The following is a 111,176-nucleotide window of genomic DNA, read 5'->3' as shown; positions in this document are numbered from 1 at the left end:
GGTGGCGATACCGGCATGGTCAGAGCCCGCCTGCCAGAGGGTATTTTTCCCCTGCATGCGCTGGTAGCGGATCATGGTATCCATGATGGTCTGCTGGAAGGCGTGACCCATATGCAAACTGCCGGTGACGTTCGGCGGCGGGATCATGATGCAGAAGCTTTCCTGGCTCTTATCGCCGTTTGGCTTAAAGTAGCCCTGCTGTTCCCAGTGCTCGTAGAGCGGCTGTTCGATATCTTGCGGGTTATATGTCTTTTCCATTTCTGCTATGTCGTTCCGGGCGCCGTATAGGTGGCCGTGGTCAGGTGAAAACCGGCCACGCGATAGGCTTTGTAGCGTTCGCGCGCCAGCTGTTTCAGGGATTCGTCGTAGGGTACGAAGTCTATCACTTCATGGAAAGCGGTGGCAAAATCTGCAAAGTGCGGCAGCAGGCTGATGAGCAGATCCCGCGAGTGGCTGCCGCGTCGCGCCGGCCAGGCCAGCTCCACCGGCGCGCCGGCCCGGGGGCCTTCGCCCGCCAGGTTATGGGGCACAAAGCTGTGGGGATCGCGCTGCCACAGCGCTTCATCCAGCCGGATCGCCTGCTGTTCATCTTCGCAGGCGATAAGAATGCGTTTGCCCGCCCGCCAACGAACCGCCGCCAGTTCGCATACCAGCAGCTCCTGGGCGCTCAGGCCGTCCGCTGCGGCGTCGTTATCCATAAGGTAGAACGTTGCGTTTTTCATGGCGTTTGGTTCTTTGACAGCGTCGGGAGACGGGAAAGGGCGATACTTTATCACAGACTGGCGGCGCTGTGAGCGCCGCCAGTGACCTAATGGTTACTCATCGCCGTTCAGGCCCGCGCGGTTCAGCAGGAACTGAGAGAGCATGGCCACCGGACGGCCAGTGGCGCCTTTGGCTTTACCGGAACGCCAGGCGGTACCGGCGATATCCAGGTGCGCCCAGTTATACTTGCGGGTAAAGCGCGCCAGGAAGCAGCCTGCGGTAATGGCGCCGCCTGGGCGACCGCCGATGTTGGCCATATCGGCAAAATTGGACTCCAGCTGTTCCTGGAATTCATCACCCAGCGGCAGGCGCCAGGCGCGATCGCCAGCCTGCTCGGAAGCGCCGATCAGTTCGTGCGCCAGCGGATTATGGTTCGCCATCAGACCGGTCAAATGATGACCCAGCGCAATCACGCAGGCGCCGGTCAGCGTTGCGACATCTATCACCACTTCCGGCTCGAAGCGTTCCACGTAGGTCAGCACGTCGCACAGCACCAGTCGCCCTTCGGCATCGGTGTTCAGCACCTCTACGGTCTGGCCTGACATGGTGGTCAGCACATCGCCGGGGCGATAGGCGCGGCCACCAGGCATATTTTCACAGCCCGCCAGCACGCCGGTGACATTGATTGGCAACTGAAGCTCCGCCACCATCCGCATCACGCCGTAGACAGCCGCCGCGCCGCACATGTCATATTTCATTTCGTCCATATCGGCGGAAGGCTTAATGGAGATACCGCCGGAATCGAAGGTCAGTCCTTTACCTACCAGTACGATGGGATGCGCTTCGGGATCGGTGCTGCCGCGGTACTCGATGACCGACATCAGCGATTCGTTCTGTGAGCCGTTGCCCACCGCCAGGTAGGCATTCATACCCAGCTCTTTCATCTGCTGTTCGCCAATTACCCGGGTATTCACGCTGCTGGCGAAGGCGTCCGCCAGCTGACGCGCCTGGGAAGCCAGATAGGCGGCGTTACAGATATTCGGCGGCATATTGCCGAGATCCTTGGCGGCGCGGATACCTGCCGAAATTGCCAGACCGTGCTGGATAGCGCGCTCGCCGCTGGTTAGCTCGCGGCGGGTCGGCACGTTAAACACCATTTTACGCAGCGGGCGGCGCGGCTCGCTTTTGGTGGTTTTTAGCTGGTCGAAGCTGTAAAGCGTCTCTTTTGCGGTTTCCACCGCCTGGCGGACTTTCCAGTAGGTATTGCGCCCTTTCACGTGCAGTTCGGTCAGGAAGCAGACCGCTTCCATCGAACCGGTATCGTTAAGGGTATTAATGGTTTTCTGTATCACCTGCTTGTACTGGCGCTCGTCGAGCTCACGCTCTTTACCGCAACCAATCAGCAGAATACGCTCCGACAAAACGTTGGGAACGTGATGCAGCAGCAAGGTTTGCCCCGCTTTCCCTTCCAGCTCGCCGCGGCGCAGCAAAGCGCTGATGTAGCCGTCGCTGATTTTATCGAGTTGTTCGGCAATCGGGGACAGGCGGCGCGGTTCGAATACGCCCACAACGATGCAGGCGCTCCGCTGTTTTTCTGGACTACCGCTCTTTACACTGAACTCCATGCACTACGCTCCTGAATCTTAAAGACAACAGCGGGTTATGCGGTATAAAATCACGCCGTTTATATAACTCATTCCGCTGTTGTGGTGACTTCGTGTTAATCTTAACGAATGCGATATGCGGTTTCGGCACGACAGCACATTTTTTGCCCGCGTGCGAAAACGCTAAGTATAGTAATCTTAGCGACGTTTTCGCTGTTCCGGGAGAATAAATGACGTTTAAGCGTTGAAACAAGCGATTTTCCTGCAAAAAGACTCGTTTTCACAGGCGTATTTAATGTGATAATCATAAGATATCTTGTCCGGGAGACGCTCAAAAGCCAACTGGCGATTCTGTTCATCCTGTTACTGATCTTCTTCTGCCAGAAGCTCGTCAGGATTTTGGGAGCCGCGGTTGACGGAGAGATCCCGACCAATCTTGTCCTTTCGTTACTCGGCCTCGGCGTGCCTGAAATGGCGCAGCTGATTCTGCCGCTTAGTCTTTTCCTTGGCCTGTTGATGACCTTCGGTAAGCTGTACACCGAGAGCGAAATTACCGTGATGCACGCCTGTGGCCTGAGTCGGATGGTGCTGATCAAAGCGGCGATGTTGCTGGCACTGTTTACCGGTATCCTGGCGGCCGTCAATGTGATGTGGGCCAGCCCGTGGTCAGCGCGTTATCAGGATGAAGTGCTGGGGGAAGTCAAATCCAACCCCGGTCTGGCCTCGCTGGCCCAGGGGCAGTTCCGTTCGTCGTCTGACGGTAACGCGGTGTTGTTTATCGAAAGCGTGGATGGCAGCAACTTTAACGACGTTTTCCTGGCCCAGCTGCGGCCGAAAGGGAACGCGCGTCCTTCCGTGGTGGTGGCGGATTCCGGCCATCTCGTCCTGCGTAAGGATGGCTCTCAGGTGGTGACTCTGAACAAAGGCACTCGCTTTGAGGGAACCGCTATGTTGCGCGATTTCCGAATCACCGAATTCCAGGATTACCAGGCCATTATCGGTCACCAGACCGTCACCCTGGATCCGGATGATACCGAGCAGATGGATATGCGCACGCTGTGGAATACCCACACAGACAAGGCGCGTGCCGAACTGCACTGGCGTATCACGCTGATCTTCGCAGTGGTGGTAATGGCGTTGATGGTGGTGCCGCTCAGCGTGGTGAACCCGCGTCAGGGCCGGGTACTGTCGATGTTGCCGGCGATGCTGCTGTATCTGATCTTTTTCCTGTTGCAGACCTCGCTGAAATCCAACGGTGGCAAGGGTAAGCTGGATCCGGTGGTCTGGATGTGGGTAGTCAACCTGCTCTACCTGGGTATGGCGCTGGTTCTGAACATGTGGGATACGGTGGCGATGCGTAAGTTCCGTGCCCGATTTGCCACAAAAGGAGCCGTATGATGCTCGGATTCGGCGTACTCGACCGTTATATCGGTAAAACCATCTTTAACACCATCATGATGACGCTGTTTATGCTGGTGTCGCTCTCGGGCATTATTAAGTTCGTCGATGAACTTAAACGTGCCGGTAAAGGGGCCTATACCGCCTCGGGGGCCGGGATGTATACCCTGCTCAGCGTGCCTAAGGATATTCAGATCTTCTTCCCGATGGCGGCACTGCTTGGCGCGCTGCTGGGGCTGGGGATGCTGGCTCAGCGCAGCGAACTGGTGGTGATGCAGGCCTCGGGTTTTACCCGTATGCAGGTGGCTGCTTCGGTAATGAAAACTGCGATTCCTCTGGTGTTGCTGACCATGGCCATTGGCGAATGGGTGGCGCCTCAGGGCGAGCAGATGGCGCGTAACTACCGGGCCCAGATGGTATATGGCGGTTCGCTGCTCTCCACCAAGGATGAGGGCATGTGGGCCAAAGATGGCGATAACTTCGTCTATATCCAGCGGGTGCGCGGCAATAACGAGCTGACCGGCATCAGCATTTACAGCTTTAACAAGCAGCGCCGCCTGCAGTCGGTGCGCCACGCGGCCTCGGCCACCTTCGATCCACAACAGAAGGTGTGGAAGCTGTCCCAGGTGGATGAATCAATTCTGAGTAATCCAAAACAGATTACCGGAACCCAGACCGTAAGCGGTACCTGGAAAACTAACCTGACGCCGGACAAACTGGGCGTTGTGGCGCTGGATCCCGATGCGCTTTCCATTAGCGGTCTGCATAACTACGTGAAATACCTGAAATCGAGCGGTCAGGATGCCGGGCGCTATCAGCTCAATATGTGGAGTAAGATATTCCAGCCCGTTTCAGTGGCGGTCATGATGCTGATGGCGCTCTCCTTCATCTTTGGGCCGCTGCGTAGCGTGCCGATGGGGGTTCGCGTGGTCACCGGTATCAGCTTCGGCTTCCTGTTCTACGTGCTGGATAAGATCTTCGGTCCGCTGAGTCTGGTCTACCATATTCCGCCGTTACTTGGGGCGTTGATCCCCAGCGGAACCTTCCTGCTTATTAGCCTCTGGATGCTAATGAAACGCAGTTAAAATACGAGCTCCGTCTGCAAAGGCGGAGCACGTTTCTCTTTTGGCTTTGGACGCGGTTGTGAATTAGCGCTGCACGCGCTTCAGGGTGTTGCGAATTAATCGCCAGGAACTCCACAGCCCCAGCCCACGCCTGCCCCAGCGCATCAACATACGGGGACGGCGTAGCCCCCAGATAGCCATCAGGCCGCCGCCGGCCACGGCCCAGGTACGCAGGTTGAGCAGTGTAAGCCAGCCGCGATCGAATGATTCAGTCGCCTGCAGCCAGTTGCGCTGACAGGCGCTCAAATCCAGACGCTGTTGCTGAATCTGACTAAGCAACAGCGCCTTACGCTGTTCGCGCTCGCGACTCATTCTTTCTCCTCCAGTAATTCTCTGTCGGTTTTGAGTTCGCGGCGGGTGTAGCGCAGCAGCGAGGTTGAGCGTGCCTTACGCAGAGTCCAAATAGCGCCAATCAGAGCCAGAAGCAGTAGCGTGGCGGTGGTGGCGATCATCACGGCCAGCCGGTATTGCGGATCTACGGCCCAGATAATGAGTACCAGCAGACTCATCAGGCCGAAGGCGGCGAACAGCATCGTCAGGCCCAGCAGCAGTAAAAGCTGGAACAGGCGGGACTTCTCCTCTTCCAGTTCAACGACTGCCAGGCGCAGACGCGTCTCCACCATCTGGATCAACAGGGTCAGAACCCGCTGTCCGATCCCGACCAGGCTACTCCCTGGTCCCTGATGTTGACGGTTATCGGCCATAATCAGCGGCGGGACAGCAGAACGCCCAACACGACGCCCACGGCGGCGCCAATACCGATGCCGGTCCAGGGGTTATCGTGCACGTAGTTATCGGCGCGGGAGGCCGCTTCGCGGGTTTGACGGGCGATGGCATCGCCCGTATCATGCAGGCGGCTGCGGCTGTCCTGCAGCGCACGGCGCGCTTTTTCGCGCAGGGTTTCCAGCTCGGCCTTACTTTTCTCGCCTGAGGCGTTCAGCACCTCTTCCAGAGTATCGGCCAGTGACTGCAGTTCAACGCGCAAGTTTTCAGTATCTTTTGACATTACTACTCTCTCCTGATTGTTGAGTTCAGCTCCCGAAAATTAATATTCCCGGGCTTCTAACGCCTTCAGTTCTGATTCCTCTTCAGCGAGTTTACGCTCGCGTTTGGCAATTTTTTCCGGATCGCCTTTGCGTTTAGCTTCATCCAGCTCGGCCCGTCGTTCGGCGACGTCATCACGCTTCTCTGCAATATCTTTACGGTGATCGGCGCGAACCTGGTCATCGTTACAGTGAGCACGAACTTCGCTTAACGCTTTTTTCAGTCCGGAAAGACGATATTCGTTACCGTGCTGCTCGGCGTAGCTGATTTCCTTAAGAATGCTCTGCTCTTTTTCACTACATGGGGAGGAGGAGGCCTGCGCCACGGCGGTGAGGGATAAGAGCGCAACTGCCAGCATAATACGGCTTTTCATCAAGAAACCTTCCATTGTGTTACGGCGCGCAAAAGCGCCGAAAATTCCAGTCGATCGTGTAAATGCGGTGTAACCGCAACGAGATAAGCATAGACGATTCGCAACAAAACCCAAAGGCAATGCGTGGGTATTAACTACAGATTTTGCTTAAATGATTAGCCCAGGCGGTGGCGATCTGAGCGTAAGTGGGACAGCAATGACAGGGAACTGTCCCGATCTTCCTGCTGTGCGATGATGTAGTCGTGAGTCAGAGTACGGTTAAGGACTTCCCGTGCGGCGTTGCTCTCGGCGCTGGAGTCGAACTTAATCACCAGCGTATTACCGACTGGCGTAATGCTTTTGAAAGGAATGCCGTTAGCATCCAGATGGTGCCAGACAAAGAAGCCATCGGGTGAGCTCACGCCTGCGCGTACGGCACGGATCTCCAAAGACGCTTCCGGTTGTCGCAGCGTCAGCCAGACTGTCGTCGCGGTAAGCGCCAGCAGAGCGATAAGTATCAGCCGGCGCAGGCCCAGGTTCAGACGCATATTCACTTATCCCCGATTGGCATGTTTCTTCTTCCACAGTACCACCAGGGAGCCAATAAGCCCAAAAACCAGCAAGACGACGGGCAGTAGCATCAGGCCGGACATCAGCTTGTCTTCGTACTTCAGGAAGACCGGCGTTTTGCCAAGCAGAAACCCCAGGGTGGTCAGAATCAGAATCCACAGCAGACCACTCATCCAGTTAAAGAACTGAAAGCGTGCGCTGCTCAGTCCTGATATTCCGGCGATGGTAGGCAGCAGCGTGCGGACAAAGGCGATAAAGCGCGCAATCAGCAGAGCGGAAAGACCGTGCTTATGGAACAGATGATGGGCGCGCTGATGGTAGTGAGCAGGCAAATGCGACAGCCAGTTTTGCACCGTTCGGGTATTGCCCAGCCAGCGTCCTTGTATATAGCTCAGCCAGCAGCCGAGGCTTGCGGCCACCGTCAGCAAAATAACCGTTTGCGGGAAGCCCAGTGCCCCTTTGGCAATGAGTACTCCCACCAGGACCAGCAGGCTATCCCCAGGCAAAAACGCAGCAGGCAGCAGTCCGTTTTCCAGAAACAGGATCATAAACAAGACAAAATAGAGCATCCAGACCATGGATGGATTCGCCAGTGTTTCAAAATCCTGACTCCAGAGAGCGTTCAGCAGTTGCGTTATAAGTTCCATTCAGTTTTCCTGGTACACATCTGAAAACAAGCTACCCGCGGGCGCGGTGACTGTATGACACGATCGGCACAATCGCGCTGCCCGAATGGGCGTGCGACGGCTGGAGACGGTCGGGTGTCTGCATGCGCCAGATAGTTGTAGGGGACGATGCAATCATTTATTCCCGTCATACTTCAGAGCGTTAGTACGAGAGCGCCAGCCTGAATTATTTAGGGTATACGTCTAATTGTAACAAAGCCCTTCGGGCAACGTCATAATATTTATGTTTTGTTGAGTCTTGATTTTGCTTGTCGCGAAGAGGCGTGGCGAGGGTATTTACACAGGCTGACACTATACATTGTTTGCTTACCCTCGCCGGAGAAGGCTATTTTTGCGGGGTGGCGGGCAGATTGAGATGAATCACCGGATTTTCAGTAAACAGGAAACGGTCGGCGTTAAATTCAAAGTCGTCGCTGGTTTCGTTAAACAGCATCTGTTTGGTGTTTTCCAGGTGTTGCCACATCGCCAGTTTGGCTGCCGCCGGATCTTTGCGAATCAGGGCTTTCAGAATGGCATCGTGATCTTCGCACCAGTGATCGGCGGTACTGAGATCGATATGCTCGTGCAGCTTTTTCCAGTAGGGGTTATGTACCCGCTGAGTCCACATCTTTTCGACGATGGCCGCCAGGGCGCTGTTCTGGGTGGCCAGCGCTACCTGGACGTGGAACTGGAGATCCCACGGCGAGTCGCGATAGTCCTGCTCAGAGCGGGATTTTTCCTGAATTTCCATCAGCTTCACAATATCCTGCTTGGTCACCTGGGTGGCGGCGAACTCGGCGATATTGCTTTCGATAAGCTGGCGAGCCTGCAGGAGTTCGAAGGGGCCAAAACTGGCGAATTCCAAGCGCTCATCGGGCACCTGACCGTGTTTGGCCTGGCTGGAGATTACGTGAATGCCGGAACCTTTACGAACCTCAACGTACCCCTCAACCTCCAGCATAATGATCGCCTCGCGCACTACGGTGCGGCTGACGTTTTTATCTTCGGCGATAAAACGCTCTGCGGGGAGTTTTTCTCCCACAGTATAGGTACCACCTTCAATAGACTGCTTAAGGTCGGCAGCAAGCTGCTGATAAAGTCGTCGGGATTCTGTTAACTCCATGGGCGGCTCCGGACTGATTTGCAAACGATTTGTTATACCACTTTTCCCGAAGGTACACTACCGGGAGAGTGAAAAAGCCGCGCTGAGGCGGCTTTTTCACGGTTCGTTTCAGTGTTGTTGTGCGGGGTTCAGGGAGCCGGGACCGCCGTCGTTAAGCTCATCGGCCGGTTTGTTTTTCAGGACCGTCCAGATAACCACGGCACCCAGCAGATCGAACACCGCCAGCGCCGCAAACAGCGGGCTGAAGCCCAGTGTATCGGCCAGGGCGCCGACCACCAGTGCGAACAGGGTACTGGCGGTCCAGGCCGCCATTCCGGTCAGACCGTTAGCGGTGGCGACCTCGTTACGACCGAAGACATCGGAAGAGAGGGTGATCAGCGCGCCAGACAGCGCCTGGTGAGCGAAACCGCCGATGCACAGCAGGGCAATAGCGACATAAGGGCTGCTGAACAGGCCGATGGTGCCCGGGCCAATCATTAGCACGGCGCCAAGGGTGACCACCAGTTTACGCGAGACAATCAGGTTAACCCCGAACAGACGCTGGAACAGCGGCGGCAAGTAACCCCCGACGATGCAGCCGAGATCGGCGAACAGCATCGGCATCCAGGCGAACATGGCGATCTCTTTCAGGTTAAAGCCGTAGGCTTTAAACATAAACAGTGGGATCCAGGCGTTAAAGGTGCCCCAGGCCGGTTCCGCCAGGAAGCGCGGCAGCGCGATGCCCCAGAACTGGCGGTTACGCAGAATCTGCCAGGCGGACATCTTCTTACCGTTGTTGGTCTGATGCTGCGCTTCCTGACCGCCGATAATATAGTCGCGCTCTTCGTCACTCAGGTGCTTCTGATGTTTCGGATGCTTATACAGCACCAGCCACAGCATGGACCAGATAAAACTCAGCACACCGGTAATAATGAAAGCCATTTCCCAGCTGTGCCAGACGATAGCCCAGACCACCAGCGGTGGAGCCAGCATGGCGCCGATAGAGGAGCCGACGTTAAAGTAGCCAACGGCAATGGAGCGCTCTTTCGCCGGGAACCATTCAGAGCTGGCTTTCAGGCCGGCGGGAATCATCGCCGCTTCGGCAGCGCCCACGGCGCCGCGGGCTATGGCCAGACCGCCCCAACTGCCCGCCAGCGCGGTGGTTCCGCAGAACACCGCCCATAGTACGGCGAACATCGCATAACCGAGCTTGGTACCCAGTACGTCAAGAATATAGCCAGCAACCGGCTGCATGATGGTGTAGCACGCCGAATAGGCGGCGATAATGTAGGAGTACTGCTGCGTGGTGATATGCAGCTGCTCCTGAAGGGTCGGCGCGGCGACCGCAATCGTGTTACGCGTCAGGTAGCCCAACACGGTGCCCAGCGTCACCAGTGCGATCATATACCAGCGTAATCCTTTTATTTTTCTCATTTCTGACCTCTGTCTTGTGAGGTATCCATACCGTGCAATAAGCGACATATCGCCGCGTCAATCAGTCCATTTGGCAGATAGATGACAACGGGGCCAACGATAACTTGTCATACATCTTTAAAAGTTGAGTGACATCACAAAAGCACTTTTCGCTGTAAGGGTATCCTAAAGGGGTAGGAAGGCCAGTTCTGGCAAGGGTTTAGCAGGTAAATTGTGGTCTTTTTGCGTAAAGATTTGTCTTGATATTGTGAGTTAGTACACAAATTTACCATTGGCGAGAGAAATTGGTGTGATAACTTTGACATTATAGTTGCAGACCACAGAATCCATTCGCCAGAGGAAAAAACAATGAACCGGTTTATGACTGAAGATTTTCTGCTGGATACCGAGTTTGCCCGTCGTCTCTATCACGACCATGCTAAAGATCAGCCCATCTTTGATTACCACTGCCATCTGCCGCCGCAGCAGGTCGCGGATGACTATCGCTTCAACAACCTGTATGACATCTGGTTGAAAGGCGATCACTACAAGTGGCGCGCCATGCGCTCTAACGGCGTTGCCGAGCGTCTGTGTACCGGCGATGCCTCCGATCGCGAGAAGTTCGATGCCTGGGCCGCTACCGTGCCGCACACCATCGGCAACCCGCTGTATCACTGGACTCATCTGGAGCTGCGCCGCCCGTTCGGTATCACTGGCAAGCTGCTGTCGCCGGAAACGGCGGATGAGATCTGGAACCAGTGCAACGATCTGCTGGCTCAGGAGGCGTTTTCCGCCCGCGGCATCATGAAGCAGATGAACGTGAAGATGGTGGGCACTACCGACGATCCTATCGACTCCCTTAGCGACCATGCCCGCATTGCCGCCGATGGCAGCTTTGATGTCAAAGTGCTGCCGAGCTGGCGTCCGGACAAAGCCTTCAATATTGAGCAGGACACCTTTGTCGATTACATCGCTAAGCTGGCGGAAGTCGCCGATACCGATATCCGCCGCTTCAGCGATCTGCAGAGTGCCCTCTGCAAGCGTCTGGACCACTTTGCCGCTCACGGCTGTAAAGTGTCCGACCACGCTCTGGATGTGGTCCTTTACGCCGATGCCGACGAAGCTACGCTGGACGCCATTCTGGCTCGCCGCCTGTCTGGCTCTGCGGTAAGCGAACTGGAAACCGCGCAGTTTAAAACGGCGGTACTGGTCTGGCTGGGGGCCGAATACGCGCGCCGCGGTTGGGTGCAGCAGTACCACATCGGCGCGCTGCGTAATAACAACCTGCGTCAGTTCAAGCTGCTGGGGCCGGACGTGGGCTTCGACTCCATCAATGACCGCCCGCTGGCCCAGGAGCTCTCGCGCCTGCTGAGCAAGCAGAATGAAGAAAATCTACTGCCGAAGACCATTCTGTACTGCCTGAACCCGCGCGATAACGAAGTGCTGGGCACCATGATCGGCAACTTCCAGGGGGAAGGCGTCGCGGGCAAGATGCAGTTCGGTTCTGGCTGGTGGTTTAACGATCAGAAAGACGGCATGCAGCGGCAGATGACACAACTGGCGCAGTTGGGCCTGCTGAGCCGTTTTGTTGGGATGCTGACCGACAGCCGCAGCTTCCTGTCCTACACCCGTCACGAATATTTCCGTCGTCTGCTGTGCCAGATGATCGGCCACTGGGTGGAAGCGGGCGAAGCACCGGCGGATATCAAACTGCTGGGCACCATGGTGGAAAACATCTGCTTCAACAATGCCCGTGACTACTTCGGCATTGAACTGAACTAACCGGCTATTTCGAGGTTGATATGCAATACATAAAGATCCACGCGCAGGACAATGTCGCGGTCGCACTGGAGGATCTGCAGGAAGGGACGGTTATCGAACTGGACGGCGTTCAGGTTCAGCTCCGCCAGGCGCTGTCGCGCGGTCATAAGTTTGCGCTATGCCCGATCGCTCAGGGCGAGAACATTGTTAAGTATGGCCTGCCCATCGGCCATGCCCTGAGCGATATCCAGCCCGGAGAACATGTCCATTCCCAGAATGCCCGTACCAATCTGAGCGATTTGGATGAGTACAGCTATCAGCCTGAAATCACCGCCACCGGCGAACAGCCGGCGGATCGCGAAGTGCAGATCTATCGTCGCGCCAGCGGCGAGGTTGGGGTGCGTAACGAGCTGTGGATCCTGCCCACCGTTGGCTGCGTGAACGGCATTGCGCGTCAGATACAGCAGCGCTTTCTGAAGCAGAATGACGATGCGCCGGATATCGACGGCGTGCATCTGTTCAGCCACCCGTTTGGCTGCTCTCAGCTGGGCGAAGACCATATCAACACCCGCACCATGTTGCAGAACATGGTGCGTCACCCCAACGCGGGGGCGGTGCTGGTCATTGGTCTGGGCTGCGAAAATAACCAGATCGATGCCTTCCGGGAAACCCTGGGCGACTACGACGCGCAACGCGTTCACTTTATGGTCTGTCAGCAGCAGGATGATGAAGTCGAGGCGGGGCTGGAACATCTGGGGCAGCTCTATGAGGCGATGCGTCACGACCAGCGCGTGCCGGGGCGCCTGAGCGAGCTGAAATTTGGTCTGGAGTGCGGCGGGTCCGATGGCCTGTCCGGCATTACCGCGAACCCGATGCTGGGGCGTTTCTCTGACTATCTGATTGCTCATGGCGGTACGACCGTACTGACCGAAGTGCCGGAAATGTTCGGCGCAGAGCGGATCCTGATGAGTCACTGCCGCGACGAAGCGACCTTCGAGAAAACGGTGGCGATGGTCAATGACTTTAAGCAGTACTTCATTGCCCACAACCAGCCGATTTACGAAAACCCGTCGCCGGGGAACAAGGCGGGCGGCATTACCACCCTGGAAGAGAAGTCTCTGGGCTGCACTCAGAAAGCGGGCCAGAGCCAGGTAGTGGACGTTCTGCGCTACGGCGAACGTCTGAGCACGCCAGGCCTTAACCTGCTGAGCGCGCCGGGTAACGATGCGGTCGCCACCAGCGCCCTGGCCGGTGCCGGATGCCATATGGTGCTGTTCAGCACCGGGCGCGGCACCCCCTACGGTGGTTTTGTGCCGACGGTGAAGATAGCCACCAACAGCGAACTGGCGGCGAAGAAACCGCACTGGATCGACTTCGATGCCGGACAGCTTCTGCATGGTGTGACGATGTCCGATCTGCTGGACCGCTTTATCGACGTCATTGCTGATATGGCAAGCGGCAAGCTGGCCTGCAACGAGCGTAACGATTTCCGCGAGCTGGCGATATTTAAGAGCGGTGTCACGCTGTAAGGCAGAAATTGTAGTATGGTATAAAACGGCGTTTCACTTTGTGAGGCGCCGTTTTTGCGTTAGCGCGGATTAAAGGAGTATCCATGAACCTGGAATGGCTGGCCCAGGGGGTCGGCATCATCGCCTTTATTATCGGTATCACCACCTTTATCAATCGTGATGAGCGACGTTTTAAGAAGCAGCTTTCCTGTTACAGCGCGGTGATCGCCTGCCATTTTGTGCTGATGGGCGCCTGGCCTGCCGGTATGAGCGCCGGGCTGAATGCGCTACGCACCCTGATTACCCTGCGTACCCGCAGCCTGTGGGTGATGGCCGCTTTTATTGCCCTGACCCTGACGCTGGGTCTGGCGAAATTGCAACATCCCATGGAGTTACTACCCATTGTGGGGACCACCGTCAGCACCTGGGCGCTGTTTCGCTGGCACGGTCTGGGGATGCGCTGCATTATCTGGTGTTCCACCGTCTGCTGGGTTGTCCATAACTTCTGGCTGGGCTCCATTGGCGGAACGCTGATAGAAGCGAGTTTTCTGGTGATGAACGGCCTGAATATTATTCGTTTTCGGCGTATGCAACGCCGGGGTATCGATCCCTTTCGGGTGGAGCGGGCGGTAATAGAACAGGCCTCCGCCAGGGCGGACGGAGGCCGTGCGGGTTAACCCTGCTGTGCGCTGTTCGCCAGTGCGCGCTCTTCCGCCTGACAGGCGGCGGCGGTAAACAGCACGTCGGTGGAAGAATTCAGTGCGGTTTCGCAGGAGTCCTGAAGTACGCCGATAATAAAGCCGACTGCTACCACCTGCATGGCGATATCGTTGGGAATACCAAACATATTACAGGCCAGCGGAATAAGCAGCAGCGAGCCGCCCGCCACCCCTGAAGCGCCGCAGGCGCCCATCGCGGCCACCACGCTCAGCAGCAGGGCGGTAAACAGATCCACTTCAATGCCCAGAGTATGGACCGCCGCCAGGGTCAGCACCGTGATGGTAATCGCCGCACCCGCCATATTAATGGTGGCGCCCAGCGGAATAGAGACCGAATAGGTATCCCTGTCCAGCTTCAGCTTTTCACACATCGACATATTTACCGGAATATTGGCGGCGGAGCTGCGGGTAAAGAAGGCGGTGACGCCGCTTTCGCGCAGGCAGGCGAATACCAGCGGATAAGGATTACGGCGAATTTTGTACCACACCATCAGCGGGTTGATAACCAGCGCCACAAAGAACATGCAGCCAATCAGCACCACCAGCAGTTGGGCATAGCCCCAGAGTGCGTCAAAACCGGTGCTGGCGATAGTCGAGGCGATAAGACCAAAGATACCGATGGGGGCGAAACGGATTACCGCTCTGACGATACGGGTTATCGCTTCGGCAAAGTCGTTAATCAGGTTTTTGGTGGTGTCACCGGCATGGCGCAGCATAAAGCCTAATGCCACGGCCCAGACCAGAATCCCGATGTAATTGGCGTTAAGCAGGGCGTCGATGGGGTTGGAAACCATGCTCATCAGCAGTCCCTTCAGAACCTCCACAATACCGGAAGGCGGTGTGATATCGGTATTGCCAGTCACCAGATGCAGCGAAGAAGGGAACAGGAAGCTCACTACCACCGCCGTTAGCGCCGCGGCAAAGGTGCCCACCAGATAGAGGATCAGAATCGGGCGGATACTGGTCTTCTGCCCCTGCTTGTGGTTGGCGATAGAGGCCATCACCAGTACCAGCACCAGAACCGGCGCCACGGCCTTCAGGGCGCCGACGAACAGAGTACCGAGTAACCCGGTGGCAAGGGCTGCGGGTTTAGAGATCCAGGCCAGCAGTATACCCAGTACCAGACCGACCAGAATTTGTTTTACCAGACTGCCCTGCGTCAGTCGCCGGAACAGCCTTCCGGATGCATTTTGTGTAGCCATTATAAACCGTCCTGTGATGTTGAAACGTTACTGCCTTTCCGCGCGTACTTTCCGTACTCTTTGTAATTGTGAAAGGATGTAAAAATGCGTGTTTGCCAGTTCGAGTATAAGGAAATGCGGCAATCCGGAAAGAGGGGAGTGCTAATATTTGTGCGGAATGGCAGATTTTATAACGTCAAACTCACAGCTTATTAATATTTGCTTATTTAATAACCTGGTATGGCAGTGAAAAACGGGGCGCAGGCGCCCCGATTCGATTACTGAAGCTGTTTTTTAGCGTCATTACGCTTGTTCACCCAGGCGTTAATCAGCAGCGTGAGCGCCAGGATACCGCCCACCACGCCCAGTGAGATGGCAATGGGGATGTGATAGAAGTCGACAATCAGCATCTTAATACCGATAAACACCAGAATCACCGCCAGCCCGTACTTGAGCATCGAGAAGCGCTCGGCAACCCCCGCCAGCAGGAAGTACATGGCACGCAGACCCAGAATCGCGAACAGGTTCGAGGTCAGAACGATAAAGGGATCGGTAGTGACGGCGAAGATGGCCGGGATGCTGTCCACCGCGAAGATAACGTCGCTCAGCTCCACCATAATCAGCACCAGCAGCAGCGGCGTGGCAAACAGCACGCCCTTCTTACGCACGAAGAAGTGCTCGTTTTCGATGGTGTCCGTCATACGCAAATGGCTACGCAGCCAGCGCACCAGCGGCTTATCGCCAATGCCGCCTTCGTCGTCCTCTTTGACGATAGCCATCTTAATACCGGTAAACAGCAGGAAGGCGCCGAACAGATAGAGGATCCAGTCGAAGCGAGCGATAAGCCAGCTACCGGTAAAGATCATGATGGTACGCAGCACGATGGCGCCCAGTACACCGTAGATCAATACCCGGCGTTGTAGCGCGGCGGGAACCGAGAAGTAGCTAAACAGCATCAGCCAGACGAAGACATTGTCCACCGCCAGGGCCTTTTCAATCAGATAGCCGGTCAGGAAGGCCAGCGCCTGGGTATCCGCCACTGCGCGTCCTTCGGTGCCAGCCAGATACCACCAGAAGGCGGCGTTAAACAGTAAAGAGAGGGACACCCAGACGACAGACCAGGCGGCCGCCTGCTTCATCGACATCGCGTGCGCGCCGCGCTTGCCCTGAAGCAGAAGGTCGATAGCCAGCATGATAGTGACCACGATAGCGAATCCGCCCCATAACAGGGGGGTGCCGACAGTATTCATAGAGAGTTCCTTCAAAAACAAAAACGGCCAACGTCGGAAGACGTTAGCCGCAATTGCTGCGTTGCAGTTACACCTCGCCTTCCGGCAAGGTCTCACTTACAACGCGGACTACACTCTTCATACCTGAGTATAGAAAATTGTCCACATTGCCCGGCGACCGGAAACAAAATGTTTCGTAATGACGATCCACCGGCAATGAAGTTACTCCCCTTTGCGTCGACTACCATAGGCGAGGCTGCAAGCCGGGTCAATATTCTGTTACCGCTTATTTACCCAGCTTTACGTTGAGTGTTGGATATCCACCCCGTCCGCCGGGAACACCACGCCGGTCTGAGCGCGGATTCGGGTCAACTGGCGCGCGGTACTGCGGCTGAGTTGCAGGCCCGGGTGGTTCACTTCGCGTTCTTCCACCAGTCGGGCGAAGACCTCTGCTTCATACAACATGGTGTTGATATGCTGGGGCTCTGTCAGATCCTGGGGCGTTCCTCCGCGAGGAATAAAGGTGATGCGCTGTAGTTCTGAAATGCGCTCAATCACCAGCGAGCCCTTTTCCCCCTGAATCTCGCTCGGCAGCGTGGAGTCGCTCACCTTGGAGTGCAGCAGCGTCAGACTGAATTCGCCATAGTCCATCAGCACGCTACCGTGGCCGTCTACGCCGCTTTCCAGCAGCGTGGCATGCGCCTGTAGCGAATGCGGCTCGCCCCACAACGCCAGCGCGGTGGCCAGGCAGTAGTAGCCGATATCCATAATCGAACCATTGGAAAACGCCGGATTAAAGGTATTGGGGTTTTCGCCCGCCAGGTAGCGCGGATAGCGCGAAGAGTACTGACAGTAGTTAAACAGCACCTTCCGCAGCTTACCGACCCGCGGCAGCGCCTGGCGCAGCGCCACAAAATTGGGCAGATACGCGGTCTTGAACGCTTCGAACAGCACGACCTGGTTGTCGCGCGCCAGCTGGATAGCGGCTTTTACTTCCTGGAGGTTCGAAGCCAGCGGCTTTTCGCAAATCACATGCTTACCGTGGCTGAGCATTAACTGGATCTGCGAAAAATGCAGGGAATTGGGACTGGCGATATAGACGGCATCGACGGCGTCGCTACGCGCCAGGGTTTCCAGAGAGGTGAACAGCCTGTCGACCGGATAATCCCGGGCGAAGTCGTGGGCGTTCTCCAGGGTTCGTGAATAGACAGCAGTCAGGGTATACAGGCCGCTTTCATGGGCGGCATCGACAAACTGGCGGGTGATCCAGTTAGTCCCTATCACGGCAAGGCGTATCATTTTTGTGGATGTTCTCCGAAGCCTGAATCACGGATAGCGTAGCAGGTTGTTCAGTGAAAACCTGTGCGCTATACCGCTTCCCCATCACATGGTGGGAAAGCGGTATCCGTATCAGGTGCGATTGACCTGGTTTTTAAGGGAGCCAGCCTGCCATCCGGCCAGATTATCATTGAGGCCCTGAATCAGGTTTTCCACGCTGGCTTCGCTGGCCCAGGCAACGTGGGGAGTGATAATCAGGTTATCCAGATGGGTTTCCAGCAGCGGGCTGCCGCTGCGCGGCGGCTCTTCCGACAGAACATCCAGCGCCGCGCCACCCAGGGTGCCGTCGCGTAGCGCCTGAGCCAGCGCCGCTTCGTCAATCAGCGGACCGCGGGCGCTGTTGATCAGCAGCGCGCCGGGCTTCATGGCGCTAAGGGTGGCGGCATCGAACAGGTGACGGGTCTGGGGCGTTAACGGACAGTGCAGGCTGATGACGTCGCTTTGGGCCAGCACCTGGTCAAAGGCGGTGTAACCGTCGCGTACCTGAGACGCCTGTTTATGCTCGGCGAACAGTACCTTCATGCCCAGCGCTTCGGCCTTTTGCGCCACGGCACGGCCGGTAGCACCCCGGCCAAAGACGCCTAAGGTAGCGCCCTGCAAATCGCGAATCAGCGGTCCCTGAATACAGAAGTGGGGGGCGCTCTGCCATTCGGCAAAGGAACGGCGGCGGTATTCGATCAGATGACGACGCAGGGCGAAAATGTTGCCGATCACGGTTTCGGCCACGCTGTTGGTGGAATACCCCGGTACGTTACTGACCGCGATGCCTTGCTGGCTACAGGCTTCGATATCCACACAGTCATAACCGGTGGCCGCGACGCAGATATAGCGTAGATCCGGTAGATCTTTCAGCACATCCGCCCGTAGCTGCACCTTATTGGTGATAGCTACGGTTGCGCCGCGCAGCGCATCCGTCAGTTCATCGGGCCCGGTGCTGCCGCGATAAACCCACTCGTCGCACCAGTCGGGTTGAGGGATCGGTAAGGGAAGGGTATCGCCGTCGAGCGTCACGATCTTCATGCTGTCTCCTGGTTTATTGTGTTTGATCTACCCTGAAATCAGGGAACGGGACGATCTCAGCATATAGATCCAGGCTGAGCGGGTAAAAACCAAATTTTGAAGGGGTATTATCCCGCCGCCTGCAGGTCGCGCCAGGTTAGCCACAGACGGGTATCAAACTCCAGTTGATGGTACTGGGGTTCCATATGGCAGCACAGTTGATAGAAGGCCTTGTTGTGCTCTTTTTCTCTCAGGTGGGCCAGTTCATGAACCACAATCATCCGCAGGAAAGGCTCCGGCGCGTTGCGAAACAGGGTGGCGACGCGAATTTCCGCTTTGGCTTTCAGCTTTCCGCCCTGAACCCGGGAAATGGCGCTATGTAGCCCCAGCGCATGTTTCATGACGTGGATTTTATTGTCATACATCACCCGGCTGATGGGCGGCGCGCTGCGCAGGTAGCGGTTCTTGATCTGCTGGACGTAGTCCCAAAGCGCTTTATCGCTGGCGACATCATGATGTTGCGGATAGCGCGCTTGCAGCATGGCGCCCAGTTTGCCCCGATCGAGCAGGGTACTCACCTGCGCCAGTAGCGACTCAGGGTAGCCCTGTAGGTAAGTGAGCTTCGTCATGCTGTCTCCGCTATCGTTATGTGCCGCGTTTCCCGCAAGCGCCGGGTTTTCAGATATACTCTGGCGTTTTGTTTAGGGTGTGGATTTTATCATCCGGAGGGGTCGATGAGCCAGGTGGAACTGGGGGGACAGCAACTGACGTTGCAGCGTCTTCCCGCAACTGATGATGCTTCGCCGCTACAGGCGTGGGAAGCGGCGGATGAATATCTGCTACAGCAGGCAGGGGAGCCGGGCACAGGCCCGCTGTTAATTTTTAATGATGCCTTCGGTGCGCTGGCCTGTGCGCTGGCACAGCACCATCCCGTCTGCGTCAGCGACTCCTTTATTACTCAACAGGCAACGCGCCAGAACTTGCGGCTGAACGGCCTGGATGAATCGACGGTGACGCTGCAGGATAGCCTGGCGCCGCTGCCCCAGGCGCCGTCGCTGGTGGTTATCAAGGTGCCCAAACAACTGGCGCTGCTGGAACATCAGCTACGTGCCCTGCGGGCTGTGGTGACGCCGGAAACCCGGATCATTGCCGCCGCTAAAACGCGCGATATCCATAATTCCACCCTGGCACTGTTTGAGCGCATCCTGGGGCCGACCAGCACTTCGCTTGCATGGAAAAAGGCGCGCCTGATTCACTGCACCTGGAGCGCGCCAGCGCTTGATGAAGCGGCGCTGACCCACACCTGGGCGCTGGATGGCACGCCCTGGCAGATTCACAACCACGCCAACGTTTTTGCCCGTTCCGGGCTGGATGTCGGCGCCCGTTTCTTTTTGCAGCATCTGCCAGAAAATCAGGAAGGGGAGATGGTGGATCTGGGCTGCGGCAATGGGGTTATCGGTATGCAGCTACTGGCGCAGAACCCCAATGCGACGGTCACGTTTGTGGATGAGTCTTATATGGCCGTGGCTTCCGCCGAACTTAACGTTCAGCACAACCTGCCAGAGGCGCGGACCCGCAGCCGCTTTGTGGTCAATAACGCGCTGGCGGGCGGTGAGCCGGAAAGCCTGGACGCGGTGATTTGCAACCCGCCGTTTCATCAGCAGCACGCCATTACTGACTATATCGCCTGGCAGATGTTTCAGGATGCCAGGCGCTGCCTGAAATTCGGCGGCGAGCTGCGCATTGTCGGCAACCGTCACCTTGACTATCACCGCAAGCTGAAAAAGCTGTTTGGCAACTGCGCCGTCGTTGCCAGCAACAAAAAATTTGTGATTCTGCGCGCCGTGAAGCAGCGTAAAAGCAAGGCGCGTTAAATCGTCATCCCCAGTCGGGTGCCCTGTTCGATGGCCCGACGCGCGTCCAGCTCGCGGGCCTCATCACAACCGCCAATCAGATGCATCGGTCGGGGATCCCCGGCCAGTGCCTGCGCCAGGCTACGTTCCGGCTCCTGACCGGCGCAGACAACCACATTATCCACCGCCAGCGTGCGCAGGCCCTGCGGGGTATCAATGTGCAGCCCCGCGTCATCAATTCCCAGATAGGCCACGCCGGACAGCATCTCCACGCCGCAGGTTTTCAGCGTCAGTCGGTGGATCCAGCCGGTGGTTTTACCAAGTTTTGCGCCCGGCTGACCGGGGGAGCGCTGGAGCATCACAATCTGGCGCGGGCTGGGGTGTGGCCGGGCGCCTGCCGGCAGCAGGCCGCCAGGATGATGGAGATCGGTGTCGATCCCCCATTCGCTGCAAAAGGCGGGAATGCTTTGCGGAGTCGCACTCTGACTGAGCCAGAGCGCGGTATCCACGCCAATACCGCCGCAGCCGATAATCGCCACCCGCTTGCCTACCGGTTTTTTATCGCGCAGCACCTCCAGATAGCTGAGCACCTTCTGGTGCCCGATGCCGGGAATATCGGGCGTTCTGGGGCGGATGCCGCAGGCCAGTACGATCTCATCGAAGCCCTTAAGATCTTCAGGATCTGCGCGCTGGCCCAGACACAGCCGAATATCCAGATGATGGAGGCGGTTGTGGAAATAGCGCAGCGTTTCGTTGAATTCCGACTTACCCGGAATCTGGCGGGCGAGAGTAAATTGACCGCCGGGCTCCATCGCTGCGTCGAACAGCGTCACCCGATGGCCGCGCTGAGCGGCATTGATAGCAAAAGCCAGCCCGGCCGGACCTGCGCCCACCACGGCCAGATTTTTGATGGTAGCCAGCGGCGCGGGTGTCAGCAGAGTTTCGTGGCAGGCGACCGGGTTGACCAGGCAGGAGCTCACCTGACCTGCGAACACCTGATCCAGGCAGGCCTGATTACAGCCGATACAGGTGTTAATATCCGCCTCCTGCCCGGCCTGTGCCTTGCTGATCAGAGCCGGATCCGCCAGGAAGGGACGCGCCATGGAGATCATATCGGCGTCACCGGCGGCAAGGATCGCCTCGGCCACGCCGGGATCGTTAATGCGGTTGGTGGCGATGGTGGGCAGGTTCACCTGTTCTTTCAGGCGACGGGTCGCCCAGGCAAAGGCACCGCGCGGCACCGAGGCGGCAATGGTGGGGATACGTGCTTCATGCCAGCCGATGCCGCTGTTAATGAGCGTGATACCTGCGGCTTCCAGGCGGCGGGCCAGCGTCAGGGACTCTTCAAAGGTACTGCCGCCTTCCACCAGATCCAGCAGCGACAGGCGCCAGATAATAATAAAATCATCCCCTACGCTGGCGCGTACCGCACGCACCACTTCCGTGGCGAAGCGCATCCGACGCTCGGCGTCACCGCCCCACTCATCGCTACGCTGATTGGTACGGGCTGCCAGGAACTGATTAATCAGATAGCCCTCTGAGCCCATAATTTCCACGCCGTCGTAGCCCGCTTCCCTGGCTAGCATGGCGCAGCGGGCGAAGTCGTCAATAAGCTGGCGGATTTCCCGGGGCGTCAGGGCGTGGGGGGTAAAGCGGTTGATGGGGGCGCGCAGGGCAGAAGGCGCCACCGGATGAGGCTGATAGCTGTAGCGCCCGGTATGCAGAATCTGCAACGCGATGCGCCCATCGTGCTGGTGAACGGCCCGGGTGATGGTCCTGTGGGGGGGCAGTTGGCTACTGGCGTTGAGCAGCGCGCCGCCTGGCATTGTGACGCCGCTGGGGTCGGGGGCGATACCGCCGGTTACAATCAGCCCCACGCCGTGGCGCGCCCGTTCGGCATAGAAAGCGGCAAGGCGTTCGGCGCCGTCCGGGCGCTCTTCCAGCCCGGTGTGCATTGAACCCATCAAAACCCGGTTCTTTAATGTGATAAAGCCCAAATCCAGCGGCGTGAACAGTGTGGGATAGCGCATAATTGATTCCGGTGCGAACAATTTATGTGGTCGGATGAGTTAAGGATAATCCTCCGTTGGCGATCGAGCCTGTTGGTGATGAAGGATTGTGACGGAATTCACGCAGGGCGCATGCTGTAAGGGGTGAACACCATATCGACGCTTAAAATACGCGAATATTTCATTCTTTGTCCGAGAAAACAAATGTAATTATTTGTCTGTAAGTAATCTTATTTGGTAAGTCTTATCTTATTACGGGATCATTGGGTGCTTTCCTGTGTTTGTTATTTCATGAGTTTATTCCTATATTCATTTTCGCCGACAGGCGTTGTCCTGGTGTAAATAGATATGATGGATGTGACCCATGGTAAATGGATGTAAGACCAATACGAATATCAATGAAATCGATCGGGCTCTGGGCGAGTTGAATCTGGCGATTAAAAATCACTATGAGTGGGCCGGAAAGCTGCTGCGCCTGGAGCTGCTGGGCGGTGAACCTGATGACGATCTGATCCATATTGAGTCCCACAAGCGCTGCCATTTTAGTTACTGGCTGGCTGCGCAGGCGGAAATGGACGATTTACAGGTTGAACTTATTAGTGAAATTAATCGATGGCACGAGATTGTCCATCACCAGGCGCGCTTGTTAATTAATGTGATTATTGCTTCGACGGTGACGAGTGAACTGCTGGATGATTATTTAAAGGCTCAGCAGGAATTTATTCAGGCGATCGATAGCTATAAGGTCTATTTATTTTCATTAAGAAATTTGCACGACACCCTAACGGGATTACCGCTGCGTCAGATGTTATACAGCGACTTCGCCCTACGTCGCCAGCGCTGTCGGCGTGAGGATAAACAGCTGTGGCTGCTGATGATGGATATCGACCGTTTTAAGCGCATTAATGATACCTGGGGCCATAATGCCGGTGATGAGGTGCTGCGCAGCGTGGCGCTGACTCTGAAGGCGGGAACCCGCTGCAAAGAGGGCATTTATCGCTTTGGCGGTGAGGAGTTTGTGATGCTGCTGGAAGCCGATAACGAGCGGGAAGCGGCCCGGGCCGGTGCCCGTATCTGTCGCTATCTGGAGCAGCGCCCCATTAAGCGCGATGGCGAAGAAATTCAGGTGACGGTCACCGGCGGCCTGACGCCGATTCTGGAAGATGAAAGCCTGCACGAAGCCATTGGCCGCGCCGATAAGGCGATGTATTTCGGCAAAACCACCGGCCGCAATCGCTGTATTGTGACCGGCCCGAAAGGCGAGTTCATCAATGTGAGCTAGCCGGGGTTACTCAAGCTGGGCTATCTCCTGCGCCGCCCGGTCAATCACAGCGATGATGCGCTTTAGTCGCGCTTCGTCGCACTCACCCTGATTGACCTGCAGATCGAGCACCGCCTTAAAATTTTCCAGCGCCCGCTTCATCTGCGGGTTTTTGCGCAACTGATGGCCCACGGCCCGCGCTTTCAGACGCTGGTGGATATGGGTCAGATGTTCCCGATTCTCTGCAAGCCAGGTTTCTCCCTCAGGGGTAATGGCAATTCGCTTACGGCCGCCTTCCTCTTCGCTGATGCTGATGAACTGCTGCTGGGCCAGCAGATCGAGAGTGGGATAAATAACCCCCGGGCTTGGCGCGTAGTGGCCGCCGGTCAGCCCTTCAATGGCTTTAATTAGCTCGTAACCATGGCTGGCGCCGTGGGTCAGGATGTCGAGGATGACCAGGCGCAGTTCGCCGTGGCCGAAGAAGCGCGGGCGCTTGCCGTGTCGGCCTCCGCGCCCGTGACGGGAGGCTTCATGGCTCAGTTCACTGGCAACGGAGCCCCAGGGATTATCGCTGTCTCGCATGATGTGATGTCCTGTTTTATAGATATATCTATTTATATCTAAATATAATCCATATGCAATGAAGTATGCGGGATTTTATGTTAATCACTTGATAATAAAGAGATTAAATGTACTTCTCAACGAGAGTTCTGCCGTCTGAATGGCTATATCAAAAAAAGGTTGCATTTAACGCAATCAGGAATCATTATCACTTACACTGAAGTTTAGATATATCTAATGGATGCGGGCGCCAGTGAGCATGCCTGCACAAGAGTCCTTTTACGGTTGAAGAGAGAAACGATGGCTGAACAGAAAAACGAGAATCTTCCGCGTCGGGTACGTAACGAACTACGGTTCCGCGCCCTGACGGTACTGCGTAGTGAAACCATCGCCCCGGGTTTCCGGCGCGTGGTGGTGGGTGGCCCGGAGCTGGAAGGCTTTGTCTCACAAGGGTTTGATGATCATATCAAACTCTTTTTCCCCACCGATCCCGCCACCTTTACCGCTCCCCAGGCCACGGATGAAGGGATTATCTGGAGCAGCGATGAACGCCCGCCGTCGCGCGACTACACCCCGCTGTATGACGCGCAGCGCCACGAACTGGCGCTCGATTTCTTTATTCACGACGGCGGCGTCGCCAGCGACTGGGCGCAACGAGTGCAACCGGGCGATACGCTGTTCGCCGGCGGCCCGCGCGGTTCGCTGATTGTTCCCGAAAACTACGGCTGGCAGCTTTATGTCTGCGATGAAACCGGAATGCCGGCGCTGCGCCGCCGTCTGGAAGCGCTAAGCCGTCTGGCCAGCGGGGTAAAGGTGACGGCCATCGTTGCTATTCACGATCCGGCCAGCAAAGCCTATCTGGCGCATCTGTCCGACTTTGATATTGAATGGGTCGCGGCCGACGATGAGCAGGCCATTGTTCGTCGCCTGGAAACCCTGGAGATACCTGCGGATGACTACTTCCTGTGGGTAACCGGGGAAGGCAAGGTCGTAAAGCGCCTGAGCAGCCGCTTCGAAACGCCGGAAGTTGACGCCCGGCGCCTGCGCGCCGTGGCGTACTGGCACGAGAAAGAGACCTGATACTCAGCAGCACCGTCTGCGGGCGGCGCTGCTGGCAGTATTTTTTGCTATTCAGTATCGACTTTAAATCGGCAAACGGATTATAGGTTGCGGCGCCGACATCCTGCTGCGTATCTTCCCCCGCCACCACGCTGGTACCGTACTGGTCCGCTTCGGTGTACTTCGAATGTTCATGGTCATGGCAGTACAGATACAATCATTCCCAGTTGCTGACATCTTCCGGGTTGTTGGTATGATCGTGATCGATATGGTGAACCGTGAGTTCGCGCAGGTTGGAATAGACAAACTCCCGCGCGCAGCGTCCGCATACTCACGGATAGATTTTTAGTGCTTTCTCGCGATAGCCGCTTTCCAGCCGCGCGTAGTTTTTGGGGATCAGTGCCATTTGTCGGGGTTATCCGTTATCTGCAGATAATTTTACGATAGTGCCTCTAATCTATCGTTAATGGAACAGAAAGAGAACGGGGATAAGCTCAGCGTACTGATTTTAGCCGTCATTATCAGCGTCAGGCAGGCATGACTCATTACCAGGGGAAAGTTGCGCTGATGATCATTAGGGGCGGAACCGTAGAAATTTCCGTAGCCCGTATCAGGCAAAACCAAGAGTGTGCCGGAAGCCACCAGGCATTGCTGCTAAGCTGATCTGAGGATAAACAAAACTATACTATATTTAAGCTTTAAACCTGTCCAGTATGAGCGTATTGTGGTGCTATATCCATTTAAATTGTGTGTGTTTGATGTTTAAATTCAACGATCAGAGGAACTAGTTATGGATATTAGCAAGCTGCTTCTGGATTTTAGAATAACATCACATTGCAATCTCGGATGTGATCTGTGTTTTCGTAACCCTGGTATCAAAGATTCTTCTCTCTCCAGTGCCCTTAATGTTATTAACCGTATGTATAGAATGGGTTTCCGCCGTATAGGTTTTACTGGTGGTGAACCGACATCCAGAGCAGATTATATTAATCTGATTGAATATGCGAAACAGATGGGGTTTATGACCTATCTCTCCACAGTTGGACACCGCTTCATAATGGATCACGAGAGGTTAAATCAGGTTCTGGATTGGGTAGGAATGCCAATTGATGGTATTGACAGGCATGTAAACACAGATATTCGTAGTGATAAAATGAGTAACCGGCACAGAGTTATCGAAAATATACTAACATGGCTTCCGGATAATAATAACCGTATTAATATAAAACTCACTACAGTGGTTTCTCAATCAAATGCTAATCTGCTGAGCGATATTGTTAGTTGGGTTGAAAATATTCCCTATAAGATCCAGGCGTGGCGGTTTTATCAATTCTGCCCACTAGGGTTGGGAAAGAAAAAAGAGATAAATTAGAAATTAATACAGATGTGTCTATATCTAAAATGGATATGCTGAAAAAACAACATCCCGGCATGCCCATCAGCTGGGCAACCTTCGAAGAAAGGGACAAAGCCAATGTTGTTATGGAGCCAAATTGTGACATCATTATTCCTGATGGTGAAAACTATACTCTGTTGGGTAATATGTTAACAGACGCACCTGACAAAATTGTAAAAGCAATTTTTGGAAATAATGAAATCATGAGAAAATGTGAAAACAATAGGTTCTGGCTGGAGGAACGGGAGTTCATCTCATGAGATATAACTATCTTTATATGGATCCATGGTCGGCAGATAAAAAAGAGTGTTATGAGGTACGACCTCCTCTTTATATATGCCTTTCCGGAAACTCAGGGGTAGGTAAAAGTACCCTCCTAAAACGATTGTCTTCACGTTTGTTTAAGGAAGATTCGTATACTGTCGCTATAGATGAAAAAAGTGTTCATCATTCTCTTTTGCCTTATTTATTCGATGACACAAGCAATTATGGTTATCTTATTCAGCTCAACTTTATGATACAGCGTGCACTTATTATTAAATCCTGGCTGGATAAAGGGTTTAATCTGATAATGGAACGTTCTCATCTTGAAGATTATATTTTTATAAACTTCATGTTCAAAGCTGAATATATTAGCAAAATGCAGTATGATACTTACACTAACCTTTGGAAAAGAATCAACGAATTGCTAACCGAACCTGATGTTATAGTTTTTATAGATTACCCTGTAGATCATTCACTCGCCCATCTCCATGATGACGAAATGCATGGTATCCGACCTCAGGAATTTCCTGATGAGGATATGAAACTTAAATGGATAAAAGGTTGGTATTCGGAATACCGGCATTTTGTTGATAACCTTCCGGAACATCTTCGTCAACGGGTGATGATTTGCCATCATCCTGATGAGATTGATACCTTTTCTGATCTGATATTTCAGAAAGCAATGTTATTAAGGAGATAAAATGCGCCAGAGAATGATCGTGTGCCCTGTTATACAAAATGACGGTGAGTTTCTGCTCTGTAAAATGGCTTCTGATCGTGGCGTTTTCCCTGGACAGTGGGCTCTACCTGGTGGAGGAATGGAACCCGGGGAGACGATGGAAACATCCCTCAGACGCGAAATTATGGAAGAGTTAGGTGATAAACTGCTTATCACCGATATTAAGCCGTGGGCTTTTCGTGACGACATCCGTACTAAAACGTATCCAGATGGTACAACCGAAGATATTTATATGATTTATCTTATTTTCGATTGTGTTAGTGCTAATCGAGATATTACATTTAACGAAGAATTTCAGGAGATTATATGGGTGTCTCCTGAAACTATAAAAAGCATGGATTTAAATGAAGCAATCAGGGTCACTTTTACCCAAAAAGGGATCATTTAATTTAATGGGTTATCCCCGGTTTTAAGGCCGGGGATAATATTTGTTTGATAATGATGCATCATCTTGATACGGGAAAGTGTCTGGTAAACACTCGACCGTGCGACTGAAAATAACTCAGCGAGATCGCTGATTGAGTACCACCCGGCTTGATGTATCCGGCACAGCTCTTTCTGTTATTTATCAGACAGTTTTGGTTATTTACCCAACGTTTCCCCTTTGCATGCGAAATTGCCATACCCTCCCGGGTACGAAGGCGTATCAGATAGCCCTTGAATTCAGCAAAGGTCGTAGCTTCTATCCCGACGGATGACTACTTCCTGTGGGTAACCGGGGAAGGTAAAGCCGTGAAGCGCCTGAGCAGCCGCTTCGAGACGCCGGAGTTTGACGCCCGGCGCCTGCGCGCCGTGGCGTACTGGCACGAGAAAGAAGTCTGATAACAAACCGCGCTGCTGGTCGTCGGCGCGGTTCAGGTTTCCAGGCTGTCCGCCAGGCGCTGCCAGCAGAACGGCTCCAGTGATGCATAGTCCAGTTGAGCATGGGCCATCGCCTCCACCAGCGCTAACTGTATGGCGGCGCTGGCCATGCTCATCTCGCCGGTCATACCGCCATCCTGCAGCATTTTCACCACTTCCTGCATTTCTGCGGCCCGGCGACGGCCGTGTTCGGCAACCCGGCTAATCAGATAATCCGGCAGGGTATCGTTCCAGCCCAGCGATGGAAAACTGGCATGTAGCGAGGCTAACACCTCTTGTTCCACGCCATATTTTCGTGCCCCGCGCAGGCATTCGGTGGTCAGCGCTTCCAGCCCTTTGATCATGACGCTGCGGCACATTTTAATGGCAGAAACCTTACCCACCGCTTCACCACCGTAGCGGATATTCAGCCCCATACCCTTTAGCCGCTCGCACAGTGCATCCGCGCCCTGGCCCCCCGCCAGCATGGGGGTAGCCAGCCGCGACGGCGGTACCGGTGCCATTACGGCGACATCGATATAGGTGGCGTGCTGAACAGCCAGAGCGGCGCAGCGTTTGGTGTTGGGGGCGACGGAGTTAAGATCGAGAAAACATTGACCGTGGCTCAGCAGCGACGCAGCTTCCTGTGCGACCTCCAGTGCCGCATCGGCGGTAACGGTTGAGAAGATAAGTTCTGCATCTGATAGCGCTTGCGCCAAAGAATCCGCAGCCTGAACGCCGGCCCGCCGGGCTCTGGCCTGCATGACCGTACGCTGTTCGCCTGTCAGTTTGCAGTCCCAGATGCTGATGCGATGCCGGGCAGCCAGCTCTTCAGCCAGAACCCCGCCCGCTTCGCCGAAACCAATAAAGGCTATCCGTGTCATAAAACCTCCTTCACGGGCCAGAGCGCGCCCGGAATGGCGACATAACCGGCAAACAGCAGCCGGGCGCTGCGCGGCAGGGCGCAGCCTGCCAGTTCGCCCTGTTGGTTGCGGCGTATCACTACGCTGAACTCTCCGCTGGGGTGCTCTACGCTGATGTGCTGGTCGCCTTCGGTTGGGATATCCCCCCGATATAACCCCTGGGCTACGGAGCCAGGCACCAGGCAGGCGCTGGCAATACTTACGGCGCCAAAAACGCCTACGGAAGCATGGCAACGATGGGGGATAAAGGTACGGCTACAGATTGTGCCGCCGTGGGTCGGCTCAGCCAGTAGCGTCATTTTTGGCACGCTGCGTTCAGCGACGTCACCAAGCCCCATGCGTGGCCCCGCCTGCAAACGAATGGATTCCAGCCGTTGCTTTAGCTCTTCATCGGCGTCCAGTTCGCTGCGGCTTTCATAGCCGGTACGTCCGAGATCCGCCGCTCGTACCAGAACCACCGGCATTCCGTTATCAATACAGGTTACCGCCACGTCATCGAAGCGATCGCTGGCATTGCCGGTGGGCAGCAGGGCACCGCAGCTTGAACCGGCGACGTCCGGAAAGTCGAGCAGGATCTCGCTGGCGCCGCCGGGAACGCCGTCGATGTGGAGACTGCCTGCGTACTCGACCTCATCACCGCGACAGGGCACGCTGGCAACGGCGGTCTGACCGGTATTTTCCATATAGATGCGCACCCGGGTTAAGGGGGGCGTTGTTGGCAGCAGGCCACACTCAATGGCGAAAGGGGCGACGGCGGCCAGAATATTGCCGCAGTTCTGACCGTAGTCGACGACAGCCCGATCGACGCTCACCTGCGCAAACAGATAGTCGACATCGGCATCCGCTCTGGCGGAGCGGCGAATAATGGCAACCTTGCTGGTCAGCGGATCGGCGCCGCCGATGCCGTCTATCTGGCGAGGATCCGGTGAACCCATAGCCGCCAGCAGTACCCGATCGCGCAGCGTTGGATCATCCGGGAGATCGTCTGCCAGAAAGCAGGCGGCCTTCGAGGTGCCGCCCCGCATCAGCAGACAAGGAATTTTACGCTGCGCCATCGTCATCCTCCGCCTGCTGCGGCGTGTCGTAATAACTCAGCCCCTTTTCCGCCAGCCGGGGGCGCATATTGTAAATATCCAGCCCCAGTTCACCGTTGCGCATCCGTTCGCGCTTCATGGTTTCGTTCTCTTCCCGTGCCAGTGCCCGGCGAAGTACCTCTGCCTGTTCGGCGTGAGGGACCACGGCCACGCCATCGTCGTCGGCAACAATGATATCCCCGGGGGTGACCAACTGACCGCCGCAGACGATGGGGACGTTAACCGAACCCAGGGTTTCTTTTACGGTCCCCTGGGCAAAGACGGTACGCGACCAGACGGCAAAGCCCATTTCACGCAGGGTCTGAGAGTCGCGAATGCCAATGTCGCCCACCAGGCCAATAACGCCGCGAGCCTGAAGTGAGGTGGCGAGCAGGTCGCCGAAGAAGCCATCGCCGCAGGGTGAAGTCGGGGAGACCACCAGAATATCGCCGGGGCGGCACTGTTCCACCGCCACGTGGAACATCCAGTTGTCTCCGGGGGCGACCAGTACGGTCACCGCGTTACCGGCCACGGCCTTTCCCTGTTGAACAGGGCGAATGGCATGGTGCATCAGCCCCTGGCGCTGCCAGGCTTCGTGAACCGTGGCGACCCCCAGTCCGGCAAACTGCTTTAGAGTGGCGGGTTCACTGCGCGGAAGGGTACGGATCACCACCCCTTTTTTGTTAATCAGGCTCATGACAGATTCTCCGTGACGCGTGGAAAGATGCTCTGGAGCCCCTCGGCATGGGTAATGTTGCGGGCTTCGGTAATACCGATATTGCGTTTGGCCTGTACGCCACGCTGCAGCGCCACCCGGGTGTAATACTCCCAGAGGTGCTCCTGGCCCTGCATACACTGGATCGCCTGATATTTTTTATCCCAGACGCTGGTGATATCCAGCAGTACGTCCGGTTTCCAGTTGCACTGTTCAGGCTGATGAGGTTCGAAGCAGTAGACAGGCGGCGCTGCCACCACTTTTTCGCCGGGCCGATAGCCTTCGGCCTGAGCGATGATGCGTGCCTCCTGGGCGAGATTAGATGCCAGGGGATGATCGTAGTTGTAGGGATCCTGCATTGAATGGGTCAGAACAAAATGGGGCTGGATACGGCGATAGACATCCGCCAGCCGGAACAGGCTCTCTTTATCGGCCCGCAGCGGATAGTCTCCCATATCGAAAAACTCAATGTCGGCGCCGAGGATTTCAGCGGCGGCCTGGGCTTCTTCCCGGCGTTTCGCTTTCACTTTCTCTTCGGTCATCTCCCCCAGTCGCCACAACTTTGCCGACTCGCCGCGTTCGCCAAATGACAGACAGACGATATGTACCTGGTAACCCTGGCTGGCATGTAGCGCAATAGCGCCGCCGGCACGCCAGACAAAGTCCGCTGAATGGGCGCTGACCACCAGCGCGCTTTTTTGAGTAATCGAATGGCTCATGGCTGAAACTCCCTCTGTGATTTGATGAAAAGCTTGTCATTGGGAGCTGGGGCGTGGGTAATCATTTTATTTGCGCCGGTTATGATTTTTATTTATGTTCGTGAAAAATGCACGCCGGGTTCTGGAGAGCAGTGTGGAATCGTTTCTTGATTTTAATAGCATAAATATCATGCAGATACGTGCATTTTGCCAGGTGGTGAAATGGGGTTCTGTCTCTCGGGCAGCTAATGATTTATTTCGTACCCAGTCGGCAGTGACCCGTGCCATTCGCGATCTGGAGCAGAGCATGGAAGTGACGCTGTTCGAACGTCATTTCAGCGGTATGATCCTGACCGATTATGGTCGGGCTATTCTGCCCCGCGCCCGGCGTGCTATTGAAGAGTTACAGGCCATTCCGGCCATACTGGAACGGCTGAAGCCCGCGGCAGGCCCGGGGCGGGAATATGTGGAGCCGGTATGGTTGTTTAACGCCCGGCGTCTGCAAATTTTCCTGATGCTGTGGAGCGTAAATCATACCCAGAGCGTGGCCAGGCTACTGAACATTACCCAACCCGCGGTCAGCGCTGCGCTGAAGATGCTGGAAAAAGGCAGCGGCTTTACGCTATTTCGCCGCACCCCGGAAGGGGTGATGCCCACGCCAGCCGCGCAGGCTATCTATCCGGGCATTAGCCGGGCCCTGAATGAACTGCGGCTTATCGCGGCCGATATCTCGGCCCGACGCGGTATTCTGGAAGGCGAGGTAAGAATCGGCGCGTTACCCCTGAGCCGCACCCGCCTGTTGCCCGGCGCCGTCAGTCAGTTTTTGCGTGACTATCCGACCATTCGGGTGATGACCAATGAGAGCCCCTTCGATGCGCTGGTATCGGAGATGCGTGCCGGGAATATCGATTTTATTATCGGCGCTCTGCGCGACTGTGAAGGAACCGATCTTAGCGTTGAACCGCTGTTTGAAGAGGAGATGCTGGTCCTGGCACGTGTCGGTCACCCTTTGCAGCACCAGCCTGTTACTCCTGAAGCTCTGACCCGGGCCCGGTGGGTGTTGCCAAGGGCGATGACGCCAGCTCGCCAATTACTGGAAGCGGCTTTCCGGGAGATGGGATTACCAGCGCCGCAGCCCAGAGTGGAGACTGGCGATTTGGCCATGGTACGCGGTCTGCTGCTGGATTCCGATATGCTGGCGGCGGTGTCAGCCAGTCAGCTGGCCGTAGAGATTGAAAGCGGCGTACTGGCGCCGCTACCGCTGACGCTTTCCGGTACTCGTCGCGCGATTGGTCTGACATTCCGGATCGGAGCATTGCCATCCCCTGCTGCGGCAGCGCTGCTGGAAGCTATTCGTCAGGTGGCCCATTCACAGTGAAAATAAATCATTAATAAATTTTCTGGATATTCCCGAATCTTACCAGGTGTATTTTGGGGAAATTCTCATAAATGAATTAAATAATCACGTAATTTCAGTGCGTTGTGTTTGTTTTGTTATTTTTATGTTTTTTCTGGTTTGCCGGTTAACTCATTATTTTCTAAAGTTTTGTTTATATTTCTACTGTCTGAATAGTTATTTTTATGGATTGGTTTCTTATTATTTGTGCAGCAGAAATAGTCGTCTGGTTGTTTATTTTTAATAGCCGCTGAATCAGTGTGGGATATTTCATGTGGATGTGCTGAAGGAATCCGCGCTGGTTATTGTTGGCCTTTTTATTAATTATCTCAAAGAGAGACATATTATGACTGATAACGTGCTGTGGTCTGGAAAAGTGGATGCTAAGGCAGAGCAGGGCGTCAATACCGGTAAGACGCTGAAGGCGGGCGATATTATCACCATTACTGCCAGTGGTTGGATCAAGCTTGGTAAGGAAGACTATACCCTGGCGGCGCCTCAGGGCGCGATTCCCCGCGATGGTAGCCTGACCGCGTCTAAACATGTGGTACTGAAGGCGAAAATTGGTTCAACCGAACAGCCGGTTGGCAATAGCCTGTATCGCTGGACCGTGCCGACGGATGGCGAGCTGGTGCTGGTCGTGGTTGACGGCGCAGGGAAATATACCGATAACAGCGGCAGCTTCGATGCAGTGGTTTATCAGGAAGTCAGTAATGCTAAAAAAGGGGGGTGGAAAGGCCGGGTTGATGCGACCAACAGCAACTGGACCAAAACCGGTGTGACCGTAAATAAAGGCGATAAAATTTCGGTTGCCGCGTCGGGTATTGCGCAATATGACCGCAATGGACGCAGCTTTGGCCCTGATGGCGACAGCCAGCATCCCTCCGCGCAGCAGCGGGATCCCAACTTCGTCTGCCCGGATGCTATCGCGGGAACGTTGATTATTCAGGTTGGCAGCCAGAGTTACGGCATCGGTAGCGGTGAGTTCGACTGGCCGGCGCCTGAAAGCGGTGAAATTGCCTTTATCTTTAACGATATTAATCCGGCCACCGAATATCAGAACAACACTGGCGGCTATGACGTTAAATTAATTGTGAAAGGCTAATTTTCCGCTGTGGTATGCGGATCATCGCGATCCGCATACCTTCTTCTGTTACTTATCCCCGGCTACGGAATAGAGTACCTGCTGGTTGCGGGTCTTCTGAAATTCTTCCAGCGACTGCCCACGCATGGCGGCGTAGATGTGCAGATTCGAAACGCCAACCACCGCCCCCAGTTTCTCCAGCAGGAAAAAACTGGCACCGTAGTGAATCAGCCCGCGCCAGTCGAGGCGATTCAGAAGCTCCTGCTCCTGCGGCGATAGCTGTGCTTCATGATACAGAGCATGAGGCTCTTTCTGAAAGCGCTCGCGCCATGCCGGATCGGTAAGCTGGTGCAGGAAGCTATTCAGGCGAATGGCATTGAGACTGCGCTGTTGAGTAAAGGGCATGGTGCCTTCCAGCTTCTCCACCCCGGCCAACTGGCGGGCCATCTGTTCGCGATGGCGGCTTAGCGTATCTACTGGCGGCGTGCGGGCCTGGTTTTCCAGAATCAGGGTGGCGATACCGGTCATGGAAGGCAGATAGTAGTCACGCCATTTTTCGCTAACGTTGGCGGAAAGCGCACCGCGCATAATCAGCCACATGATCACCTCAGATCCTTCCATTCCGCCCAGTTCGGCATATTCCGCGATAGTCATTTCAGCCAGTTTTTCGGGATCGTTGACCAGCAGATCCATAAACTGCGCGTCCCATTCGGGATTGTTAAAGCCGCAGCGTTCGCCGTGTACCTGATGCGACAGTCCACCGGTGGCGACGACGGCCACACTGATATCTTCGGGATAACTTTCAATGGCCCGGCGCAGCGCCTGGCCCAGCTTATAGCAGCGACGGGCGCTGGGAATGGGAAACTGCAGTACGCCTACCTGGAGCGGAATCACCTTTGTCGGCCAGCCCTGTTCCCAGGGCATCAGGGCCGACAATGGCGAAAACAGGCCGTGGTCGAGCTTCTTATTCATAAAAAAGGACATATCAAATTCGTCGCTCATCAGGCTGGTGCCGATATGTCTTGAGAGTGCCGGATCGCCCTGTACGGGCGGTAGATGACGCGGCCCGCCGCCTTCATCCGCCACGCCATATTCGCTGTCGATACCCAGCGAAAAGGCGGAGTAGTGATCGAAGAAGAACGAAGTGACATGGTCGTTAAAGATGTAGACCAGCGCGTCTGGTTTTTTCTCGTCAAGCCAGCGCTGCATGGGCTCGAAGCTTTTAAAAATCGGAGCCCAGGCCGCCTCTTCCTGCTTGTTGTGATCGACAGCGAAGCCGATCGTCGGCGTGTGGGATACGGCGATTCCGCCAATGATTCGGGCCATAGTCTTACTCCAGTTATCGGTGATTAATGTGTTGCGAAAGGGCGCAAGCGCCTGTCATAGCGGCGGGGCTGGCATTACCGGAGGAGGGGCGCATACGGTGCAGTAAAATAGCGAGTGCCGCCAGCAGCGCCGGAATCGCCAGTACGCTAAAGATGGCGCCCTGACCCGGTGCCAGCGCCAGAATGACGCCTCCCAGCGATGAACTGAGAATGGCGCCGCTGCGGCCAATGCCATGTATCCAGCTAACTCCGGTGGCGCGTATTTCCGTCTGATAAAAAGCCGGTGAATAGGCTTGCAGACCGTTCTGGGCGCCGTTAATACACATGCCGCTTATAAAAATCAGCACTGACAGCATCACGGCGCCGAAACCCATCAATCCCTGAGTGAACAGGCACAGGCAGCCCAGCAGGTAAGTGGCCGCAATCACTGAGCGGGCCTGCATTTTATCCATCAACAGGCCGACGATGATTCCACCCAGCGGGCCACCGAGCTGGAACAGTCCGGTAATCATGGCTGCCTGCTGAAGCGAAAGTCCGCCAGAGCGCAGAATTGTGGGCAGCCAGCCGTTGAGCAGGTAAATAACGAACAGCCCCATAAAGTAGGTCAGCCATAGGGCCAGGGTGCCACGGGCGTAGCCATCCCGGAACAGCCCGGAAACTTTACTGCCGCTCTTCAGAAGAGGGGCCTCCAGCCGGAAGCGGGTCTGCGGCGTAAAAGCGCCGCCCATACGATTCAGGGTTGCGGCAATTCGCGCCCCGGAAATGTTGCGCGCCACCATGCTCATGGCGGATTCCGGAAGGCGCCACAACAGAATGGGTAGCAGCACCAGCGGCACTGCGCCGCCGAAAATCAGCGCCGAATGCCAGCTATAGTGGGAAAGGAGCCAGGCGGCAATAAAGCCACCCAGCCCGGAACCCACGTTAAAGCCGCTGTACATCAGGGTAATCATCAGCCCGCGGCGGCGGGCGGGCATATATTCGGCTACCAGAGTGACGCAGTTGGGCATGACTGCCCCAAGCCCCAGTCCGGTCAGAAAACGTAGCAGCGCCAGTTGGGTCGGGTTTTGGGCTGCGGCACAGGCCAGGCTGAAGAGGGCGAACAGCAGCACACAGCCCAGCAGTACTCGCTTACGGCCAAAACGATCGGAAAGTGGGCCAGCGACCAGAGCGCCGATAGCCACGCCGAACATGGCGGCGCCGAGAATGGGGCCCAGGGCAGCACGCGACAGGCCCCAGTCCTCAATCAGGGCCGGAGCGACAAAGCCCATCACCGCGGCGTCGTAGCCATCCAGGGTAATAATCAGAAAACAGAGCGCCACGACGCCCCACTGAAAGGGAGCGATAGGGCGACTGTCTATCCAGGCCTTCACATCGACAGGAATGTTATGACTCATAGGGTATGCATCCTTAAGCGGAAGTCTGATGTTGTGCTGGTTCCAACTTAAGGCAGCCGGAGGCGCGGTGTCCGGCAAAAAACATTTTTACCCCTATGAGTTATTTTTAATCTGTGAAGCAAATAACAAAGCGTTGTGGAAATATTTAGGCTCTAAGGGCGGGTAAGTAAGGAGATGTTATGCATTCAGGATGGTGGGGGTATGCATCTTGTTTATGGCAGGTGAAGCCTGCCATAAACACGCGGTTAACTGACAACCAGGACGTACCAAAGCCAGGAAAAAGGCATTACCAGGAACAGTCCGGGCAGCATATTGGCGACCGGGAACAGCTTGATATTACAAATACGCAGGCCGGTAGCGACCATGATCAATCCCCCGGCACAGGAGAAGTCTGCCATCATATCCGGCGTGGTCATGGGCATAATATAGTTAGCCAACATCGCTAACGCGACCTGAATGACAACCAGCGGAATACCGACGGTCGCGACTGAATAGCCGAGCATGGTGGCGAAGATCGCGGCGGTAAACAGGTCCAGTACGGTTTTGATATACAGGATAGATGGATCGCCGGTCATACCTTCATGCATCGCACCGAAGATGCCGGTACCGCTGGCGCAGAACAAGACCAGAATCGCGACAAATTTCTCGGTGAACTCTTCATGACTGAGGCCCTGAACGGGGGGCAGGAATTTATTGACCAGGCCGCGGGTCATCCCGGCTGCCTTACCAATACCTTTTTCGACATAAAATAGCTCGCCGATCACGGCACCAATGACCATGGCCAGCACCACTGCTGGCATAAATTTTACCTTGATGACCAGATTGATCCCAAGACCAACTGAGCAAAGCCCAAAGGTCATCGGCAGCGCGGCTTTTACGCGATCCGGCAGCTTATTGCCTGCCATAGCGCCGATCAAACCGCCGATAATGACCGCGGCACCGTTAACATAAGGTCCGATTAACATTGTTGATTACCTGTTATCGGGTGCCTTCGGCACCCTTGTTATGTTTAGTGGTGGAGGGCGCCTTCGCCCCAGCGGGGAATGTCGTTTTCAAGCCCGAACAGATCGAGGGCGCGAGCGACGCTGTGAGTGACAATCTCATCCGCGCTTTGCGGACGTTGGTAAAGCGCTGGAACCGGTGGGAAGACGATGCCACCCATTTCGGTGACCTGCTGCATATTGCGCAGATGCCCCAGGTTAAGCGGCGTCTCACGAGCCAGAAGTACAAGACGACGCCGCTCTTTGAGCACAACGTCCGCCGCACGGGTCAGCAGGTTATCGGTCAGACAGTGAGCGACGGCGCCCAGCGTGCGCATGGAACAGGGCGCTATCAGCATCCCCAGGGTTTTAAAGGAACCGCTGGAGATAGCAGCTCCCAGATTTCCGATGGCGTGAACGACATCAGCCATCTCCATGATCTGTTTCAGGTTGTAGTCCGTCTCTAACTGGCAGGTGCGCTCTGCCCCTTTAGAGATCACCAGATGTACTTCCAGCTCCCGATTGCCCAGCAGTTCAAGCGCTTTAACGCCGTACTGAAAGCCTGACGCGCCGCTGATACCGACGATGATACGTTGCTTGCTCATGATTCCTCCCGTTATTCGAAGTCAGGCAGGAAGCGTTTCACATCCACCTCTTTGAATTTTGAACGCTCGAAGTGCTCTTTTAGATGGAAAGGTACGGTGCAGTCGAAGATGGTCTTACAGGACATCCCCTGTTGCAGAATGCTCGGGCTGTATTTCGGGTCCTGAGAAGGGTCCAGCGGATGGCAGCGTACACCGGGAATGAAAACGGTATCGACGTCGCCCTGGTAGCGGGTTTGCATCGCCCACATAACGTCGTCACTGTCGAAGATGTCCACATCTTCATCTACCAGAATGACGTGTTTGAGTTCCGGGAACGCCGAGAAGGCGAGCAATGCAGCCTGACGCTGCCGTCCTTCATCCACTGGCGCTGATTTTTTGAACTGCATAACGGCCAGAAGCTTGCCGCCGCCCGCAGTATGGGCAAAGACATTTAGCAGTTTGCCTGGCATGGCACGTTCTACCATATCCAGAATACTCGCCTCAGTGGGAATTCCGGCCATGTTCACGTGTTCTTCGCCCGGTCCTACCGTGGTACGCCAGATAGGATTACGGCGGGTGGTGACCGCTTTAACTTTAATGACCGGAATCGCAGCTTTTGCTTCGCCGGTATAACCCGGGAATTCCGGCATGGCACGCCCGGTATCGGTATTCTGGTCCTCACGAACCCTTACGTCCGGCAGTAGTTCACCTTCGATCACGATTTCTGCGTGGGCAATGGCTTTTTCATTAATGGTTTTGCACTGCACCATCTCTACCGGATGTCCACGTAGGGCACCGGCGATGCTCAGCTCGTTAAAGCCCAGCGGTGTGGTCGGCGGCTCAAAACATGCGGCGACTTCAATGGCGGGATCCACACCAATACTGATGGAGATAGGCAGTGGTTTACCGGCGGCTTCGGCTTTCATACGGAAAGCATCGATATGGCGGCCAGGGGTCAGCCACATGGAAAGCTCGTCGCGGCTCTGTACGCACAGGCGGTGAATCGTAACGTCGGATTCGTGGGTATCAGGATCGGAGGCGTAACACAGACCCATGGTGATGTAAGGGCCTGCATCCTCTTCGGTATTGGTCGGCGCTGGCAGCAGTTTGCGCAAATCGAAGTCGTCGTCGCTCGCCAGGTGAACGACTTCCTGACATACCGCTTTATCGGCGCTTACCTCGATGGGGGCAATGGCGTGCTCCACAGAGTCTTTAAGCAGAAAGCCCAGTTTTTCCGGTTCGCAGTTCAGGAACTGGCCCACGCGCTTACGGGAACCATTAAGGCCGATAGCGACACTGATATCCTTAAAGCCTTTAATTTTATTAAAGACCATCACCGGACCATTTTTGCGGGTTGGACGCTGGCAGGTACCGCCTGCGCCAACGTAACGATAAACGCCGGACAGTTCCGCATGGGGATCCACTTCTACATGAGTTTCAACATATTCGCCGGGCGTTCTTTTTAATAATTCTAACGCCGAACGTAAATCATGTACCCCACTGGGGTTTTTATTTTTAGAATCTTTCATTCTTTTTCTCCACTATATCGGGTCGCCCCGTCGGTGATTGAAAATATATTCCTGGGGCATCATTTGAACAAATACCATTTAGGTTATAGCGATCAGATCAAAATGGTGTGAGTAAAGAACGGTGAATTTATGGCGATAAATTGTCAGAAATCGGTGTTTTTGCCATGTAAATTAACAGTAATGGCATTTTTATTCTTTTTACTTTTCATTATTGACGCAATTCATTAACAACTATTCGCACTTATTGTTTATATGCAGGAATCTTCTCCGATGTGAGATAATGCTAAAGGGCAAAAGGCGTTTGGGCCGGGGTGACGGACTTCAGGAGGAATTGTGGATCTGAAAAGGCTAAGGTATTTCTGTAAGGTGGTGGAACAGGGCTCTATCAGTCAGGCCGCTCGCATGCTCAATATGGCGCAACCGCCGCTGAGTAAACGAATCCATGAACTTGAAGAAGAGCTCAATGTTCCTCTGTTTGTGCGTAATGGTAAACGCATCGAGCCGACCGATGCCGGATATTATTTATACCGTAAAGCCTGTGAGATATTACGTGAAGTCGAAGATACCACGCGTGAAACATTAAAAATTGCCCATCGTGAAAGTCGGTTATTAAGGATTGGCCTGACGCATCTTTTTCAGTCTTATTTCAGGCCGTTGCTCCTGGAATTACACCGCCTTCATCCGGATGCCGAATTAAGTATTTCTGTTTCCGATTCCAGTAACCTGGAGTCTTATCTGAATGATGGCCTGATCGATATCGCTCTCATCCAGAAACCTTATAACAGTGACGGCTTCGATTACGTGGCTTTTGAGCCGGTACGACTGGTTGCGGTGGTCAGTAAGAAGCTCCTGTCAGAGCCGCCGGTACAGCCTTTCCCCTATCTGAAACTGGGAAAATTTCCCCTGATGCTGTTGCACCGCGCCCGGGATTCCGGCACCTATGAAACCCTGCTCGATCTGTTTCGCAAGGGGGGCGTCGATCCCCATGTGATTATGCATATCACACAACCCGGAGTGATTCTGGAATGGCTGGAAGATGGGCTGGCAGCCGCCACGCTGTTGCCCGTTTCTGAAGTGACTGACCGCCAGCTGAAGAACTGCCACGTGCTGGATATTTTCCCCTCTCCTCAGATCTTCTTTCCGGCGCTGGTTAAAACTACTGCTACGCCGTATATGAAAGAGCTGATGGAGATTATCGAAGCCGGTTATCCCTTTCCTGTCGCAAAGTAGCGTCGCCGACTATACTCATACCTTTCAGACATCGAAAAAATGCCTTATAGGTGTTTGTTTTAAAACAAAACGGGTTTTCCATATTGATGCGCTGTGCTACCAGCGGATGGTACTGTGGCAGGGCGATAAAAGTGTTGGCGGGATCGCGAAGCGGGATGAAAAAGTGCCGGACGGCTCATGGCCGCCCGGCGGCGGGGCAGGATTACAGACGGGCCTTAATGGTGTTGACCATAGCGCTGGTCGAAATGCCGTAGCGGTCGTGCAGGGTAGGCAGGGCCCCGGCCAGCAGGAACTCGTCCGGCAGGCCGACGGTCGCCATCTGGGCGCGCACGCCGCGGCGCATTAACAGCGCGGCTACCGCTTCGCCAAGACCGCCAACCGCACTGTGGTTTTCCGCCGTGACCACCAGCCGCCCCGGTTTCGAGGCCTGGGCGATAATGGTTTCCTCGTCCAGCGGTTTGATGGTCGGCACGTGCAATACCGCAGCGCCGATATTGTCCCTGCGCAGACGTTCGGCCGTCTCCAGCGCCCGCATGGTCATCAGGCCGGAAGAGATAATCAGCACCTCGCGGCCATCTTCCAGCAGTTGCGCCTTGCCAGGAACAAACTGGTAGTCGTATTTATCCAGCACCAGAGGAACTTTACCGCGCAGCAGGCGCATATAGACCGGTCCGGGTAGATCGGCAACGGCGGGCACCATCTGTTCGATCTCCAGCGCGTCGCAGGGATCGATCACGGTCATCCCCGGGATCGCCCGCATCATTGCCAGATCTTCCGCTGCCTGATGGCTGGGTCCGTAGCCGGTGGTCAGCCCCGGCAGCGCGGCGGCGATCTTCACATTCAGCGACTCTTCGGCAATGACCTGGTGAATAAAGTCATAAGCCCGGCGGGTGGCGAACACGGCGTAGGTGGTGACAAAGGGGGTAAAACCCTCTTTAGCCATGCCGCCTGCGGCGCCCATCAGTAGCTGTTCGGCCATGCCCATCTGGAAGAAACGTTCCGGGCAGGCCTGAGCAAAGATGTGCAGATCGGTGTATTTCGCCAGATCGGCAGTCATTCCGACGATATCCGGGCGCCGGGCCGCCAGCTCTACCAGCGCGTGACCAAAGGGAGCGGCGCGGGTGGGCTGACCCTCTTCGGCAATAGAGGCAATCATGGCAGAGGTGGTTAAACGGGGTTTGGCTGCGTTGCTCATTGGGCGCCTCCTGTCGGCTGCTGCGCGTCTAATACGGCGAGCGCTTTCTGCCACTCGTCTGCCTCCACGCGAATAAAGTGGTTCTTGTCCCGCTCTTCCAGGAAGGGGACGCCTTTGCCCATCAGGGTGTCGCACAGAATCACCCGTGGCTGCTTGCCTACATGGTTTTTCGCTTTATCGAAGGCGTCGATAACTGCGGCGGTATCGTTGCCGTCCACCCGCTGAACATACCAGCCGAACGATGCCCACTTATCCTGGAGCGGCTCGTAGCCCAGGATCTGCTGGGAATTACCGTCGGCCTGTTGGCGGTTGATATCGACGATGTTAATCAGGTTGCCCAGCTCGTGGTGGGCTGCCGACATGGCGGCTTCCCAGGTGGAGCCTTCGTCCAGTTCGCCGTCGGACATCGAGTTGATCACCAGCGCCGGGTTATTCTTGTGGCGCAGCCCCAGCGCCATACCAACGGCGATGCTTAAACCCTGGCCCAGCGAACCGCCGGAGATCTCCATGCCTGGCGTATAAGTCGCCATACCGGACATTGGCAGGCGGCTGCCGTCGGCGCCGTAGCTTTCCAGTTCTTCCTCCGGAATGACGCCTGCCTCAAGCAGTGCGGCATACAGGGCGATGGCGTAGTGGCCGTGAGAAAGCAGAAAGCGATCGCGCCCTTCCCATTCCGGCTCCAACGGGCGCAGTTGCATGGTGTGACAGAAGGCGGTCGCCAGCACGTCGGCATAACCCAGCGCCTGGCCGATATAGCCCTGGCCCTGTACTTCGCCCATACGCAGGGCGTAGCGCCGGATGCGCCAGGCCGCAGCGGCGACCTTTTCGATTTCAGCAGGTGATGGCATAGCTGGCTCCTTAGTGAATTAACATGCCGCCGTTGACATCAAGGGTGATGCCGGTGGAATAAGAGGAGAGGTCGCTGCCCAGGAACAGGGCGGCGCGGGCCACATCCAGCGCGTCGCCCAGTCGGTTCAGCGGAATACCGGCCAGAATGTTGCGGCGCATTTCGTCGGTCAGCTTACCGGCGGTGATGTCGGTCTGAATCAGCCCCGGCGTGATGGCGTTGACCCGAATATTATCCGGCCCCAGTTCCCGGGCCATCGCTTTCGCCAGTCCCAGTACTCCAGCCTTGGCCGCGCTGTAGTGCGGGCCGCCGAAGATACCGCCGCCACGCTGGGCGGAAACCGAAGAGATGCAGACAATACAGCCGCTGCCCTGGGCGCGCATGGTGGGAATCACCGCCTGTGAGGCCAGCAGGGTGCCGCGCAGGCTGACGTCCAGCACGGCATCGTAGTTGTTCTGTGCGATCTCCATCAGCTTCAGGGGTTGAGTGATACCGGCGTTATTGACCAGCACGTCGATACGTCCATAGCGGTTAATCACTTCGGCAATGGCTTGCTGCACCTGATGTTCATTGGTGACATCAGCCGCCAGCCCCAGGTGCTGGTCACCCAGTTGCGCAGCGGCGGCCGCGGCGGCATCGGCGTCCAGATCGAGAATGGCGACTCTGGCCCCCTGTTCGGCGAACAGACGGGCGGTGGCGAAACCCAGGCCACGAGCCGAGGCTGCGCCGGTGATAACGGCGACTTTATCGTTAAGCAACATAGTTTGACTCCGGTAGAGATAATACTCAGTGAAAGATATAAGCGGGCCGCTACTGCGGCTCGTCGAGAAACAGAATCACCACCAGGCCCAGCGCGGCGCAGATGCCAAACCAGGTAAACACCGCGTTGAAGCTGCCGGTGCTGTCCAGCAGGAATCCCGCCACCATGGGCGAAACAAAGCCGCCCAGATTGCCGCCGCTGTTAATGATGGCGGCGGCGATGGGATAGGTTTTGGGAGCCGCCGCAGCCATGCCGTAGGCGGTGAAGGCGGGCCAGCCGATATTGAGGCACAGGCCGACCATGAACAGACCGATACAGACCGCCAGGGTATTACCGGGAATGTTGAGCATAATCAGCATCATGATGACGGTAGTGATGGCGGTGAACAGCATGGTGGGCTTGCGGCGGCGGCCAAGCAGACGGTCGGAGATCCAGCCGCCGGCAATGGCGCCGATAAAGCCGCCGATGCAGGGCATGCTGGCCACCAGCCCCATGCTCATAAAGTTGAATCCCTTCTCTTTCACCAGATAGAGCGGAATCCAGGTCAGCAGCCCGTAGAGCACGCTGACCATCATGAAATAGGCCACGCAGTCCCCCAGAATGTTTTTGGAGGTGAACAGCGCCTTTGTGTTGTCCAGCGGCGCCAGCTTGCGTACCCGAATCAGCTTGTCGAGCAGCGCGAAGCGGGGGGACAGAACGATGTTGCCCTCCTGCAGCGCCGGATCGCTGTTTGCCTGACGGTCATTGGTAATTAACGCCAGTTCGCTCTCTGAGACAAAACGGCTTTCGCCCGGGCGGGATTTCACCAGCAGATACCAGGCCAGCGCGACGACGATGCCGGGAATGGCGAAGGAATAGAACACCCAGCGCCAGCCCCAGGTCACTGAAATCCAGACCGCCAGCGGCGGCACAATAATTGGCGCGAACATAGTAGCGGCAATAAACACGCCGGTGGCGGTGGCCTTTTCCCGGGCCGGAAACCAGTTGTTAATGGTGGCCGTGAGCCCCACCGGGCAGGGGCCTTCGCTCAACCCCAGACCAAGGCGGATCAGCTTGAGGCTAAAGACCGAGCTGGCGGTGCCCATCAGCCAGGTAAAGGCGGAAAAGCCGAAGATGGAAAGAGAAACCAGCCCACGGGTGCCTTTACGGGCAATAAAGAAGCCCGCCGGGATCTGACTGATGGCGTAGCCCAGAAAGAACATACTGGCGATGGCCCCGGCTTCGAAGTTATTAATATGAAATTCGTCGATAATAAATGGCAGTACCGCGCCAATATTGGTTCGGTCAGCGTAATTAATCGCATAGACAATAAATATCAGACTTAATACTACAAAGCGATAATTCGTCCTGGCGATTCCTGGGTACAGGGTGCTCTCAATTCTGGACATGTTTTCTCCTCATTATAGAGAAACGGCATGTGCTTTCTCTTTTATTTTCTTTTGTTGATTACGGCATGTTTCCGGTGAATATATCGACTCAGCACTCAGACACCAGACAAGAAAACTCAATTGATACTGAGAAAAATTTGTTATGTGACTGGATTCAAATGCCGAAACGGATGTAGCAGGGGAAAATCCTGACGGCTGATGTTCTGTTGCAGAATAATGATAAGTCCATCACAAAAATAGCCTGAAGGCGCAATGAGATACTGGCAATCGTCCTCATTACCGCCCTGGAAGTGGATGTTGGCAGGGCTTCGTGTAGTATCGGCGGCTAACCTGTAGCTACATTCTTTCCGGGAGGAGCCATGACCCGACGCGATAATAACAATAATTTACCGCTTCCCTCGCTGCGTAATATTCAGGCGTTTATTGAAGTGGCCAATGCCGGGAGTATTAACCTTGCCGCTGAAATATTAAATATAACCGCTTCGGCGGTCAGCCATCAGATTGCTGCACTGGAAAGCTTTATTGGTAAAAAACTTTTTGTTCGTAGCGGTAAGGGTGTCATATTAACCAGTATCGGTCAGCAATATTTAAAAGACGTTTCCGGGGCTTTAAGTATTATCGGTCGGGCCACCGATCAGGCTATTAATGATATTCATCATGAGCATTTACGTATTCACAGTGCCCCCAGCTTCGGGCTGTTGTGGTTGATGATTCGGCTGGACAAGTTTCGTCAACGCCATCCGGAACTCCAGCTTAGCCTCTCCTGCTCATACGAGAATCTGCAATTCGCCCGGGATAATATCGACATCGATATTCGTCACGGATTTTCGGAATGGCCCACCCTAAGCGTACGCACCGTTAAGCACGAGCGGGTGATGGTACTGGCCGCGCCGGAGTATCTGGCCTCGCACGCCATTCATGAACCCGCATCGCTGCTGGATTGTGATTTGATTCATTCCAACAGCACGCTGATTAACTGGAATCACTGGTTCGCTTTCCACGATGTCGAGAATCATGGGAAAAATTTTATTTTTAGCTTCGATCGCTCCTATATGAGCCTGGAAGCGGCGCGAATGGGGATGGGCGTGATTCTGGAAAGCAGCCTGCTGGCGGCGGACTATATCCGGCGTGGCCTGCTGGTGCCGGTGTTCGACGGGGCATTCAGCATGCCGCTTAACGCCCACCATTTCGTCTTCCCCCACGGGGCGGATAAGAAGGAGAAAGTGGCGCTGTTCCTGGCGTGGATCGGCACCGAATTGCAGAACGAGGGCTTTGAAGTGTAATGCTTCCGAAGCGAAAATCGGCTGGCTGATTCACTGGCAAATGTGCTGAATTTACCCACAATCGTCAGCGGCGCTTTGCCGCTATTTTTTTGTTAGCATGGCGCTCTGTATGGCACCTGGCGGATGATTTATTGAAGCTTAAACGCATCGCGAAAATTATTATTTTTGCCTTCACGGTATTTGCTGCCGTTATTGTTTATAACGCCATTATCATATACCGGTTCAGCCTGCAGGATGAGACGCAGACAGCAGACTGCGCCATCGTCGCCGGTGCCGGAATCATGGGAAACCGTCCCTCACCCGTATTTCAGGCGAGGCTGGACCATGCCGTCCAGCTTTACCGGCAGGGAGTGGTGCGCGCGCTGGTATTGACGGGTGGCTACAGCCCCGGGGCACCGACGTCGGATGCCGCGGTGGCCCGACACTATGTTCTGGTGAAAGGCGTTCCTGCCGACGCCGTTTTTATTGAGGAACGCTCTACGGTTACCCGGGAAAATATCCGCTACGCCAGGCAGATTCTGGTAGAGCAGCAGTGGCGCACGGCCCTGCTGGTGAGCGATCCACTGCATATGCGGCGCATGAAAAGCATTGCCTGTGATAGCGGCATCGACGGAAAATCCTCGCCGACGCCCTTTACCCGCTACCGGTCACGACTCTCACAGGCGCGTTTCCTGCTGAGCGAATCCCTTTACTACAGTGGATACCGCCTTTGGGGGTTATTGCCACAGGAACCAGGCAAACATCGTGACCACCGCGATGCTCACAATGTTAAGCCCAATGCCGACCCGCACCATATCGGTCTGCTTAATAAACCCTGAACCGAAGACAATGGCGTTGGGCGGCGTGGCGACCGGCAACATAAAGGCGCAGGAGGCGCCGAAACCGATAATCAGCGTCAGCAGCGCTTCCGGCATGCCCAGCGCTGTCGCTACCGTGGCGAATACCGGCACCAGCAGGGCGGCGCTGGCGGTATTACTGGTGAATTCAGTCAGGAAGATGATAAAGGTCGCTACCGCCAGCATAATGATAAACCAGTGGCTGGCGCCGAAAATATCCGCCATACCGTTGGCCATAATGGCGCTGGCGCCGGAATCCTGCAGGATGATGCTTAGCGTCAGGCCGCCGCCGAACAGCATCAGCACGCCCCATTCGGTGTTGTTTTGAATCTGCTTCCAGCTGGCGACGCCGCTTGCGCCAATCAGCACCGCGGCGGAGATCGCCACCAGCGAGTCGAACTGCTTCACGCCGCCAAGCATTGCGCTTATCTGGGTGCTGAAGATCCAGCTTACGACCGTCAGGGCGAAGATCCCCAGTGCTATCAGGCGCATGGTGGTCCACTCCACATGCTCCAGCTTGATATCCACCTTGTACTTAAGATTTGGCCGCAGCATCAGATACAGCACGCCCACCATCAGCGGCATCATCACTACCACCAGCGGAATGCCGTACTTCATCCATTCGAAGAAGCCGATATTAAGCTGGGCGGCGGCGATGGCGTTGGGCGGGCTGCCCACCAGGGTGCCTAAACCGCCAATGCTGGCGCTATAGGCGATACCCAACAGCAGGAAGATATAGGTTTTACGCTCTTTTTCCTGATCCAGATTAGTGAGGATCCCCAGCGCCAGCGGCAGCATCATCGCCGCCGTGGCGGTATTACTGATCCACATGGAAATTGCAGCCGTGACGCCGAACAGAATGATGACCGCCAGCCCCAGTCGGCCGCCCGCCAGCATCAATAGTCGGTTAGCGATAAGCCTGTCCAGCCCCTGTACGTGCAGCGCCGTCGCCAGCGCGAAGCCGCCGAAGAACAGGAAGATAATTGGGTTTGCGAAGGATTTCAGGGCGTTATTGGCATCCAGCAGGCCAAAACCAATGGCCAGCAGCGGGATCAACAACGCGGTGATGGTGACGTGGATTGCCTCCGTCAGCCACAGCACGCCGATAAACACCATCAGCGCCAGGCCAGCGTTAGCTTTTTCATCGAACGGCAAAAAATTAATCAGCAGTATCAGCAGAATAATGTCGATGGCGATAATCGCCAGCCCGCGCCCGGAAGGGGGGCTGGCCATAGCGGCTTTCAGAGGTTGTACATCCATGAGGTGGCTCCTTCGTTTTATCAATTTGTTAATACTTCACACTCTAAATGTATCAATTTGTATACATATGGAAATTATGAGGTCATTGATTTGCGATCCTGGTAGGGGTTTAAGATTTGTAATCGCAATAAGGGTTGTTCATTAATGAAGAGGATGCTAAGGCGTCCATGCCTTAAGGGTTACAGGCTGGCGGCAAATGTCGCCAGTTCGCGATTAAAGCGTGCGGGCTCTTCTATAAAGGGAGCGTGGCCGGAATCTGGATAGAGACGCGACTGAATCCCCGGATTGACCTGACGGGCTCGCGCCAGGGCTGGCTGGGGGCGGACCAGGGCGTCCTGCGCGCCGTAAATAAACAGCAGCGGAACCCGGGCCTTACCCAGCCCTTGCTCAAGCGCAATGCTCATTGACGGCACTGCGCGCTGCATGGGCCATGCCGCCAGAGCTGCATTGGCCAGCAGGCGCTCAAAGGTGACGCTATCCGGCTGCTGGTGGAAACATAGCCGCAGGAAAGCGCGTTCGCCATCCAGATGGGTCTTCAGATCCGCCGAGATCATATCCCGGTAAACGCTGGTGTGAGCGGGGATCTGCTCGGGCGTCAGTTCTACCACGCCATCCACGTAGACGGCGCCGCGAATATCGATATCCCCCCGGGCCGCCAGATAGTTGGTGATCACCGCGCCGCCCAGCGACCAGCCCACCAGCAGCGGCTTGTGGGCGTGGCTGGCGGCGATAACCGCCGCCAGATCCTCAGCCCAGCGTTTACCGTCGCGGTAAGCGGATTCCTGAGTGGGCTTATCGGAAAGCCCGTGACCGCGTAAATCGAAGGCGATCAACCGAAAGCGTTGCAGCTGAGGATCGCTAAACTGCCGCTCCCAGTTCAGGTGGCTGCCAAGCAGGCCGTGGATAAAGATGATGGGCGTACCCTGCGGATTCCCCGCCTCCTGCACCGCCAGCCGGACGCCGTCCGGCGCGGTCACGGTATAGCTTTTGGGCTGGGCCGCCAGCGCGGTGGAAAACAGCAGTAACAGCAGGGCCAAATAAGAATGGGCTGACAATCGCATTGATTACTCCTTCTGGGTTGATTTCCAGCTATCCTGAACCCTGACACTGATGTCAGAGTCAAGCGCTAACCCCGGGAGGAAAAATCATGTCTTTATCGATAGGTGAGCTGGCGAAAGAAACAGGCGTGAGCGTGCGGGCTATCCGCCATTATGACCGGCACGGTCTGTTAGTATCCCGGCGCGCCTGCAACGGCTATCGCTACTTTGCACCGCAGGCGATAACCCAGGTCCGGCAGATCCAGCGCCTGATCGCCACCGGTTTTAGCCTGGCGGAAATCAGCGCTTTCCCCGACTGTATGCGCATGACCGAAGACGCCGCCTTTTGCCCGGAAACCCGGGATATGCAGCTTAAGCGCCTGGCCGCCATCGAACGGCAAATCGCCGAACTGGAGCGGCGCAGGGATTGTCTGGCCGAAACCCTCAAGCGCAGTGAAGGGAAAGGGGATTTTTGAGGCATACATCCCCGCCATCAGGATGTATGCCTGAATGCCAGAGTTAGCGGTTGATCTTGTCGATCTTCAACATGCGGGCGATCACCGTATCCAGCTCTTTCTCTTCAAAAATCACTTTCCAGTCGGGTTTGATGATTTTTTCCCGGCCGTATTCCATGGCGATCATACAGGCGTCTGAGAAGGGGTTGGTGGCGCGGAAGGCGACCGCCAGGGCAATCTGGATATGCCCATACAGCATGGCTTTTGCCGCTTCTTCAGGTACGCCGCAATGTTTTACGGTTTCATCCAGTGACTCTTTCATAAAGGCGCCGACCATGCAGGCGACTGTATCCGCTGTATTTCAACGGTCTAATTTCTGAATGTGAAATTTATAGATGATATATAAATATAACCATATCAATACATTATATTCTTTTTAATTTTCCTAAGACATCTCACTTGTGAGCTATGACATGGTTATTTTTCCAAAAATTTTTTATGGTTTTAACATGATAAGTTTGGATATAGGGGCTTAGACATGACATCTCATTTTCACTACCGTATCGTAAATTATCTACGACTATTACGCGAAGCAGACGTACCACTGACAAGTGCTGAAATCTGTGTGAAAATGCAGATAAAACCACGTACACTCCGTAACGATTTATCTCGCTACAAAGCGATTTTACGTGAAAATGGTGTGTTGATTCATTCTCGTCCAGGTAGGGGATATCAGATACATATTCTGGATGAAAAAAAGTATCAGAACCTTATTTCCTCTATCGCGCAAGCGGAACATCGCCAGCATTGCATCGCTCCTGTCTATCCATCACAGCGGGTTAATTATATTATACGTCATCTACTCTCGGCGAGGGACTATATAAAGCTGGATGAACTTGCTGATGAAATATATGTGAGTCGGGCGACGTTGAATAATTGCATGACAGAAGTTCGTCGGATACTCACAAACTTTAAGCTTGGTTTACATTCCCGATCCGGTTATGGATTAAAAATAACCGGCAATGAGTTAAATATTCGCCAGGCTATGGCGCAATATTTTTTTTATGATAACAGCTATTCGGATTCGCAAAAGGCTAATCAACAGTATCCCCGCAATAAAATCGCAGATATTTTGACAGAAGCCTTGCAGGAAGGTCAGCTGAAACTAACGGATACTGGTTTTCGTAACCTGATTGTTCACCTTGAGATTGCCCTAAGGCGTGTCAATAACTGCCATGATGCTCCTGAGTTCCCTGAACACTACGCGGAATTAAAAGAACGGGAAGAATATCGTTTGTCTGAGCTATTGATTTCTCGAATCGAACGGGAATTTGCTGTTTCTTTCCCTGAAGCAGAATGTTATTTTGTTGCTATACATCTTGCAGGAAAGCGCTCTCTGCTCCAGCATCAGGCCCATGCCGTATCCCCTGATATTGTTCATTTATTTGATAAAATTAATCTCAGAATATTTGACGATTTCGCTATTGATCTGTCGGGAGACTTTGAGCTCTTTCACCTGCTGTCGCTTCACCTTATTCCAATGATGGATCGCCTGCACTGGGATCTGAAAGTGAATAACCCCCTATTAGAGGATATCAAACAGGAAAATCTGAAAGCCTTCGAAGTCGCGGTTCTTGCAGGAAAGATTATTCAGCAGGAGACGGGGCTAGAGGTCAACGAGGACGAAATAGGCTATTTGGCAATTCATTTTGGTCTGGCTATCGAGCGTCAGGGGAACTATGCTCGGCGTTACAATTTACTGCTTGTTTGCGCCAGTGGAATGGGAAGTTCTCAGCTTTTGCTTTACAGGATCCGGCAGCGTTTTGCACATGCCATCAGAGAACTGAAAGTAATACAGCTGTATGAGTTAAGCAACTTCGATCTGGCTGGCTATGATATGATTCTCTCGACGGTTAAGGTATCTTTTCAAACATCGCTCCCTGTGCTACGAGTAAACTATTTTTTTGATTCTCAGGATTTAAACCGCATGGAGCATTGGATGATTAACGATAAATTGCAACGCCGAAGAACCGTTTATCAGTATTTCCAACCCAATCTTTTTTTCACCGATCTACACTCTACGGACCGCTTTCAGTTGCTGTCTGAACTTTGCCAGCGCGTAGCGCTTAATGTGCCAGTGACTCAGAGTTTTGAGTCATGGGTCATTGAAAGAGAGAAACTCTCTGGTACGGCATTTGGATACGGAATCGCTTTTCCCCACCCACTACACCCCTGCGGAAACAGGACTTTCGTGGCGGTGGCTATACTGAAAAAACCTATGCGCTGGGATAACCATGAAGTACGTTATATTTTTATGATTAATATTCGCAAAGGAGAACAGGAGCCTCTGCAATGGCTGTATGAGAGCCTTATTTCCTTAATGGATAAGAGACAAAAATTAGCCGCTCTTGATACTCACCCCACATTTAACACGCTGATGTCTTTACTGATTGACAGTGTGACGACGGAAGAATCACCGGTGTTATAGAAAATGCCGCATTTATTGCGGCAAAAATCTGTAAGTTTCCCGATGCTCTCTCTGCATACAATCACATCTAATTTCTTCGATACTACAAGCACCGTGCGAACTGTTTTACTGGCAAACAATATAATTACCGAGCAGAGGACAGGAAAGAAGATGAATCCCTCAATAACATTTCTGGAAAAGCGTCTCATGCCACTAGTGACACGGGTAGGCAGGAACCGTGCGCTCACCGTTATTCGTAACGCAATGTGCGCTTGTATGGCCTTGCTCATTATTGGTAGTACCTCAATTCTGTTATCAAACATTCCGTGGGCCCCACTGGCAAATTTTATGGAGCCTGCGGCACCGGTTTTTAACGCTATTTTTAATGTCACCACGGGTATCATGGGGTTATTAACTGCGGCCAGCGTCGCTTATTATGGCGCGCAGGAATACAAGCAGGATATCTTTGTCTCTATCGCCACTTCCGTAAGTTTGTTTACTCTAAGCCAGTACCAGTTCATTGACGATGAAGGCTATCAATTAAATATCGACGGACTGGGAACCTCGGGGCTTATCAGTGCCATTATGATCGGTTTTATTACCTTAAAAACGCTGGCGCTATTTAAAGAAAAAAATATTACGATTCGTATGCCGAAAGGGGTGCCGGAAGCCGTTAGTGAGTCATTCTCCTCACTACTACCCGCTTTGTTTTTATTGATCTTATTCAGTTTGCTGGTCGTCGTCTTTCATTTTAATATTAATGTGACGATCGCGCGACTCATGACGCCAGTTACCTATGTTCTTAACTCCGCGCCAGGTTATGCCTTATATCATATGCTGTGTGCGCTGGTTTTTTTCTGCGGCATCAATTCGCAGGTGGTCATCGGTGTTGCAATGCCTTTTCTGATGCAAAATGGGGCGTTAAATGAGAAGGCTTTTCAGGCAGGGGAACAGGTTATGTTTGCCGCGACCAATGCAACCGACGCGATGATCTGGGCTGGCGGGACAGGGGCGACGCTGGGATTGGTTGTGCTGATGTCGCTGACTGCGAAGAGCCAGTATTTTAAAAAACTGGGGAGAATGTCGCTGGGGCCAGGCCTCTTTAATATTAACGAACCGGTTATTTTTGGTTCCCCCATCTGCTTTAACCCGCTTTTTATGTTGCCGTTTATTATTACCCCGGGTCTGATCGCAGCTGGTACATATCTGTTAATGCAGTATGGCATTATTGCCATGCCTCATGTCGCTAATCTTCCCTGGACAACGCCAACCTTCGTCGTCGGTTTTCTGATGACAGGAGGAAGTCTTTCCACCACGCTCTGGTCATTTATGATCATCATCATTTCGATGCTTATCTATTTTCCCTTCTTCCGTATCGCGGATAAGCAACTTTATTTGAAAGAGCGACAGGAAGCCGGGGATATAAACGAGGAAGGGAAGTAATGGAGCATCTTATGAAAAAGTTTTTCCCAAAAAACTTCCTTTGGGGAGCCGCAACGGCCGCGTATCAGGTCGAAGGGGCCGCCAGTGTGGAGGGTAAAGGTGTCTCGGTGCAGGACAGTAAAAATTTCTCTAATGCTTTTCACGACACGACCGTTACCTCTGACCACTATCACCGGTTCCGTGAAGATGTTGCGCTGATGAAAGCTTTAGGTTTGAAATCCTACCGTTTTTCGATTGCCTGGACGCGGATTTATCCCGATGGCCGCACGCTGAATACACAGGGGCTGAATTTTTATCATCAGCTTATTGATGAATTGCTAAAAAATGGCATCGAACCGTTAGTGACGCTCTATCATTTTGATCATCCTCAAATTTTACAGAATCAGTTTGGCGGTTGGTACAGCGATCGCATGATCACTCATTTCTTAATGTTGGCCGAAACCTGTTTCCGCGAGTTTGGCAGTCGGGTCCGCTGGTTTATGACGATTTGCGAATCGAATAATGTCGTGCTTTATCCTGATTTAATTGGTGGCGTACCAGAAGGCGTAGATATTGAAGTATGGCGTTTTCAGGTTAGCCGCGTGATGGCACTGGCTAATGCCAGAGTTATCCAGCTTTGCCGGAAGTTATTACCGGAAGCGAAGATAGGGCCTTGTATTGGCTATGCTATTGCTTATCCCGCAACCTGCGCCCCGCAGGATGTGATGGCCGCTCTCAACGAGGACGAGTTTCGCAGTTTCTATCCGCTCGATCTTCTTTGCCTGGGACGACAAAATCCCCTGATTATCAGCTATTTCTCCCAGAGAGGGATTGATATCCGCCTGCCTCAACCTGAACTGAACGAGATGAACGCTGCTCGACCCGATTTTATTGCTTTTAACTATTACCAAAGCGATGTCGCTAAGGCGTGCCCGACAGAGGCTGAACACGTCCAGCCGGGTTTCAATGCTGAGGGTAAACAAGGGGGATTCATATATCCCTCCTTTCCAGGATTATACGCCGGGGATAATAATCCTTTTCTGGAGCGCAGCGACTGGGACTGGGAAATCGATCCCGTGGGGCTGAGAATTGCCTGCCGCAAATTGTTTGACCGCTATCAGCTGCCGCTTATGATTACGGAAAACGGGCTTGGTGCCCGCGATAATCTGATAAATGGTCAGGTTAACGATACGTATCGTATTGATTATCTGAAAAAACATGTGGAGCAAATGCGGCTTGCTATCTGCGATGGCGTCCCTGTTTTAGGCTACTATCCGTGGTCATTTATTGACCTTATGAGCACCAGTAATGGCTACAACAAGCGCTATGGATTTGTGTATGTGGAGCGTGAGGACGGTGACGTTAAAACGTTAGCGCGTTATAAAAAAGCCAGTTTCTACTGGTATCAAAACGTTATTGCCAGCAACGGCACTTTACTTGATTAACGCAAGGACAACCATGAAAAATATCCTTTTAATGTGCTCAGCAGGAATGTCTACAAGCATTATGGTAAAAAATATGCGGGAGGCTGCGACTAAAATCAATGCAGAGGTCAATATTAAAGCAATTCCTGAACAGTCGCTCAGTCAAAATCTGGTCGGAACCGATATTATATTACTTGGGCCGCAGGTAGGTTTTCTTTTAGAGGATACTCGGGCAATCGCAAAAGACATTCCGGTTCGCGTTATTGACACTATGGATTATGGCACTATGAATGGAGAAAAAATTTTACGTCAGACGCTGGATATTCTTGGAGTAAAGTGATGGATGCGGAGAAAGTTTGTTTTGAAATGATATGTCATGTTGGTGAGGCGCGCTCCTATTTTATTGAAGCTATCCAGCATGCGAGAAAAAAAGAGTTCTCCAGGGCCAGAGAATTAATTGACAGTGGAAAGCAAAGTTATAATCAGGGGCATGCGGTACATGCCAGATTAATCCAATCTGAGATGGAGCAGGAAGGCAATCAGCTGTCCCTGATACTCATCCATGCGGAAGATCAAATGATGAGTGCGGAAAATTTTAAGATCCTAAGTGAGGAATTTCTTGCGTTATATATCTTTCTTTATGATGAGAAGTAATGTTTTGAAAAAATATCTTCAATCGTATTAATGACAGACGTACTTCTTCAGGCAGTGTATTTTTTTTTGCTGGCTATATTTAGTTACTTAAAAAACGCTACACTGCTAAAAATCTTTTTATGTATAAAACATATACTTGCTCTATCTATTAACGACGCATGATTTGAGGAAATGTAATGTACAGGACTTACAGAGATAAATTTATATCATCGATATTAACGATGTCTCTCTTATTTTTTTCAGTAATTTGCTTCGCTGAAAGTACAAAGGGAGAATTTAGTGTTTTTTTATTTAGACACGGAAAAACCTATTTTAATGAAACTGATCAAGTTCAAGGTTGGAGTGATACACCTTTAACCCAGAAGGGTATTGATGATGCAAAAAAAACCGGTGAGGCTTTTAAAAACATCCAGTTTCATTATGCTTATACCAGCGATCTCGGAAGGGCCAGAAGTACGGCAAATTACATTTTAGCCGCTAATAATTATACCACTCCTGATTTAGTCGAGATGGAGGGCCTCCGGGAAGTCTTTTATGGAAGTTATGAAGGAAAAACCAACTTTGAAATCATGAAGCCATTATTTGAGAAGAAAAACATAGATGTCACACCCGAAAACTGGGCCGATAAATATGGCGAGTTAATGTCGGTATCGTCTGAGGAATGGATGATTAATGAATATCACAATAACGACCCAACACATACTGCTGAGACCTACAATCAGGTATTGAGCAGAACGCAGGCATCAATTGACAAGATAACACGCGATGTTTTGTCGCGTGGAGGTGGGAACGTGTTACTGGTTACGCATGGTGAACAAATCGGTATGGTACTGGCGTATCTTTTTCCGGATTTTAAAAATGATGTCGCTATAAAAAACGGTAGTCTGACACTCATAAAATATCGGGATGGTCGCTATACCTTAAGCAAAGTGGGGGATGTTTCACACCTCAAATAGCACTAGCTTCGCCAGCAACTTTCTGAATGCCCCAAAAGCGCAGGTAATCCTGCGTTTTTGAATAGCCACGGTTTCCAGTTGAGAATGATGCAACGGTTATCTATGGTATCCATATAAAGAATCTGGAAAGTGCATCATCGTGGATTTATATTGTCAATGAGCTGAAATATCAGCGACGGGCAAATAAAGCACTATTTTTCTGCCTCGCGAGAGACATAATATCAACATTTCGGTAGTTTTCATAAATGAAAGAAATTGACGTGTCTAAAGTAGAGGTAAGCTTGTTGTTTTTCTGAAGTTGATGCAATAAAAAGCGTTCTATGATAGTAGCTTTATCTGCCATTGACCCTACATCATTCAGTTTTTCAATAAACTGTCTTCCTTCAGTACGCATGTCTTCACGCCATGTCAGATACAGATTGCCGCCTGACGGATCGTTCAGCCAGCGGTAGATGGAAAAGGCCCCTTCCGGCATGCGGCGCAATGGACGCACATACTTGTTCATCAAAAATTGGATGCTGGCTGTCGCCCTTTCCGCATTGTCACGGAAGTAGCCGGAGGAATCGGTATTAGATAGAAATTGCTTGATGACTTCGCCGTCTTCCCGTACCAGAAAATCGACCAGTTTATCGACGCTGGCCTGTTCGGTTTCATGCAGTTTGCGCAGCGTATCGGCAAAGATATCGCGGGCGAATCCACACCATTGTTCATCTTCGGCATTGATGGCTGACAGGATGACCGAGCGGGCAATACGGTCGTAATTGTGGACAGACTGGATTTCGTTGAAGATTGACCAGCCGACTGAACGAGTGTCAAAGGGGTTCAGTACGATATCGCCGGGTAAAAAGAATTTTGATAGCGGGGTGTCATCCGGGTCAGTAACGACCATGCGGTCACGGCGGCGCAGGATAGACGCGGCCAGCGATTCAATCGCCACGCTTTTACCTGTGTCGATGGAACCGGTAATCAGCAGATTGCGGTTTTCCAAGTGAATTGGTACGGGCATCGTGCCGATATAGACCGGTTAGACCTTGCCGGTTTTGCGCTGCGTCTGCCGGTTTATCGTGTTGATACGCTGGCACAGCGCATGGGGATTGAGCATGCGGGTGCCGCGTAAAAAACGCCGGTAGGGTGAGCCGCGATAGCCATCAGCTCCAAAGTGATTCAACGCCAGTACGGCACTAACCGCCAGAGCTACGCCGGTCAATGACCCGGCCAGTAATGCAGGCTGTTGTGATGTGGTGCTCAACGCATGGTTGAAGGCGGAAAGAGAAGCTAACGGGATGCTTCCCAATAGTGCGCCGCCCAGCCAGCCGATAGCGGGTAAGGTGATGCCAGCCACAAAACGCACCTGTTCGAGTTCGTGCTTTTGCATAAGATTTATCCCACTCTGAAATGATTATTCAGAGAGATAAAACAGACGTGAAATTGTGTCAATACCATTAAAATACAGTTAATTACGTAGTTTTTATTAGCTGGACACAGTTTAGTTAAAATAGAGATAAATCGGGGTTAAGAAAATTTTTTAGATGATATTTGAAACAGTGGGATTTACGCCACACTGATTGCCAGACGATACGGTTGATGGTTTTTTATTCAGGTGGACAGAAAGTCATCGTTCAACTATGCTATCAATGATAGCAATGCAGTCACGGGGGCATTTATGGCAACGATTACTATTCGTAACCTTGATGATGAACTGAAAGCGAGCCTGCGTATCGCCGCCGCTCGTCATGGCAACTCGATGGAAGAGGAGGTGCGTAACATCCTGAGTAAGGCGTTACAAAATCCGCAGCCAGAAAGAGGATTGGGTAGCCGGATTAACCAGCGTTTCAGGAGCATTGGTGGTGTCGATCTGGATATTTCCCGGCCCGATCGGCCTCGTGCGGCGGACATTGAATAATGATTGTTCTCGACACCAATATTGTTTCCGAAGTGATGAGGATGCGGCCTGAACCTGCGGTACTGGCGTGGCTGGATGCGCAGGATACAGGCCAATTGTTTCTTACATCGGTATCGGTAGCAGAAATTCTGTACGGTATCGCTCGTATGCCTGAAGGTCGTCGTAAACATCAGCTATTTGAAATGGCTGAAGGCATGTTTGACGAGGATTTCTCTGGCCGCCTGCTTGCATTCGATGGGCATGCAGCCGTCTACTATGCGGAACTCGTCGCTCAGCGAGATGCTGCCGGGCGGCCTATCGGGATGGCGGATGCGCAGATAGCGGCCATCTGCCGCTGCTGTGATGCAACGTTGGCGACGCGCAATACCAGGGATTTTGAGGCATTGGGGATCTTGCTGATTAATCCATTTGGTACTTAATCACCCCACTTCCTGCGCATTTAATCGTCGATTCAATTACGGGGCCAGTAAAGCTGATAAACGCGTCGGCGATAAGCCCAGTTCCTGTGTCTTTTCTGGCTCAGCTTCCAGGGTTCGTCATTCTCCTTATTGTGGTCTTGCGCATTGTCAGCGCCAATAAACCACTGGAATGGCCATCCGTATACTTTTCACATCTCAACAGCATGCGTTGATTTATAGGTTATCGATTGTTACAAAACATCTCGCCAGCCCGCGCCGCTGCTGGGGCTTTGCCGGAAAACCCAAACTGAAATGATTGAAACGGATGGCAGTTTTTTCAGTAAAAAGGAACTATGGAGGATCTGCCGAAAATATCAACTAGCAGATAAATAATGATATTTTTTATTTTATGTGAGTTTGTAAGATTAAATTATGCGAGGGACGGCAGACAAAGAAAAACCCGCAGAGCCTTGGCTGGTGCGGGTTTGGGCTGAGATCAGCATTATCAAATCGTATCCAGATTACAACCAGATTGAGAATTCAATATTCTATTTCTAATTAGTGCCTTCTCGCTGTAAATTAATACAATGTTTGGGATTTTTGGTTACAGTAAATGCAATTTATTAAAAAATGGTGGGCAGTTCTTGCTGTGGTGGCATCTTCTTTGTTCATGGTGGCTACTATGGACTCCAGGCAACTCATTGATAACTACCGTCTTGCTAAAGAATGGGTTGTGTCTAGTCCGGCGCTTGAAGGCTCATGGTCCTCCTCTTATCCAGGAGAAGATTTTGAGGGCTTGTCTGAAAATAAGTGGATTGAATCGCCAGAACAAACAGTTGTTGAGGTTTCTGTCAACGGACGTGATGTTTCCGGAATCATATCAACGCCTCAGATTAGAGAGTTCATCGATAATACCCCTCAAATAGTAGATTATTTTATGCTCGAAGGTCGTCGAACACTGTTTAGCCACTCCTTTGAAGCAAGAGCCTTTGAATACATCGGCGGTCACAAATATATTTTTGCCGAATTAAGTTTTACCCTTGAAGATGGGCGGCTTTTGATGGCTGATCAAAGTCCCGGAAAGAGTAAATTCGTGCCCCCAGAAGCTATGCTCCTAAAGCGGTCAGAAACATCATTTGACGAGCGCTTGCAACCTCATCTTGATGGTTATGCAGAAGAAAAGATAAAAAAACTTATTCCGATGATTAAAAATCTTCAGCAGGAAAGTCAGAGGAATGGTGATAGAGGCGCTGATAAATGAGCTTGTAGCGGCATCTGCTGCGACACTTGTACATCCCAAAACAAAAAATCCACTCTTCCGAGTGGCTTAATTATATGATTCTAAAGCTAAAATTTGGTGGCCCCTGCTGGACTTGAACCAGCGACCAAGCGATTATGAGTCGCCTGCTCTAACCACTGAGCTAAGGGGCCGTGACGGTGGATTATAAAGTAACTCCTTGCGGCAATCCAGCGTTACGCAGTGATATGCTGATTTTGTAACCAGCGGATTGCAAAGGCTTTATAATGGACTTTTTTACGCAAGGGGATGCCATGATAGACGATATTCTGACGCCGGGGCTGCGGGTGGTGTTTTGCGGCATTAATCCGGGTAAATCATCAGCCCACACCGGGTTTCATTTTGCCCACCCCGGCAACCGTTTCTGGCAGGTGATTTATCTGGCGGGCTTTACCGAACGCCAGTTGAAGCCGGCAGAAGAGCAGCATCTTCTTGATACCGGTTGTGGGATCACCATGCTGGTGGCGCGGCCTACGGTGCAGGCCAGCGAAGTGAAACGCGACGAGCTACGTGCCGGGGGGCAGGCGGTGGTGGAGAAAATATCCCGCTATCAGCCCGGCGCGCTGGCGGTGCTGGGTAAGCAGGCATATGCCCAGGCGTTTGGCGTGCGCAATGTGCAGTGGGGCAGACAGCCTCAGGGCGTGGGGGAAACCGAAGTCTGGGTTCTGCCTAATCCCAGCGGGCTGAACCGCGCGTCGCTGGATGAGCTGGCGGCGGCGTATCGTGAGTTAGATGAGGCGCTCAGGGGCAGGGGGCTTTAAGTGTCTTCTGGGGGCGGATTCTGTTGAGTACCTGCGGTTTGATGCCCTCACCCTGGCCCTCTCCCACAGGGAGAGGGTAAAAAAAAGCTCCCCGAAGGGAGCCTTTAGCATTTTATGCACTGCCAGTTAGTCGTCCAGGAAGCTACGCAGCACTTCCGAACGGCTCGGGTGACGCAGCTTACGCAGGGCCTTGGCTTCGATCTGACGAATACGTTCACGGGTAACGTCGAACTGTTTACCGACCTCTTCCAGGGTGTGGTCGGTATTCATATCGATACCGAAACGCATACGCAGCACTTTAGCTTCACGGGCGGTCAGGCCGGCCAGCACGTCGTGAGTGGCGGCGCGCAGGCTTTCGGTGGTGGCGGAATCCAGCGGCAGTTCGAGGGTGGTATCCTCGATAAAGTCGCCCAGATGCGAATCTTCATCGTCACCGATCGGCGTTTCCATGGAGATCGGCTCTTTGGCGATCTTCAGTACCTTACGGATCTTATCTTCCGGCATCAGCATCCGCTCGGCCAGCTCTTCCGGCGTTGGCTCACGGCCCATCTCCTGCAGCATCTGGCGCGAAATACGGTTGAGTTTGTTGATGGTCTCAATCATATGCACCGGAATACGGATGGTACGCGCCTGGTCCGCGATAGAGCGGGTGATGGCCTGGCGAATCCACCAGGTGGCGTAAGTTGAAAACTTGTAGCCACGGCGGTATTCGAACTTGTCCACCGCCTTCATCAGGCCGATGTTGCCTTCCTGAATCAGATCCAGGAACTGCAGACCGCGGTTGGTGTACTTCTTGGCGATGGAGATAACCAGACGCAGGTTCGCTTCCACCATCTCTTTCTTGGCGCGGCGCGCTTTGGCTTCGCCAATGGACATACGGCGGTTGATGTCCTTCACCTGCTCGATAGTCAGGCCGGTCTCTTCTTCAATCTGCTGCAGTTTCTGCAGGCCGCGATGCACGTCGTCCGCCACGTTGTGCAGCTTTTCGGACCACGGCTTATTCATCGCGATGGCGGCATTGAACCAGGTATCGCTGGTTTCGTTGCCGGTAAACAGCGTGATGAAGTTTTTCTTCGGCATTTTGCACTGTTCAACGCACAGCTTCATGATGATGCGTTCCTGGGTACGGACGCGGTCCATCATGACGCGCATGCTGTTGACCAGATAGTCGAACTGCTTCGGTACCAGGCGGAACTCTTTGAAAACTTCAGAGAGTTTATGAATCTCTGCCTGCGCGTCGGCGTGGCTGCGACCCTTACTCTTGATGACGCCACGGGCCACTTCATACTGGGTACGCAGCGCGGCGAATTTCTCGCGGGCGACTTCCGGGTCGATGCTGTTGTCGTCGTCGCTGCTGTCGTCATCGTCATCGTCGTCGTCATCGTCGTCCATCTCTTCCTGCGAGAGTTCGGATCCAACGTGAGTGGCGGTAGGGGCGAGATCTTCTTCAGCATTAGGATCGACAAAACCGGTGATCAGGTCGGAAAGGCGGCTTTCGCCCGCCTCTACGCGATCGTACTGCTCCATCAGGTAGGTGATGGCTTCCGGGTATTCGGCAACGGAACACTGCACCTGATTGATACCGTCTTCGATACGCTTGGCGATATCGATTTCACCTTCACGGGTGAGCAGCTCAACGGTACCCATTTCGCGCATATACATGCGCACCGGGTCGGTGGTACGCCCGATTTCCGATTCTACGCTGGAGAGCACCTGAGCAGCAGCTTCGGCGGCATCTTCATCCGCGGAGTTCTCAGCCAGCATCAGATCATCGGCATCCGGTGCTTCTTCCATCACCTGGATGCCCATGTCGTTGATCATTTGGATGATGTCTTCGATCTGATCGGAGTCGATGATATCTTCCGGCAGATGGTCATTGACCTCGGCATAGGTCAGATAGCCTTGCTCCTTACCACGGGTGACAAGAAGTTTCAGCTGTGACTGCGGGTTTTGCTCCATAAGACGGTATCCACACTGTATATTAGGGTTGGTGTCGGTCGGCGAAACCGCCAACAATAACGTATGCGGGCTGATTTGTTTCTCTTGCCGCTGCCCGTCTGCGCGGCTTTCGGGCTCACCCGATGACATTTCGGCATTTAAGCCGCTCAAAATTACTTCCTGGCGCGTGCTTCAGTAATCACGCGGACTTCTTCCCGCTCCGCCGGGGTTAACCCCTGGGTGCGTGCACGGGCGATCAATTCTGTCAGTCGTAGTTCAAGCACCGAATCAAACATGTGATCCAGCGCGTCAGTGAACGTTTTTTCCGCAATGTCCTTATCTGCTATATCGTCCCAGGTTGCGAGTTTTTCAAGGGTAGCGGCCTCTTTTGTGTCGCGATAATGCTCCAGAAGCTGCCCTGTCGTCAGACCTGGCTGAGCCAGACACTGTCCCACCAGTTCGCTGAACAGCCCAAGGCCGGGGATTTTGCTGCGGTCCAGACCTTCAAGCGACGGCACCAGCGGCGCCAGATCGGGATTTTGTATCAGTAACCCTATCAGTATACGCATGGTTGTGCGTTTTAGCTGGGGCGCCGGACGCACGCTTCCTTGATCCGCCTGTTTTGGTAACAGCTTTTCCAACTGGGCATCGTCCAGGATACCGAGCTTATTGCCCAGCTCCTGGCGCAGATAAATACGCAGGGTTTCACCTGGTACCTGGCCGATCAGCGGCAGCGCAAGGGTACTTAGCCGCGCGCGTCCGTCGGGGGTACTCAGATCCACCTGAGGCATCAGAGTGTTAAACAGGAAGACGGAGAGGGGCATTGCCTCATCCATCCGCGCTTCGAATGCGGTTTTACCCTCTTTACGCACCAGAGTATCGGGGTCTTCGCCATCCGGAAGGAACATAAAACGCAGCTGACGACCATCCGTCATATAGGGTAGCGCTGTTTCCAGCGCGCGCCATGCCGCGTCCCGCCCGGCGCGGTCGCCGTCATAGCAGCAGATAACCGTGTTCGTCACGCGAAACAGCAGTTGAATGTGGTCGGCGGTCGTGGAGGTGCCCAGAGAAGCAACGGCATAGTTAATGTCGTATTGCGCCAGGGCTACCACGTCCATATAGCCTTCCACCACCAGCAGGCGCGCCGGATCCGACGTATCCTGCCTGGCTTCATAAAGGCCATACAGCTGGCGGCCCTTATGGAAGATCTCGGTTTCGGGGGAGTTCAGATATTTTGGCTGACCGTCGCCTAATACGCGGCCGCCAAAGCCGATAACCCGGCCCCGTTTGTCGCGAATCGGGAACATCACCCGTTCACGGAAGCGGTCATAGCTGCGACCGCGATCGTTCGTTACCAGCATACCGGCGTCGGTCAAAGACTTGCGATTTTCGCTGTCTTTTCCAAAGCGTTTCAGCACGTTATCCCAGCCTTCCGGCGCATAGCCGATAGCAAAGCGATCGATAACCTGCTGACTCAAGCCGCGGCGCTGCAGATAGACTCGCGCTTTATCAGCGCCAGGCTGCGTTAGCGCCTGCTGGTAGAAGCCGTTCAGGCCATCGAGCAACTGGTACAGGCTCTGGCGCTGATGGCGTTCAATCTGACTCGGCCCGTTCCCCGCTTCATAGGGGATCTCCAGGTTGTGCATGGAGGCCAGCTCTTCCACAGATTCGACGAACTCCAGTTTGTCGTAGTTCATCAGGAAGTCGATGGCGTTACCATGCGCCCCGCAGCCGAAGCAGTGGTAAAACTGTTTATCGCCGTTTACGGTGAATGACGGGGTTTTCTCGTTATGGAATGGACAGCACGCGTGATAGTTCTTGCCCTGCTTCTTCAGCTTTACCCGCGCGTCGATGAGGTCGACGATGTCGGTACGAGCCAGCAAGTCATTGATAAAGACGCGTGGGATTCGTCCAGCCATAGGCCCCCGGTTTGTCAGCTCATAAACGAGAATAAGCCGCGCATTCCTTTCGGAAGCACGGCCTTACAACAATAACTCTGTCTGATTATGAGGGTAGCGCACCCTCAAAGACTAATTAGTACAGACGAGTGCGGCGTGCGTTTTCGCGAGCCAGTTTCTTCGCGTGACGTTTCACTGCAGAAGCTTTAGCGCGCTTACGTTCGGTGGTCGGTTTCTCGTAGAACTCACGACGACGAACTTCCGCCAGGATGCCCGCTTTTTCGCAGGAACGTTTGAAGCGACGCAGTGCTACGTCGAACGGCTCGTTTTCACGTACTTTAATTACCGGCATGTGCCTCTCACCTTTGATTAATTCGGTTTGCCGCTGGCAGCTCGCCAGCTTGTTTCAAAATGGTGCGGAATTTTACTGCAACCGCTGCTGCTTTGTAAAGCACCGCCAACGGCAGAATGCTGCCTTTTACAGGCATTACTCGCAAGGGGCAAGAGTATACACCATAGGCGGACAGAAGTTGAGCAAAGTTTTACTTCGGGCGCCCTGGGGCATACACTGCGCGCTATCAACAGAGGTAAAAGTAAAGACCATGCGTGTACTGGGTATAGAGACATCCTGCGATGAGACCGGCATCGCCATTTACGACGACAGCCAGGGGCTGTTAGCCAACCAGCTGTATAGTCAGGTAAAATTGCACGCCGACTACGGCGGCGTGGTGCCGGAGCTGGCCTCCCGCGACCACGTGCGCAAGACGGTGCCCCTTATTCAGGCGGCGCTGAGCGAGGCGGGGTTAACGGCAAAAGATATCGACGCCGTGGCCTATACCGCCGGGCCCGGACTGGTTGGGGCGCTGCTGGTTGGCGCTACCGTTGGCCGTTCGCTGGCCTTCGCCTGGCAGGTTCCGGCTATTGCGGTTCACCATATGGAAGGGCATCTGCTGGCGCCGATGCTGGAAGAGACGCCGCCGGAGTTCCCCTTTGTGGCGCTGCTGGTTTCCGGCGGTCATACCCAGCTGATTAGCGTGACCGGCATCGGTCAGTATCAGCTGCTGGGCGAATCTATTGACGATGCGGCAGGTGAAGCCTTCGATAAGACCGCCAAGCTGCTGGGGCTCGACTACCCCGGCGGGCCGATGCTCTCTAAGCTGGCGCTTCAGGGCACTCCGGGACGTTTTACCTTCCCGCGGCCAATGACCGATCGCCCGGGGCTGGATTTTAGCTTCTCGGGTTTAAAGACCTTTGCGGCCAATACCATTCGTGACCACGCCGGTGACGAGCAGGCTCGCGCCGATATCGCTCGCGCCTTCGAGGATGCGGTGGTGGATACCCTGATGATTAAATGCCGTCGGGCGCTGGATCAGACCGGTTTTAAGCGCCTGGTGATGGCGGGCGGCGTGAGCGCCAACCGTACCCTGCGGGCAAAGCTGGCGGAGATGATGACCAAACGCAATGGCGAAGTCTTCTACGCGCGCCCTGAATTCTGTACCGATAACGGGGCGATGATCGCCTATGCTGGCATGGTGCGTCTAAAGGCGGATTGCGTGGCGGATCTGAGCGTGAGCGTACGGCCGCGCTGGCCGCTGGCGGAATTACCCGCCGCCTGACTTCATGCCTCTCCTTCTCCCTCAGGGAGAGGGGCGGGGTGAGGAACAGACGGTTACTTCGGCTGCTGTTCCTCGTCCTTTTCTTTCTTCCCTTTCTTCAGCTTCTTCCAGATCTTTGTCTCCTGCCCCCGCCACAAGCGCTGAATATTGTCGTGATGACGCATCAGGATCAGGCAGGAAAGCATCGCCACCGGGAAGGTGAACTGCGGTTTGAACCACCAGACATAGAAGGGAGCGATCAGCGCGCTGACGATAGCGCCCAGCGAAGAGTAGCCGCTCAGCAGCACCGTCAGCAGCCAGGTACCGGTCATGACGCCGGTCAGATCCCAGCCGATGGGGGCGATGGCGCCAAGGGCGGTAGCAACGCCTTTACCGCCGCGAAAACCGAAGAAGACCGGCCAGATATGGCCCAGACAGGCGGCAATCGCCACAATGCCCAACCAGAAAGGGGGAACGCCCAGTCCCCAGGCGGCCCACACCGGCAGCATACCTTTCAGAATATCGAAAACCAGTACCACTGCGGCAGCGCCCTTGCCGCCGGTGCGTAGCACATTAGTGGCTCCCGGATTATGGGAGCCGCTCTGGCGGGGATCCGGCAGGCCGGCAAGTCGGCAGACCAGAATGGCGCTGGAAATTGAGCCGCAAAGATACGCGAGGATGATCATCCCAAGCGCGATTGCACTCATAACGCTGTTCCGTTGTGAAAATGTCGTTTTATTTTCTGCATCTGTGGATAATACGCATATTTCGCTGCAAGTGGTATCCCCGATGATGCTCCCTGCGCCGGGCTTCTGATGGCACCGGACCGGCCTGAAACCAGCCGCGGAGCGGGATAAAAGGGGTGGCGCTTGTCGCTTCTCTGTAACATAAATTATTTATGGTGCGAACAACGTAACGGGCAGGTCGTGATGGATATTGTATTTATAGAGCAACTTTCGGTAATTACCACCATTGGCGTTTACGACTGGGAACAGACCATTGAGCAGAAGCTGATTTTCGATATCGAAATGGGCTGGGATAACCGAAAGGCGGCGGCAAGTGATGATGTGAATGACTGCCTGAGCTATGCAGACGTCAGCGATGCGATAGTCGCCCACGTTGAAGGGGGGCGTTTTGCGCTGGTCGAACGGGTGGCGGAAGAGGTGGCTCAATTACTGCTGAGCCGCTTTAACTCGCCCTGGGTGCGCATTAAAGTCAGCAAGCCTGGCGCCGTGGCCAGAGCCGCCAGCGTCGGGGTGGTTATCGAGCGTGGCACAAATCTGAAAGGCTAATTTTAGGGTTATTCGGGTAAACCAAACGCGGTATGACAGGTCATACTGCGTGCACCTTTTTTGAGCTGCGGGTTGCGGCTATTTTATTGTTTATCATTTAGAGGGTTAATGCTGATGGGCGATGTTCATTCGCTGGTGATTGCCGCCATTCTGGGGGTGGTGGAGGGGCTGACTGAGTTTCTGCCGGTCTCCAGCACCGGGCATATGATTATTGTGGGCCACCTGCTGGGTTTTGAGGGCGACAAGGCGGAAACCTTCGAGGTGGTTATTCAACTGGGATCGATCCTGGCCGTGGTGGTGATGTTCTGGCGCCGCCTGTTCGGACTTATCGGCATTCACTTCGGTAAGCCGCCCCACGAAGGCGAAGGCAGCGGGCGGCTGACGCTCATCCATATTCTGCTGGGGATGATCCCGGCCGTGGTACTGGGGCTGGTGTTCCACGACACCATCAAATCGCTGTTTAATCCGGTGAATGTGATGTATGCCCTGGTGGTGGGGGGGCTGTTGCTGATTGCTGCCGAATGCCTGAAGCCAAAGCAGCCGCGCGCCGTGGGTATCGACGATATGACGTATCGCCAGGCCTTTATCATCGGCTGCTTCCAGTGCCTGGCGCTGTGGCCCGGCTTTTCGCGCTCCGGCGCCACTATCTCTGGCGGTATGCTGATGGGCGTGAGCCGCTACGCCGCCTCTGAGTTCTCTTTCATCCTGGCTGTGCCGATGATGATGGGGGCGACGGTGCTGGATCTCTACAAGAGCTGGGGATTCCTGAGCATGAGCGATCTGCCGATGTTTGCGGTGGGATTCGTTACCGCCTTTATCGTGGCGCTGATCGCCATTAAGACCTTCCTGCAACTGATTAAGCGCATTTCGTTTATCCCATTTGCCATCTACCGCTTTATCGTTGCGGCGGCGGTCTGGGCAGTCTTTATGTAAGATCGTGCTTTGCCCTCAGCCTGCGGGCTGAGGGCAGGCCTGCGCCTTCCACTGCGTGACCGCCTGAATGCGGCGGCGCGTTAGTTCATCGCGAATCTCCGCCCCTTTAAATCCCGCCTCGACCACCGCTTTGGTCGGTACCGCCTGAGCGACCTGCCAGGCGTCACGCAGTAGCCGCCCTTGCGGATAGTCGCTGGACTCAAATCCGGTACGCCCGCGAGCGTCTGCTTCGCTGGTCAGAGCGACCTGCTCCACGCGCTGGGGTTTACGCCAGGCATCGATATCGTCAAACAGCTTCACCAGAGTTTCGGGTCGCAGTATCGGCAGCGTGTGGATCAGATCGTGATAGCGGGCTACCAGCTTTGCCAGGTCGCGAATCTCATTCGGTACCCGCAGACGCAGGCACAGTTGTTCGACCAGCTTAACGCCCGCCGGACCGTGTCCGTGGTGGCGCGGCCATAGGTGCTTTGGGGTTAACCCTTTACCTAAATCGTGGGTCAGGGCGGCGAAGCGTACATCCACTTCTGGACTGAGCTGGGCGGCGATGGACAGCGTCATGAGGGTATGAACGCCGGTATCGATCTCCGGGTGCCACTTTTCCGGCGCCGGTACGCCAAACAGGGCATCCACTTCTGGAAACAGCACCGCCAGCGCGCCGCAGTCACGCAGCACCTGGAAATAGACCTGAGGATTACGGCTGGTCAGGGCGCCTTCGGTCTCTTTCCACACTCGTTCCGGCGTCAGATGTGCCAGTTCGCCGTTATCGGTCATCGAGCGCATCAGCGCCAGGGTTTCGTCGGCAATGCGGAAATTCAGATGGGCATATCGGGCAGCGAAGCGCGCGACCCGCAGCACCCGTAGCGGATCTTCATTAAAAGCGGGGGAGACATGGCGCAGCACGCGGCGTTCGATATCCTCACGCCCCCCCCAGGGATCGATAATCTCACCGTACTGGTCCATAGCGATAGCGTTAATGGTCAGATCGCGGCGCTTAAGATCCTGCTCCAGGGTGACGTCTGGCGCAGCGTGGCAGATAAAACCGGTATAGCCATGCCCGGCTTTGCGCTCGGTACGCGCAAGGGCATACTCCTCGTGGGTATCCGGATGAAGAAAGACGGGAAAATCGCGACCGACCTGCTGGTAGCTGGCGTCCAGCATCTGCTGCGGCGTAGCGCCGGTCACCACCCAGTCTCTGTCTTTGACCGGCAGACCTAACAACCCATCACGTACCGCGCCACCGACCAGATAAATCTTCACCTGCCATTCTCCTTACCGCTGTTGTTCAGCCGATGATACGTAAGTGTAGAGGAGAAGGCTAAGGAAAGCTGAGCAACGGGCGCCGTAGGGCGCCCGTTTGGTAAGGATTAGTTCATCCAGCGGTCTTTGCGTTTACGGCTGGGGATCATATGCGGGAGCAGCAGACCCAACAGCAGACCGACGCCGGCGACGCCGCCGCCGTACATAAACCACTGCATAATGATGGTGCGCTGCTTATCATCCAGCTGAATATTTGCGGCATTGACCTTCTTCTGGGCGACAACCAGCTGATTTTTCAACTGTTGATTCTCATCTTTCAGGCCGTTGATAATGCCGTCGCTTTTCGCGACTTTTTGCTGCATATCGGCGGTACGCTGGTTCCAGGTCGTGTCGATATTGTTAAGCTTGTCGGTCAGCGTCTTCACCTGGTTTTCCAGGTCCGGAACCCGGGTACGCAGACTGGGTTCGCTCTTGAGCTGGTCCACCGGGATCCAGGCGGTACGCCCGTCAGCTTCGCGGATCTGAGCATATTTGCCGTTGGTCTGAAGCAGCGCAACCTCATCGCCGGCATTAACAGTGCCCACCAGACGGTAGTTGTCTCCGGGGCCGCTGCGGATCCAGGTTGTCAGCTCGTCAGAGACGAAGCGTTTTTCCTCCGCATGGGCCGCTGTGGCTGCGCTCAAAGAGAGCAAAATCAGGCTAATCAGGCGTAATTTCTGCATTAGATCGTCGTTATTGTCATAGAACGTGAAAAAGTTATGGTGACATCAGTCTGACGAGGCGGGTGACAAACCTGAATGAGAATTATCCTGGTGTGTTTGCCCCGCGACCGCTGTCACCGCCTCAGGTTTTACGCCCGTCAAATCGCGCATAACGCGGCAATTTGGCGCAAAATGTCAGGCTGTATCCTGCCATGTATAATGACGGAATGCAGCCTTTCTAAAAGACAAGTAATTGAATCACAAGTTCGCAGGTATTTTGCCAGCGACTAACAGCAGGGTGACGGAACAGATTATGTCCCAGGAAATCGAATTAAAATTTATCGTTCATCAGGATGCACTGGCGCCGCTGCGCACGGCGCTGGATACGCTGGAAGGTGAACACGCCAGCGCTCGTAATCTATTGAATATCTATTATGAAACCCCGGATTTACAGCTGCGTCGCCACGATATGGGACTGCGGGTGCGCGGCGACAATGGGCGTTATGAGATGACCATGAAGACGGCGGGGCAGACCATTGGCGGCCTGCATCAGCGCCCGGAGTATAATGTGGCGCTGGAAAGCCCCGAACTGGAACTGGCACGCTTCCCGACGGAGATGTGGCCCCAGGGGCTGAATGTTGAAGCGCTGTCAGAAATGCTGGAGCCGTTATTCCGCACCGATTTTCAGCGTGAAAAGTGGGTGGTCACTTACGGGGAAAGCCGCATTGAGGTTGCACTCGATCAGGGCGATATCGTCGCTGGCGAGCATCAGGAACCGCTGTGCGAGCTGGAAATGGAACTGCTGGAGGGGCGAGTGGAGGACGTACTGAGCCTGGCCCGTGAAAAGCTATTGCGTGAGGGTTTACGTCAGGGAAGCCTGAGCAAAGCGGCCCGGGGTTACCACCTGGCGCGCGGGAATGCCCTGCGCGAGGTGCGCGAACTGCCGGGGATGGCATGGCTACCGAAGGCCAGCCTTGAGCAGGGGCTGGAAGCAGCGCTGACGCTGGCGCTTTGCCACTGGCAGTATCACGAAGAGCTGTGGGCTCGGGGTCACGACGGCGCGGCGCGTCAGGTGTTACATAGCGTTGCGCTGGTGCGTCATACCCTGGCGCTGTTTGGCGGCGCGATCCCAAGAAAAGCAAGTACCCACTTACGTGACAAGTTAAGTCAGCTGGAAGAAGCGCTGGCGGCACGGCCGCTGGATACATCTCTGCCCTGGAGTCTGAAGAGCAGCAGCGCCCAGCTGGCGCTAACCGAGTGGCTGGCGACCCGCGGCTGGCGCCCCTGGCTGGATACCAAAATGCGCAATAAGCTGGACGGCTCCTTCAAGCGCTTTGCGGATACCCACTTCTCCCGGCTGGCGGCGGAGCTGAAAACGGCTTTTTCCCGTAGCGGAAACGAACAGGCTGGTGAGCAATTACTTCGCCTGGAGCGCTGCCTGGATATGGCTCGAATATTGGCTGGCGGCTATAAAGAAGTTCGCTGGCAGCCGTGGGTGGGGAGCTGGCAGGCGCTGGCGGATGCCATCTCCCACGGTCGGGTGGGCGATATTGAACACACACGCAGACAGGCGCTGGCTCAGGCGCCGTTCTGGAACCATAGCGGGCAACACTAACCGGACAAGGACCACGTTATGACGCCGCTTTCCCCCATTTTGCAGCAACACTGGCAGACTCTGACGGCGCTTTTCCCTCAGGATATCGATCCCGAATCTCTTAACGAAGAGACCCGGGGAGCGCTGATTTTTAGTGACTTTCTGTTTAACAGCCTGATGGCGGAACCGCCGCTACTGGCTGAGCTACAGCAGTCGCCGCCCCGGCCCGATGAGTGGCGGGAATATGGCGACTGGCTGGCCGCCGGGCTTGCGGGTGTGGAAGACGAAGCCGGGCTGATGCGCGAGCTGCGCCGTTTTCGGCGCCGGATACTGACCCGCATCGCCTGGAGCCAGATTCTGCATCACGCCAGCACTGAGCAAACCCTGACCCAGTTGAGCGAACTGGCGGAATGCCTGATTGTCAGCGCCCGCGAGTGGCTGTACGCCGCCTGCTGCCGGGAGTGGGGAACGCCCTGCAACGCCAGTGGCGAGCCTCAGCCGCTGCTGGTGCTGGGCATGGGGAAACTGGGGGGCGGCGAGCTTAACTTCTCGTCGGATATCGATCTGATCTTTGCCTGGCCGGAAGGCGGCGTGACCCAGGGCGGTCGGCGGGAGCTGGATAACGCCCAGTTTTTTACCCGTATGGGGCAGCGTTTGATTAAAGCGTTGGATCAACCTACGGCGGATGGCTTTGTCTACCGGGTGGATATGCGGCTGCGCCCCTTTGGCGACAGTGGCCCGCTGGTACTAAGCTTCGCGGCGCTGGAGGATTACTACCAGGAGCAGGGGCGCGACTGGGAGCGCTATGCCATGGTGAAGGCCCGGGTGATGGGCGATCGTGACGATTCCGCCAGCCAGGAGCTGCGTGCCATGCTGCGGCCCTTCGTATTCCGGCGATATATCGACTTTAGCGTGATCCAGTCCCTGCGCAGCATGAAGGGGATGATCGCTCGTGAAGTGCGGCGCCGTGGCCTGACCGATAACATCAAACTGGGGGCGGGCGGCATCCGCGAGATTGAGTTTATCGCCCAGGTTTTCCAGTTGATTCGCGGCGGTCGGGAGCCGCAGTTGCAACAGCGATCCCTGCTGCCCACCCTGACGGCCATTGGCAGCCTGAATCTGTTGCCACCGAAGGATGTTGAAGCGCTGCGCGAAGCCTACCTGTTCCTGCGGCGTCTTGAAAACCTGTTACAGAGTATTAACGACGAGCAGACCCAGACCCTGCCGCAGGATGCGCTGAATCGCGCCCGTCTGGCCTGGGGGATGGGCATGGATGACTGGCAGACCCTGCACGCCCGGCTGGAACAGCATATGGCTGCGGTGCGCCGTATTTTCGATGCGCTGATTGGCGATGATGAACCTAATGGCGAAGAAGATACGGTGGCCGAGTGCTGGCGTGAGCTGTGGTTGGATGCGCTGGACGCCGATGACGGCATGCCGGAGCTGGCGCATCTGAGCGAAGAGGCGCGTCATCAGTTGCTTGAGCAACTGGCAGGTTTCCGGCGCGAAACGGATAAGCGTACCATCGGCCCACGGGGGCGTCAGGTGCTGGATCAGCTGATGCCGCGCCTGTTAAGCGAGATCTGCGTACGCGATGATGCGGCGCCGACCCTGGCGCGCATCACGCCGCTATTGAGCGGCATCGTTTCGCGTACCACCTATCTGGAGCTGCTGACCGAGTTTCCCGGCGCCCTGAAGCATCTGATTCGGCTGTGCGCCGCATCGCCGATGGTGGCCAACAAGCTGGGGCGCTACCCGCTGTTGCTCGACGAACTGCTGGATCCCAACACCCTCTATCAACCCACCGCCACCGACGCCTATCGCGACGAGCTGCGTCAGTATCTGCTGCGGGTACCGGAAGAGGATGAAGAGCAGCAGCTCGAAGCGCTGCGCCAGTTTAAGCAGGCTCAGCTACTGCGGGTGGCTGCCGCCGATATCGCCGGCACGCTGCCGGTCATGAAGGTTAGCGATCATCTAACCTGGCTGGCCGAGGCGATGATCGATGCAGTGGTGCGTATGGCCTGGAATCAGATGGTGGCACGCTATGGTCAGCCCACCCACCTGCGCGATCGCGATGGGCGTGGCTTCGCGGTGGTGGGGTATGGCAAGCTGGGCGGCTGGGAGCTGGGCTACGGCTCCGATCTCGACCTGGTGTTTCTGCACGACTGCCCGGCAACGGTGATGACCGATGGCGAGCGGGAGATCGACGGGCGTCAGTTCTACCTGCGACTGGCTCAGCGCGTGATGCATCTGTTCAGCACCCGTACCTCATCCGGTGTGCTGTATGAGGTGGACGCCAGGCTGCGACCTTCCGGATCGGCGGGCATGCTGGTCACTCCCCTGGACGCTTTTAGCGACTACCAGCAGAACGAGGCCTGGGCCTGGGAACATCAGGCGCTGGTGCGCGCCAGAACGGTCTGGAGCGACGCTACCCTGGCTGGCGGCTTCGACGCGATCCGCCGTCAGGTGCTGGAAAAGCCGCGCGATCCCGCCGCCCTGCGTGAAGAAGTTCGCAATATGCGGGAAAAAATGCGCGCTCATCTGGGCAATAAGCATCGGGGCCGCTTCGATATCAAAGCCGATGAAGGCGGTATCACCGATATCGAATTTATCACTCAGTACCTGGTACTGGCCCATGCTCATACCCAGCCGCTGTTAACGCGCTGGTCCGACAACGTACGAATTCTGGAGCTGCTGGCCAGAAGCGGGGTCATGGAGCAGGAAGAGGCGCAGGCGCTGACCAATGCATATACGCATCTGCGCGACGAGCTGCATCACCTGGCGTTGCAGGAGCTGCCCGGCCACGTGGAGCCTGCGCTTTTCGAACGCGAACGGGCGCAGGTTGCTGCCTGCTGGCAGAGGTGGTTGGGTGCCTGATTCTGTAATTATGCTATTATCGCGCCAGATTCGAAGTTTCTCGCTGGAGAGTCAGAAATGAAAGTAACGCTGCCCGAATTCACACGCGCAGGCGTCATGGTGGTTGGGGATGTCATGCTGGATCGCTACTGGTATGGCCCCACCAGCCGTATCTCCCCGGAGGCCCCGGTCCCGGTGGTGAAGGTGAATACAATTGAAGAGCGCCCCGGCGGCGCGGCCAACGTGGCGATGAACATTGCCTCGCTTGGCGCTTCTTCGCGGCTGGTGGGTCTGACGGGGATCGACGACGCGGCCCGCGCTCTGAGCAAAGCGCTGGCCGATGTTAATGTGAAGTGTGATTTCGTCTCGGTTCCGACCCATCCCACCATTACCAAACTGCGGGTGCTGTCGCGCAACCAGCAACTGATCCGTCTGGATTTTGAAGAGGGATTCGAAGGGGTGGACGCCGAGCCGATGCATGAACGCATCAATCAGGCGCTGCCGCAGATTGGCGCGCTGGTGCTGTCCGACTACGCCAAAGGGGCGCTGTGCAGCGTCCAGCAGATGATTCAGCTGGCGCGTAAGGCAGGGGTTCCGGTGCTGATCGACCCGAAAGGGGCTGATTTTGAACGTTATCGCGGGGCGACGCTACTGACGCCGAATCTTTCTGAATTTGAAGCGGTGACAGGTAAGTGCCGCAGCGTGGAGGAGATCGTCGAACGGGGCATGAAGCTTATCAGCGATTTTGAGCTCTCAGCGCTGCTGGTGACTCGCTCCGAGCAGGGCATGACGCTGCTGCAGCCTGGTAAGGCGCCGCTGCATCTGCCAACCCAGGCGCAGGAAGTGTATGACGTGACCGGCGCCGGAGATACGGTTATCGGCGTGCTGGCGGCGACACTTGCGGCAGGGAACTCGCTGGAAGAGGCCTGCTTCTTCGCCAATGCGGCGGCGGGCGTCGTGGTCGGCAAGCTGGGCACCTCCACCGTATCACCGGTCGAACTGGAAAACGCGGTGCGTGGTCGTTCGGAAACCGGATTCGGCGTCATGAGCGAAGCGGGGCTGAAACAGGCGGTTGCCGATGCCCGCAAGCGCGGCGAGAAGGTGGTGATGACCAACGGCGTGTTCGACATTCTGCACGCCGGCCATGTTTCCTATCTGGCCAATGCCCGTAAGCTGGGGGATCGGCTGATTGTGGCGGTGAACAGCGATGCCTCCACCCGTCGTCTGAAAGGCGACAGCCGCCCGGTGAACCCGCAGGATCAGCGAATGGACGTTCTGGCCGCGCTGGAGGCGGTAGACTGGGTGGTGCCTTTTGAAGAGGATACCCCGCAGCGCCTGATCGCGGAGATCCTGCCGGATCTGCTGGTGAAAGGCGGCGATTACAAGCCGGAAGAGATTGCGGGCAGTGAAGAGGTGTGGGCTAACGGCGGTGAAGTGAAGGTTCTGAACTTCGAAGATGGCTGTTCCACAACCAACATCATTCGCCGGATTCAGCAGGATGCAAAAGGCGAATAAGCTAATGGCGGGAGGCGCTCCTCCCGCTTATAGATTCAGGCCTGAGGCGCCTGCTGGTCGTCGGCGGCAGGCGCCTTATCCTTGTTTTCCAGCTCATTCAGGCGCTGCTCCAGCGCGGTCAGTTTCTCGCGGGTACGCAGCAGTACCTGAGTCTGCACATCAAACTCTTCGCGGCTGACCAAATCCAGGCGATTCAGCTGTGATTGCAGGACCTGACGGATTTTCTTTTCCACATCTTCCCCGAATTCGCGAATTCCTTTCGGCATCGACTCATGGACCTGGCGGGCGATCTGTTCAATTTTTTTCGGGTCAATCATAGCGGTTTCCCTGAGGTAAATAAGGTGTATTGCGTTAATTGTAATGCCTGATGCGCGGCGGATAAACCAATAATCATGCTTTCGCCATTAACCGCAAACCGCGATCCCGAAACGTCGTTGCCGGGTACGGTAATTAGCGTTATAGTGATCCTGCTTATTCTCAGGGCGGGGCGAAATTCCCCACCGGCGGTAAATCAGTTCGAATCCAGCAGGATGACTGAAAGCCCGCGAGCACTCCGGATACCATCCGGAGGTTAGCAGATCCGGTGTAATTCCGGAGCCGACGGTTAAAGTCCGGATGGGAGAGGATAACGATTCTGTCGGGCGCTACCCGCTCACGTTATTGTATTGCCGATTTTTCGGCACACTCCTAAGACAGCCCTGGTTCTGGTAATCCATAATTTTAATGAGGTTAACTTACCATGAATCAGACTCTGCTTTCCGAATTTGGCACTCCTTTCCAGCGTGTCGAAAATGCACTGGCCGCACTGCGCGAAGGGCGTGGCGCGATGGTGCTGGATGATGAAGATCGCGAAAACGAAGGCGATATGATCTTTGCCGCTGAAAATATGACCGTGGAGCAGATGGCGCTAACCATCCGCCACGGTAGCGGTATTGTCTGCCTGTGCCTGACCGAAGAGCGTCGTCAGCAGCTTGATCTGCCCATGATGGTGGAGAACAACACCAGCGCCTATGGTACGGGTTTCACCGTGACCATCGAAGCTGCCGAAGGCGTAACGACCGGGGTTTCCGCCGCCGACCGTCTGACCACGGTACGCGCCGCCACCGCCGATAACGCCAAACCCTCCGATCTTCATCGCCCGGGCCATGTGTTCCCGCTGCGCGCTCGCGAAGGCGGAGTGCTGACTCGCGGCGGCCATACTGAGGCGACCATCGATCTGGTGACCCTGGCAGGCCTGAAGCCGTCAGGCGTGCTGTGTGAACTGACCAATGATGATGGCTCTATGGCGCGCGCGCCGGAGTGTGTGGCCTTTGCCCGCCAGCATAATATGGCAGTCGTTACCATTGAAGATCTGGTCGCTTACCGCCGGGAGCATGAGCGCAAGGCCAGCTAACCTGCGTTGTTATTGATTACGTTGCCCGAAAGCGTGGTGGCGCTAAAAACAGCTTCCATCTCCGGAAGCTGTTTTTCTTTGTCCTCTTTAATCTCCCATCATGCGTCATTGACGTACATTCGTTGTGCCGGATACACTACGGCAATAACATACGCCACGGACGCACATCGATATTATTTATTGAGACGCCAGTCTTTATCGAGGATGTTCAGATACTGCTGAGCGATGATGAGTATCGTCGGTTTCTGCAGTACCTGGCGGACAACCCGACATCAGGTGAAGTGTTTCAGGATACAGGCGGACTACGGAAAGTGCGCTGGGCCTGTGGTGGTAAGGGGCGACGGGGTGGTGTGTGGATTATTTATTACTATAAAGTGAGTGATTTACAAATTCGGCTACTGTTGATTTATAAGAAAGGCGTAAAAGACGATCTGAGCGCAAAAGAGAAGCAAATTTTACGGGCCATGAATGAGAGGTGGTAAATGGACGAGAAATTATTCAATCGGTTAACTGAAAGCATGGCTCAGATGAATGGTATCCTGGAAGGAAAGGCATGCCCTTCCCGGGAAGCTATGGTGGCTGCGGTACAGGTGAAAAAAATACGTCAGGCGACCGGCTTATCGCAAAGTGGTTTTGCCCGGCTTATCTCCGTCAATATCGGTACCTTACGGAACTGGGAACAGGGAAGACGTGAGCCGACTGGCCCCGCCCGGGCATTGCTGCGTGCCATTGAGCGGGACCCTGAACATGTGCTTCTGGCGCTGGCTGCCGAATAATCATCCTGAATTCAACCGATGCCGGTGCTCTGTAACAGCGTCAGGCTGAATCCCATGACCGACATACCGCACAGCACGCCATAGCTTGGGTTGTTATGCGGATCGATCTCTTTGGCCAGCGGCATCAGTTCATCTACCGACAGCGCCACCATAATACCGGCCACGGCGGCCATAATCGCGGCCATCACCACCGGTGAGACCAGGCTGCCGAGGATAAGCCAGGCCAGTACCCCGCCCAGAATTTCGGCGCAGCCCGAAATGCCTGACCAGAAAATAGCCTTACGCCGCGACCCCGTGGCGGCATAGACCGGGCCAGCCACCGCTAATCCCTCAGGAATATTATGCAGCGCCACGGCCAGGGCGATGCCCGCGCCCAGTTCCAGATCGCTGCTGGCGGTCACAAAGGTGGCAATACCTTCGGGAAAGTTGTGCAGGCTGATGCCCAGGGTCAGCAGCAGCGCGGTGCGCTTAAGGTTGCGCTTCTTGAGGGTGCCGTCGAGCAGATCCTGAGGATGGGCATGGGGCAGGATGCGATCCAGCGCAAAGTAGCCCAGCAGCCCCAGCATAAACATGCCGTAGCCGATAACCGGCGACATTCCCGGCGTATCCAGCGCGGCTGGCAGCATCTCCATCAGGGATATTAACAGCATAATTCCGGCGGCGAAGCCGAGTGAAAAAGCCAGTACCCGATTGGAAGGCTTCTGGCCGATCACGCCGAAGAAAGCGCCAATGAAGGTAGCGCCACCCGCCAGCAGGGTCAGGATCAGAGGGGCAGACATCTCAAAGCTCCTTGATGATAATGATTCTTATTCATATTATCGAGAGGCCGCACAAAAAGCGACACCGCGGCCGGTGTTTTACAGAACGCTTACATTCAAATTTCCTGACAGTCTCCATCATGCTTCTCCGGCATCTTCACTGGCCGAAAATGGGTAAGGTGTTAATAACAACCTTACCATTTTCAGGATGTCTGTTTATGACGATTCGCCCAATGCCGGCACTTTTTCTTGGCCACGGCAGCCCGATGAACGTGCTGGAAGATAACCAATATACCCGCTGCTGGCAGCAACTGGCAGAGATATTGCCGCGTCCCAAAGCGATTGTGGCGATCTCCGCCCACTGGTACACCCGTGGTACGGGGGTGACAGCCATGGAACAGCCACGCACCATTCATGATTTCGGCGGTTTCCCGCAGGCGCTGTACGATACCCAATATCCGGCTCCCGGTAGTCCGGCTCTGGCGCGTGAGATTGCGGCGCGGCTGGCGCCGGTTCCCGTCATGCTTGATGAAGAAGCCTGGGGTTTCGACCACGGCAGTTGGGGCGTGTTGATCAAGATGTACCCCGCAGCGGATATACCGGTGGTGCAGCTAAGTATCGATGCTACTCAGCCTCCGGAATGGCATCTGGAGATGGGGAAACGACTGGCGGGCCTGCGCGAGCAGGGAATTCTGCTGGTGGCCAGCGGCAACGTGGTGCATAACCTGCGGATGGCGCGCCGTCAGGAGGGGGAAACGGCTTATCCCTGGGCCGAATCTTTTAACCAGTTTGTCAAACAGAACCTGACCTGGCGCGGATCCGCGGCTCAGCACCCGCTGGCGCATTATCTGGAACATGAAGGGGGCGCGCTGGCGAACCCGACGCCGGAACATTTCCTGCCGCTGCTCTATATTTTGGGGGCCTGGAACGGCGAAGAGCCGGTGACGCTACCGATAGAAGGCATGGAGATGGGCTCTTTGAGTATGCTGTCGGTACAGATAGGCGAGTAGCGCCGGAGGACTCTCCTCCTCCGGCACCAGGGCTTACTAGCCGGTAAAGCTGTGAGGATAGAAGCGCGACAGATCCTGGGTAATCAGCTCCCTGTCTTCACGGATGCCGATTCCGGCGGGTTGAGAGTCCACCAGCCAGCTGCCGATCAGGGTGTAGCTATCGCCAAACTTCGGCAGCGGCTGGAACTGCTGGATAATATAGCCTTCTTCCCCGTAGGGGCCGTCCACCCGGGCTATCTCCTGGCCTTTCTCGATAATGCGCACGTTGGCGCCTTCTCGGGAAAAGATCGGTTTCACCACATATTTTTCCAGTTCCGGATGATCCTCGTCAGCGAAGTACGCCGGTAGCAGGTTGGGGTGATTGGGGAACATTTCCCAGAGCATCGGCAGCAGCGCTTTATTGGACAGAATGCTCTTCCAGGCAGGTTCCAGCCAGCGAACGCCAGCGTCTTCCAGCTTGGTAGAGAACATCTCACGCAGCATAAATTCCCACGGATAGAGCTTAAACAGGTTACCGATCACCTGATCCTGCATATCCGTAAACTGGCCCTTTTCTCCCAGACCAATGTCTTCGATATAGAGAAACTCGCTGGCAACGTCGGCTTCGTTGGCGCAATCCTGAAGATACTGCACGGTGCCGCGATCCTCGACCGTATCGCGACAGCAGGTGAAGTGAAGCAGGTTAAAGCCGTGCTGGGCTTTAAGCTGTGCAAAGCGTTCAATCAGCTTCTCTTGCAGGCTATTGAATTGATCGCTGTCAGCTGGCAGGTTACCGGCCGCGATCTGATCCTCCAGCCAGATCCACTGAAAGAAGGCGGCTTCGTACAGCGAGGTTGGCGTGTCGGCGTTGTTTTCCAGCAGTTTGGGTTCGCCGGTGCCGTCCCAGGCCAGATCCAGACGCGAATAGAGCGAAGGCTGGCGACTGTTCCAGGACTGGCGGACAAATTCGCGCACGTGCTTTGGAATGCGGAAGCGATCCATTAGCGCATCGCTTGCCACAACCCGCTCCGCAACCTGCAGACACATCTGGTGCAGCTCTGCGGTGACCTCTTCCAGCTTTTCGACCTGAGCCAGCGTCAATCGGTAGTATGCCTCTTCGCTCCAGTAGGGCTCGCCGTGCATGGTGTGAAAGTTGAAGCCGTACTCGGTGGCTTTCTCGCGCCAGTCCGGGCGCTCGCTAATGGCGACTCTTTCCATGGATCAACCGCCCATGGAGCGGCTGGAGGTGCCGGTCGCGCTACGCTGCATTGCGGACTGCTTCGCCACGGATTCACCAAAGCCGCCGCGGGTAATGGTGGAGGTGGTGGCCGGTTTCGGCGCCATGGCTGTTTTCGGTACTGTCATAGTGCGGCCGGGGCGCGCAGCGCCGTAATTTTTACCACTGGCGTCGGTGTACTGGCCATAGGCCGGGCTGGCCGGGTTACGGGAAGAGAACAGCGGCTGTTGGGCTGCGCCGCCGCTCATCATTCGGCCCATCATGTAGCCCGCCATCAGCGGCATCCAGAAACTGCCGCTGGACTGTGCTTCGGCCTGATTTTCACCACTGCCAGCCATAGAGGCCTGAGCTGGGGTCTGCTGACACTGGTTTTCGCCAAATTCCGCCACGCAGTCTTCGCGAGTGGCATACTTCGGCGCGGTACGTTCGGCTTCCTTCACGGCATTGTTATAAGCCGTGGTGCATTCGGCGTTTTTGCCGGGATTGGCCTGTGCACACTGATCGGCGTTCTGATAGAGCGAGACAGTTTCATCGCTCTGCTCGCAGCCAGCCAGCATAAAGACCGCGCCGACAGCCAGTGCGACCGGCGTTAAATGGCGCGCACGCCAGTTCTTACGGAAAGCGGCGTGATTAATTGTTTTTGTCCGTTTCATCCTGTCTTCCTGAATCCCGAGGTATACACAATATTGTGGGCTAAAGGATAGAGGATGACTGGTTGAATTTAAAGCGCAAGCAGCGTGAGGAGTGAGCGGAGACGGGATCTTTACGTTGCCTTACGTAACAGGGGCGCCGTGCGGCGCCCCTGTATCAGTACTAGTTGCGGAACGGGTTGCGACCGCTGGTACTGTTGGTGGCCGTCGCCGGGCGGGCAACTGGCTGCGCGGCGGGCGCAGAGGCGCTTGCGCTGGCGGTATTGTAACCGTCGGCCCAGGCGTTCTGCTGCTGATTATCCGGCGCCAGGCTCTGGGGGCTGGTAGCAACCGGTTTACCCAGCGTATTGTTCAGCGTCTGCAGATCCTGTTCGTTCAGGGTGCCGAGCGCATACTTGATGTTCAGCTGGTTAATCAGGTAATTATAACGGGCGCTGGACAGCTGCTGCTTGGCATTATACAGCGCGGTGGTGGCATCCAGCACGTCGACGATGGTACGGGTACCCACCGAATAGCCGGCTTCCATGGCATCCAGAGAGCTCTGGGAAGAGACAACCAGTTGCTCATAGGCCTTCACGTTGCTGATAGAGGCATTCACGTTGTTCCAGGAGGAACGAACGGTCTGCACCATGCTGCGGTGTGCGCCTTCCAACTGCTCGCTGGCGCCCACAAAGGCGTACTGCGCCTGTTTCACCTGGGAGGTGACCGCGCCGCCGCTATACAGCGGCAGGTTAAAGCTCAGACCGATCTGGTTCTGGCCAGTATGGGAGTTTTGACGTCCAAGCTGGCGGCCTTTGGCATTGTAGTCCTGATCGGATACGCCAGAAGAGGCGTTCAGATCGATGGTCGGCATATGACCGGTCTGTGCGTAGCGAATCTGCTCGCGGGCCAGATCCTGGTTCAGACGTGCCTGCAGCAGCGACAGGTTACGTTTTTCCGCTTCTTTCAGCAGATTATTGACCGTATCGGGCTTCGCGGAGCTAAAGCGATCGACATTCAGCGATGCCAGTTCCGGGTAGAAATTACCGGTGATCTGACGCAGGTCTTCCAGCGCGTTATCCAGATCGTTACGGGCCGTCACTTCGTTAGCCAGTACGCTGTCGTACTGAGCACGGGCGTTCTGTACGTCGGTAATTGCCACCAGGCCCACATTAAACCGCTGGGTAGTCTGATCCAACTGGCGATAGATCGCCTTTTTCTCTGCTTCAATGTAGGAGAGCGAATCGATGGCGCTCAGTACTTTAAAGTAGGCGGTGGCGGTATTGAGGATCAGCTCCTGCTGGTCAACCTGCCAGGTCACATCCTGTATACCGGCGGTTTTTTCCTGCAGCGTCAACGCGCGCCATTTCGACATATCGAAAATGGTCTGGGTTAGCTGAAGCGACGCGCTGGTCGAGTTATAGTTGACGCCATTACCGTCACGGTACCCGGAGTTGTAGCTATAATCCGCACCCAGACCAAGCTGAGGCAGCAGCGGGCTGCGTGCTTCATTGATCTTCTCGAACGCTGCGTCACGGTCAGCGGCGGATTTACGCAGGTCCGGGTTGCTCAGACGAGCCTGCTGATAAACCTGTAGTAGGTTTTCAGCCTGGCTCATGGCGCTGAATCCTGTCAGACTCAGGCCGATAAGAATGGGGAGCAGTTTCTTCATTTGCATTCCTTGTTGTGAAGCTGAATTTTTTGTTAGCGCTGACAAGTGCCGAAAATGATCGCAGATTCTAACAGAGTCCGCCTGCGGACGGGCTTGGCGTAATGTGCCATCGGTCGCTAATACCCGTCAATCTACCATAGCATGGCGGAAACGGTAGCTATCCGGTTGCAAAACGATCATTTAACCACCATTACATGCGGATGACATCATGAGTAAACCGACAAAACCGGCAGTCACTTTTGGTAAAAACGATGTAGAAATTATTGCACGCGAAACGGCATACAGCGGCTTTTTTTCGTTAAAGAGGTATCGTTTCCGTCATCGCTTGTTCAGCGGTGGTATGAGCGAAGAGATCGCGCGTGAAATTTTTGAGCGCGGTCATGCCGTGGTCTTGCTACCCTATGACCCTGTGCGTGATGAAGTGGTGCTGATCGAACAAATTCGCATCGCCGCGTATGACACCAGTGACAGTCCATGGCTACTGGAACTGGTGGCGGGTATGATCGAAGAGGGTGAAAGCCATGAAGACGTGGCCCGCCGCGAGGCGCAGGAAGAAGCCGGATTAAGCGTCGGCCAGGTGCGCTCGGTGATGAGCTATCTGGCAAGTCCGGGCGGAACCAGCGAACGTCTGTCGGTGCTGGTCGGCGAAGTGGACGCCTCCACGGCAAAAGGTATTCACGGCCTGGCGGAAGAAAATGAGGATATTCGTGTCCATGTGGTAAGTCGGGAGCAGGCTTATCAATGGGTCAATGAGGGAGTTATCGATAACGCAGCTTCGATCATTGCCCTGCAGTGGTTGCAACTGCACCACGAGACGCTGAAAGCCGACTGGAACAGCGGTGCGCATTAGCCGTGCGCGACATCGCGACGGTCGCTTCAGCAGTGACGTTGAGTTTTCCGCGCTGTCAGCCCACTGTTACCGACAGGGGCGGCAATGCGGCTATACAAAAAGAGGTTACCCCCAGGTATGAAGCGCTATGTGCCTGATTTTCCGGAAATGATGCGGCTGAACGAAACCAACTTCGCTCAACTGCGGCGCCTGCTCCCGCGCCAGGACTCGCCTGGCGAGACCGTTAGCTACCGGGTAAAGGATGCGCAATATCGGATAACGATTCTTGAATCCACCCGCTACACTACGCTGGTGGAAATCGATCAGACGTGGCCGGCGGTCAGTTACTGGAGCCTGCCATCGATGACGGTGCGGCTGTATCATGACGCCATGGTCGCGGAAGTGTGTTCGAGTCAGCAGATCTTTCGCTTTAAAGCACGTTATGATTATCCTAATAACAGGTTGCACCAACGCGACGAAAAGCATCAGATTAATCAGTTCCTTGCTGACTGGCTACGTTACTGCCTGGCACATGGAGCGATGGCGGTGCCGGTGTTACCCTAACGTGTTTGGGGATATTGGGTCAGCGATGTGGTTAAGGTGATTCACTACCTTATATCAGGGGGCGCGGAGATAACGCTGCTGATAGCAACCCTGAAAGGGCAGGTCCCGGGTATGAGGACAGTGCCAACGAGTATGCGGCCTGAAGTATGACGGGTATGTTAGCGTCGTGAAAGCTGAAGGACACCATTTGGAAAGCCAGTTAAACCTTCCTGTGGCCGGTGGGGCCAGCATCAGGATTTTACAAATTACCGATACTCACCTGTTTGCCGACAAGAGCGGCACCCTGTTAGGGGTAAATACCTGGGAGAGTTATCAGGCGGTCGTCGCGGCTATTCATGCCCGGCAGAACGCCTGGGATCTGATTGTGGCGACCGGCGATCTGGCGCAGGATCAGAGCGCCCAGGCTTACCAGCACTTCGCTGATGGTATTGCGGGTTTTTCCGCGCCCTGCGTCTGGCTGCCCGGTAATCACGATTTTCAGCCTGCCATGTACAGCGCGTTGCAGGATGCGGGTATTTCACCTGCGAAGGTGGTTTACGCTGGTGATGCCTGGCAAATCCTGCTGCTGGACAGCCAGGTATTTGGCGTGCCCCACGGCGAACTCAGCGACTACCAGCTCGAATGGCTGGAGCGTCAACTCTCAAGGGCGCCGGAACGCCATACCCTGCTTCTGCTGCACCATCATCCTTTGCCGTCGGGCTGTAGCTGGCTCGATCAACACAGCCTGCGCAACTCTCCGGCGCTGGACGACGTACTGGCGCGCTGGCCGCGGGTCAAGACGCTACTGTGCGGCCATATTCACCAGGAACTGGATCTTGACTGGAACGGTCGTCGTCTGCTGGCGACGCCTTCCACCTGCGTACAGTTCAAGCCGCACTGCGCCAACTTTACGCTGGATACCATTCCCCCCGGCTGGCGATGGCTGGAGCTGGCGCCGGACGGTACACTCACCACCGAAGTCTGCCGTCTTGAGACCCAGGACTTCAGCCCGGATACCGAGTCAGAAGGCTACTGATGGCTAAGCTGCTTTATTTGCACGGCTTCAACAGTTCGCCGCATTCCGCCAAGGCGATGGCGTTGTCGGCGTGGCTGGCGGAACAGCATCCCGATATCGAGATGCTGGTGCCTGAACTGCCTCCTTACCCCGAAGAGGCGGCGCAGCTCATGGAAAGTCTGGTTCTTGCCCACGGAGGGGAAAATCTTGGCCTTGTCGGCTCTTCCCTTGGCGGTTATTACGCCACCTGGCTGTCCCAGTGTTTTATGTTGCCTGCCGTGGTGATCAACCCGGCAGTACGTCCGTTCGAGCTGCTGACCAACTTCCTGGGGAATAACGAGAACCCGTGGACGGGGCAGCAATATGTGCTAGAGTCTCGCCATATTTACGATCTTAAAGTCATGCAGATCGACCCGCTTGAGGCGCCGGACCTCATCTGGCTGCTACAGCAGACCGGTGATGAGGTACTGGATTACCGCCAGGCCGTGGCATATTACGATGCCTGCCGTCAGAGCGTGGAAGAGGGCGGTAACCACGCTTTTGTGGGCTTTGAGCGTTATTTCACACAGATTGTCGATTTTCTGGGGCTCCATTGAGTTCCTGGAAAGCACGACGCTTGACTACCTGAACGAACAGACCATGACGCAATCCTATAACGCAGATGCCATTGAGGTACTGACCGGGCTGGAGCCTGTGCGCCGCCGCCCGGGAATGTACACCGATACCACTCGCCCTAACCATCTGGGTCAGGAGGTTATCGATAACAGCGTGGACGAAGCGCTGGCGGGCCACGCAAAGCGCGTGGAGGTTATCCTGCATGCTGACCAGTCGCTGGAAGTGATTGACGACGGTCGCGGCATGCCGGTGGATATTCACCCGGAAGAGGGGGTTCCGGCCGTTGAGCTGATCCTCTGTCGGCTGCACGCCGGGGGCAAATTTTCCAACAAGAACTACCAGTTTTCTGGCGGCCTGCACGGGGTCGGGATCTCGGTGGTCAACGCCCTGTCAAAACGGGTGGAAGTGACCGTGAAGCGCGATGCGCAGGTATGGCGGATTGCGTTTGAAAATGGCGATAAGGTGCAGGATCTGGAAGTGATTGGTACCTGCGGCAAGCGCAACACCGGCACCAGCGTGCACTTCTGGCCGGACGAACAGTTCTTCGACAGCCCGCGTTTTTCCGTTTCGCGCCTGTCGCACCTGCTGAAAGCGAAGGCAGTACTGTGCCCCGGCGTGGAGATCGTCTTTAAGGACGAAGTAAATCAAACCGAACAGCGCTGGTGTTACCAGGACGGTCTGAAAGACTATCTGTGCGAAGCGGTAAATGGCCTGATCACTCTGCCGGAACAGCCCTTTATCGGCGATTTCCACGGCGAAACCGAAGCGGTGGACTGGGCGCTGCTCTGGCTGCCGGAAGGGGGCGAGCTGCTGACCGAAAGCTACGTGAACCTGATTCCCACCATGCAGGGGGGAACCCACGTTAACGGGCTGCGACAAGGGCTGCTGGACGCGATGCGCGAATTCTGCGAATACCGCAACATCCTGCCGCGCGGCGTGAAGCTGACCGCGGAGGATATCTGGGAACGCTGCGCCTATGTGCTTTCGGTGAAAATGCAGGATCCGCAGTTCGCCGGTCAGACCAAAGAGCGTCTCTCTTCGCGCCAGTGCGCGGCCTTTGTTTCCGGCGTAGTGAAAGATGCTTTCTCGCTGTGGCTCAACCAGAACGTCCAGGCTGCGGAGCAACTGGCCGAAATGGCGATCTCCAGCGCCCAGCGCCGCCTGCGTGCGGCCAAAAAAGTGGTGCGTAAAAAGCTGACCAGCGGCCCGGCGCTGCCAGGCAAGCTGGCAGACTGCACCGCGCAGGACCTGAGCCGTACCGAACTGTTCCTGGTGGAAGGGGACTCGGCGGGCGGCTCTGCCAAGCAGGCGCGCGATCGTGAATATCAGGCGATCATGCCGCTTAAGGGTAAGATCCTGAACACCTGGGAAGTCTCTTCCGACGAAGTGTTGGCCTCTCAGGAGGTGCACGATATTTCGGTGGCTATCGGCATCGATCCCGACAGCGAGGATCTGAGTCAACTGCGCTACGGCAAGGTTTGTATCCTGGCGGACGCCGACTCGGACGGTCTGCACATCGCCACGCTGTTGTGCGCGCTCTTTGTGCGTCATTTCCGCGCGCTGGTGAAGGGCGGTCATGTGTATGTGGCGATGCCGCCGTTGTACCGTATCGACCTGGGGAAAGAGGTTTATTATGCGCTGGATGAAGAGGAGAAAGCCGGTATCCTGGAGCAGCTTAAGCGTAAGCGCGGTAAGCCGGGCGTACAGCGCTTTAAAGGGTTGGGTGAGATGAACCCGATGCAGCTACGGGAAACCACTCTCGATCCTAACACCCGTCGTCTGGTGCAGCTAACCATCAGTGACGATGACGATGAGCGCACCCGCGCAGTGATGGATATGCTGCTGGCCAAGAAGCGCGCCGAAGATCGCCGCCACTGGTTGCAGGAGAAGGGCGACCTGGCGGATATCGACGTCTAAGCCATGTCCTGCGGGCGCTGTCGCGATTATGCGGCAGCGCCTGGCGCAGGCAGCGCCGCGGCTTCCTGATAGCCCCGATTAAAGCTGCGCACCAGACGTTCTGAACGAAAATCGGTAAAAAATTCTCTCATCAGGGCCTGATCCAGCCCGTAACGTCGGGTCAGAATTCCCGCCTTCCAGGCTGCCAGCGCCATTTCGCCATACCGCCGTTCCAGCTGATGGCAGTAACCCAAAATAAAACCGCGTTTGTAGTCGGCCCGATAGTCGGTGAAAGCGGCAATCTCCTGGGGATGTCGGCTCTTCATTCCGTCCATAACGCCCCTGGCAAATTCATTTTTCATCTCTGTTGCCTCCCCTTATTCGCTGTATATCTATATATATAACGAAGGTGTGAGAATATATCTACCTTAGAATAAGAGCGGTATCTCTTTTTTATAGCGAAGAGCGAAGGGGGAACTTTCGGACTAAACCGGGAAGAGAAAAAGCGATGCCAGGCATCGCTTTTGGTTTGCAGTAGGGCTTATACGCCCTCTTCGAGGATGCGAATACGGGTTTCCAGCACGTCCTCTTTCACCTTTTCAGACCAGGCCTTCATGTGTGGAGTCTGCAGGTGGGCCTGTAGATGAGCGACGCTTTCCCACTTTTCCACCATGGTGATGGAATCCGGCGCGCAGGTCTGGAAATCGACCTGGGCATGAGTATCCACCAGCGGCGCATAGCCGTGACAACCGTCCTCTTTCAGCACGGTCGGAATGATTTCCCTGAAGGCGTCCAGTACCGCCTGGCGATGGTGCTGGCCGGGGCGGGTACGGATGTCGGCAATGATAGTTAGCATGTTTGATTAACTCCTTAACGCCTGTGTTGCAAAACAGGCTCTTATCCTGAATTCATCACACGTCAGGCCGCGCTATGGCGGCCTGGCAACTGCAACGTTGGAATGAATACCGGGATACAGTTAAGCAAAAATTTCGCTCAGATGCTTGCGGTATTCTGCGATATAACGCGGAACATCGGGCATTTTGATGACGTCATTGGCGATAAAGGTCGGCAGGCTTTCCATGCCGAGGAACTGATTAGCCTTGTGGAACGGTAGGTAAACGCCATCCACTCCAACGCCGTGGAAGAACTGCTCTTCGTCGGTAAAGGCTTCCATCGGGGCGTTCCAGGTCAGCGAGAGCATATAACGGGTGCCCTGCATCAGGCCGCCGGAACCGTATTTCTTCGAGGCATCGGAGCGAGTGCGGCCATCGCTGGCGTACAGGGTGCTGTGTCCTTCGGTAAAGACATCATCCATATATTTTTTCACCGTCCAGGGCGCGCCCATCCACCAGCCAGGCATCTGCCAGATGATGACGTCAGCCCACTGGAATTTCTCCACTTCGGCTTTAATGTCGTAATCTGCATCGGCGCGGCTGACTTTCACGTCGTGACCGGCATCGCGCAGGAAACCGTCTGCCACCTCGGTCAGGGTATCGTTAAGCTGGCCGTTGGAATGGGCAAATTTTTTGGCCCCGTTGATAATAAGAATGTTGCTCATAATTTGTTCCTGAACTGTCATGTTTGAAAACGATCATATAGTGATATGAATCACGGAAAAACAGCCAAAATCGGCAAAGACTTTTGCGTTTTAAGCAACAATCTGGCTTCCTTGTGACCCTGAGCGCGAGATACTGTATTATCACCGCCATTGTCCCGCTTCACTCATGGAAAGCCAGTCTGAGGATTATTAATGAGCGATCTGACTCATGATGGCGCAGAGCGTCTTGCCCTGCATGAATTCACGGAAAACGCCTATCTGAACTACTCCATGTACGTCATCATGGACCGTGCGCTGCCGTTCATCGGCGATGGCCTTAAGCCGGTACAGCGCCGTATCGTCTATGCCATGTCGGAACTGGGGTTGAGCGCCAGCGCGAAATTCAAAAAGTCGGCGCGCACCGTGGGTGACGTGCTGGGTAAATATCATCCCCACGGCGATAGCGCCTGCTATGAAGCCATGGTGCTGATGGCGCAGCCTTTCTCCTACCGCTACCCGCTGGTGGACGGCCAGGGGAACTGGGGGGCGCCGGACGATCCCAAATCCTTTGCGGCGATGCGTTATACCGAATCGCGACTCTCTAAGTACGCGGAAGTGCTACTGGGCGAGCTGGGACAGGGGACGGTGGATTTCGTGCCCAACTTCGACGGCACGATGCGCGAACCGAAGATGCTACCAGCGCGTCTGCCCAATATTCTGCTGAACGGCACCACCGGTATTGCGGTGGGGATGGCGACCGATATCCCGCCCCACAACCTGAAAGAGGTAGCGCAGGCGGCCATTACGCTTATCGAGCAGCCGAAAACCACGCTCGATCAGCTACTGGATATCATCCAGGGGCCGGACTATCCTACCGAGGCAGAAATCATCACCTCGCGTGCCGACATCCGCAAAATCTACCAGACCGGCCGTGGCTCGGTGCGTATGCGCGCGGTGTGGAGCAAAGAAGACGGCGCGGTAGTCATTAACGCGCTGCCGCACCAGGTTTCCGGCGCCCGGGTACTGGAGCAGATTGCCAGCCAGATGCGTGCCAAAAAGCTGCCGATGGTGGACGATCTGCGCGATGAATCAGACCACGAAAACCCGACTCGTCTGGTGATTGTGCCGCGATCCAATCGCGTGGACATGGAGCAGGTCATGAACCACCTGTTCGCTACTACCGATCTGGAAAAAAGTTACCGCGTTAACCTCAATATGATCGGGCTCGATAACCGTCCTGCGGTGAAGAATCTGCTGGAGATTCTGAGCGAGTGGCTGGTCTACCGTCGCGATACCGTGCGTCGCCGCCTGAACTATCGTCTGGAGAAAGTGCTGAATCGTCTGCATATTCTGGAAGGTTTGCTGGTTGCCTTCCTCAATATCGATGAGGTGATTCACATCATCCGCAGTGAAGACGAACCGAAGCCGGTGCTGATGTCACGCTTTGAACTCAGCGAAACTCAGGCCGAAGCGATTCTGGAACTGAAACTGCGCCACCTGGCGAAGCTCGAAGAGGTGAAGATCCGTGGCGAGCAGAGCGAACTGGAAAAAGAGCGCGACCAGTTGCAGGCGATTCTGGGCTCCGAGCGTCGGATGAACACCCTGCTGAAGAAAGAGATTCAGGCCGATGCCGAGGCCTTCGGTGACGATCGTCGTTCGCCGCTCCATGAACGCGAAGAAGCGAAGGCCATGAGCGAACACGATATGCTGCCTTCCGAGCCGATTACCGTGGTGCTGTCGAAGATGGGCTGGGTGCGTAGCGCCAAAGGGCATGATATCGACCCCACGGGGCTGAACTATAAGGCCGGTGATGAATATCTGGCATCGGCTCAGGGCAAGAGCAACCAACCGGCGGTGTTCCTGGACTCTGCCGGACGCAGCTATGCTATCGATCCCATCACGCTGCCGTCGGCGCGTAGTCAGGGCGAGCCGCTGACCGGTAAGGTGACGTTGCCGCCTGGGGCGTTCGTGGAACAGGTGCTGATGGCCGGAGACGACCAGAAGCTGCTGATGTCATCGGATGCTGGCTACGGCTTTATCTGTACCTTCGGCGATCTGGTCGCGCGTAACCGGGCTGGTAAGGCCTTGATTACGCTGCCGGAAAACGCGCGCGTGATGTCGCCACTGGAGGTGGCCCGTCAGGATGATATGCTGCTGGCGATCACCGCCGCGGGCCGTATGCTGATGTTCCCGGTCGGCGATCTGCCCGAACTGTCTCGCGGCAAGGGGAACAAAATCATCTCCATTCCTGCCGCTGACGCGGCGAAAGGGGCAGATCGTCTGGCACACCTTTTGATTCTGCCGCCGCAGAGCGGGGTGACCATTCATGTCGGCAAACGTAAGCTGAAACTGCGCCCGGAAGAGCTGCAGAAGGTGCGCGCCGAGCGGGGGCGCCGCGGTACGCTGATGCGTGGTCTGCAACGCATCGACCGCATCGAGGTGGATGCGCCTGCGGGTAGGCAGGATACCAGCGGCGAGAAGTAGTTCGCGTGCGCCTGGTTGTGCGGGGAAGGTCTTGTTTCCCCGCGCAAATCTCGCTTACTATTTTTCCTGACAGGGCCATTGTTTGTTGGCGCAATGCGCATAACAATAGTGGCCCTGGGATTCCCACTCTAAGAACCTGGTTCTAACGCGCCATTCATCATACGTCAGTCGGCATTTGTCGGTATGACTTGTCAGTGGCTGCGGTTTCAGAGGTTGTTATGTTATTTATTTTTCGCTTTATTATCGTTGTCGTTTACAGCATCCTGGTATGCATATTCGGTTCGATCTGGTGCCTGTTCAGCCCGCGTAACCCGCGCCACGTGGCGACTTTTGGCCACCTGTTCGCCCGGCTTTCCTGCGTTTTTGGCCTGAAAGTGGAAACCCGTAAACCCGAAGGCGCGGAAAACTACGGTAATGCGGTCTATATTGCCAACCACCAGAATAACTACGATATGGTCACGGCCGCCTATATTGTGCAGCCGCCGACGGTCACGGTTGGGAAAAAGAGCCTGGTCTGGATCCCCTTCTTCGGCCCGATTTACTGGCTGACGGGTAACTTGTTGATTGATCGTAATAACCGGGCCAGGGCCCATGGCACCATCGCTGAAATGGTGCGCCAGATCCATAAACGTAAAATCTCTATCTGGATGTTTCCGGAAGGCACCCGTAGCCGCGGGCGCGGCCTGTTGCCCTTTAAGACCGGCGCTTTCCACGCCGCTATTGCTGCGGGGGTGCCCGTTATTCCGGTCTGCGTTTCCAATACCAATGATAAGGTTAAGCTGAATCGCTGGAATAACGGTCTGGTGATCGTCGAAATGCTGCCGCCGGTGGATGTCAGCCAGTATGGCAAAGATCAGGTGCGTGAACTTTCCGATCACTGCCGTGCGCTGATGCAGGCGAAGATCGACGAACTGAATAAAGAGGTTGCGGAGCGGGAGCGCGCCGGGACTGTGGAAAAGAAACAGACGAATTAACTTTTACCGGACGATTTTGCCGGGTTTTACAGGGAGCAAATATGTCACTCAGTCGGCGTCAGTTTATTCAGGCATCCGGAATAGCACTTTGTGCGGGTGCGGTGCCACTGAGGGCACAAGCGGAAGGGAAACAGCCTGTGTTGCCGGTTCCGCCGCTGCTGGAATCCCGCCGCGGACAACCGCTTTTCTTAACGCTACAGCGTACCCACTGGTCCTTCACCGGCGGAAGCAAGGTATCCGTATGGGGCTTTAATGGCCGCTATATGGGGCCGACCGTTCGGGTCTGGAACGGCGACGACGTCAAACTTATCTACAGCAATCGTCTACAGGAAAATGTGGCGATGACGGTCAGTGGTCTGCTGGTGCCTGGTCCCCTGATGGGGGGCGCGCCGCGTATGATGGGCCCTAATGCCGACTGGGCGCCGGTGTTGCCGGTTCGCCAGCAGGCGGCGACCCTCTGGTATCACGCCAACACGCCGAATCGCTCGGCGCGCCATGTGTATAACGGTCTGGCGGGCATGTGGCTGGTGGAGGACGAAGTCAGCAAGTCTTTACCCATCCCTAATCATTATGGGGTGGACGACTTCCCGGTCATCATTCAGGACAAGCGACTGGATAACTTTGGCGCGCCGGAATACAGCGAACCCGGCAGCGGCGGCTTTGTGGGCGATCGCCTGCTGGTGAATGGCGTACAGGGCCCTTATGTCGAAGTTTCCCGCGGCTGGGTACGTCTGCGCCTGTTGAATGCCTCTAACGCCCGACGCTATCAGCTGCAACTGAGCGATGGCCGTCCGCTGCACGTCATTGCTGGCGATCAGGGCTTTTTACCGGCGCCGGTGTCGGTGCGTCAGCTGTCGCTCGCGCCTGGTGAACGGCGCGAGGTGCTGGTGGATATGACCGATGGCGATGAGGTCTCCCTGACCTGCGGCGAGGCGGCCGGCATTATGGATCGCATTCGCGGCTTCTTCGAGCCCTCGTCGATTCTGGTCTCCAGCCTGGTACTGACGCTGCGCCCCACCGGGCTGCTGCCTCTGGTGACCGATAACCTGCCGATGCGCCTGCTGCCGGATGAGATTCTCAACGGCGCAGCGGTGCGTAGCCGCGATATCGCGCTGGGCAGCGATCCGGGCATTAATGGCCAGCTGTGGGATATGAAGCGTATTGATATCACTACCCAGCAAGGCAGTTGGGAGCGCTGGACGGTACGCGCCGATTCTCCCCAGTCCTTCCATGTGGAAGGAGCGCGCTTCCTGATTCAGGATGTTAATGGCGCGCTGCCGTTTGGCGAGGATCGCGGCTGGAAAGATACCGTGTGGGTGGATGGCCAGGTCGAGCTGCTGGTTTACTTCGAGCAGCCCTCCTGGCCGCATTTCCCGTTCCTCTATTCCAGCCAGACCCTGGAGTTGGCGGATCGCGGCTCCATTGGCCAGATCCTGGCAAACCCGGCCCCCTGATGCGCTATGGCCTTCCCCGATTCCGGGGGAGGCCGCAATCCCTGACAATATCCCTTCTGGTTTTGCCGGAATACGGCGTATAATTTCCGCCCTTTTTGTTGCCCGGAATCCCCATGTCCCGTACCACCCTGATCCAGCCTGAACGCACGCTTTTCTCCTGGCCTCGCTACCGGGATGACCATACGCCCGCGCCCTTTATGCCAATGTCCCGGGCCGAGATGGATAAACTGGGTTGGGACAGTTGCGACATTATCATCGTGACCGGGGATGCCTACGTCGATCACCCGAGCTTCGGGATGGCGATTGTCGGGCGAATGCTGGAATCTCAGGGCTTCCGGGTGGGTATCATCGCTCAGCCGGACTGGCAGAGTAAGCAGGATTTTATGCGGCTTGGTAAACCGAATCTGTTTTTTGGCGTGACCGCCGGCAATATGGATTCGATGATCAACCGCTACACCGCGGACCGTAAACTGCGAAAAGACGACGCCTACACCCCGGGTAACGAAGGGGGCAAGCGGCCCGATCGCGCCACGCTGGTCTACACCCAGCGCTGTAAAGAGGCCTGGAGCGATGTACCTGTCCTGTTGGGCGGTATCGAGGCCAGCCTGCGGCGCATCGCCCACTATGATTACTGGTCGGATAAAGTTCGGCGATCGGTGCTGATTGACGCCAAGGCGGATATGCTGGTGTTCGGCAACGGTGAACGCCCGCTGGTTGAAGTGGCACACCGCCTGGCGGCGGGGGAATCCATTACCGATATCACCGATGTGCGTAATACCGCCTTTATCTGTAAGGCAGCGCTGCCGGGCTGGACCGGCGTTGATTCCACACGCCTTGATACGCCGGGGCGTATCGATCCCATTGCGCATCCTTACGGCGAGGATCTGCCCTGTGCCGATGGCGCAGTGCCGGTTCAGCCGGATGAAGCTCAGCCGGTCACGATACAGCCGCCGCGCCCCAAACCCTGGGATCGCACATACGTGCTGCTGCCCTCTTACGAGAAGGTACAAAACGATAAGGTGTTGTACGCGCATGCCTCGCGCATTCTGCACCATGAAACCAACCCCGGCTGCGCCAGGGCGCTGATGCAGAAGCATGGCGATCGCTATATCTGGCTTAACCCGCCTGCGATTCCGCTTTCCACCGAAGAGATGGACGGCGTCTTCGGCCTGCCGTACCAGCGGGTGCCGCATCCTTCCTATGGCCGCAGAAAGATCCCGGCATACGATATGATCCGTTTCTCGATCAATATCATGCGCGGCTGCTTTGGCGGCTGTTCGTTCTGTTCGATCACCGAGCATGAAGGGCGGATCATTCAGAGTCGATCCGAAGATTCGATAATCAATGAGATCGAAGCGATCCGCGATAGCGTGCCGGGCTTTACCGGTGTTGTCTCCGATCTTGGCGGCCCGACTGCCAATATGTATATGCTGGGATGCAAGTCGCCACGGGCCGAGGAGACCTGCCGCCGTCTCTCCTGCGTTTATCCGGATATCTGTCGGCACATGGATACCGATCATCAACCGACTATCGATCTGTACCGCCGCGCCCGGGCGCTTAAGGGGGTCAAAAAGATCCTGATCGCCTCCGGGGTGCGCTACGATCTGGCGGTAGAAGATCCGCGCTATATTAAAGAGCTGGTGACCCACCATGTGGGAGGCTACCTGAAGATCGCACCGGAACATACCGAATCGGGGCCGCTGTCGAAGATGATGAAGCCGGGTATGGGCAGCTATCACCGTTTTCGTGACCTGTTCGATAAATATTCGCGCGAGGCCGGAAAAGAGCAGTATCTGATCCCCTATTTTATTTCGGCCCACCCCGGCACCCGGGATGAAGATATGGTGAATCTGGCGCTGTGGCTGAAGGAACACCGCTTCCGTCTGGATCAGGTGCAGAACTTCTATCCATCGCCGCTGGCCAATGCCACCACGATGTATCACACCGGTAAAAACCCGCTGACCAAAGTAGGCTATAAGAGCGAAGAGGTGGTGGTGCCGCGCGGCGATCGCCAGCGTCGTCTGCATAAGGCGCTGCTGCGCTACCACGATCCTGCCAACTGGGCGCTGATTCGCAGCGCGCTGGAAGCGATGGGTAAAAAACATCTGATAGGCGCCCGCCCGGGCTGCCTGGTTCCGGCCCCCACGGTAGATGAACTGCGCAACGCTCAGCGTAAGGCGCCACGCGGTCAGGCGGCGCTGACCCGCCATACGCCAATGAACAAACAGCATCGCAAGCCGAAACCGCGCGCCCGCTAATTCGTGAGGAGGCCGAATGAGTAAGACACTGATCCTGGAAGGCAGTCGGATTCACGATATCGGCAGCTTCTACGACCAGATTAACGGCCTGTTTATGGCGGATGAGAGCTGGCAGCTTGGGCCGAGCCTGGATGCCCTGAACGATTTGCTGTACGGCGGTTTCGGCGTCCTGCAGGGCAATGAACCGCTAACGCTGATATGGCGGGATATAGCGCAGAGCAGGGCGGCCCTGGGGCGTGACGCCACCCGTCGTTACTACCAGGATAAACTGGCCCAGCCGCAGCGTTATCATCAGGCGCGTATCAGGCAGGAGCTGGCCTTACTGGAGCGTGGCGAAGGTCCGACTTACTTCGATATCATCCTGGAAATTATCGCTGACCATCCCAACATCACGCTGGTTCCGGCCTGAGTGGTAAAAGCCCGGCGGGAAGCCGGGCCGTGAGGGTTACTGGACGCTAAAGGTATCGGGATCCGGGCCCAGTCGCTTGCCGCTATCGAGCTGTGCGATATCGCCCAGTTCGTCTTTATCCAGCCGGAAGTCCCAGACGTCGAAGTTATCGGCGATGCGCGACGGCGTGACCGATTTGGGAATCACCACCAGCCCGTTATCCAGGTGCCAGCGAATCACAATCTGTGCCGGCGACTTACCGTACTTTTTCGCAAGATCGATAATGACCTTCTTGTCGAAGACTCCTTCGCCGCCCTGAGCCAGCGGACTCCAGGATTCGGTCTGAATATTGTGCGTGGCGTTCCAGGTGTTCAGCTCGCGCTGCTGGAACAGAGGATGCAGCTCAATCTGGTTGATGACCGGCAGTATTCCGGTCTCTTCTTTCAGCCGCTGCAGATGCGGGATATTAAAGTTGCAGACGCCAATGCTTTTCACCAGGCCCTGTTTTTGCAGGTCGATCATGCCTTTCCAGGCGCTGACGTAATGGTCTTTTGCCGGAACCGGCCAGTGCATCAGATACAGATCGAGATAGTCGAGCTGTAACTTTTCCAGACTCGTCTCCAGCGCCTGTTTGGGATCCTGCTGGTCGGCGTTCCACAGTTTGGTGGTGATGAACAGTTCATCACGCGCTACGTCAGCGCTCTTCAGAGCTTGCCCCACGCCTTCCTCGTTGTGATAGGCGGCAGCGGTATCGATGGAGCGATAGCCGACCTCCAGCGCCTTATGTATGGCCGTGATTACCTCGTCGTTGCTCGCTTTCCATACGCCGAGCCCCAACTGCGGCATCAGATTCCCGTCCTTTAGTTTGATTAGGGTTGGATTTGCCATCTGTTCCTCCTGTAAGCATCGGAGCCGGAAGGTGTCCGGCGGCAGGATTTCCCCTCACCCCGGCCCTCTCCCGAAGGGAGAGGGCCGGGGTGAGGGGAAACATACCTGCCTGATTATTAATTCTGGACCAAATACCCAAAAACGAAAGTATCTTAACGGGCCGCCTCATAGATACGGCGGCTGACATCCAGGGTGATATCGCCATGCTCGCCAAGCCCGGTCATACCGTGTTCTTCCAGCTTCGCCAGCAGTGCCGGGATGCTGCTACCGTCCAGATCGTAGTCGCGCATCCGGGTTGGAACGCCCATCCGCTCGAAGAAGTCGCGGGTGGCGGCGATAGCGGCATCAATACGCTGTTCGTCGCTACCTTCGCGGATATTCCAGACTCGCTCTGCATACTGCAGCAGTTTGGCGTGCTTGCTGTCGCGTTTTTCATTCAGCAGCGACGGCAATACGACAGCCAGAGTCTGGGCGTGATCCAGCCCGTGCATGGCGGTCAGTTCGTGGCCCAGCATATGGGTGGCCCAGTCCTGGGGAACCCCGGCGCCGATCAGACCGTTCAGCGCCATGGTGGCGCCCCACATCAGGTTGGCGCGTACATCGTAGTTTTCCGGCTCGTCAAGCGCGCGTGGGCCTTCTTCGACCAGAGTCTGCAGAATACCTTCGGCGAAGCGATCCTGGATTTTGGCGTTCACAGGCCAGGTCAGATACTGCTCCACGGTGTGAACGAAGGCATCCACCACGCCGTTGGCAACCTGGCGCGGCGGAAGAGTATAAGTGTAGACCGGATCGAGCACAGCGAAGCGTGGTTGTACATGCGGTGACTTAAAGGCCTGCTTATCTCCAGTCGTGCGCCGTGAAATAACCGCCCCCTGGTTGGATTCAGAGCCGGTGGCTGGCAGCGTCAGAACGGAACCCAGCGCAATGGCGCTGTGGATCTCACTGCCAGAGTTTTCCAGAATCTGCCACGGATCGACATTTTCCGGATAGCGAGCCGCGGCAGCGATAAATTTAGTGCCGTCCAGCACCGAACCACCGCCCACCGCCAGCAGGAAGTCGATCTTTTGCTGGCGGACCTGATCCACGGCTTTCATCAGCGTCTCATAGGTTGGGTTCGGTTCAATACCGCTAAACTCATGGACTTCCATCCCTGTCAGCGCATCGTACACCTGATCGAGCACGCCGTTCTTCTTCACGCTGCCGCCGCCGTAGGTAATCAGCACCCGGGCGTCGGCCGGAATCTGTTCGCGCAGGTCGGCAATAGCGCCTTTGCCGAACAGGATGCGGGTCGGGGTATGAAGGTTAAAATTATTCATGGGTGAACTCCGTCTGGTTCAAAAAGGGTATGGCATTATTCTGCGACGACGGGCCCCCGAGCCTCAATGCTCATTCCTGCCTTTGTCTTGCCTGTTTCTCCATAATTGTGGAGAAAGTGTCTGGAGTTATGCACAATGGCTATCGAGAATGAACGGCGGTAAAGGGGGGATGGCAATGGCGCATATGGCAATCTGTCAGCAACTGACGGAAAGAATTAATAGACTGAAACAAAATGAAAAAATAACTGAAGATAGCGTGCCAGGGCTTTCGCTGATGTACGGTACTGCGCCGCATCCCAGGGCGCCGGTCGTGTATCAGCCCGGTATCATTTTTCTCTTTTCCGGACATAAAACAGGCTATCTCAATGGTAGGGTGTTTCAGTACAGCGCCAGCGACTACCTGCTGCTAACAGTGCCGCTGCCGTTTGAATGTGAAACTCAGGCCACGCCGGAACAGCCCCTGGCGGGAATGCGTATCAACGTGGATATTGCCCAGCTCCAGGAGTTGTTGATCGAGATTGGCGAAGACACGGCTTTCCAGCCACGGCCGGTAGTTAGCGGTATTAATCCGACCCCGCTCACTGAAGATATTCTCTGCGCCGCGGAGCGACTGCTGGACGTGCTGGAAAATCCTCTGCAGGCCCGGGTTCTGGGGCGCCAGATTATCCGTGAAATCCTGTTCTACGTGCTGACTGGCCCCAGCGGCGGGGCGCTGATCCAACTTTCCAGCCGTCAGAGCCATTTCAGTCTGATTGGTCGGGTACTGCGGCGGATAGAAACCCACTATATGGAAAGTTTGAGCGTCGATCAGATGGCGGCAGAGGCCAATATGAGCATCTCGGCGTTTCACCACAACTTTAAGGCGGTAACCAGCACGTCGCCGCTTCAGTATCTGAAGAGCTGGCGATTGCATAAGGCGCGAATGTTGATGTTGCACGATGGCGTGAAGGCCAGCGCGGCGGCAATACAGGTGGGCTATGAAAGTCCTTCCCAGTTCAGTCGTGAATTTAAGCGCTATTTTGGCGCCACGCCGCAGCGGGAAGTGGAAAAGATGCGCAGCATGCCGCCGCTGCCGGAAGGCGAAGCGACGGCAGGCAGAGGCCGTCAGGAACGGGCGTAGCGTTTTTTCAGAACCACCGCCAGAGCGCTGACCAGGCCTGCGACCAGCAGTACCACCGGTAGTACCATCAGGAAGGTCATCACCTGCTCTTCATGGCGCTGTACGAAGGGCACCAGACCCAGCGCATAACCGAAACTGGTGACAGACACCACCCACAGCAGGCCGCTCAGCCAGTTAAAAAGCTGGAAACGGCGGTTCGGCAGACCAGAAAGCCCCGCCAGGGTTGGCAACAGAGTACGGACGAAAGCCAGAAAACGACCCGCCAACAGCGCCAGCAGCCCGTGCCTGTCAAACATTCGGGTGGCGCGCTGGTGGTAGTGCAGGGGTAATTGTTCCAGCCAGCTCTGGACGAGGCGGGTATTCCCCAGCCAGCGCCCCTGAAGATAGCTCAGCCAGCAGCCCAGGCTGGCGGCAATGGTCAGCAACACAATCGTAGGAATAAAGCCCATGACGCCCTGGCTTATCAGGGCGCCCGCCAGAATCAGCAGGCTATCTCCCGGCAGGAAGGAAGCGGGCAGCAGACCGTTTTCCAGAAACAGCGTGACAAACATGACGAAATAAACGAAACCCACCACGTGGGGATCCGCGAGCGCGGTGAAGTCATGTTGCCAGAGCGCGGCGACGATATTCTCTATAACGGTCATGGGTGTTCCTGTGGAAAGAGCGAACTGCGTATCGGGGGCTATTGTAACCGGAAAAACCCCGGGAGCGGTGGCCCTGGGGCAATAAAATGCAGAAACTTTGACCCAGAGTGTTCATCACCGCGTCCACCGCCGGAAACCTTACGCGATACGGGCGAATCCCGCTGCTAAATCCGCAATTAAATCTTCAACGTTTTCTAAACCGATGTGTAATCTGACCAGAGTTCCGTTGAAGTCTGGCTGACCACCCGGGCGAATAGCTGCCAGTTCTTCCGGCTGATTGGCGAGAATCAGCGATTCAAAACCGCCCCAGGAGTAGGCCATTGAAAAGTGCTGGAAGTGGTCGAGGAACTGCGCCATGGCGGCATCATCGAGCCGCTTGTTCAGTACGAAGGAGAACAGGCCGCTACAGCCCAGGAAGTCGCGTTTCCAGAACTCATGGCCCGGGCTTTGCGGCAGGGCAGGGTGGTTCACCCGCGCCACCAGGGGCTGTTCGGCCAGCCACTGCGCCACGGTGATGCTGCTCTCCTGATGCTGGCGCAGGCGCACCGCCAGGGTACGCAGACCGCGACTGGTAACGTAGGCGGTATCGGCATCCACCATCTGACCCATCAGATAGGCGTTTTCCCGCAGTTGCTCCCAACAGCGCTCGTTCGCTACCGCCGTACCGATCATGGCATCCGAATGGCCCACCAGATATTTGGTCCCGGCCTGAATCGATATATCGATTCCGAACTCCAGCGCCTTAAACAGCACCCCGGCGGACCAGGTATTGTCGATCATAATGATAGCGTCCGGCGCTTTGCTGCGTACGGCGCGTACAATCGCGGGGATGTCCTGCACTTCCATGGTGATAGAGCCAGGGGATTCCAGGAAGACGATGCGGGTGTTGGGCTGGACCAGATCGGCGATGTTTTCCCCTACCATGGGATCAAACCAACTGGTAGTCACCCCCAGCTTCGCCAGAATTCGGGTACACAGATCCTGAGTGGGCTCATAGGCACTGTTGGTCACCAGAATATGGTCGCCCTGTTCCACAAAGGCGAGAACCGTATTGGCTACCGCCGCTGCGCCGCAGGGAAACAGCGCGCAGCCTGCGCCCCCTTCCAGCTCGCACATCGCTTCCTGGAGCGAAAAGTGGGTCAGGGTGCCGCGACGGCCATAGAACAGTTCGCCGCTGGCCCGGCCTTTGGTGGCGCGTTTTTTCTCTTCGACGCTGTCGAAAACCAGCGACGATGCGCGCTGAATCACGCTGTTGACCGAGCCCTGGGTATAGCGTTTACGCCGACCGGCATGCACCAGGGTAGTTTCGATATGCTGCTTTGTCATTGTCATCCCCATCTTTACGTCTGGATGTCCAAAATAAGCCACTGGGCCTCTTAGCGCAATGGGCAAGAAGGCGAAAGGGTGAACGCCTCTCTTTTTTTACTGCGTAAACGCAAGGAAAATGAGGACAAAGTGCGTCAGCATGTAAATACTAATGAGAACGACTATCAATTCGAAGCCGTTTTGGTATTATTACGAACAGTTTTTCTCTAAATTTCGTCCTGGAGAGTTAGTGTGACAGAGAATTTGATGCAGACGGATCTCTCCGTCATGGGTATGTATCATCATGCCGATATCGTTGTGAAGATAGTGATGATCGGCCTGATTCTGGCGTCAGTGGTCACCTGGGCCATCTTCTTTAGCAAGGGTGTGACCATGCTGAAGCAGAAGAGCCGCCTTAAGCGTGAACAGCAGGCTCTGGATGGGGTTCGTTCACTGGAAGAAGCGAATGAAAAATCGGCTTCTTTCGGAAACGGCAGTCTCTCTGCTCTGCTGCTTCAGGAAGCGCAGAATGAACTCGAACTCTCCGCGGGCAGTGAAGATAACGAAGGGATTAAAGAGCGTACCGGCTTTCGTCTGGAACGTCGCGTGGCTTCCGTTGGCCGCCTGATGGGGCGCGGCAATGGCTACCTTGCCACTATCGGCGCTATCTCTCCGTTTGTCGGGCTGTTCGGTACTGTATGGGGAATCATGAACAGCTTCATCGGTATCGCCCAGACCCAGACCACCAACCTGGCCGTCGTGGCACCGGGTATCGCGGAAGCGCTGCTGGCTACGGCCATTGGCCTGGTGGCGGCGATTCCGGCGGTGGTTATCTACAACATCTTCGCCCGCGTCATCGGTGGTTTTAAAGCCTCTCTGGGTGACGTGGCGGCGCAGGTTCTGCTGCTGCAAAGCCGTGACCTTGACCTGGAGGCCACCGCGGCAAATCGTCCGGTACAATCCGCCCGTAAACTGCGTGTAGGTTGATGCGCTATGGCGATGCACTTTAATGAAAACGTCGATAACGACGGCGAAATGCACGATATCAACGTCACGCCCTTTATCGACGTGATGCTGGTGTTGTTGATTATCTTTATGGTGGCGGCGCCCCTGGCGACGGTGGACGTGAAAGTTAACCTGCCAGCGTCCAGCAGCAAGCCGGCGCCGCGCCCGGAAAAACCGGTTTATCTGTCGGTGAAGGCGGACAACAGCATGTTCCTTGGCGATGATGCGGTCACCAAAGAGAATATGGTCAACGCGCTGAACGCCATGACGCAAGGTAAGAAGGACACCACCGTGTTCTTCCGCGCCGATAAGACCGTGAACTATGAAACCATGATGGATGTAATGGACACACTGCGCCAGGCAGGCTATCTCAAGATTGGTCTGGTGGGACAGGAAGTTTCCCATAAGTAGCGGTTTTTTTAGCGTTAAAACGGTAAACCCCGGCACTGAATGTCGGGGTTTTTTTATGAGCTTCAGACTTTAAGAGCACGTGCTTTGACAGCGCCGCCCCGTCATCACAGAATAGCGCTACAGGTCATGGGGAGCGGGCTATGAAGGATGAAAGACATCAGCGGATACTGGCGTTGCTCGGCCAGCACAACTGGGTAGCCACCGATGTTCTGGCATGCGCCCTGGCGGTAAGCCAGGAGACGCTGCGCCGCGATCTGCGCGAACTTCAACGTCAGGGAAAGATTCTGCGCAGCCATGGGCGGGCGCGTAGCCTGATGGCAGGGACATCCTATGCCGATCCGTTTCGCGCTCGCCAGAAGAGCCACCACGCCCGCAAAGCGGATATCGCCCGTCAGGCGCTACCCTGGATCGTCGAAGGTATCACCCTGGCGCTGGATGCCAGCACGACCAGTTGGTATCTGGCGCGCCAGCTCCCCGATCTGCCCCTCAGGGTATTCACTAACAGTTTGCGTATTTGCCAGGCGCTGGAACGGCGATCGCATATCCAACTGTTGCACAGCGGCGGCTGGCTCGATCGCGACAGCGCCTGCTATGAGAATCCGGCCCTGTTGGCGCTGTTGCGCCACATAGAAATCGATCTGTTTATCTTCTCCTGCCAGGGGGTGGATGCCGCGGGAGATATCTGGGACGTTCAGGGCTGGAATGCGCGTTTTAAACAACTGCTGCTAAGCCGTGCGGAGCAGTCGCTACTGCTGATGGATGGCAGCAAACGCGGTCGTACCGGTGAGGAGTGTATTGGCTCGCTGAGCGAGGTGACAGCGCTTATCGATGATAAAAACCGTGCACCGTAAACATCCGTAAGCCCGCTTTTACGCCGCGTTGGCTACGCTATACTGGCGGCTCCTTTTTTACTCAGCAGGACGTTTATGGAGCGCTTTTTTGAGAATGCGATGTACGCCACTCGCTGGCTGCTGGCACCGGTCTACTTTGGTCTGTCGCTGGCGTTGATCGCTCTGACGGTTAAGTTCTTTCAGGAGATCATCCACGTCATTCCCAACCTTTTTACCATCGCCGAATCGGATCTGATTCTGCTGCTGCTGTCGCTGGTGGATATGACGCTGGTGGGGGGGCTACTGGTGATGGTGATGTTCTCTGGCTACGAAAACTTTGTCTCTCGTCTGGATATTAACAGCAACAAAGAGAAGTTGAACTGGCTGGGAAAAATGGATGCCACATCACTGAAAAATAAAGTGGCGGCCTCGATTGTGGCTATCTCCTCAATTCATCTGCTACGCGTCTTTATGGACGCGAAGAACGTTCCGGATAATAAGCTGATGTGGTACGTGATTATCCACCTCACCTTTGTGCTCTCTGCTTTTGTCATGGGTTATCTGGACAAACTTACCCGTGGGGATCATTAACCGCGTAACAGGCCCGGCGGCTTGCCGGGCCTGCCGGGATCATTTATCTGAAGATGCCTGCCACAGATTCAGTTCTCCGTCGCTGACGTGAGCATCGATGGCCTTCAGCTCTTCCTCGCTAAAGCGCAGGTTGTCCAGCGCCTTCACGTTCTCTTCCAACTGCTCAGTGCGGCTGGCGCCAATCAGTACCGAGGTGACGCGATTATCCTTGAGCAGCCAGCTCAGGGCCATCTGAGCCATGCTCTGACCGCGAGCCTGGGCCATATCATTAAGGAGACGCAGGCTGTTAAGATTGCGTTCACTAAGCATATTTTCCGTCAGACCGCGGGCTTTTTTACCTTCGTGCTGCATGCGCGATCCGGCCGGAATACCGTTCAGGTATTTCCCGGTCAGCAGACCCTGAGCCAGCGGCGTAAAGGCGATACAGCCCATCCCGTTTTCCTCCAGGGTATCGAGCAGGCCACTGCTGTCCACCCAGCGATTCAGCAGGTTATAAGAGGGCTGATGGATCAGCAGCGGAATGCCCTGTTCGCGCAGCAGGCGCGCCATCTCAGCGCTACGCTCCGGCGAATAGGAGGAGATCCCGACATAGAGCGCTTTACCGCTCTTCACCGCGTGAGCAAGGGCGCCAGCGGTCTCTTCCATTGGGGTGTTTTCGTCCACCCGGTGCGAATAGAAGATATCCACGTAATCAAGCCCCATACGCTGCAGGCCCTGATCGAGGCTTGCCAGCAGATACTTGCGCGAGCCGCCGCTGCCGTAGGGGCCGGGCCACATGTCATAGCCCGCTTTGGTCGAAATGATCAGTTCGTCGCGATAGCTGGCGAAATCTTCGCGCAGCAGACGGCCAAAGTTGGTTTCGGCACTGCCCGGCGGCGGCCCGTAGTTGTTGGCAAGGTCAAAGTGGGTGATGCCCAGATCGAACGCTTTGCGCAGCAGGGCACGCTGGTTATCCAGCGGACTGACGTCACCGAAGTTGTGCCACAGGCCAAGGGAAAGAGCGGGGAGTTGCAGACCGCTGCGACCGCAGTAGCGGTACTGCATCTGTTCGTAGCGGGAGGGGTTGGCAAGGTAAGGCATGGTTACTCCTTTCTTGTTTTTGAAACGGTGTTTCTAATCCCTATACTAAAGCGCCCGCTGTCGTTATACCACCCCGGAATTCTGAGGATTTTGCACCGCCAGCCAGCGCGCCGGTTCGGCGAGGATCTGTCGGTACAGCCGATAAAGCGTGTCCGGCGTGGGGACGTCATGGCTCGCCTGACCGTGACGACGATGGGCCTGCCAGGTCATGGCTGCCTGAATCAGCGGCGTTTCTGACGGCGGTTTGCCGGATGCTGCCAGCAGGGGAGCCAGATCTTCCGGGGTCAGAGCGGCCAGTTGCGGCTGCGCTCGCTCAAGGAAGGTTCGGGTGATATCCAGCAATGTCTGAGCGCTAAAGTGTGCCGACTGGGCCATAAACAGCAGCCCGCAGCATCCGACACTCTGGTGAAAGCGACAGCTAACCGCATAGCCGACCTTCAGTTCATCCCGCAGTTGCCGGAAGTAATCCGGCGCCAGCAGCGCGGCCAGCAGGCGCACGGCGCTTTCGCTGGCGGGAAGGGTATCGGGAGCCGGACAGAAGAGCAGAATGGCTGTTTCATCGCTGGCCGCTGGCAGATAGTGGTGCCCACTGGTGGCAGGGGTGGGCGCTTTATCCCGGGTCAGTGGCCACGGCAGCCTGCTAAGCCGCTGCTCCAGTTGCCGACGCAGCGCGTCATCGCCGCCCATCAGCGCCGCCTGCCAGCACGGTTTATCTTCCGGGGGCTCCAGCAATGCCGGAAGCTGCGCCATCAGGGCGCGTAGGGCAATCTCACCCATCAACTGCTGGTGACGACGATCCAGGGCGGTATCGCCTCGTCGCCACGCTTCGGGCGTCATCTGTCCGAATGCGTTCAGTACGCTGTCCAGCGCCCATTCCATCACCAGCGGCGGGCCGCTTAACGTCAACAGCCATTCGCCGCCGACGCAGTCGAATTCCATGTCTCCGCCGTAGTGGCGGCAGGCCGCCGCCAGCGGTGCGCAAACCAGTTGCAGGGCCAGGCCTTGCCCGTCAGGCAGTCGCGCGCCAAGCAAAAAGATTGGTGCTCCCTGCCATGTTAGCTGCGCCAGTTCGACTGACCGCGACGGCGTTGGTGAAGGAGCGGGGCAGTGGCCATCCATAAATTGCCAGCCTGTCACCGGGGGCACGTCGCTGGTGGAGGGATACTCTCCCATCTCCAGGCTGAATCCCTGGCTGTTAACCGTCTGTCCGTCGAGCTGGGGCGTGCTGTACAGGCGCAACAGGCTGTCCGGCGTGATTGCCTGTAACAGCGGCCGCCACGCTTTGGAACAGGCGGCTTCACCCAGCATCAACGCCCGGGAGCGTAGCTGTTCCAGAGGGGAGCAGGCGTTAAATTCGCGCCGGGCCAGCGTCGCATAGTGGCGGGCGATTTCCGGACTCTGGCGTTGTAACTGCGCCAGCCAGTCGAAAAACAGGGCGGCGATACTTTCCGGCGCGGCTTCGCCGCAGGGAAGGTCAATAGCCAGTATCCGGGTATGTGGATTTTCCAGCACCTGGCGCAGTGCCGGGCGAGCGCCTGGAGCCTGTTTGCCCAATGCCTGAGCCAGGCTGCCTGGCGCATCGTCCTGAATAAATCCCTGGAGCAGGGCCGCAGCTTCGACAATAGCGGGATGATTATCAACGGCGAAGGTCAGCCGCAGTAGTGGCGTCTCCGCCAGCTTTAGCGCCATACGCCGTGGTTCAACGGCAAGGGGAAGAGCGATCGGGAACGGTTCTGCGCCATTGGGCAACTGCGCCCAGGGGGCGCTCAGCGCCATGAGCGTTTCTTCGCTTTGCGGTCCCTGGAGCCACAGCGACATATTGCCAGCGTGGTAATGGCGTTGGTGGAAATCGCGCAAGGCGGCCCGGATTGCCTGCGCGTCTTCGCCGAAGGTGGCCTGGCGACCGACATGAAAGCGATGCAGGGCCGGGGAGCCCGTACAGGCCAGTAGCGTCGCGGCTTCGCGCAGGGTTTCACCGTGGCGCTTAAGCAGGCCATATTCGGCATCAATAGCCGCGGTTTCCGCCTGGATAGCCGCCAGGGGAAAGGCCGGGGCAGACAGCATATCGTGCAGGCGCTCCAGACCGTCAGCCAGTCGTCCGAACCCGACCTCAAAAAAGAAGGCGGTCTGTTCACCGCGAGTGGTGGCGTTGAGCTGCCCACCCTGGCGCTGAACCCAGGGCATCAGCCGCTGCTGGTCACGGTAGCGGGCGCTTTCGGCAAACAGCGTATGTTCCAGCAGATGGGCCAGCCCGGGCCAGGCATCGGGTTCGTGACAGCTGCCGGTTTCGATGCGAACCAGCGCCGCCGCCCGCTTCGCCCCCGGCTGCGTAATGGCATGGACCCGCAGTCCGTTGGCGAGGCGGCGAACGATCATACGTGGCTCTTGTAGATGAGCTGTGAATTAGCGCGGTTACGGAACTGAAGCTGATGGATATCGAGCGATGCGCACTCCGCCTGGCGGCGGGCTTCGATAATCTTACCGTGATGGGGGGATTTGCTGCACACCGGGTCGGCGTTGGCGGCATCGCCGGTCAGCATATAGGCCTGGCAGCGACAGCCGCCGAAGTCTTTGGTCTTTTCCGGGCAGGAGCGGCAGGGCTCCGGCATCCAGCTATCGCCGCGAAAGCGGTTAAAGCCGAAGGATTCGAACCAGATATGCTTAAGACTGTGCTCCAGCACCGACGGGAATTCGATCGGCAACTGACGGGCGCTGTGACAGGGCAGCGCGGTGCCTTCCGGCGTAACGCTCAGGAATACCGCTCCCCAGCCGCCCATGCAGCCTTTAGGGCGCTCTTCATAGTAGTCCGGGGTTACGAACAGCAGGTCGGTCAGTACGCCGTCACGCTCCATACGGGTGCGGTAACGGGCGACCACCTCTTCCGCCCGGGCGATCTGATCGCGGGTCGGCAGCAGCCCTTCGCGGTTCAGGAACGCCCAGCCGTAGAACTGGCAGGTGGCAAGCTCCACGTCGTCGGCTTCCAGCGTCAGGCTCA

109 protein-coding genes, 1 tRNA gene, 4 pseudogenes and 1 riboswitch (2 of these 115 only partly in view) are annotated in these 111,176 nt (G+C 55.5%); of the genes and pseudogenes, 54 read left to right on the top strand and 60 right to left on the bottom strand.

Annotated features, from left to right (window positions below):
* The 3 genes from SCU88_RS22050 to pepA all read right to left on the bottom strand — a co-directional run.
* Positions 1 to 258: the beginning of a valine--tRNA ligase gene (locus tag SCU88_RS22050; RefSeq protein WP_175340814.1), read on the bottom strand. 2,598 nt of this gene lie to the left of the window's left edge; only the first 258 of its 2,856 coding nucleotides appear in the window; the start codon lies at positions 256 to 258; the stop codon falls past the left edge of the window.
* Between the two features lie 5 nt (positions 259 to 263).
* Positions 264 to 722 carry a DNA polymerase III subunit chi gene (locus SCU88_RS22045; RefSeq protein ID WP_138094150.1) on the bottom strand — a complete coding sequence of 153 codons (459 nt, stop codon included), beginning with the start codon at positions 720 to 722 and terminating at the stop codon, positions 264 to 266.
* 93 nt (positions 723 to 815) lie between these two features.
* Complete coding sequence (gene pepA / locus SCU88_RS22040) at positions 816 to 2,327, bottom strand: leucyl aminopeptidase (RefSeq protein ID WP_175340813.1); 1,512 nt, start codon at positions 2,325 to 2,327, stop codon at positions 816 to 818.
* A 276-nt stretch (positions 2,328 to 2,603) separates the two neighbouring features.
* On the opposite strand from pepA, the gene lptF reads away from it, so the two are divergent.
* Together lptF and lptG are read left to right on the top strand one after the other, a co-directional pair.
* The gene (gene lptF, locus SCU88_RS22035; protein WP_138094146.1) at positions 2,604 to 3,704 is read left to right on the top strand and encodes an LPS export ABC transporter permease LptF; all 1,101 of its coding nucleotides are present in this window, start codon (positions 2,604 to 2,606) and stop codon (positions 3,702 to 3,704) included.
* Positions 3,704 to 4,789, top strand: a complete 1,086-nt coding sequence (gene lptG / locus SCU88_RS22030; protein WP_138099091.1) for an LPS export ABC transporter permease LptG — start codon at positions 3,704 to 3,706, stop codon at positions 4,787 to 4,789. Before lptF ends, lptG begins: the two co-directional genes overlap by 1 nt.
* A 63-nt stretch (positions 4,790 to 4,852) precedes the next feature.
* Here the strand turns inward: lptG and SCU88_RS22025 are convergent, their stop codons facing one another.
* From SCU88_RS22025 to SCU88_RS21990, 8 genes are all read right to left on the bottom strand, one after another.
* Entirely contained in the window at positions 4,853 to 5,140 is a 288-nt protein-coding gene (locus SCU88_RS22025; protein WP_138094144.1) for a YqjK-like family protein, read from the bottom strand.
* On the bottom strand, positions 5,137 to 5,532 hold the full coding sequence (locus tag SCU88_RS22020) for a phage holin family protein (protein ID WP_138094142.1): 396 nt from the start codon (positions 5,530 to 5,532) through the stop codon (positions 5,137 to 5,139). Before SCU88_RS22020 ends, SCU88_RS22025 begins: the two co-directional genes overlap by 4 nt.
* 2 nt (positions 5,533 to 5,534) lie before the next feature.
* Positions 5,535 to 5,834, bottom strand: a complete 300-nt coding sequence (locus tag SCU88_RS22015; protein ID WP_138094140.1) for a DUF883 family protein — start codon at positions 5,832 to 5,834, stop codon at positions 5,535 to 5,537.
* 39 nt (positions 5,835 to 5,873) lie between these two features.
* Positions 5,874 to 6,245 carry a DUF1090 domain-containing protein gene (locus SCU88_RS22010; RefSeq protein ID WP_138094138.1) on the bottom strand — a complete coding sequence of 124 codons (372 nt, stop codon included), beginning with the start codon at positions 6,243 to 6,245 and terminating at the stop codon, positions 5,874 to 5,876.
* Positions 6,246 to 6,400: 155 nt separating this feature from the next.
* Positions 6,401 to 6,772 (bottom strand): EnvZ/OmpR regulon moderator MzrA, encoded by a 372-nt coding sequence (gene mzrA, locus SCU88_RS22005; RefSeq protein WP_175340812.1) that lies wholly within the window; start codon positions 6,770 to 6,772, stop codon positions 6,401 to 6,403.
* 6 nt (positions 6,773 to 6,778) lie between these two features.
* Positions 6,779 to 7,441, bottom strand: a complete 663-nt coding sequence (gene yqjA / locus SCU88_RS22000; protein WP_138094134.1) for a DedA family general envelope maintenance protein YqjA — start codon at positions 7,439 to 7,441, stop codon at positions 6,779 to 6,781.
* Between the two features lie 364 nt (positions 7,442 to 7,805).
* On the bottom strand, positions 7,806 to 8,582 hold the full coding sequence (gene exuR, locus SCU88_RS21995) for a transcriptional regulator ExuR (protein WP_138094132.1): 777 nt from the start codon (positions 8,580 to 8,582) through the stop codon (positions 7,806 to 7,808).
* A gap of 108 nt (positions 8,583 to 8,690) precedes the next feature.
* A complete protein-coding gene (locus SCU88_RS21990; protein WP_175340811.1) occupies positions 8,691 to 9,995 on the bottom strand; it encodes an MFS transporter in 1,305 nt (434 codons plus the stop codon).
* 348 nt (positions 9,996 to 10,343) lie between these two features.
* Here SCU88_RS21990 and uxaC point away from each other — a divergent pair, with 348 nt between their 5' ends.
* From uxaC to SCU88_RS21975, 3 genes are all read left to right on the top strand, one after another.
* The gene (gene uxaC, locus SCU88_RS21985) at positions 10,344 to 11,756 is read left to right on the top strand and encodes a glucuronate isomerase (RefSeq protein WP_175340810.1); all 1,413 of its coding nucleotides are present in this window, start codon (positions 10,344 to 10,346) and stop codon (positions 11,754 to 11,756) included.
* 20 nt (positions 11,757 to 11,776) lie between these two features.
* The gene (locus SCU88_RS21980) at positions 11,777 to 13,264 is read left to right on the top strand and encodes a UxaA family hydrolase (RefSeq protein WP_175340809.1); all 1,488 of its coding nucleotides are present in this window, start codon (positions 11,777 to 11,779) and stop codon (positions 13,262 to 13,264) included.
* An 83-nt stretch (positions 13,265 to 13,347) separates the two neighbouring features.
* A complete protein-coding gene (locus SCU88_RS21975) occupies positions 13,348 to 13,920 on the top strand; it encodes a YgjV family protein (RefSeq protein WP_175340808.1) in 573 nt (190 codons plus the stop codon).
* Here SCU88_RS21975 and sstT read toward each other — a convergent pair.
* From sstT to SCU88_RS21950, 5 genes are all read right to left on the bottom strand, one after another.
* Positions 13,917 to 15,164, bottom strand: coding sequence for a serine/threonine transporter SstT (sstT, locus tag SCU88_RS21970; protein ID WP_175340807.1), 1,248 nt, complete (start codon positions 15,162 to 15,164; stop codon positions 13,917 to 13,919). The genes SCU88_RS21975 and sstT overlap by 4 nt on opposite strands.
* Positions 15,165 to 15,421: 257 nt before the next feature.
* Positions 15,422 to 16,393 (bottom strand): TerC/Alx family metal homeostasis membrane protein, encoded by a 972-nt coding sequence (locus SCU88_RS21965; RefSeq protein WP_175340806.1) that lies wholly within the window; start codon positions 16,391 to 16,393, stop codon positions 15,422 to 15,424.
* 279 nt (positions 16,394 to 16,672) lie between these two features.
* Positions 16,673 to 17,671 (bottom strand): Gfo/Idh/MocA family protein, encoded by a 999-nt coding sequence (locus SCU88_RS21960; RefSeq protein WP_138094118.1) that lies wholly within the window; start codon positions 17,669 to 17,671, stop codon positions 16,673 to 16,675.
* A gap of 111 nt (positions 17,672 to 17,782) precedes the next feature.
* Positions 17,783 to 18,730, bottom strand: a complete 948-nt coding sequence (locus SCU88_RS21955; RefSeq protein WP_175340805.1) for a D-2-hydroxyacid dehydrogenase — start codon at positions 18,728 to 18,730, stop codon at positions 17,783 to 17,785.
* Positions 18,731 to 18,837: 107 nt separating this feature from the next.
* The gene (locus SCU88_RS21950) at positions 18,838 to 19,338 is read right to left on the bottom strand and encodes a YgjP-like metallopeptidase domain-containing protein (RefSeq protein ID WP_175340804.1); all 501 of its coding nucleotides are present in this window, start codon (positions 19,336 to 19,338) and stop codon (positions 18,838 to 18,840) included.
* Positions 19,339 to 19,443: 105 nt separating this feature from the next.
* Between SCU88_RS21950 and rlmG the strand changes: the two genes are divergently transcribed.
* Positions 19,444 to 20,583, top strand: coding sequence for a 23S rRNA (guanine(1835)-N(2))-methyltransferase RlmG (gene rlmG / locus SCU88_RS21945; protein WP_175340803.1), 1,140 nt, complete (start codon positions 19,444 to 19,446; stop codon positions 20,581 to 20,583).
* Here the strand turns inward: rlmG and SCU88_RS21940 are convergent.
* A complete protein-coding gene (locus SCU88_RS21940; RefSeq protein WP_175340802.1) occupies positions 20,580 to 22,592 on the bottom strand; it encodes an FAD-dependent oxidoreductase in 2,013 nt (670 codons plus the stop codon). The two genes, rlmG and SCU88_RS21940, sit on opposite strands and share 4 nt — an antisense overlap.
* A 343-nt stretch (positions 22,593 to 22,935) precedes the next feature.
* Between SCU88_RS21940 and SCU88_RS21935 the strand changes: the two genes are divergently transcribed.
* On the top strand, positions 22,936 to 23,853 hold the full coding sequence (locus SCU88_RS21935) for a diguanylate cyclase (RefSeq protein ID WP_175340801.1): 918 nt from the start codon (positions 22,936 to 22,938) through the stop codon (positions 23,851 to 23,853).
* Positions 23,854 to 23,859: 6 nt separating this feature from the next.
* Here SCU88_RS21935 and SCU88_RS21930 read toward each other — a convergent pair whose 3' ends face one another.
* Entirely contained in the window at positions 23,860 to 24,414 is a 555-nt protein-coding gene (locus SCU88_RS21930) for a helix-turn-helix transcriptional regulator (RefSeq protein WP_175340800.1), read from the bottom strand.
* Positions 24,415 to 24,693: 279 nt separating this feature from the next.
* Between SCU88_RS21930 and SCU88_RS21925 the strand changes: the two genes are divergently transcribed.
* Positions 24,694 to 25,473: a siderophore-interacting protein gene (locus tag SCU88_RS21925; RefSeq protein WP_175340799.1), complete on the top strand. Its 780-nt coding sequence runs from the start codon at positions 24,694 to 24,696 to the stop codon at positions 25,471 to 25,473.
* A gap of 40 nt (positions 25,474 to 25,513) precedes the next feature.
* On the opposite strand, the pseudogene SCU88_RS21920 reads toward SCU88_RS21925, so the two are convergent.
* A pseudogene (locus tag SCU88_RS21920) lies at positions 25,514 to 25,858 on the bottom strand (YajD family HNH nuclease); the annotation flags it as partial.
* 384 nt (positions 25,859 to 26,242) lie between these two features.
* On the opposite strand from SCU88_RS21920, the gene SCU88_RS21915 reads away from it, so the two are divergent.
* Genes SCU88_RS21915 through nudI form a run of 4 tightly spaced genes read left to right on the top strand, consistent with a single transcriptional unit; the run spans position 26,243 to position 28,239 of the window.
* Positions 26,243 to 26,824, top strand: a complete 582-nt coding sequence (locus SCU88_RS21915; RefSeq protein WP_431810061.1) for a radical SAM protein — start codon at positions 26,243 to 26,245, stop codon at positions 26,822 to 26,824.
* A 35-nt stretch (positions 26,825 to 26,859) separates the two neighbouring features.
* Entirely contained in the window at positions 26,860 to 27,108 is a 249-nt protein-coding gene (locus SCU88_RS21910) for a hypothetical protein (protein ID WP_431810060.1), read from the top strand.
* Entirely contained in the window at positions 27,105 to 27,812 is a 708-nt protein-coding gene (locus SCU88_RS21905; RefSeq protein WP_175340798.1) for a deoxynucleoside kinase, read from the top strand. Before SCU88_RS21910 ends, SCU88_RS21905 begins: the two co-directional genes overlap by 4 nt.
* A gap of 1 nt (position 27,813) precedes the next feature.
* On the top strand, positions 27,814 to 28,239 hold the full coding sequence (gene nudI, locus SCU88_RS21900) for a nucleoside triphosphatase NudI (RefSeq protein WP_175340797.1): 426 nt from the start codon (positions 27,814 to 27,816) through the stop codon (positions 28,237 to 28,239).
* A gap of 62 nt (positions 28,240 to 28,301) precedes the next feature.
* Here nudI and SCU88_RS21895 read toward each other — a convergent pair.
* Positions 28,302 to 28,525, bottom strand: a pseudogene (locus SCU88_RS21895) (helix-turn-helix domain-containing protein); the annotation flags it as partial.
* Between the two features lie 10 nt (positions 28,526 to 28,535).
* On the opposite strand from SCU88_RS21895, the pseudogene SCU88_RS21890 reads away from it, so the two are divergent.
* Positions 28,536 to 28,673: pseudogene (locus SCU88_RS21890) on the top strand (SIP domain-containing protein); the annotation flags it as partial.
* Positions 28,674 to 28,705: 32 nt separating this feature from the next.
* On the opposite strand, the gene SCU88_RS21885 reads toward SCU88_RS21890, so the two are convergent.
* The 4 genes from SCU88_RS21885 to galB are packed head-to-tail and all read right to left on the bottom strand — an operon-like array spanning position 28,706 to position 32,121.
* Positions 28,706 to 29,575, bottom strand: coding sequence for a DUF1932 domain-containing protein (locus tag SCU88_RS21885; RefSeq protein ID WP_175340795.1), 870 nt, complete (start codon positions 29,573 to 29,575; stop codon positions 28,706 to 28,708).
* A complete protein-coding gene (locus tag SCU88_RS21880; protein ID WP_175340794.1) occupies positions 29,572 to 30,669 on the bottom strand; it encodes a 4-oxalomesaconate tautomerase in 1,098 nt (365 codons plus the stop codon). The genes SCU88_RS21885 and SCU88_RS21880 overlap by 4 nt, the downstream gene beginning before the upstream one ends.
* Entirely contained in the window at positions 30,656 to 31,384 is a 729-nt protein-coding gene (locus SCU88_RS21875; protein ID WP_138094095.1) for a 4-carboxy-4-hydroxy-2-oxoadipate aldolase/oxaloacetate decarboxylase, read from the bottom strand. The genes SCU88_RS21880 and SCU88_RS21875 overlap by 14 nt, the downstream gene beginning before the upstream one ends.
* Positions 31,381 to 32,121, bottom strand: a complete 741-nt coding sequence (gene galB / locus SCU88_RS21870; protein WP_175340793.1) for a 4-oxalmesaconate hydratase — start codon at positions 32,119 to 32,121, stop codon at positions 31,381 to 31,383. Before galB ends, SCU88_RS21875 begins: the two co-directional genes overlap by 4 nt.
* A gap of 169 nt (positions 32,122 to 32,290) precedes the next feature.
* On the opposite strand from galB, the gene SCU88_RS21865 reads away from it, so the two are divergent.
* Positions 32,291 to 33,478 (top strand): LysR substrate-binding domain-containing protein, encoded by a 1,188-nt coding sequence (locus tag SCU88_RS21865; protein WP_175340792.1) that lies wholly within the window; start codon positions 32,291 to 32,293, stop codon positions 33,476 to 33,478.
* 364 nt (positions 33,479 to 33,842) lie between these two features.
* Positions 33,843 to 34,601, top strand: coding sequence for a LecA/PA-IL family lectin (locus SCU88_RS21860; protein WP_175340791.1), 759 nt, complete (start codon positions 33,843 to 33,845; stop codon positions 34,599 to 34,601).
* Positions 34,602 to 34,649: 48 nt separating this feature from the next.
* Here the strand turns inward: SCU88_RS21860 and SCU88_RS21855 are convergent, their stop codons facing one another.
* The 5 genes from SCU88_RS21855 to SCU88_RS21835 form a co-directional block, all read right to left on the bottom strand.
* The gene (locus SCU88_RS21855) at positions 34,650 to 35,906 is read right to left on the bottom strand and encodes a gallate dioxygenase (protein WP_175340790.1); all 1,257 of its coding nucleotides are present in this window, start codon (positions 35,904 to 35,906) and stop codon (positions 34,650 to 34,652) included.
* Positions 35,907 to 35,919: 13 nt separating this feature from the next.
* Positions 35,920 to 37,299 carry an MFS transporter gene (locus tag SCU88_RS21850; RefSeq protein ID WP_175340789.1) on the bottom strand — a complete coding sequence of 460 codons (1,380 nt, stop codon included), beginning with the start codon at positions 37,297 to 37,299 and terminating at the stop codon, positions 35,920 to 35,922.
* Between the two features lie 245 nt (positions 37,300 to 37,544).
* Entirely contained in the window at positions 37,545 to 38,264 is a 720-nt protein-coding gene (locus tag SCU88_RS21845) for a DUF554 domain-containing protein (RefSeq protein WP_138094082.1), read from the bottom strand.
* Between the two features lie 44 nt (positions 38,265 to 38,308).
* Entirely contained in the window at positions 38,309 to 38,884 is a 576-nt protein-coding gene (locus SCU88_RS21840; protein WP_138094080.1) for a UbiX family flavin prenyltransferase, read from the bottom strand.
* Between the two features lie 11 nt (positions 38,885 to 38,895).
* The gene (locus tag SCU88_RS21835; RefSeq protein WP_138094079.1) at positions 38,896 to 40,392 is read right to left on the bottom strand and encodes a UbiD family decarboxylase; all 1,497 of its coding nucleotides are present in this window, start codon (positions 40,390 to 40,392) and stop codon (positions 38,896 to 38,898) included.
* 333 nt (positions 40,393 to 40,725) lie between these two features.
* Between SCU88_RS21835 and SCU88_RS21830 the strand changes: the two genes are divergently transcribed.
* On the top strand, positions 40,726 to 41,622 hold the full coding sequence (locus SCU88_RS21830) for a LysR family transcriptional regulator (RefSeq protein ID WP_175340788.1): 897 nt from the start codon (positions 40,726 to 40,728) through the stop codon (positions 41,620 to 41,622).
* A 202-nt stretch (positions 41,623 to 41,824) separates the two neighbouring features.
* Here SCU88_RS21830 and SCU88_RS21825 read toward each other — a convergent pair whose 3' ends face one another.
* Genes SCU88_RS21825 through SCU88_RS21810 form a run of 4 tightly spaced genes read right to left on the bottom strand, consistent with a single transcriptional unit; the run spans position 41,825 to position 45,812 of the window.
* Complete coding sequence (locus SCU88_RS21825) at positions 41,825 to 42,817, bottom strand: transketolase C-terminal domain-containing protein (RefSeq protein WP_175340787.1); 993 nt, start codon at positions 42,815 to 42,817, stop codon at positions 41,825 to 41,827.
* Entirely contained in the window at positions 42,814 to 43,665 is an 852-nt protein-coding gene (locus SCU88_RS21820) for a transketolase (RefSeq protein ID WP_175340786.1), read from the bottom strand. Before SCU88_RS21820 ends, SCU88_RS21825 begins: the two co-directional genes overlap by 4 nt.
* 10 nt (positions 43,666 to 43,675) lie before the next feature.
* Positions 43,676 to 44,425, bottom strand: a complete 750-nt coding sequence (locus SCU88_RS21815) for a glucose 1-dehydrogenase (RefSeq protein ID WP_175340785.1) — start codon at positions 44,423 to 44,425, stop codon at positions 43,676 to 43,678.
* Between the two features lie 49 nt (positions 44,426 to 44,474).
* Positions 44,475 to 45,812, bottom strand: a complete 1,338-nt coding sequence (locus SCU88_RS21810; RefSeq protein ID WP_175340784.1) for an MFS transporter — start codon at positions 45,810 to 45,812, stop codon at positions 44,475 to 44,477.
* A 359-nt stretch (positions 45,813 to 46,171) separates the two neighbouring features.
* On the opposite strand from SCU88_RS21810, the gene SCU88_RS21805 reads away from it, so the two are divergent.
* On the top strand, positions 46,172 to 47,095 hold the full coding sequence (locus SCU88_RS21805; RefSeq protein WP_175340783.1) for a LysR substrate-binding domain-containing protein: 924 nt from the start codon (positions 46,172 to 46,174) through the stop codon (positions 47,093 to 47,095).
* Positions 47,096 to 47,226: 131 nt separating this feature from the next.
* A complete protein-coding gene (locus SCU88_RS21800) occupies positions 47,227 to 47,913 on the top strand; it encodes an ElyC/SanA/YdcF family protein (RefSeq protein ID WP_175340782.1) in 687 nt (228 codons plus the stop codon).
* Here SCU88_RS21800 and SCU88_RS21795 read toward each other — a convergent pair.
* Together SCU88_RS21795 and SCU88_RS21790 are read right to left on the bottom strand one after the other, a co-directional pair.
* The gene (locus SCU88_RS21795) at positions 47,812 to 49,191 is read right to left on the bottom strand and encodes a DASS family sodium-coupled anion symporter (RefSeq protein WP_175340781.1); all 1,380 of its coding nucleotides are present in this window, start codon (positions 49,189 to 49,191) and stop codon (positions 47,812 to 47,814) included. The genes SCU88_RS21800 and SCU88_RS21795 overlap by 102 nt on opposite strands.
* Before the next feature lie 179 nt (positions 49,192 to 49,370).
* Positions 49,371 to 50,252 carry an alpha/beta fold hydrolase gene (locus tag SCU88_RS21790; RefSeq protein WP_175340780.1) on the bottom strand — a complete coding sequence of 294 codons (882 nt, stop codon included), beginning with the start codon at positions 50,250 to 50,252 and terminating at the stop codon, positions 49,371 to 49,373.
* A gap of 86 nt (positions 50,253 to 50,338) precedes the next feature.
* On the opposite strand from SCU88_RS21790, the gene SCU88_RS21785 reads away from it, so the two are divergent.
* Positions 50,339 to 50,704 carry a MerR family transcriptional regulator gene (locus tag SCU88_RS21785; RefSeq protein ID WP_175340779.1) on the top strand — a complete coding sequence of 122 codons (366 nt, stop codon included), beginning with the start codon at positions 50,339 to 50,341 and terminating at the stop codon, positions 50,702 to 50,704.
* Between the two features lie 43 nt (positions 50,705 to 50,747).
* Here the strand turns inward: SCU88_RS21785 and SCU88_RS21780 are convergent.
* A pseudogene (locus tag SCU88_RS21780) lies at positions 50,748 to 51,035 on the bottom strand (phosphogluconate dehydrogenase C-terminal domain-containing protein); the annotation flags it as partial.
* A 186-nt stretch (positions 51,036 to 51,221) separates the two neighbouring features.
* Here SCU88_RS21780 and SCU88_RS21775 point away from each other — a divergent pair.
* From SCU88_RS21775 to SCU88_RS21750, 6 genes are all read left to right on the top strand, one after another.
* The gene (locus SCU88_RS21775) at positions 51,222 to 53,171 is read left to right on the top strand and encodes a PRD domain-containing protein (protein ID WP_175340778.1); all 1,950 of its coding nucleotides are present in this window, start codon (positions 51,222 to 51,224) and stop codon (positions 53,169 to 53,171) included.
* Positions 53,172 to 53,174: 3 nt separating this feature from the next.
* Complete coding sequence (locus tag SCU88_RS21770) at positions 53,175 to 54,593, top strand: PTS transporter subunit EIIC (protein WP_175340777.1); 1,419 nt, start codon at positions 53,175 to 53,177, stop codon at positions 54,591 to 54,593.
* 11 nt (positions 54,594 to 54,604) lie between these two features.
* The gene (locus tag SCU88_RS21765; RefSeq protein WP_175340776.1) at positions 54,605 to 56,017 is read left to right on the top strand and encodes a family 1 glycosylhydrolase; all 1,413 of its coding nucleotides are present in this window, start codon (positions 54,605 to 54,607) and stop codon (positions 56,015 to 56,017) included.
* A gap of 13 nt (positions 56,018 to 56,030) precedes the next feature.
* Positions 56,031 to 56,336 carry a PTS sugar transporter subunit IIB gene (locus tag SCU88_RS21760; RefSeq protein WP_175340775.1) on the top strand — a complete coding sequence of 102 codons (306 nt, stop codon included), beginning with the start codon at positions 56,031 to 56,033 and terminating at the stop codon, positions 56,334 to 56,336.
* On the top strand, positions 56,336 to 56,650 hold the full coding sequence (locus SCU88_RS21755) for a PTS lactose/cellobiose transporter subunit IIA (RefSeq protein WP_431810059.1): 315 nt from the start codon (positions 56,336 to 56,338) through the stop codon (positions 56,648 to 56,650). The genes SCU88_RS21760 and SCU88_RS21755 overlap by 1 nt, the downstream gene beginning before the upstream one ends.
* A gap of 176 nt (positions 56,651 to 56,826) precedes the next feature.
* Positions 56,827 to 57,606 (top strand): histidine phosphatase family protein, encoded by a 780-nt coding sequence (locus SCU88_RS21750; protein ID WP_175340773.1) that lies wholly within the window; start codon positions 56,827 to 56,829, stop codon positions 57,604 to 57,606.
* A 169-nt stretch (positions 57,607 to 57,775) separates the two neighbouring features.
* Here the strand turns inward: SCU88_RS21750 and SCU88_RS21745 are convergent, their stop codons facing one another.
* The gene (locus SCU88_RS21745; RefSeq protein WP_175340772.1) at positions 57,776 to 58,612 is read right to left on the bottom strand and encodes a type IV secretion system DNA-binding domain-containing protein; all 837 of its coding nucleotides are present in this window, start codon (positions 58,610 to 58,612) and stop codon (positions 57,776 to 57,778) included.
* A gap of 18 nt (positions 58,613 to 58,630) precedes the next feature.
* Positions 58,631 to 58,981 carry a hypothetical protein gene (locus SCU88_RS21740; protein ID WP_175340771.1) on the bottom strand — a complete coding sequence of 117 codons (351 nt, stop codon included), beginning with the start codon at positions 58,979 to 58,981 and terminating at the stop codon, positions 58,631 to 58,633.
* Positions 58,982 to 59,269: 288 nt separating this feature from the next.
* Here SCU88_RS21740 and SCU88_RS21735 point away from each other — a divergent pair, with 288 nt between their 5' ends.
* From SCU88_RS21735 to SCU88_RS21725, 3 genes are all read left to right on the top strand, one after another.
* Entirely contained in the window at positions 59,270 to 59,509 is a 240-nt protein-coding gene (locus SCU88_RS21735; RefSeq protein WP_175340770.1) for a FitA-like ribbon-helix-helix domain-containing protein, read from the top strand.
* A complete protein-coding gene (locus SCU88_RS21730; RefSeq protein ID WP_175340769.1) occupies positions 59,509 to 59,928 on the top strand; it encodes a PIN domain-containing protein in 420 nt (139 codons plus the stop codon). Before SCU88_RS21735 ends, SCU88_RS21730 begins: the two co-directional genes overlap by 1 nt.
* A gap of 592 nt (positions 59,929 to 60,520) precedes the next feature.
* Positions 60,521 to 61,168: a hypothetical protein gene (locus SCU88_RS21725; RefSeq protein WP_175340768.1), complete on the top strand. Its 648-nt coding sequence runs from the start codon at positions 60,521 to 60,523 to the stop codon at positions 61,166 to 61,168.
* A gap of 94 nt (positions 61,169 to 61,262) precedes the next feature.
* Here the strand turns inward: SCU88_RS21725 and SCU88_RS21720 are convergent.
* Positions 61,263 to 61,338: transfer RNA gene (locus SCU88_RS21720), tRNA-Ile, on the bottom strand.
* 120 nt (positions 61,339 to 61,458) lie between these two features.
* On the opposite strand from SCU88_RS21720, the gene mug reads away from it, so the two are divergent.
* Positions 61,459 to 61,965, top strand: a complete 507-nt coding sequence (mug, locus tag SCU88_RS21715) for a G/U mismatch-specific DNA glycosylase (protein WP_175340767.1) — start codon at positions 61,459 to 61,461, stop codon at positions 61,963 to 61,965.
* Positions 61,966 to 62,091: 126 nt separating this feature from the next.
* On the opposite strand, the gene rpoD is transcribed toward mug, so the two are convergent.
* From rpoD to rpsU, 3 genes are all read right to left on the bottom strand, one after another.
* Entirely contained in the window at positions 62,092 to 63,924 is a 1,833-nt protein-coding gene (rpoD, locus tag SCU88_RS21710; RefSeq protein WP_138093883.1) for an RNA polymerase sigma factor RpoD, read from the bottom strand.
* A gap of 152 nt (positions 63,925 to 64,076) precedes the next feature.
* Positions 64,077 to 65,822, bottom strand: coding sequence for a DNA primase (dnaG, locus tag SCU88_RS21705; RefSeq protein WP_175340766.1), 1,746 nt, complete (start codon positions 65,820 to 65,822; stop codon positions 64,077 to 64,079).
* A gap of 115 nt (positions 65,823 to 65,937) precedes the next feature.
* Positions 65,938 to 66,153 (bottom strand): 30S ribosomal protein S21, encoded by a 216-nt coding sequence (gene rpsU, locus SCU88_RS21700; protein ID WP_005295814.1) that lies wholly within the window; start codon positions 66,151 to 66,153, stop codon positions 65,938 to 65,940.
* 250 nt (positions 66,154 to 66,403) lie between these two features.
* On the opposite strand from rpsU, the gene tsaD reads away from it, so the two are divergent.
* On the top strand, positions 66,404 to 67,417 hold the full coding sequence (gene tsaD / locus SCU88_RS21695) for a tRNA (adenosine(37)-N6)-threonylcarbamoyltransferase complex transferase subunit TsaD (protein WP_138093879.1): 1,014 nt from the start codon (positions 66,404 to 66,406) through the stop codon (positions 67,415 to 67,417).
* 53 nt (positions 67,418 to 67,470) lie between these two features.
* Here the strand turns inward: tsaD and plsY are convergent, their stop codons facing one another.
* On the bottom strand, positions 67,471 to 68,103 hold the full coding sequence (gene plsY / locus SCU88_RS21690) for a glycerol-3-phosphate 1-O-acyltransferase PlsY (RefSeq protein WP_138093877.1): 633 nt from the start codon (positions 68,101 to 68,103) through the stop codon (positions 67,471 to 67,473).
* A 222-nt stretch (positions 68,104 to 68,325) separates the two neighbouring features.
* On the opposite strand from plsY, the gene folB reads away from it, so the two are divergent.
* Entirely contained in the window at positions 68,326 to 68,688 is a 363-nt protein-coding gene (gene folB, locus SCU88_RS21685) for a bifunctional dihydroneopterin aldolase/7,8-dihydroneopterin epimerase (protein ID WP_138093875.1), read from the top strand.
* Positions 68,689 to 68,802: 114 nt separating this feature from the next.
* The gene (gene bacA / locus SCU88_RS21680; protein ID WP_175340765.1) at positions 68,803 to 69,621 is read left to right on the top strand and encodes an undecaprenyl-diphosphate phosphatase; all 819 of its coding nucleotides are present in this window, start codon (positions 68,803 to 68,805) and stop codon (positions 69,619 to 69,621) included.
* A gap of 15 nt (positions 69,622 to 69,636) precedes the next feature.
* Here bacA and SCU88_RS21675 read toward each other — a convergent pair whose 3' ends face one another.
* Positions 69,637 to 70,878, bottom strand: coding sequence for a multifunctional CCA addition/repair protein (locus tag SCU88_RS21675; RefSeq protein ID WP_175340764.1), 1,242 nt, complete (start codon positions 70,876 to 70,878; stop codon positions 69,637 to 69,639).
* A gap of 107 nt (positions 70,879 to 70,985) precedes the next feature.
* Positions 70,986 to 71,600 (bottom strand): TIGR04211 family SH3 domain-containing protein, encoded by a 615-nt coding sequence (locus tag SCU88_RS21670; RefSeq protein WP_138093869.1) that lies wholly within the window; start codon positions 71,598 to 71,600, stop codon positions 70,986 to 70,988.
* Positions 71,601 to 71,892: 292 nt separating this feature from the next.
* On the opposite strand from SCU88_RS21670, the gene SCU88_RS21665 reads away from it, so the two are divergent.
* From SCU88_RS21665 to hldE, 3 genes are read left to right on the top strand one after another with little or no spacing between them, the layout of a single operon-like run.
* Complete coding sequence (locus tag SCU88_RS21665) at positions 71,893 to 73,194, top strand: CYTH domain-containing protein (protein WP_175340763.1); 1,302 nt, start codon at positions 71,893 to 71,895, stop codon at positions 73,192 to 73,194.
* Positions 73,195 to 73,212: 18 nt separating this feature from the next.
* On the top strand, positions 73,213 to 76,050 hold the full coding sequence (gene glnE, locus SCU88_RS21660) for a bifunctional [glutamate--ammonia ligase]-adenylyl-L-tyrosine phosphorylase/[glutamate--ammonia-ligase] adenylyltransferase (protein ID WP_175340762.1): 2,838 nt from the start codon (positions 73,213 to 73,215) through the stop codon (positions 76,048 to 76,050).
* Between the two features lie 57 nt (positions 76,051 to 76,107).
* Positions 76,108 to 77,544, top strand: coding sequence for a bifunctional D-glycero-beta-D-manno-heptose-7-phosphate kinase/D-glycero-beta-D-manno-heptose 1-phosphate adenylyltransferase HldE (gene hldE / locus SCU88_RS21655; RefSeq protein WP_175340761.1), 1,437 nt, complete (start codon positions 76,108 to 76,110; stop codon positions 77,542 to 77,544).
* A gap of 35 nt (positions 77,545 to 77,579) precedes the next feature.
* On the opposite strand, the gene ubiK is transcribed toward hldE, so the two are convergent.
* On the bottom strand, positions 77,580 to 77,861 hold the full coding sequence (ubiK, locus tag SCU88_RS21650) for a ubiquinone biosynthesis accessory factor UbiK (protein ID WP_138093861.1): 282 nt from the start codon (positions 77,859 to 77,861) through the stop codon (positions 77,580 to 77,582).
* 152 nt (positions 77,862 to 78,013) lie between these two features.
* Positions 78,014 to 78,175, top strand: a riboswitch (FMN riboswitch).
* A gap of 108 nt (positions 78,176 to 78,283) precedes the next feature.
* On the opposite strand from ubiK, the gene ribB reads away from it, so the two are divergent.
* From ribB to SCU88_RS21635, 3 genes are all read left to right on the top strand, one after another.
* Positions 78,284 to 78,937, top strand: a complete 654-nt coding sequence (gene ribB / locus SCU88_RS21645) for a 3,4-dihydroxy-2-butanone-4-phosphate synthase (protein WP_138093859.1) — start codon at positions 78,284 to 78,286, stop codon at positions 78,935 to 78,937.
* A gap of 170 nt (positions 78,938 to 79,107) precedes the next feature.
* A complete protein-coding gene (locus tag SCU88_RS21640; RefSeq protein ID WP_431810187.1) occupies positions 79,108 to 79,419 on the top strand; it encodes a type II toxin-antitoxin system RelE/ParE family toxin in 312 nt (103 codons plus the stop codon).
* Positions 79,420 to 79,713, top strand: a complete 294-nt coding sequence (locus SCU88_RS21635) for a helix-turn-helix domain-containing protein (protein ID WP_175340760.1) — start codon at positions 79,420 to 79,422, stop codon at positions 79,711 to 79,713.
* Between the two features lie 11 nt (positions 79,714 to 79,724).
* On the opposite strand, the gene zupT is transcribed toward SCU88_RS21635, so the two are convergent.
* Positions 79,725 to 80,492 (bottom strand): zinc transporter ZupT, encoded by a 768-nt coding sequence (gene zupT, locus SCU88_RS21630; protein WP_175340759.1) that lies wholly within the window; start codon positions 80,490 to 80,492, stop codon positions 79,725 to 79,727.
* 197 nt (positions 80,493 to 80,689) lie between these two features.
* On the opposite strand from zupT, the gene ygiD reads away from it, so the two are divergent.
* Positions 80,690 to 81,481 (top strand): 4,5-DOPA dioxygenase extradiol, encoded by a 792-nt coding sequence (gene ygiD, locus SCU88_RS21625; RefSeq protein WP_175340758.1) that lies wholly within the window; start codon positions 80,690 to 80,692, stop codon positions 81,479 to 81,481.
* A gap of 36 nt (positions 81,482 to 81,517) precedes the next feature.
* On the opposite strand, the gene SCU88_RS21620 is transcribed toward ygiD, so the two are convergent.
* From SCU88_RS21620 to tolC, 3 genes are all read right to left on the bottom strand, one after another.
* The gene (locus SCU88_RS21620; RefSeq protein WP_175340757.1) at positions 81,518 to 82,678 is read right to left on the bottom strand and encodes a glutathionylspermidine synthase family protein; all 1,161 of its coding nucleotides are present in this window, start codon (positions 82,676 to 82,678) and stop codon (positions 81,518 to 81,520) included.
* Between the two features lie 3 nt (positions 82,679 to 82,681).
* The gene (locus SCU88_RS21615) at positions 82,682 to 83,350 is read right to left on the bottom strand and encodes a DUF1190 family protein (RefSeq protein ID WP_138093849.1); all 669 of its coding nucleotides are present in this window, start codon (positions 83,348 to 83,350) and stop codon (positions 82,682 to 82,684) included.
* A gap of 160 nt (positions 83,351 to 83,510) precedes the next feature.
* Complete coding sequence (gene tolC / locus SCU88_RS21610; protein WP_175340756.1) at positions 83,511 to 84,998, bottom strand: outer membrane channel protein TolC; 1,488 nt, start codon at positions 84,996 to 84,998, stop codon at positions 83,511 to 83,513.
* 208 nt (positions 84,999 to 85,206) lie between these two features.
* Between tolC and nudF the strand changes: the two genes are divergently transcribed.
* From nudF to parE, 5 genes are all read left to right on the top strand, one after another.
* Complete coding sequence (gene nudF / locus SCU88_RS21605) at positions 85,207 to 85,848, top strand: ADP-ribose diphosphatase (protein WP_175340755.1); 642 nt, start codon at positions 85,207 to 85,209, stop codon at positions 85,846 to 85,848.
* A gap of 117 nt (positions 85,849 to 85,965) precedes the next feature.
* Positions 85,966 to 86,391 (top strand): DUF1249 family protein, encoded by a 426-nt coding sequence (locus tag SCU88_RS21600; RefSeq protein ID WP_138099086.1) that lies wholly within the window; start codon positions 85,966 to 85,968, stop codon positions 86,389 to 86,391.
* A 187-nt stretch (positions 86,392 to 86,578) separates the two neighbouring features.
* The gene (gene cpdA / locus SCU88_RS21595; RefSeq protein ID WP_175340754.1) at positions 86,579 to 87,406 is read left to right on the top strand and encodes a 3',5'-cyclic-AMP phosphodiesterase; all 828 of its coding nucleotides are present in this window, start codon (positions 86,579 to 86,581) and stop codon (positions 87,404 to 87,406) included.
* On the top strand, positions 87,406 to 87,981 hold the full coding sequence (gene yqiA, locus SCU88_RS21590) for an esterase YqiA (protein WP_138093841.1): 576 nt from the start codon (positions 87,406 to 87,408) through the stop codon (positions 87,979 to 87,981). Before cpdA ends, yqiA begins: the two co-directional genes overlap by 1 nt.
* Positions 87,982 to 88,024: 43 nt before the next feature.
* Positions 88,025 to 89,917, top strand: a complete 1,893-nt coding sequence (gene parE, locus SCU88_RS21585) for a DNA topoisomerase IV subunit B (protein WP_175340862.1) — start codon at positions 88,025 to 88,027, stop codon at positions 89,915 to 89,917.
* A gap of 26 nt (positions 89,918 to 89,943) precedes the next feature.
* Here the strand turns inward: parE and SCU88_RS21580 are convergent, their stop codons facing one another.
* The 3 genes from SCU88_RS21580 to SCU88_RS21570 form a co-directional block, all read right to left on the bottom strand.
* Positions 89,944 to 90,258, bottom strand: a complete 315-nt coding sequence (locus SCU88_RS21580; RefSeq protein WP_175340753.1) for a DUF2623 family protein — start codon at positions 90,256 to 90,258, stop codon at positions 89,944 to 89,946.
* 179 nt (positions 90,259 to 90,437) lie between these two features.
* Complete coding sequence (locus SCU88_RS21575; protein ID WP_138093837.1) at positions 90,438 to 90,752, bottom strand: putative quinol monooxygenase; 315 nt, start codon at positions 90,750 to 90,752, stop codon at positions 90,438 to 90,440.
* 120 nt (positions 90,753 to 90,872) lie between these two features.
* Complete coding sequence (locus tag SCU88_RS21570) at positions 90,873 to 91,454, bottom strand: NAD(P)H-dependent oxidoreductase (RefSeq protein WP_175340752.1); 582 nt, start codon at positions 91,452 to 91,454, stop codon at positions 90,873 to 90,875.
* Positions 91,455 to 91,646: 192 nt separating this feature from the next.
* Here SCU88_RS21570 and parC point away from each other — a divergent pair, with 192 nt between their 5' ends.
* The 5 genes from parC (at position 91,647) to SCU88_RS21545 (ending at position 99,012) form a co-directional block, all read left to right on the top strand.
* Entirely contained in the window at positions 91,647 to 93,917 is a 2,271-nt protein-coding gene (parC, locus tag SCU88_RS21565) for a DNA topoisomerase IV subunit A (protein WP_175340751.1), read from the top strand.
* A 218-nt stretch (positions 93,918 to 94,135) separates the two neighbouring features.
* Positions 94,136 to 94,891, top strand: coding sequence for a 1-acylglycerol-3-phosphate O-acyltransferase (locus SCU88_RS21560; protein WP_138093831.1), 756 nt, complete (start codon positions 94,136 to 94,138; stop codon positions 94,889 to 94,891).
* Between the two features lie 41 nt (positions 94,892 to 94,932).
* The gene (ftsP, locus tag SCU88_RS21555; protein WP_138093829.1) at positions 94,933 to 96,345 is read left to right on the top strand and encodes a cell division protein FtsP; all 1,413 of its coding nucleotides are present in this window, start codon (positions 94,933 to 94,935) and stop codon (positions 96,343 to 96,345) included.
* Positions 96,346 to 96,458: 113 nt separating this feature from the next.
* Positions 96,459 to 98,603 carry a YgiQ family radical SAM protein gene (locus tag SCU88_RS21550; protein ID WP_175340750.1) on the top strand — a complete coding sequence of 715 codons (2,145 nt, stop codon included), beginning with the start codon at positions 96,459 to 96,461 and terminating at the stop codon, positions 98,601 to 98,603.
* Positions 98,604 to 98,619: 16 nt separating this feature from the next.
* Positions 98,620 to 99,012 (top strand): barstar family protein, encoded by a 393-nt coding sequence (locus SCU88_RS21545; RefSeq protein ID WP_138093825.1) that lies wholly within the window; start codon positions 98,620 to 98,622, stop codon positions 99,010 to 99,012.
* A gap of 36 nt (positions 99,013 to 99,048) precedes the next feature.
* Here the strand turns inward: SCU88_RS21545 and dkgA are convergent, their stop codons facing one another.
* Positions 99,049 to 99,879 carry a 2,5-didehydrogluconate reductase DkgA gene (gene dkgA, locus SCU88_RS21540; RefSeq protein ID WP_175340749.1) on the bottom strand — a complete coding sequence of 277 codons (831 nt, stop codon included), beginning with the start codon at positions 99,877 to 99,879 and terminating at the stop codon, positions 99,049 to 99,051.
* 152 nt (positions 99,880 to 100,031) lie between these two features.
* The gene (yqhD, locus tag SCU88_RS21535; RefSeq protein ID WP_175340748.1) at positions 100,032 to 101,195 is read right to left on the bottom strand and encodes an alcohol dehydrogenase; all 1,164 of its coding nucleotides are present in this window, start codon (positions 101,193 to 101,195) and stop codon (positions 100,032 to 100,034) included.
* 175 nt (positions 101,196 to 101,370) lie between these two features.
* On the opposite strand from yqhD, the gene SCU88_RS21530 reads away from it, so the two are divergent.
* On the top strand, positions 101,371 to 102,315 hold the full coding sequence (locus SCU88_RS21530) for an AraC family transcriptional regulator N-terminal domain-containing protein (RefSeq protein WP_175340747.1): 945 nt from the start codon (positions 101,371 to 101,373) through the stop codon (positions 102,313 to 102,315).
* Here SCU88_RS21530 and SCU88_RS21525 read toward each other — a convergent pair.
* Complete coding sequence (locus SCU88_RS21525; protein ID WP_175340746.1) at positions 102,300 to 102,959, bottom strand: VTT domain-containing protein; 660 nt, start codon at positions 102,957 to 102,959, stop codon at positions 102,300 to 102,302. The genes SCU88_RS21530 and SCU88_RS21525 overlap by 16 nt on opposite strands.
* A 138-nt stretch (positions 102,960 to 103,097) precedes the next feature.
* Entirely contained in the window at positions 103,098 to 104,285 is a 1,188-nt protein-coding gene (gene metC / locus SCU88_RS21520) for a cystathionine beta-lyase (protein ID WP_175340745.1), read from the bottom strand.
* A gap of 231 nt (positions 104,286 to 104,516) precedes the next feature.
* Between metC and exbB the strand changes: the two genes are divergently transcribed.
* From exbB to SCU88_RS21500, 4 genes are all read left to right on the top strand, one after another.
* Positions 104,517 to 105,251, top strand: a complete 735-nt coding sequence (gene exbB / locus SCU88_RS21515) for a tol-pal system-associated acyl-CoA thioesterase (RefSeq protein WP_138093812.1) — start codon at positions 104,517 to 104,519, stop codon at positions 105,249 to 105,251.
* Between the two features lie 6 nt (positions 105,252 to 105,257).
* On the top strand, positions 105,258 to 105,680 hold the full coding sequence (exbD, locus tag SCU88_RS21510; RefSeq protein WP_138093811.1) for a TonB system transport protein ExbD: 423 nt from the start codon (positions 105,258 to 105,260) through the stop codon (positions 105,678 to 105,680).
* A gap of 140 nt (positions 105,681 to 105,820) precedes the next feature.
* Positions 105,821 to 106,531, top strand: coding sequence for an L-fucose operon activator (gene fucR, locus SCU88_RS21505; RefSeq protein ID WP_175340744.1), 711 nt, complete (start codon positions 105,821 to 105,823; stop codon positions 106,529 to 106,531).
* Positions 106,532 to 106,606: 75 nt separating this feature from the next.
* The gene (locus tag SCU88_RS21500) at positions 106,607 to 107,101 is read left to right on the top strand and encodes a TIGR00645 family protein (RefSeq protein ID WP_138093809.1); all 495 of its coding nucleotides are present in this window, start codon (positions 106,607 to 106,609) and stop codon (positions 107,099 to 107,101) included.
* A gap of 39 nt (positions 107,102 to 107,140) precedes the next feature.
* Here the strand turns inward: SCU88_RS21500 and mgrA are convergent, their stop codons facing one another.
* From mgrA to pqqE, 3 genes are all read right to left on the bottom strand, one after another.
* Positions 107,141 to 108,181 carry an L-glyceraldehyde 3-phosphate reductase gene (gene mgrA / locus SCU88_RS21495; protein WP_138093808.1) on the bottom strand — a complete coding sequence of 347 codons (1,041 nt, stop codon included), beginning with the start codon at positions 108,179 to 108,181 and terminating at the stop codon, positions 107,141 to 107,143.
* Between the two features lie 63 nt (positions 108,182 to 108,244).
* Positions 108,245 to 110,557: a pyrroloquinoline quinone biosynthesis protein PqqF gene (gene pqqF / locus SCU88_RS21490; protein ID WP_175340743.1), complete on the bottom strand. Its 2,313-nt coding sequence runs from the start codon at positions 110,555 to 110,557 to the stop codon at positions 108,245 to 108,247.
* Positions 110,554 to 111,176: the 3' portion of a pyrroloquinoline quinone biosynthesis protein PqqE gene (gene pqqE, locus SCU88_RS21485; RefSeq protein ID WP_175340742.1), read on the bottom strand. It continues 517 nt past the right edge of the window; only the last 623 of its 1,140 coding nucleotides appear in the window; its start codon lies beyond the right edge, outside the window; the stop codon is at positions 110,554 to 110,556. The genes pqqF and pqqE overlap by 4 nt, the downstream gene beginning before the upstream one ends.

Origin of the sequence: Jejuibacter sp. L23, assembly GCF_050815825.1 — a bacterium.
In the GTDB taxonomy this organism is placed as follows: domain Bacteria; phylum Pseudomonadota; class Gammaproteobacteria; order Enterobacterales; family Enterobacteriaceae; genus Jejubacter; species Jejubacter calystegiae.
This window is presented reverse-complemented; position numbering and strand designations above follow the sequence as displayed.

What these genes read in the sequence shown, in the direction of transcription:
- SCU88_RS21635 (WP_175340760.1), top strand. Translation starts at nt 79,420, where the DNA reads ATGGACGAGAAATTATTCAATCGGTTAACTGAAAGCATGGCTCAGATG.
- SCU88_RS21670 (WP_138093869.1), bottom strand. Translation starts at nt 71,600, where the DNA reads ATGCAGAAATTACGCCTGATTAGCCTGATTTTGCTCTCTTTGAGCGCA.
- SCU88_RS22045 (WP_138094150.1), bottom strand. Translation starts at nt 722, where the DNA reads ATGAAAAACGCAACGTTCTACCTTATGGATAACGACGCCGCAGCGGAC.
- SCU88_RS21885 (WP_175340795.1), bottom strand. Translation starts at nt 29,575, where the DNA reads ATGACACGGATAGCCTTTATTGGTTTCGGCGAAGCGGGCGGGGTTCTG.
- rlmG (WP_175340803.1), top strand. Translation starts at nt 19,444, where the DNA reads ATGAGCCAGGTGGAACTGGGGGGACAGCAACTGACGTTGCAGCGTCTT.
- SCU88_RS21935 (WP_175340801.1), top strand. Translation starts at nt 22,936, where the DNA reads ATGGTAAATGGATGTAAGACCAATACGAATATCAATGAAATCGATCGG.
- SCU88_RS22015 (WP_138094140.1), bottom strand. Translation starts at nt 5,834, where the DNA reads ATGTCAAAAGATACTGAAAACTTGCGCGTTGAACTGCAGTCACTGGCC.
- yqiA (WP_138093841.1), top strand. Translation starts at nt 87,406, where the DNA reads ATGGCTAAGCTGCTTTATTTGCACGGCTTCAACAGTTCGCCGCATTCC.
- nudF (WP_175340755.1), top strand. Translation starts at nt 85,207, where the DNA reads ATGAGTAAACCGACAAAACCGGCAGTCACTTTTGGTAAAAACGATGTA.
- plsY (WP_138093877.1), bottom strand. Translation starts at nt 68,103, where the DNA reads ATGAGTGCAATCGCGCTTGGGATGATCATCCTCGCGTATCTTTGCGGC.
- SCU88_RS21775 (WP_175340778.1), top strand. Translation starts at nt 51,222, where the DNA reads ATGACATCTCATTTTCACTACCGTATCGTAAATTATCTACGACTATTA.
- SCU88_RS21745 (WP_175340772.1), bottom strand. Translation starts at nt 58,612, where the DNA reads ATGCCCGTACCAATTCACTTGGAAAACCGCAATCTGCTGATTACCGGT.
- SCU88_RS21725 (WP_175340768.1), top strand. Translation starts at nt 60,521, where the DNA reads ATGCAATTTATTAAAAAATGGTGGGCAGTTCTTGCTGTGGTGGCATCT.
- SCU88_RS21905 (WP_175340798.1), top strand. Translation starts at nt 27,105, where the DNA reads ATGAGATATAACTATCTTTATATGGATCCATGGTCGGCAGATAAAAAA.
- galB (WP_175340793.1), bottom strand. Translation starts at nt 32,121, where the DNA reads ATGAGCCATTCGATTACTCAAAAAAGCGCGCTGGTGGTCAGCGCCCAT.
- SCU88_RS21865 (WP_175340792.1), top strand. Translation starts at nt 32,291, where the DNA reads ATGCAGATACGTGCATTTTGCCAGGTGGTGAAATGGGGTTCTGTCTCT.
- mgrA (WP_138093808.1), bottom strand. Translation starts at nt 108,181, where the DNA reads ATGCCTTACCTTGCCAACCCCTCCCGCTACGAACAGATGCAGTACCGC.
- SCU88_RS22010 (WP_138094138.1), bottom strand. Translation starts at nt 6,245, where the DNA reads ATGAAAAGCCGTATTATGCTGGCAGTTGCGCTCTTATCCCTCACCGCC.
- pqqF (WP_175340743.1), bottom strand. Translation starts at nt 110,557, where the DNA reads ATGATCGTTCGCCGCCTCGCCAACGGACTGCGGGTCCATGCCATTACG.
- SCU88_RS21815 (WP_175340785.1), bottom strand. Translation starts at nt 44,425, where the DNA reads ATGTTGCTTAACGATAAAGTCGCCGTTATCACCGGCGCAGCCTCGGCT.
- SCU88_RS21805 (WP_175340783.1), top strand. Translation starts at nt 46,172, where the DNA reads ATGACCCGACGCGATAATAACAATAATTTACCGCTTCCCTCGCTGCGT.
- SCU88_RS21735 (WP_175340770.1), top strand. Translation starts at nt 59,270, where the DNA reads ATGGCAACGATTACTATTCGTAACCTTGATGATGAACTGAAAGCGAGC.
- SCU88_RS21915 (WP_431810061.1), top strand. Translation starts at nt 26,243, where the DNA reads ATGGATATTAGCAAGCTGCTTCTGGATTTTAGAATAACATCACATTGC.
- parE (WP_175340862.1), top strand. Translation starts at nt 88,025, where the DNA reads ATGACGCAATCCTATAACGCAGATGCCATTGAGGTACTGACCGGGCTG.
- SCU88_RS21570 (WP_175340752.1), bottom strand. Translation starts at nt 91,454, where the DNA reads ATGAGCAACATTCTTATTATCAACGGGGCCAAAAAATTTGCCCATTCC.
- SCU88_RS21560 (WP_138093831.1), top strand. Translation starts at nt 94,136, where the DNA reads ATGTTATTTATTTTTCGCTTTATTATCGTTGTCGTTTACAGCATCCTG.
- SCU88_RS22020 (WP_138094142.1), bottom strand. Translation starts at nt 5,532, where the DNA reads ATGGCCGATAACCGTCAACATCAGGGACCAGGGAGTAGCCTGGTCGGG.
- SCU88_RS21530 (WP_175340747.1), top strand. Translation starts at nt 101,371, where the DNA reads ATGGCGCATATGGCAATCTGTCAGCAACTGACGGAAAGAATTAATAGA.
- mug (WP_175340767.1), top strand. Translation starts at nt 61,459, where the DNA reads ATGATAGACGATATTCTGACGCCGGGGCTGCGGGTGGTGTTTTGCGGC.
- yqjA (WP_138094134.1), bottom strand. Translation starts at nt 7,441, where the DNA reads ATGGAACTTATAACGCAACTGCTGAACGCTCTCTGGAGTCAGGATTTT.
- SCU88_RS21855 (WP_175340790.1), bottom strand. Translation starts at nt 35,906, where the DNA reads ATGGCCCGAATCATTGGCGGAATCGCCGTATCCCACACGCCGACGATC.
- SCU88_RS21840 (WP_138094080.1), bottom strand. Translation starts at nt 38,884, where the DNA reads ATGAGCAAGCAACGTATCATCGTCGGTATCAGCGGCGCGTCAGGCTTT.
- SCU88_RS21825 (WP_175340787.1), bottom strand. Translation starts at nt 42,817, where the DNA reads ATGAGCAACGCAGCCAAACCCCGTTTAACCACCTCTGCCATGATTGCC.
- SCU88_RS21785 (WP_175340779.1), top strand. Translation starts at nt 50,339, where the DNA reads ATGTCTTTATCGATAGGTGAGCTGGCGAAAGAAACAGGCGTGAGCGTG.
- exuR (WP_138094132.1), bottom strand. Translation starts at nt 8,582, where the DNA reads ATGGAGTTAACAGAATCCCGACGACTTTATCAGCAGCTTGCTGCCGAC.
- SCU88_RS21850 (WP_175340789.1), bottom strand. Translation starts at nt 37,299, where the DNA reads ATGAGTCATAACATTCCTGTCGATGTGAAGGCCTGGATAGACAGTCGC.
- SCU88_RS21615 (WP_138093849.1), bottom strand. Translation starts at nt 83,350, where the DNA reads ATGAAACGGACAAAAACAATTAATCACGCCGCTTTCCGTAAGAACTGG.
- SCU88_RS21545 (WP_138093825.1), top strand. Translation starts at nt 98,620, where the DNA reads ATGAGTAAGACACTGATCCTGGAAGGCAGTCGGATTCACGATATCGGC.
- SCU88_RS21730 (WP_175340769.1), top strand. Translation starts at nt 59,509, where the DNA reads ATGATTGTTCTCGACACCAATATTGTTTCCGAAGTGATGAGGATGCGG.
- rpoD (WP_138093883.1), bottom strand. Translation starts at nt 63,924, where the DNA reads ATGGAGCAAAACCCGCAGTCACAGCTGAAACTTCTTGTCACCCGTGGT.
- ftsP (WP_138093829.1), top strand. Translation starts at nt 94,933, where the DNA reads ATGTCACTCAGTCGGCGTCAGTTTATTCAGGCATCCGGAATAGCACTT.
- zupT (WP_175340759.1), bottom strand. Translation starts at nt 80,492, where the DNA reads ATGTCTGCCCCTCTGATCCTGACCCTGCTGGCGGGTGGCGCTACCTTC.
- SCU88_RS21955 (WP_175340805.1), bottom strand. Translation starts at nt 18,730, where the DNA reads ATGAAGATCGTGACGCTCGACGGCGATACCCTTCCCTTACCGATCCCT.
- SCU88_RS21740 (WP_175340771.1), bottom strand. Translation starts at nt 58,981, where the DNA reads ATGCAAAAGCACGAACTCGAACAGGTGCGTTTTGTGGCTGGCATCACC.
- SCU88_RS21980 (WP_175340809.1), top strand. Translation starts at nt 11,777, where the DNA reads ATGCAATACATAAAGATCCACGCGCAGGACAATGTCGCGGTCGCACTG.
- lptG (WP_138099091.1), top strand. Translation starts at nt 3,704, where the DNA reads ATGCTCGGATTCGGCGTACTCGACCGTTATATCGGTAAAACCATCTTT.
- SCU88_RS21525 (WP_175340746.1), bottom strand. Translation starts at nt 102,959, where the DNA reads ATGACCGTTATAGAGAATATCGTCGCCGCGCTCTGGCAACATGACTTC.
- SCU88_RS21910 (WP_431810060.1), top strand. Translation starts at nt 26,860, where the DNA reads ATGCTGAAAAAACAACATCCCGGCATGCCCATCAGCTGGGCAACCTTC.
- rpsU (WP_005295814.1), bottom strand. Translation starts at nt 66,153, where the DNA reads ATGCCGGTAATTAAAGTACGTGAAAACGAGCCGTTCGACGTAGCACTG.
- parC (WP_175340751.1), top strand. Translation starts at nt 91,647, where the DNA reads ATGAGCGATCTGACTCATGATGGCGCAGAGCGTCTTGCCCTGCATGAA.
- ubiK (WP_138093861.1), bottom strand. Translation starts at nt 77,861, where the DNA reads ATGATTGACCCGAAAAAAATTGAACAGATCGCCCGCCAGGTCCATGAG.
- dkgA (WP_175340749.1), bottom strand. Translation starts at nt 99,879, where the DNA reads ATGGCAAATCCAACCCTAATCAAACTAAAGGACGGGAATCTGATGCCG.
- SCU88_RS21795 (WP_175340781.1), bottom strand. Translation starts at nt 49,191, where the DNA reads ATGGATGTACAACCTCTGAAAGCCGCTATGGCCAGCCCCCCTTCCGGG.
- SCU88_RS22025 (WP_138094144.1), bottom strand. Translation starts at nt 5,140, where the DNA reads ATGAGTCGCGAGCGCGAACAGCGTAAGGCGCTGTTGCTTAGTCAGATT.
- SCU88_RS21835 (WP_138094079.1), bottom strand. Translation starts at nt 40,392, where the DNA reads ATGAAAGATTCTAAAAATAAAAACCCCAGTGGGGTACATGATTTACGT.
- SCU88_RS21925 (WP_175340799.1), top strand. Translation starts at nt 24,694, where the DNA reads ATGGCTGAACAGAAAAACGAGAATCTTCCGCGTCGGGTACGTAACGAA.
- SCU88_RS21845 (WP_138094082.1), bottom strand. Translation starts at nt 38,264, where the DNA reads ATGTTAATCGGACCTTATGTTAACGGTGCCGCGGTCATTATCGGCGGT.
- yqhD (WP_175340748.1), bottom strand. Translation starts at nt 101,195, where the DNA reads ATGAATAATTTTAACCTTCATACCCCGACCCGCATCCTGTTCGGCAAA.
- tolC (WP_175340756.1), bottom strand. Translation starts at nt 84,998, where the DNA reads ATGAAGAAACTGCTCCCCATTCTTATCGGCCTGAGTCTGACAGGATTC.
- SCU88_RS21665 (WP_175340763.1), top strand. Translation starts at nt 71,893, where the DNA reads ATGTCCCAGGAAATCGAATTAAAATTTATCGTTCATCAGGATGCACTG.
- SCU88_RS21600 (WP_138099086.1), top strand. Translation starts at nt 85,966, where the DNA reads ATGAAGCGCTATGTGCCTGATTTTCCGGAAATGATGCGGCTGAACGAA.
- SCU88_RS21575 (WP_138093837.1), bottom strand. Translation starts at nt 90,752, where the DNA reads ATGCTAACTATCATTGCCGACATCCGTACCCGCCCCGGCCAGCACCAT.
- bacA (WP_175340765.1), top strand. Translation starts at nt 68,803, where the DNA reads ATGGGCGATGTTCATTCGCTGGTGATTGCCGCCATTCTGGGGGTGGTG.
- SCU88_RS21810 (WP_175340784.1), bottom strand. Translation starts at nt 45,812, where the DNA reads ATGTCCAGAATTGAGAGCACCCTGTACCCAGGAATCGCCAGGACGAAT.
- SCU88_RS21750 (WP_175340773.1), top strand. Translation starts at nt 56,827, where the DNA reads ATGTACAGGACTTACAGAGATAAATTTATATCATCGATATTAACGATG.
- folB (WP_138093875.1), top strand. Translation starts at nt 68,326, where the DNA reads ATGGATATTGTATTTATAGAGCAACTTTCGGTAATTACCACCATTGGC.
- SCU88_RS21755 (WP_431810059.1), top strand. Translation starts at nt 56,336, where the DNA reads ATGGATGCGGAGAAAGTTTGTTTTGAAATGATATGTCATGTTGGTGAG.
- SCU88_RS21770 (WP_175340777.1), top strand. Translation starts at nt 53,175, where the DNA reads ATGCCGCATTTATTGCGGCAAAAATCTGTAAGTTTCCCGATGCTCTCT.
- sstT (WP_175340807.1), bottom strand. Translation starts at nt 15,164, where the DNA reads ATGGCTACACAAAATGCATCCGGAAGGCTGTTCCGGCGACTGACGCAG.
- fucR (WP_175340744.1), top strand. Translation starts at nt 105,821, where the DNA reads ATGAAGGATGAAAGACATCAGCGGATACTGGCGTTGCTCGGCCAGCAC.
- glnE (WP_175340762.1), top strand. Translation starts at nt 73,213, where the DNA reads ATGACGCCGCTTTCCCCCATTTTGCAGCAACACTGGCAGACTCTGACG.
- SCU88_RS21550 (WP_175340750.1), top strand. Translation starts at nt 96,459, where the DNA reads ATGTCCCGTACCACCCTGATCCAGCCTGAACGCACGCTTTTCTCCTGG.
- SCU88_RS21820 (WP_175340786.1), bottom strand. Translation starts at nt 43,665, where the DNA reads ATGCCATCACCTGCTGAAATCGAAAAGGTCGCCGCTGCGGCCTGGCGC.
- pepA (WP_175340813.1), bottom strand. Translation starts at nt 2,327, where the DNA reads ATGGAGTTCAGTGTAAAGAGCGGTAGTCCAGAAAAACAGCGGAGCGCC.
- SCU88_RS21990 (WP_175340811.1), bottom strand. Translation starts at nt 9,995, where the DNA reads ATGAGAAAAATAAAAGGATTACGCTGGTATATGATCGCACTGGTGACG.
- SCU88_RS21965 (WP_175340806.1), bottom strand. Translation starts at nt 16,393, where the DNA reads ATGAATACTGTCGGCACCCCCCTGTTATGGGGCGGATTCGCTATCGTG.
- SCU88_RS21875 (WP_138094095.1), bottom strand. Translation starts at nt 31,384, where the DNA reads ATGAGCCTGATTAACAAAAAAGGGGTGGTGATCCGTACCCTTCCGCGC.
- SCU88_RS21860 (WP_175340791.1), top strand. Translation starts at nt 33,843, where the DNA reads ATGACTGATAACGTGCTGTGGTCTGGAAAAGTGGATGCTAAGGCAGAG.
- SCU88_RS21880 (WP_175340794.1), bottom strand. Translation starts at nt 30,669, where the DNA reads ATGGCGCAGCGTAAAATTCCTTGTCTGCTGATGCGGGGCGGCACCTCG.
- SCU88_RS21765 (WP_175340776.1), top strand. Translation starts at nt 54,605, where the DNA reads ATGAAAAAGTTTTTCCCAAAAAACTTCCTTTGGGGAGCCGCAACGGCC.
- SCU88_RS21960 (WP_138094118.1), bottom strand. Translation starts at nt 17,671, where the DNA reads ATGATACGCCTTGCCGTGATAGGGACTAACTGGATCACCCGCCAGTTT.
- SCU88_RS21500 (WP_138093809.1), top strand. Translation starts at nt 106,607, where the DNA reads ATGGAGCGCTTTTTTGAGAATGCGATGTACGCCACTCGCTGGCTGCTG.
- SCU88_RS21975 (WP_175340808.1), top strand. Translation starts at nt 13,348, where the DNA reads ATGAACCTGGAATGGCTGGCCCAGGGGGTCGGCATCATCGCCTTTATT.
- SCU88_RS21930 (WP_175340800.1), bottom strand. Translation starts at nt 24,414, where the DNA reads ATGCGAGACAGCGATAATCCCTGGGGCTCCGTTGCCAGTGAACTGAGC.
- metC (WP_175340745.1), bottom strand. Translation starts at nt 104,285, where the DNA reads ATGACAAAGCAGCATATCGAAACTACCCTGGTGCATGCCGGTCGGCGT.
- nudI (WP_175340797.1), top strand. Translation starts at nt 27,814, where the DNA reads ATGCGCCAGAGAATGATCGTGTGCCCTGTTATACAAAATGACGGTGAG.
- mzrA (WP_175340812.1), bottom strand. Translation starts at nt 6,772, where the DNA reads ATGCGTCTGAACCTGGGCCTGCGCCGGCTGATACTTATCGCTCTGCTG.
- SCU88_RS21950 (WP_175340804.1), bottom strand. Translation starts at nt 19,338, where the DNA reads ATGACGAAGCTCACTTACCTACAGGGCTACCCTGAGTCGCTACTGGCG.
- tsaD (WP_138093879.1), top strand. Translation starts at nt 66,404, where the DNA reads ATGCGTGTACTGGGTATAGAGACATCCTGCGATGAGACCGGCATCGCC.
- SCU88_RS21940 (WP_175340802.1), bottom strand. Translation starts at nt 22,592, where the DNA reads ATGCGCTATCCCACACTGTTCACGCCGCTGGATTTGGGCTTTATCACA.
- exbD (WP_138093811.1), top strand. Translation starts at nt 105,258, where the DNA reads ATGGCGATGCACTTTAATGAAAACGTCGATAACGACGGCGAAATGCAC.
- SCU88_RS21790 (WP_175340780.1), bottom strand. Translation starts at nt 50,252, where the DNA reads ATGCGATTGTCAGCCCATTCTTATTTGGCCCTGCTGTTACTGCTGTTT.
- dnaG (WP_175340766.1), bottom strand. Translation starts at nt 65,822, where the DNA reads ATGGCTGGACGAATCCCACGCGTCTTTATCAATGACTTGCTGGCTCGT.
- SCU88_RS21620 (WP_175340757.1), bottom strand. Translation starts at nt 82,678, where the DNA reads ATGGAAAGAGTCGCCATTAGCGAGCGCCCGGACTGGCGCGAGAAAGCC.
- SCU88_RS21760 (WP_175340775.1), top strand. Translation starts at nt 56,031, where the DNA reads ATGAAAAATATCCTTTTAATGTGCTCAGCAGGAATGTCTACAAGCATT.
- SCU88_RS21580 (WP_175340753.1), bottom strand. Translation starts at nt 90,258, where the DNA reads ATGAAAAATGAATTTGCCAGGGGCGTTATGGACGGAATGAAGAGCCGA.
- ribB (WP_138093859.1), top strand. Translation starts at nt 78,284, where the DNA reads ATGAATCAGACTCTGCTTTCCGAATTTGGCACTCCTTTCCAGCGTGTC.
- hldE (WP_175340761.1), top strand. Translation starts at nt 76,108, where the DNA reads ATGAAAGTAACGCTGCCCGAATTCACACGCGCAGGCGTCATGGTGGTT.
- uxaC (WP_175340810.1), top strand. Translation starts at nt 10,344, where the DNA reads ATGAACCGGTTTATGACTGAAGATTTTCTGCTGGATACCGAGTTTGCC.
- ygiD (WP_175340758.1), top strand. Translation starts at nt 80,690, where the DNA reads ATGACGATTCGCCCAATGCCGGCACTTTTTCTTGGCCACGGCAGCCCG.